Origin of the sequence: Halomonas sp. H10-9-1, assembly GCF_040147005.1 — a bacterium.
Taxonomy (GTDB): domain Bacteria; phylum Pseudomonadota; class Gammaproteobacteria; order Pseudomonadales; family Halomonadaceae; genus Halomonas.
Genome location: NZ_JAMSHO010000001.1, coordinates 3,622,509 through 3,734,563 on the forward strand (window position 1 = coordinate 3,622,509; position 112,055 = coordinate 3,734,563).

General features: G+C 67.0%; 109 protein-coding genes, 1 tRNA gene, 1 other RNA gene and 3 pseudogenes (2 of these 114 cut by a window edge). 66 read left to right on the forward strand and 48 right to left on the reverse strand.

Features of this window, described 5'->3' with window-relative positions:
- The 4 genes from carB to NFH66_RS16880 form a co-directional block, all read right to left on the reverse strand.
- Window positions 1–756: the start of a carbamoyl-phosphate synthase large subunit gene (carB, locus tag NFH66_RS16865; protein ID WP_349611417.1), read on the reverse strand. It extends 2,475 nt beyond the left edge of the window; the window shows 756 of its 3,231 coding nt (coding positions 1–756); its start codon is at window positions 754–756; the stop codon falls past the left edge of the window.
- 48 nt (window positions 757–804) lie between these two features.
- The gene (gene carA / locus NFH66_RS16870; protein ID WP_349611768.1) at window positions 805–1,953 is read right to left on the reverse strand and encodes a glutamine-hydrolyzing carbamoyl-phosphate synthase small subunit; all 1,149 of its coding nucleotides are present in this window, start codon (window positions 1,951–1,953) and stop codon (window positions 805–807) included.
- A gap of 267 nt (window positions 1,954–2,220) precedes the next feature.
- Entirely contained in the window at window positions 2,221–3,027 is an 807-nt protein-coding gene (gene dapB / locus NFH66_RS16875; RefSeq protein ID WP_349611418.1) for a 4-hydroxy-tetrahydrodipicolinate reductase, read from the reverse strand.
- A 122-nt stretch (window positions 3,028–3,149) separates the two neighbouring features.
- Window positions 3,150–3,428: a DUF2218 domain-containing protein gene (locus NFH66_RS16880; protein WP_349611419.1), complete on the reverse strand. Its 279-nt coding sequence runs from the start codon at window positions 3,426–3,428 to the stop codon at window positions 3,150–3,152.
- Between the two features lie 179 nt (window positions 3,429–3,607).
- Between NFH66_RS16880 and corA the strand changes: the two genes are divergently transcribed.
- A complete protein-coding gene (corA, locus tag NFH66_RS16885) occupies window positions 3,608–4,573 on the forward strand; it encodes a magnesium/cobalt transporter CorA (protein WP_349611420.1) in 966 nt (321 codons plus the stop codon).
- Window positions 4,574–4,677: 104 nt separating this feature from the next.
- Here corA and dnaJ read toward each other — a convergent pair whose 3' ends face one another.
- The 3 genes from dnaJ to grpE all read right to left on the reverse strand — a co-directional run bounded on the left by dnaJ (window position 4,678) and on the right by grpE (window position 8,606).
- On the reverse strand, window positions 4,678–5,832 hold the full coding sequence (dnaJ, locus tag NFH66_RS16890; protein WP_349611421.1) for a molecular chaperone DnaJ: 1,155 nt from the start codon (window positions 5,830–5,832) through the stop codon (window positions 4,678–4,680).
- A gap of 91 nt (window positions 5,833–5,923) precedes the next feature.
- Complete coding sequence (dnaK, locus tag NFH66_RS16895) at window positions 5,924–7,855, reverse strand: molecular chaperone DnaK (RefSeq protein ID WP_349611423.1); 1,932 nt, start codon at window positions 7,853–7,855, stop codon at window positions 5,924–5,926.
- Between the two features lie 124 nt (window positions 7,856–7,979).
- A complete protein-coding gene (gene grpE, locus NFH66_RS16900) occupies window positions 7,980–8,606 on the reverse strand; it encodes a nucleotide exchange factor GrpE (protein WP_349611424.1) in 627 nt (208 codons plus the stop codon).
- 218 nt (window positions 8,607–8,824) lie between these two features.
- On the opposite strand from grpE, the gene recN reads away from it, so the two are divergent.
- Window positions 8,825–10,498, forward strand: a complete 1,674-nt coding sequence (gene recN / locus NFH66_RS16905; RefSeq protein WP_349611425.1) for a DNA repair protein RecN — start codon at window positions 8,825–8,827, stop codon at window positions 10,496–10,498.
- Between the two features lie 92 nt (window positions 10,499–10,590).
- Here recN and fur read toward each other — a convergent pair whose 3' ends face one another.
- Window positions 10,591–11,037 carry a ferric iron uptake transcriptional regulator gene (fur, locus tag NFH66_RS16910; protein WP_349611427.1) on the reverse strand — a complete coding sequence of 149 codons (447 nt, stop codon included), beginning with the start codon at window positions 11,035–11,037 and terminating at the stop codon, window positions 10,591–10,593.
- A gap of 72 nt (window positions 11,038–11,109) precedes the next feature.
- Here fur and NFH66_RS16915 point away from each other — a divergent pair, with 72 nt between their 5' ends.
- Window positions 11,110–11,535 carry an outer membrane protein assembly factor BamE gene (locus tag NFH66_RS16915; RefSeq protein ID WP_349611428.1) on the forward strand — a complete coding sequence of 142 codons (426 nt, stop codon included), beginning with the start codon at window positions 11,110–11,112 and terminating at the stop codon, window positions 11,533–11,535.
- A 57-nt stretch (window positions 11,536–11,592) separates the two neighbouring features.
- Here the strand turns inward: NFH66_RS16915 and NFH66_RS16920 are convergent, their stop codons facing one another.
- The gene (locus NFH66_RS16920) at window positions 11,593–11,889 is read right to left on the reverse strand and encodes an RnfH family protein (protein WP_349611430.1); all 297 of its coding nucleotides are present in this window, start codon (window positions 11,887–11,889) and stop codon (window positions 11,593–11,595) included.
- Between the two features lie 3 nt (window positions 11,890–11,892).
- Window positions 11,893–12,327 (reverse strand): type II toxin-antitoxin system RatA family toxin, encoded by a 435-nt coding sequence (locus NFH66_RS16925; RefSeq protein ID WP_349611432.1) that lies wholly within the window; start codon window positions 12,325–12,327, stop codon window positions 11,893–11,895.
- Window positions 12,328–12,453: 126 nt separating this feature from the next.
- Here NFH66_RS16925 and smpB point away from each other — a divergent pair, with 126 nt between their 5' ends.
- From smpB to NFH66_RS16955, 6 genes are all read left to right on the forward strand, one after another.
- Complete coding sequence (gene smpB / locus NFH66_RS16930) at window positions 12,454–12,945, forward strand: SsrA-binding protein SmpB (protein WP_349611433.1); 492 nt, start codon at window positions 12,454–12,456, stop codon at window positions 12,943–12,945.
- Window positions 12,946–12,985: 40 nt separating this feature from the next.
- Window positions 12,986–13,366, forward strand: a transfer-messenger RNA (tmRNA) gene (gene ssrA, locus NFH66_RS16935).
- 272 nt (window positions 13,367–13,638) lie between these two features.
- Window positions 13,639–13,938, forward strand: a complete 300-nt coding sequence (locus NFH66_RS16940) for a hypothetical protein (RefSeq protein ID WP_349611435.1) — start codon at window positions 13,639–13,641, stop codon at window positions 13,936–13,938.
- A gap of 252 nt (window positions 13,939–14,190) precedes the next feature.
- Window positions 14,191–14,514 carry a hypothetical protein gene (locus NFH66_RS16945; RefSeq protein ID WP_349611437.1) on the forward strand — a complete coding sequence of 108 codons (324 nt, stop codon included), beginning with the start codon at window positions 14,191–14,193 and terminating at the stop codon, window positions 14,512–14,514.
- A 22-nt stretch (window positions 14,515–14,536) separates the two neighbouring features.
- Complete coding sequence (locus NFH66_RS16950; protein WP_349611439.1) at window positions 14,537–14,869, forward strand: type II toxin-antitoxin system RelE/ParE family toxin; 333 nt, start codon at window positions 14,537–14,539, stop codon at window positions 14,867–14,869.
- Window positions 14,866–15,171 carry an addiction module antidote protein gene (locus NFH66_RS16955; RefSeq protein ID WP_349611440.1) on the forward strand — a complete coding sequence of 102 codons (306 nt, stop codon included), beginning with the start codon at window positions 14,866–14,868 and terminating at the stop codon, window positions 15,169–15,171. The genes NFH66_RS16950 and NFH66_RS16955 overlap by 4 nt, the downstream gene beginning before the upstream one ends.
- Before the next feature lie 265 nt (window positions 15,172–15,436).
- Here the strand turns inward: NFH66_RS16955 and NFH66_RS16960 are convergent.
- Window positions 15,437–15,683 (reverse strand): annotated as a pseudogene (locus tag NFH66_RS16960) (transposase domain-containing protein); the annotation flags it as partial.
- Between the two features lie 271 nt (window positions 15,684–15,954).
- Here NFH66_RS16960 and NFH66_RS16965 point away from each other — a divergent pair.
- The 4 genes from NFH66_RS16965 to nspC all read left to right on the forward strand — a co-directional run bounded on the left by NFH66_RS16965 (window position 15,955) and on the right by nspC (window position 21,695).
- Window positions 15,955–17,970 carry a vWA domain-containing protein gene (locus NFH66_RS16965; protein WP_349611442.1) on the forward strand — a complete coding sequence of 672 codons (2,016 nt, stop codon included), beginning with the start codon at window positions 15,955–15,957 and terminating at the stop codon, window positions 17,968–17,970.
- Between the two features lie 42 nt (window positions 17,971–18,012).
- Window positions 18,013–19,008, forward strand: a complete 996-nt coding sequence (locus NFH66_RS16970; RefSeq protein WP_349611443.1) for a hypothetical protein — start codon at window positions 18,013–18,015, stop codon at window positions 19,006–19,008.
- Window positions 19,009–19,325: 317 nt separating this feature from the next.
- The gene (locus NFH66_RS16975) at window positions 19,326–20,525 is read left to right on the forward strand and encodes a saccharopine dehydrogenase family protein (RefSeq protein ID WP_349611445.1); all 1,200 of its coding nucleotides are present in this window, start codon (window positions 19,326–19,328) and stop codon (window positions 20,523–20,525) included.
- A gap of 3 nt (window positions 20,526–20,528) precedes the next feature.
- Window positions 20,529–21,695, forward strand: coding sequence for a carboxynorspermidine decarboxylase (nspC, locus tag NFH66_RS16980; RefSeq protein WP_349611446.1), 1,167 nt, complete (start codon window positions 20,529–20,531; stop codon window positions 21,693–21,695).
- Window positions 21,696–21,782: 87 nt separating this feature from the next.
- On the opposite strand, the pseudogene NFH66_RS16985 reads toward nspC, so the two are convergent.
- The 3 genes and pseudogenes from NFH66_RS16985 to NFH66_RS17000 form a co-directional block, all read right to left on the reverse strand.
- Window positions 21,783–21,926: pseudogene (locus tag NFH66_RS16985) on the reverse strand (erythrose-4-phosphate dehydrogenase); the annotation flags it as partial.
- A gap of 282 nt (window positions 21,927–22,208) precedes the next feature.
- Window positions 22,209–22,613, reverse strand: a complete 405-nt coding sequence (locus NFH66_RS16995; protein ID WP_349611448.1) for a fluoride efflux transporter FluC — start codon at window positions 22,611–22,613, stop codon at window positions 22,209–22,211.
- Entirely contained in the window at window positions 22,610–22,990 is a 381-nt protein-coding gene (locus NFH66_RS17000) for a fluoride efflux transporter FluC (protein ID WP_349611449.1), read from the reverse strand. The genes NFH66_RS16995 and NFH66_RS17000 overlap by 4 nt, the downstream gene beginning before the upstream one ends.
- Window positions 22,991–23,213: 223 nt before the next feature.
- Here NFH66_RS17000 and ybiO point away from each other — a divergent pair, with 223 nt between their 5' ends.
- Complete coding sequence (gene ybiO / locus NFH66_RS17005) at window positions 23,214–25,577, forward strand: mechanosensitive channel protein (protein ID WP_349611450.1); 2,364 nt, start codon at window positions 23,214–23,216, stop codon at window positions 25,575–25,577.
- 394 nt (window positions 25,578–25,971) lie between these two features.
- On the opposite strand, the gene NFH66_RS17010 is transcribed toward ybiO, so the two are convergent.
- From NFH66_RS17010 to hemC, 4 genes are read right to left on the reverse strand one after another with little or no spacing between them, the layout of a single operon-like run.
- A complete protein-coding gene (locus NFH66_RS17010; RefSeq protein WP_349611452.1) occupies window positions 25,972–27,234 on the reverse strand; it encodes a heme biosynthesis HemY N-terminal domain-containing protein in 1,263 nt (420 codons plus the stop codon).
- Window positions 27,231–28,607 carry a uroporphyrinogen-III C-methyltransferase gene (locus tag NFH66_RS17015; protein WP_349611454.1) on the reverse strand — a complete coding sequence of 459 codons (1,377 nt, stop codon included), beginning with the start codon at window positions 28,605–28,607 and terminating at the stop codon, window positions 27,231–27,233. The genes NFH66_RS17010 and NFH66_RS17015 overlap by 4 nt, the downstream gene beginning before the upstream one ends.
- Before the next feature lie 7 nt (window positions 28,608–28,614).
- A complete protein-coding gene (locus NFH66_RS17020) occupies window positions 28,615–29,412 on the reverse strand; it encodes a uroporphyrinogen-III synthase (protein ID WP_349611455.1) in 798 nt (265 codons plus the stop codon).
- Window positions 29,412–30,353, reverse strand: a complete 942-nt coding sequence (hemC, locus tag NFH66_RS17025; RefSeq protein ID WP_349611457.1) for a hydroxymethylbilane synthase — start codon at window positions 30,351–30,353, stop codon at window positions 29,412–29,414. The genes NFH66_RS17020 and hemC overlap by 1 nt, the downstream gene beginning before the upstream one ends.
- Before the next feature lie 322 nt (window positions 30,354–30,675).
- Between hemC and argH the strand changes: the two genes are divergently transcribed.
- From argH to NFH66_RS17060, 7 genes and pseudogenes are all read left to right on the forward strand, one after another.
- Window positions 30,676–32,094 carry an argininosuccinate lyase gene (gene argH, locus NFH66_RS17030; protein ID WP_349611458.1) on the forward strand — a complete coding sequence of 473 codons (1,419 nt, stop codon included), beginning with the start codon at window positions 30,676–30,678 and terminating at the stop codon, window positions 32,092–32,094.
- A pseudogene (gene lptM / locus NFH66_RS17765) lies at window positions 32,094–32,216 on the forward strand (LPS translocon maturation chaperone LptM); the annotation flags it as partial. The gene argH and the pseudogene lptM, both read left to right, overlap by 1 nt.
- A 95-nt stretch (window positions 32,217–32,311) precedes the next feature.
- Window positions 32,312–33,598 carry a diaminopimelate decarboxylase gene (lysA, locus tag NFH66_RS17040; protein WP_349611461.1) on the forward strand — a complete coding sequence of 429 codons (1,287 nt, stop codon included), beginning with the start codon at window positions 32,312–32,314 and terminating at the stop codon, window positions 33,596–33,598.
- Window positions 33,598–34,446, forward strand: coding sequence for a diaminopimelate epimerase (gene dapF, locus NFH66_RS17045; RefSeq protein WP_349611462.1), 849 nt, complete (start codon window positions 33,598–33,600; stop codon window positions 34,444–34,446). The genes lysA and dapF overlap by 1 nt, the downstream gene beginning before the upstream one ends.
- Window positions 34,447–34,522: 76 nt before the next feature.
- Window positions 34,523–35,239, forward strand: a complete 717-nt coding sequence (locus tag NFH66_RS17050) for a DUF484 family protein (protein ID WP_349611463.1) — start codon at window positions 34,523–34,525, stop codon at window positions 35,237–35,239.
- Window positions 35,232–36,149: a tyrosine recombinase XerC gene (locus NFH66_RS17055; protein ID WP_349611464.1), complete on the forward strand. Its 918-nt coding sequence runs from the start codon at window positions 35,232–35,234 to the stop codon at window positions 36,147–36,149. Before NFH66_RS17050 ends, NFH66_RS17055 begins: the two co-directional genes overlap by 8 nt.
- Window positions 36,146–36,883, forward strand: a complete 738-nt coding sequence (locus tag NFH66_RS17060) for an HAD family hydrolase (RefSeq protein ID WP_349611465.1) — start codon at window positions 36,146–36,148, stop codon at window positions 36,881–36,883. Before NFH66_RS17055 ends, NFH66_RS17060 begins: the two co-directional genes overlap by 4 nt.
- Before the next feature lie 53 nt (window positions 36,884–36,936).
- Here NFH66_RS17060 and yihA read toward each other — a convergent pair whose 3' ends face one another.
- Complete coding sequence (yihA, locus tag NFH66_RS17065; RefSeq protein WP_349611466.1) at window positions 36,937–37,566, reverse strand: ribosome biogenesis GTP-binding protein YihA/YsxC; 630 nt, start codon at window positions 37,564–37,566, stop codon at window positions 36,937–36,939.
- 233 nt (window positions 37,567–37,799) lie between these two features.
- Here yihA and NFH66_RS17070 point away from each other — a divergent pair, with 233 nt between their 5' ends.
- The 5 genes from NFH66_RS17070 (at window position 37,800) to NFH66_RS17090 (ending at window position 42,081) form a co-directional block, all read left to right on the forward strand.
- Window positions 37,800–38,420: a c-type cytochrome gene (locus tag NFH66_RS17070; protein ID WP_349611467.1), complete on the forward strand. Its 621-nt coding sequence runs from the start codon at window positions 37,800–37,802 to the stop codon at window positions 38,418–38,420.
- A 163-nt stretch (window positions 38,421–38,583) separates the two neighbouring features.
- Entirely contained in the window at window positions 38,584–39,216 is a 633-nt protein-coding gene (locus tag NFH66_RS17075) for a thiol:disulfide interchange protein DsbA/DsbL (protein ID WP_349611469.1), read from the forward strand.
- A 1-nt stretch (window position 39,217) separates the two neighbouring features.
- Window positions 39,218–40,072, forward strand: coding sequence for an endonuclease/exonuclease/phosphatase family protein (locus NFH66_RS17080; RefSeq protein WP_349611470.1), 855 nt, complete (start codon window positions 39,218–39,220; stop codon window positions 40,070–40,072).
- A gap of 48 nt (window positions 40,073–40,120) precedes the next feature.
- A complete protein-coding gene (locus NFH66_RS17085) occupies window positions 40,121–40,666 on the forward strand; it encodes a TRAP transporter small permease subunit (protein WP_349611472.1) in 546 nt (181 codons plus the stop codon).
- Complete coding sequence (locus tag NFH66_RS17090; RefSeq protein WP_349611474.1) at window positions 40,666–42,081, forward strand: TRAP transporter large permease; 1,416 nt, start codon at window positions 40,666–40,668, stop codon at window positions 42,079–42,081. The genes NFH66_RS17085 and NFH66_RS17090 overlap by 1 nt, the downstream gene beginning before the upstream one ends.
- A gap of 5 nt (window positions 42,082–42,086) precedes the next feature.
- On the opposite strand, the gene NFH66_RS17095 is transcribed toward NFH66_RS17090, so the two are convergent.
- Window positions 42,087–42,518, reverse strand: a complete 432-nt coding sequence (locus NFH66_RS17095; protein WP_349611770.1) for a YqaA family protein — start codon at window positions 42,516–42,518, stop codon at window positions 42,087–42,089.
- 69 nt (window positions 42,519–42,587) lie between these two features.
- Here NFH66_RS17095 and thiD point away from each other — a divergent pair, with 69 nt between their 5' ends.
- From thiD to dtd, 3 genes are all read left to right on the forward strand, one after another.
- A complete protein-coding gene (thiD, locus tag NFH66_RS17100; protein WP_349611476.1) occupies window positions 42,588–43,400 on the forward strand; it encodes a bifunctional hydroxymethylpyrimidine kinase/phosphomethylpyrimidine kinase in 813 nt (270 codons plus the stop codon).
- Between the two features lie 90 nt (window positions 43,401–43,490).
- On the forward strand, window positions 43,491–44,336 hold the full coding sequence (locus NFH66_RS17105) for a universal stress protein (protein ID WP_349611478.1): 846 nt from the start codon (window positions 43,491–43,493) through the stop codon (window positions 44,334–44,336).
- A gap of 76 nt (window positions 44,337–44,412) precedes the next feature.
- Complete coding sequence (gene dtd, locus NFH66_RS17110; protein WP_349611480.1) at window positions 44,413–44,850, forward strand: D-aminoacyl-tRNA deacylase; 438 nt, start codon at window positions 44,413–44,415, stop codon at window positions 44,848–44,850.
- Window positions 44,851–45,083: 233 nt separating this feature from the next.
- Here dtd and NFH66_RS17115 read toward each other — a convergent pair whose 3' ends face one another.
- Window positions 45,084–47,036, reverse strand: a complete 1,953-nt coding sequence (locus tag NFH66_RS17115; RefSeq protein WP_349611482.1) for an ATP-binding cassette domain-containing protein — start codon at window positions 47,034–47,036, stop codon at window positions 45,084–45,086.
- 50 nt (window positions 47,037–47,086) lie between these two features.
- On the opposite strand from NFH66_RS17115, the gene NFH66_RS17120 reads away from it, so the two are divergent.
- From NFH66_RS17120 to NFH66_RS17150, 7 genes are all read left to right on the forward strand, one after another.
- Window positions 47,087–47,623 (forward strand): TIGR02444 family protein, encoded by a 537-nt coding sequence (locus tag NFH66_RS17120; RefSeq protein ID WP_349611483.1) that lies wholly within the window; start codon window positions 47,087–47,089, stop codon window positions 47,621–47,623.
- A 94-nt stretch (window positions 47,624–47,717) separates the two neighbouring features.
- Entirely contained in the window at window positions 47,718–48,740 is a 1,023-nt protein-coding gene (locus tag NFH66_RS17125) for a TRAP transporter substrate-binding protein (RefSeq protein ID WP_349611484.1), read from the forward strand.
- A gap of 193 nt (window positions 48,741–48,933) precedes the next feature.
- Window positions 48,934–49,512 (forward strand): TRAP transporter small permease, encoded by a 579-nt coding sequence (locus NFH66_RS17130; RefSeq protein WP_349611485.1) that lies wholly within the window; start codon window positions 48,934–48,936, stop codon window positions 49,510–49,512.
- Between the two features lie 30 nt (window positions 49,513–49,542).
- Window positions 49,543–50,826, forward strand: coding sequence for a TRAP transporter large permease (locus NFH66_RS17135; RefSeq protein WP_349611487.1), 1,284 nt, complete (start codon window positions 49,543–49,545; stop codon window positions 50,824–50,826).
- An 18-nt stretch (window positions 50,827–50,844) separates the two neighbouring features.
- Entirely contained in the window at window positions 50,845–51,285 is a 441-nt protein-coding gene (locus NFH66_RS17140) for a universal stress protein (protein WP_349611488.1), read from the forward strand.
- 126 nt (window positions 51,286–51,411) lie between these two features.
- Window positions 51,412–52,194, forward strand: coding sequence for a BamJ family beta-barrel-assembly machinery protein (bamJ, locus tag NFH66_RS17145; protein ID WP_349611489.1), 783 nt, complete (start codon window positions 51,412–51,414; stop codon window positions 52,192–52,194).
- A 40-nt stretch (window positions 52,195–52,234) separates the two neighbouring features.
- The gene (locus NFH66_RS17150; protein ID WP_349611491.1) at window positions 52,235–53,251 is read left to right on the forward strand and encodes a PHB depolymerase family esterase; all 1,017 of its coding nucleotides are present in this window, start codon (window positions 52,235–52,237) and stop codon (window positions 53,249–53,251) included.
- Between the two features lie 106 nt (window positions 53,252–53,357).
- On the opposite strand, the gene NFH66_RS17155 is transcribed toward NFH66_RS17150, so the two are convergent.
- Window positions 53,358–53,948 (reverse strand): SCO family protein, encoded by a 591-nt coding sequence (locus NFH66_RS17155; RefSeq protein WP_349611493.1) that lies wholly within the window; start codon window positions 53,946–53,948, stop codon window positions 53,358–53,360.
- Window positions 53,945–54,457: a hypothetical protein gene (locus tag NFH66_RS17160; protein ID WP_349611495.1), complete on the reverse strand. Its 513-nt coding sequence runs from the start codon at window positions 54,455–54,457 to the stop codon at window positions 53,945–53,947. The genes NFH66_RS17155 and NFH66_RS17160 overlap by 4 nt, the downstream gene beginning before the upstream one ends.
- A 106-nt stretch (window positions 54,458–54,563) precedes the next feature.
- On the opposite strand from NFH66_RS17160, the gene NFH66_RS17165 reads away from it, so the two are divergent.
- The gene (locus NFH66_RS17165; protein WP_349611497.1) at window positions 54,564–55,481 is read left to right on the forward strand and encodes an AEC family transporter; all 918 of its coding nucleotides are present in this window, start codon (window positions 54,564–54,566) and stop codon (window positions 55,479–55,481) included.
- Window positions 55,482–55,680: 199 nt separating this feature from the next.
- On the opposite strand, the gene hemN is transcribed toward NFH66_RS17165, so the two are convergent.
- Together hemN and NFH66_RS17175 are read right to left on the reverse strand one after the other, a co-directional pair.
- Window positions 55,681–57,066, reverse strand: a complete 1,386-nt coding sequence (hemN, locus tag NFH66_RS17170) for an oxygen-independent coproporphyrinogen III oxidase (RefSeq protein ID WP_349611499.1) — start codon at window positions 57,064–57,066, stop codon at window positions 55,681–55,683.
- Between the two features lie 113 nt (window positions 57,067–57,179).
- The gene (locus NFH66_RS17175) at window positions 57,180–58,322 is read right to left on the reverse strand and encodes an NnrS family protein (protein ID WP_349611500.1); all 1,143 of its coding nucleotides are present in this window, start codon (window positions 58,320–58,322) and stop codon (window positions 57,180–57,182) included.
- An 89-nt stretch (window positions 58,323–58,411) separates the two neighbouring features.
- Between NFH66_RS17175 and NFH66_RS17180 the strand changes: the two genes are divergently transcribed.
- From NFH66_RS17180 to NFH66_RS17230, 11 genes are all read left to right on the forward strand, one after another.
- Entirely contained in the window at window positions 58,412–58,825 is a 414-nt protein-coding gene (locus NFH66_RS17180) for a YbaN family protein (protein WP_349611502.1), read from the forward strand.
- A gap of 36 nt (window positions 58,826–58,861) precedes the next feature.
- Window positions 58,862–59,311, forward strand: coding sequence for an RrF2 family transcriptional regulator (locus NFH66_RS17185; protein ID WP_349611505.1), 450 nt, complete (start codon window positions 58,862–58,864; stop codon window positions 59,309–59,311).
- Between the two features lie 273 nt (window positions 59,312–59,584).
- Window positions 59,585–59,899 (forward strand): c-type cytochrome, encoded by a 315-nt coding sequence (locus tag NFH66_RS17190; RefSeq protein ID WP_349611506.1) that lies wholly within the window; start codon window positions 59,585–59,587, stop codon window positions 59,897–59,899.
- An 82-nt stretch (window positions 59,900–59,981) separates the two neighbouring features.
- Window positions 59,982–62,111 (forward strand): transcriptional regulator NosR, encoded by a 2,130-nt coding sequence (nosR, locus tag NFH66_RS17195; protein WP_349611507.1) that lies wholly within the window; start codon window positions 59,982–59,984, stop codon window positions 62,109–62,111.
- A gap of 2 nt (window positions 62,112–62,113) precedes the next feature.
- The gene (gene nosZ, locus NFH66_RS17200; protein WP_349611508.1) at window positions 62,114–64,006 is read left to right on the forward strand and encodes a TAT-dependent nitrous-oxide reductase; all 1,893 of its coding nucleotides are present in this window, start codon (window positions 62,114–62,116) and stop codon (window positions 64,004–64,006) included.
- 55 nt (window positions 64,007–64,061) lie between these two features.
- Complete coding sequence (locus NFH66_RS17205; protein WP_349611509.1) at window positions 64,062–65,435, forward strand: nitrous oxide reductase family maturation protein NosD; 1,374 nt, start codon at window positions 64,062–64,064, stop codon at window positions 65,433–65,435.
- Complete coding sequence (locus tag NFH66_RS17210; RefSeq protein ID WP_349611511.1) at window positions 65,432–66,376, forward strand: ABC transporter ATP-binding protein; 945 nt, start codon at window positions 65,432–65,434, stop codon at window positions 66,374–66,376. Before NFH66_RS17205 ends, NFH66_RS17210 begins: the two co-directional genes overlap by 4 nt.
- Window positions 66,373–67,197: an ABC transporter permease gene (locus NFH66_RS17215; RefSeq protein ID WP_349611512.1), complete on the forward strand. Its 825-nt coding sequence runs from the start codon at window positions 66,373–66,375 to the stop codon at window positions 67,195–67,197. Before NFH66_RS17210 ends, NFH66_RS17215 begins: the two co-directional genes overlap by 4 nt.
- Window positions 67,198–67,241: 44 nt before the next feature.
- Window positions 67,242–67,793: a nitrous oxide reductase accessory protein NosL gene (locus NFH66_RS17220; RefSeq protein WP_349611514.1), complete on the forward strand. Its 552-nt coding sequence runs from the start codon at window positions 67,242–67,244 to the stop codon at window positions 67,791–67,793.
- A 179-nt stretch (window positions 67,794–67,972) separates the two neighbouring features.
- Window positions 67,973–68,521 (forward strand): hypothetical protein, encoded by a 549-nt coding sequence (locus NFH66_RS17225; protein WP_349611516.1) that lies wholly within the window; start codon window positions 67,973–67,975, stop codon window positions 68,519–68,521.
- A gap of 64 nt (window positions 68,522–68,585) precedes the next feature.
- Window positions 68,586–69,182 (forward strand): peptidylprolyl isomerase, encoded by a 597-nt coding sequence (locus NFH66_RS17230; protein ID WP_349611517.1) that lies wholly within the window; start codon window positions 68,586–68,588, stop codon window positions 69,180–69,182.
- A gap of 121 nt (window positions 69,183–69,303) precedes the next feature.
- Here the strand turns inward: NFH66_RS17230 and ahpF are convergent, their stop codons facing one another.
- The 7 genes from ahpF to NFH66_RS17265 all read right to left on the reverse strand — a co-directional run bounded on the left by ahpF (window position 69,304) and on the right by NFH66_RS17265 (window position 75,588).
- Window positions 69,304–70,860 (reverse strand): alkyl hydroperoxide reductase subunit F, encoded by a 1,557-nt coding sequence (ahpF, locus tag NFH66_RS17235; RefSeq protein ID WP_349611519.1) that lies wholly within the window; start codon window positions 70,858–70,860, stop codon window positions 69,304–69,306.
- Between the two features lie 172 nt (window positions 70,861–71,032).
- Complete coding sequence (gene ahpC, locus NFH66_RS17240; RefSeq protein WP_349611521.1) at window positions 71,033–71,596, reverse strand: alkyl hydroperoxide reductase subunit C; 564 nt, start codon at window positions 71,594–71,596, stop codon at window positions 71,033–71,035.
- 134 nt (window positions 71,597–71,730) lie between these two features.
- On the reverse strand, window positions 71,731–72,135 hold the full coding sequence (locus NFH66_RS17245; RefSeq protein ID WP_349611523.1) for a ribonucleotide reductase subunit alpha: 405 nt from the start codon (window positions 72,133–72,135) through the stop codon (window positions 71,731–71,733).
- 180 nt (window positions 72,136–72,315) lie between these two features.
- Window positions 72,316–73,356, reverse strand: coding sequence for a proline racemase family protein (locus NFH66_RS17250; RefSeq protein ID WP_349611524.1), 1,041 nt, complete (start codon window positions 73,354–73,356; stop codon window positions 72,316–72,318).
- Window positions 73,353–74,558, reverse strand: coding sequence for a zinc-binding dehydrogenase (locus tag NFH66_RS17255; RefSeq protein ID WP_349611525.1), 1,206 nt, complete (start codon window positions 74,556–74,558; stop codon window positions 73,353–73,355). Before NFH66_RS17255 ends, NFH66_RS17250 begins: the two co-directional genes overlap by 4 nt.
- 198 nt (window positions 74,559–74,756) lie before the next feature.
- Window positions 74,757–75,284 (reverse strand): HPP family protein, encoded by a 528-nt coding sequence (locus NFH66_RS17260; protein WP_349611526.1) that lies wholly within the window; start codon window positions 75,282–75,284, stop codon window positions 74,757–74,759.
- 227 nt (window positions 75,285–75,511) lie between these two features.
- Window positions 75,512–75,588, reverse strand: a tRNA-Arg gene (locus NFH66_RS17265).
- Between the two features lie 250 nt (window positions 75,589–75,838).
- On the opposite strand from NFH66_RS17265, the gene NFH66_RS17270 reads away from it, so the two are divergent.
- Complete coding sequence (locus NFH66_RS17270) at window positions 75,839–76,672, forward strand: c-type cytochrome (RefSeq protein ID WP_349611527.1); 834 nt, start codon at window positions 75,839–75,841, stop codon at window positions 76,670–76,672.
- Window positions 76,673–76,760: 88 nt separating this feature from the next.
- On the opposite strand, the gene rep is transcribed toward NFH66_RS17270, so the two are convergent.
- From rep to pyrE, 4 genes are all read right to left on the reverse strand, one after another.
- Window positions 76,761–78,824, reverse strand: a complete 2,064-nt coding sequence (rep, locus tag NFH66_RS17275) for a DNA helicase Rep (RefSeq protein WP_349611529.1) — start codon at window positions 78,822–78,824, stop codon at window positions 76,761–76,763.
- On the reverse strand, window positions 78,821–79,300 hold the full coding sequence (trmL, locus tag NFH66_RS17280; RefSeq protein ID WP_300271655.1) for a tRNA (uridine(34)/cytosine(34)/5-carboxymethylaminomethyluridine(34)-2'-O)-methyltransferase TrmL: 480 nt from the start codon (window positions 79,298–79,300) through the stop codon (window positions 78,821–78,823). Before trmL ends, rep begins: the two co-directional genes overlap by 4 nt.
- 84 nt (window positions 79,301–79,384) lie before the next feature.
- Window positions 79,385–79,930: a YfaZ family outer membrane protein gene (locus tag NFH66_RS17285; RefSeq protein ID WP_023006150.1), complete on the reverse strand. Its 546-nt coding sequence runs from the start codon at window positions 79,928–79,930 to the stop codon at window positions 79,385–79,387.
- A gap of 86 nt (window positions 79,931–80,016) precedes the next feature.
- On the reverse strand, window positions 80,017–80,682 hold the full coding sequence (pyrE, locus tag NFH66_RS17290; RefSeq protein ID WP_300271688.1) for an orotate phosphoribosyltransferase: 666 nt from the start codon (window positions 80,680–80,682) through the stop codon (window positions 80,017–80,019).
- 106 nt (window positions 80,683–80,788) lie between these two features.
- Here pyrE and NFH66_RS17295 point away from each other — a divergent pair, with 106 nt between their 5' ends.
- The gene (locus NFH66_RS17295) at window positions 80,789–81,556 is read left to right on the forward strand and encodes an exodeoxyribonuclease III (protein ID WP_089678979.1); all 768 of its coding nucleotides are present in this window, start codon (window positions 80,789–80,791) and stop codon (window positions 81,554–81,556) included.
- Window positions 81,557–81,647: 91 nt separating this feature from the next.
- On the opposite strand, the gene rph is transcribed toward NFH66_RS17295, so the two are convergent.
- Window positions 81,648–82,385, reverse strand: a complete 738-nt coding sequence (gene rph, locus NFH66_RS17300) for a ribonuclease PH (RefSeq protein WP_349611531.1) — start codon at window positions 82,383–82,385, stop codon at window positions 81,648–81,650.
- 155 nt (window positions 82,386–82,540) lie between these two features.
- On the opposite strand from rph, the gene NFH66_RS17305 reads away from it, so the two are divergent.
- From NFH66_RS17305 to thpR, 10 genes are all read left to right on the forward strand, one after another.
- On the forward strand, window positions 82,541–83,404 hold the full coding sequence (locus NFH66_RS17305) for a YicC/YloC family endoribonuclease (RefSeq protein ID WP_349611532.1): 864 nt from the start codon (window positions 82,541–82,543) through the stop codon (window positions 83,402–83,404).
- Between the two features lie 26 nt (window positions 83,405–83,430).
- Complete coding sequence (locus tag NFH66_RS17310) at window positions 83,431–85,827, forward strand: type I restriction-modification system subunit M (RefSeq protein WP_349611533.1); 2,397 nt, start codon at window positions 83,431–83,433, stop codon at window positions 85,825–85,827.
- Entirely contained in the window at window positions 85,820–87,124 is a 1,305-nt protein-coding gene (locus tag NFH66_RS17315) for a restriction endonuclease subunit S (RefSeq protein WP_349611534.1), read from the forward strand. Before NFH66_RS17310 ends, NFH66_RS17315 begins: the two co-directional genes overlap by 8 nt.
- The gene (gene dinD, locus NFH66_RS17320) at window positions 87,115–87,963 is read left to right on the forward strand and encodes a DNA damage-inducible protein D (protein WP_349611535.1); all 849 of its coding nucleotides are present in this window, start codon (window positions 87,115–87,117) and stop codon (window positions 87,961–87,963) included. The genes NFH66_RS17315 and dinD overlap by 10 nt, the downstream gene beginning before the upstream one ends.
- Window positions 87,964–88,423: 460 nt before the next feature.
- On the forward strand, window positions 88,424–91,450 hold the full coding sequence (locus NFH66_RS17325) for a type I restriction endonuclease subunit R (RefSeq protein ID WP_349611537.1): 3,027 nt from the start codon (window positions 88,424–88,426) through the stop codon (window positions 91,448–91,450).
- Window positions 91,451–91,560: 110 nt separating this feature from the next.
- Complete coding sequence (gmk, locus tag NFH66_RS17330; RefSeq protein WP_349611539.1) at window positions 91,561–92,175, forward strand: guanylate kinase; 615 nt, start codon at window positions 91,561–91,563, stop codon at window positions 92,173–92,175.
- A gap of 134 nt (window positions 92,176–92,309) precedes the next feature.
- Window positions 92,310–92,567 (forward strand): DNA-directed RNA polymerase subunit omega, encoded by a 258-nt coding sequence (gene rpoZ, locus NFH66_RS17335; RefSeq protein ID WP_349611540.1) that lies wholly within the window; start codon window positions 92,310–92,312, stop codon window positions 92,565–92,567.
- Between the two features lie 66 nt (window positions 92,568–92,633).
- On the forward strand, window positions 92,634–94,760 hold the full coding sequence (locus tag NFH66_RS17340) for a RelA/SpoT family protein (protein WP_349611541.1): 2,127 nt from the start codon (window positions 92,634–92,636) through the stop codon (window positions 94,758–94,760).
- A 97-nt stretch (window positions 94,761–94,857) separates the two neighbouring features.
- Window positions 94,858–95,247 carry a deaminase RidA gene (gene ridA, locus NFH66_RS17345; protein ID WP_305796196.1) on the forward strand — a complete coding sequence of 130 codons (390 nt, stop codon included), beginning with the start codon at window positions 94,858–94,860 and terminating at the stop codon, window positions 95,245–95,247.
- A 162-nt stretch (window positions 95,248–95,409) separates the two neighbouring features.
- Window positions 95,410–95,919, forward strand: a complete 510-nt coding sequence (gene thpR / locus NFH66_RS17350; RefSeq protein ID WP_349611543.1) for an RNA 2',3'-cyclic phosphodiesterase — start codon at window positions 95,410–95,412, stop codon at window positions 95,917–95,919.
- 20 nt (window positions 95,920–95,939) lie between these two features.
- Here the strand turns inward: thpR and NFH66_RS17355 are convergent, their stop codons facing one another.
- Complete coding sequence (locus NFH66_RS17355) at window positions 95,940–96,812, reverse strand: SDR family oxidoreductase (RefSeq protein WP_349611544.1); 873 nt, start codon at window positions 96,810–96,812, stop codon at window positions 95,940–95,942.
- Window positions 96,813–96,879: 67 nt separating this feature from the next.
- Between NFH66_RS17355 and NFH66_RS17360 the strand changes: the two genes are divergently transcribed.
- Complete coding sequence (locus NFH66_RS17360; protein ID WP_349611545.1) at window positions 96,880–97,800, forward strand: hydrogen peroxide-inducible genes activator; 921 nt, start codon at window positions 96,880–96,882, stop codon at window positions 97,798–97,800.
- Between the two features lie 11 nt (window positions 97,801–97,811).
- Window positions 97,812–99,908, forward strand: coding sequence for an ATP-dependent DNA helicase RecG (gene recG, locus NFH66_RS17365; RefSeq protein WP_349611546.1), 2,097 nt, complete (start codon window positions 97,812–97,814; stop codon window positions 99,906–99,908).
- Window positions 99,909–99,933: 25 nt separating this feature from the next.
- On the opposite strand, the gene NFH66_RS17370 is transcribed toward recG, so the two are convergent.
- The 5 genes from NFH66_RS17370 to NFH66_RS17390 all read right to left on the reverse strand — a co-directional run bounded on the left by NFH66_RS17370 (window position 99,934) and on the right by NFH66_RS17390 (window position 104,118).
- Entirely contained in the window at window positions 99,934–100,998 is a 1,065-nt protein-coding gene (locus tag NFH66_RS17370) for an FUSC family protein (RefSeq protein WP_349611548.1), read from the reverse strand.
- Window positions 100,961–102,058 (reverse strand): FUSC family membrane protein, encoded by a 1,098-nt coding sequence (locus NFH66_RS17375; protein ID WP_349611549.1) that lies wholly within the window; start codon window positions 102,056–102,058, stop codon window positions 100,961–100,963. The genes NFH66_RS17370 and NFH66_RS17375 overlap by 38 nt, the downstream gene beginning before the upstream one ends.
- A gap of 22 nt (window positions 102,059–102,080) precedes the next feature.
- Complete coding sequence (locus tag NFH66_RS17380; protein ID WP_349611550.1) at window positions 102,081–102,437, reverse strand: hypothetical protein; 357 nt, start codon at window positions 102,435–102,437, stop codon at window positions 102,081–102,083.
- Between the two features lie 87 nt (window positions 102,438–102,524).
- Window positions 102,525–102,800 (reverse strand): HU family DNA-binding protein, encoded by a 276-nt coding sequence (locus NFH66_RS17385; protein WP_349611552.1) that lies wholly within the window; start codon window positions 102,798–102,800, stop codon window positions 102,525–102,527.
- A gap of 157 nt (window positions 102,801–102,957) precedes the next feature.
- Window positions 102,958–104,118, reverse strand: a complete 1,161-nt coding sequence (locus NFH66_RS17390; protein ID WP_349611553.1) for an FAD-dependent oxidoreductase — start codon at window positions 104,116–104,118, stop codon at window positions 102,958–102,960.
- A 58-nt stretch (window positions 104,119–104,176) separates the two neighbouring features.
- On the opposite strand from NFH66_RS17390, the gene NFH66_RS17395 reads away from it, so the two are divergent.
- From NFH66_RS17395 to phoR, 4 genes are all read left to right on the forward strand, one after another.
- Window positions 104,177–104,743 (forward strand): chorismate--pyruvate lyase family protein, encoded by a 567-nt coding sequence (locus tag NFH66_RS17395; RefSeq protein WP_502878683.1) that lies wholly within the window; start codon window positions 104,177–104,179, stop codon window positions 104,741–104,743.
- Between the two features lie 112 nt (window positions 104,744–104,855).
- Window positions 104,856–105,746 (forward strand): 4-hydroxybenzoate octaprenyltransferase, encoded by an 891-nt coding sequence (gene ubiA / locus NFH66_RS17400; protein ID WP_349611555.1) that lies wholly within the window; start codon window positions 104,856–104,858, stop codon window positions 105,744–105,746.
- Between the two features lie 132 nt (window positions 105,747–105,878).
- Window positions 105,879–106,568, forward strand: coding sequence for a phosphate regulon transcriptional regulator PhoB (phoB, locus tag NFH66_RS17405; protein ID WP_305796186.1), 690 nt, complete (start codon window positions 105,879–105,881; stop codon window positions 106,566–106,568).
- A 1-nt stretch (window position 106,569) separates the two neighbouring features.
- A complete protein-coding gene (phoR, locus tag NFH66_RS17410; RefSeq protein WP_349611556.1) occupies window positions 106,570–107,874 on the forward strand; it encodes a phosphate regulon sensor histidine kinase PhoR in 1,305 nt (434 codons plus the stop codon).
- A gap of 7 nt (window positions 107,875–107,881) precedes the next feature.
- On the opposite strand, the gene cysZ is transcribed toward phoR, so the two are convergent.
- From cysZ to NFH66_RS17435, 5 genes are all read right to left on the reverse strand, one after another.
- Window positions 107,882–108,610 carry a sulfate transporter CysZ gene (gene cysZ, locus NFH66_RS17415; RefSeq protein WP_349611558.1) on the reverse strand — a complete coding sequence of 243 codons (729 nt, stop codon included), beginning with the start codon at window positions 108,608–108,610 and terminating at the stop codon, window positions 107,882–107,884.
- Window positions 108,611–108,701: 91 nt separating this feature from the next.
- The gene (gene phoU, locus NFH66_RS17420; protein ID WP_349611560.1) at window positions 108,702–109,430 is read right to left on the reverse strand and encodes a phosphate signaling complex protein PhoU; all 729 of its coding nucleotides are present in this window, start codon (window positions 109,428–109,430) and stop codon (window positions 108,702–108,704) included.
- A 26-nt stretch (window positions 109,431–109,456) separates the two neighbouring features.
- Window positions 109,457–110,230: a phosphate ABC transporter ATP-binding protein PstB gene (pstB, locus tag NFH66_RS17425; protein ID WP_349611771.1), complete on the reverse strand. Its 774-nt coding sequence runs from the start codon at window positions 110,228–110,230 to the stop codon at window positions 109,457–109,459.
- Window positions 110,231–110,295: 65 nt separating this feature from the next.
- The gene (pstA, locus tag NFH66_RS17430; RefSeq protein WP_349611561.1) at window positions 110,296–111,840 is read right to left on the reverse strand and encodes a phosphate ABC transporter permease PstA; all 1,545 of its coding nucleotides are present in this window, start codon (window positions 111,838–111,840) and stop codon (window positions 110,296–110,298) included.
- Window positions 111,837–112,055, reverse strand: the end of a protein-coding gene (locus NFH66_RS17435; RefSeq protein WP_349611562.1) for an ABC transporter permease subunit. It continues 996 nt past the right edge of the window; 219 of the gene's 1,215 nt are visible here — the last part of the coding sequence; its start codon lies beyond the right edge, outside the window — the gene reads right to left on this strand; the stop codon is at window positions 111,837–111,839. Before NFH66_RS17435 ends, pstA begins: the two co-directional genes overlap by 4 nt.

Below are 112,055 nucleotides of genomic sequence, written 5' to 3' on the forward strand. Positions count from 1 at the left end.
CGGCGCCACGGTGATGGAGTCACCGGTGTGCACGCCCATGGGGTCGAAGTTCTCGATGGAGCAGACGATGATGCAGTTGTCGTTCTTGTCACGAACGACCTCCATCTCGTACTCCTTCCAGCCCAACAGCGACTCGTCGATCAGCAGTTCGTGGTTGTTGGAAAGCTCGAAGCCACGCTGGCAGATCTCCTCGAACTCCTCCTTGTTGTAGGCCACGCCGCCGCCGGAGCCTCCCATGGTGTAGGAGGGGCGGATGATGGTCGGGAAGCCCAGCTCGGCCTGGATCTCCCAGGCCTCTTCCATGGTGTGGGCGACCTTGGCCTTGGGGCACTCCAGGCCGATGCGCTTCATGGCCTGGTCGAAGAGGTCGCGGTCCTCGGCCTTGTTGATGGCGTCGGCATTGGCGCCGATCATCTCCACGCCATGCTTCTCGAGCACGCCATGCTTGTCGAGGTCCAGGGCGCAGTTGAGCGCGGTCTGGCCGCCCATGGTGGGCAGGATGGCGTCGGGCTTCTCGGCCTCGATGATCTTCTCCACCGCCTGCCAGGTGATCGGCTCGATGTAGGTGGCATCGGCCATCGCCGGGTCGGTCATGATGGTAGCCGGATTGGAGTTGACCAGGATGACCCGGTAGCCCTCCTCGCGCAGGGCCTTGCAGGCCTGGGCGCCGGAGTAGTCGAATTCACACGCCTGGCCGATGACGATGGGGCCGGCGCCGATGATCAGGATGCTCTGGAGGTCGGTACGTTTGGGCATGGTGCTTCCCGCAAAGTGAATGACGGACGAGGGGCGGCGGTCGGGCGCTTAACGCTTGGCTTTCATCATCTCGATGAAGCGGTCGAACAGCGGCGCCACGTCGTGGGGCCCAGAGCTGGCTTCTGGGTGCCCCTGGAAGCTGAAGGCCGGCCGCTCGGTATGCTCGATGCCCTGCAGGGTACCGTCGAACAGCGAACGGTGAGTCGCCCGCAGCAGGGTGGCCGGCAGCGTCGCCTCGTCGGCGGCGAAGCCATGGTTCTGGCTGGTGATCATCACCTTGCCGGACTCGAGGTCCTGCACCGGGTGGTTGGCGCCGTGATGGCCGTGATTCATCTTCACGGTCTTCGCCCCGCTGGCCAGCGCCAGCAACTGGTGCCCCAGGCAGATGCCGAACAGCGGAATATCCGTCTCGAGGAAGGCCTGAATGGCAGCGATGGCGTAATCGCAGGGCTCGGGGTCACCCGGCCCATTGGAGAGGAAGATGCCGTCGGGGTTGAGCGCCAGCGCCTCGGCCGCCGGGGTCTGCGCCGGCACCACGGTCACCCGACAGCCGCCGGCGGCCAGCAGGCGCAAGATGTTGCGCTTGATGCCGAAGTCATAAGCCACCACATGATAGGGACGCTCGCCGTCGCGGGCATCAAGGTAGCCGTGCCCCAGCACCCACTGCCCCTCGTGCCACTCGTAGGGCTCGCGGCAGCTCACCTCCTTGGCCAGGTCCATGCCCTTGAGCCCGGGGAAGTCGCGGGCGGCGGCCAGGGCACGCTCGACGGCGTCCTCGCCCTCGGCCTCCGGCCCGGCCAGGATCGCTCCACTCTGGGCGCCCTTGTCGCGCAGGATGCGGGTCAAGCGACGGGTGTCGATCTCGGCGATGCCCAGCACACCGTTCGCCGCCAGGTAGTCGGACAGTGCCTGCTCGCTGCGAAAGTTGCTGGCCACCAGCGGCAGGTCGCGGATCACCAGACCGGCCGCGGCGATGCCCTCAGACTCCACGTCCTCGGCGTTGACGCCGGTGTTGCCGATATGTGGATAGGTCAGGGTAACGATCTGGCGCGCGTAGGAGGCGTCGGTCAGGATCTCCTGGTAGCCGGTCATGGACGTGTTGAACACCACCTCGCCGCTGGTCTGTCCATCGGCACCGATGGCCGTACCGTGGAACACGCTACCGTCTTCCAGGGCCAGTATCGCGGGTCTCTTCAAGGTCATGTCCTCCTGCTCGTCAAGGATATCTCAGCGCCGCCGTACGCCAGTCGTAAAAAAGCGGGACGAACCCGATGCAGACCGGTTTCATCCCGCTTGTTGTCATTCGCTCGAGACGCCTGGGCCGAAGCAACAAGCGCTGTGTTGGGCTCTCGCCCGGGCGCCCGGCCAAAATTTTGGGGATATTACAGGAAACGCCTCCCGGCGACTACCCCATTGGTCGAACCACCTCGTTCCTAGGCTTCGGGGTTAGGCTACGGCGCCCCGTCACTCCAGGCCGAGCACGTCCTGCATCGCATAACGGCCCTTGTCCTGGCTGGCCACCCAGCGGGCCGCCCGCACCGCGCCCTTGGCGAAGGTCATGCGGCTCGAGGCCTTGTGGGTGATCTCGATGCGCTCGCCCTCGGTGGCGAACATCACGGTGTGCTCGCCGACGATATCGCCCGCCCTGACGGTGGCGAAGCCGATCTCCTTGTCGGTGCGCGGCCCGCACTGCCCCACCCGCTCGAAGACGCCATGCTCCTTGAGGGTGCGCCCCAGGCTCTCGGCCACCACCTCGCCCATCTTCAACGCGGTGCCGGAGGGGGCATCCACCTTGTGGCGGTGATGGGCCTCGATCACCTCGATGTCGTAGCCCTCGTCGCCCAGCGCCCGGGCCGCGGTTTCCAGCAGCTTGAGGGTCAGGTTCACCCCCACGCTCATGTTGGGGGCGAAGACGAAGGGCAGCCGGTCGCGGAAGGCATCGAGCTCGGCCAACTCCTCGCCGGAGAGCCCGGTGGTGCCGATCACCATGCGCTTGCCGTGGGCGGCGCAGAACGCCAGGTTGGCCAGGGTGACCCGAGGCGCGGTGAAGTCGATCAGCACGTCGAAGTCATCGACGATGGCATCCAGCGTATCCACGGCGCTCACGCCCAGCTTGCCGACCCCCGCCAGCTCGCCGATATCGGCGCCGGTAAGCGTGCTGCCCGGCTCGACGATGCCCCCCGCCAGGGTGGCGCCATCATCCTGCTGTACGGCGTTGACGAGGGTGCGGCCCATGCGGCCGGCGACGCCGACGATGGCAATACGGGTCATGAGGACTCCTGTAGGAACATTTGCGGCTCAACAATGCACCGCAGTATACCAGAGGCAAGCCGCCGTCAGCCGTCCGCCCCACTGCCTGCCGAGGTGGGCCGCACGGAGGGTAATACCTCGACTCACGCCTCCCAGACGATATCCAGCTCGACACCCCGGAGCTCATCCAGGGCATTGTCCACCTGACGCTCGAGTTCGTCGTGGCTCTCGTCATCCAGAGCCTCCACCACCACCAGCAGCTTGTCAGGCTGGGCCTGCAGGTAGCAGCTACCCTCCTCGAAGGTGGCCCGCACCGAATCACCGGAACGGTCCACCTCCTTGGCACCGGACCAGCGCTCGCAGAGCTGATCGACCAGGGCCGCCGCATCCTCGGCGTGCAGCTCGGCGCGTGAAATGGGCATGGCGCTATCCTCCTGCAGAAATGTCGAGGCCCCAGACTATGATGCCATCCCGTGGAACGCTACCCCCTCACCGCCTACGCTGCCCTCCACGCCACCGGCGCCAGTAGGAGTCACATCGGGCAACTCCCTGGCACACTAGGGCCATCCAGAACACCAGTCATGATCGGGAGAGCTAGCCAATGCTCATCAACTGCGCGGTCTACGACAAGGGCCACCGCCTGCACGATATCCAGCCCGACCAGATCGGCGACTACCTGGGGCAGCCCGACCGCTTTGTCTGGGTGGCCCTGCACGACCCCAGCGCACAGGAGATGGCTCACTATCAAGCGGCGTTCGGCCTACACGAACTGGCCGTGGAGGACACCCTGAAGGGTGACCAACGCCCCAAGCTCGAGGAGTACGACTCGGCCCTGTTCATGATCATGCACATGGTCGCCATGATCGACGGCAAGCTGCAGTCCGGCCAGGTAGCGGTATTCGCCGGACCCGGCTATGTGCTCTCGGTACGGCTGTCTCCGGGCGAGGGCTTCAGCGAAGTGCGCAAGCGCTGCGAAAGCGATCCCGTGCTGCTTAGCCGGGGCCCGGCCTTCGCTCTCTACGCGCTGCTGGACACGGTGGTCGATCGCTACTTCCCGGTGCTGCAGGCGCTGGAGGCGGAGCTGGAGAGCATCGAAGACGAGATCTTCGTACAGGGGTCGGCACGCACCAGCCTCGAGCGGCTCTACCAGCTCAAGCGACAGGCCATGCAGCTGAAGCGCGCCGCCATGCCGCTGGGCGAGGCGGTCAGTCATCTATTCAGCGGACGGGTACCGACACTCTGCCTCGAGACCCGAGAATATTTCCGCGATGTCTACGACCATCTGCACCGCATCGAATCGGCGGTGGACAGCATTCGCGAGATGATCATCACCGCCATCCAGGTGAACCTCTCGATGGTGGCCATCGACGAGGGCGAAGTGAACAAGCGGCTCGCCGCCTGGGCGGCGATCTTCGCCGTGGCCACCATCTTCGCCGGCATCTGGGGCATGAACTTCACCCATATGCCCGAGCTCGACTGGCGCCTCGGCTACCCTCTTGCCCTGCTGACCATGGGCGGCGCCTGCGGCGCCCTCTATCGACGCTTCCGCCGCGCCGGGTGGTTGTAGCGCCGCCTCTATGGGGCGGCGCCGAGCCATGCCTTGGAATGTAGCAGGGCCCCGTCACCTCTCGGTGACGGGGCCCTGCCAGGCGCTTGCCAGGAAGAAAGCCGTTACGGCTTCATATCCTCGAAGAACTTCTTCACGCCGTCGAAGAAGCCGCTCTTCTTGGGCGAGTGGTGGGCGCTGTTGGAGCCCCCCAGGCTCTCCTGGAACTGGCGCAGCAGGTCCTTCTGCTCCTCGTTGAGCTTGACCGGGGTCTCGAGCACCACCTTGCAGATCAGGTCGCCCGGGGCGCCGCCACGCACCGGCTTGACACCCTTGCCACGCAGGCGGAAGAGCTTGCCGGTCTGGGTCTCGGCCGGGATCTTCAGCTTGACTCGACCGCCCAGGGTGGGCACCTCCAGCTCGCCACCCAGCGTGGCGTCGACGAAGTTGATCGGCACCTCGCACTGCAGGTTGCGGCCGTCGCGCTGGAAGATCGGGTGCGACTTGAGGTGCACCTGCACGTAGAGATCTCCCGGCGGACCACCATTGATGCCGGCCTCGCCCTCGCCGTTGAGGCGGATACGGTCGCCGGTATCCACCCCGGCGGGGATCTTAACCGACAGCGTGCGGGTCTCGCGCACCCGGCCCTCGCCGTGGCACTTGTGGCACGGCACCTTGATATGCTGGCCGGAGCCATGACAGGTCGGGCAGGTCTGCTGCACGGCGAAGAAGCCCTGCTGCATACGCACCTGGCCCATGCCGTTACAGGTCGGGCAGGTCTCCTTGCTGGAGCCCGGCTCGGCACCCTCACCATCGCAGCGTTCGCACTCCACGTGGCGCGGCACGCGGATATCCACGCTGGTGCCGGCCACGGCGTCCTCGAGGTCGAGCTCGAGGTTGTAGCGCAGGTCGCTGCCCCGGGCGGGGGCATTGGGATGACGCCGGCCACCGCCGCCGCCGCCGAAGATATCGCCGAACACATCGCCGAAGATGTCGCTGAAGCCACCAGCCCCTGCACCCCCGAAACCGCCACCGCCGAAGCCGCCGGCCTGGCCATCCACTCCGGCATGGCCGAACTGGTCATAGGCAGCGCGCTTCTCGCCGTCGCTGAGCACCTCGTAGGCCTCGGAGACCTCACGAAACTTCTCCGCCGCGCCGTCGTCGTCCGGGTTGCGGTCGGGGTGAAACTTCTGGGCGAGCCGGCGGTAGGCCTTCTTGATCTCTTTGGTATCGGCACCGCGCTCTACGCCCAGTACCTCGTAATAGTCGCGCTTGGACATGGGTCTGTCCGCCTCCGTCGCGGTCCCTCGGAAACACCAGCGCGGGAGTCAGGCCCCCGCGCCGGTGTCATCCATGGCTTAGATGCGTGGTTTACTGCTTCTTCTGGTCGTCGTTGACTTCTTCGTACTCGGCATCGACCACGTCATCTTCCGGCTTGGCACCGGCATCGCTGGCGTCGCCGCCCGCCTGCTGGGCGGCCTCGGCCTGGGCCGCGTACATTTTCTGCGCCAGGTTGCCGGAGGCTTCGGTCAGCTTGTCGAGCTTGGCCTGGATGTCGTCCTTGTCATCCCCCTTGATGGCCTCCTCGAGTTCCTTGGCGGCACTCTCGATGGCTTCCTTCTCCTCGTCGCTGGCGTGCTCGCCGGCCTCTTCCACGGTCTTGCGTGCCGCATGGACCATGCCGTCGGCCTGGTTGCGCAGGGCCACCAGCTCCTCGAACTTCTTGTCCTCGTCGGCGTGGGCCTCGGCGTCGCGGACCATCTGCTCGATCTCGTCGTCGGAGAGGCCACTGGAGGCCTTGATGACGATGGACTGCTCCTTGCCGGTGGCCTTGTCCTTGGCGGACACGTTGAGGATGCCGTTGGCGTCCAGGTCGAAGGCGACCTCGATCTGCGGCACACCGCGCGGCGCCGGCGGGATGTCGGCCAGGTCGAAGCGGCCCAGCGACTTGTTGCCGCCCGCCTGCTTGCGCTCACCCTGCAGCACGTGAATGGTCACGGCGGTCTGGTTGTCATCCGCGGTCGAGAAGGTCTGGGTCTTCTTGGTCGGGATGGTGGTGTTCTTCTCGATCAGCGGCGTCATCACGCCACCCAGGGTCTCGATGCCCAGGGTCAGCGGGGTAACGTCGAGCAGCAGCACGTCCTTGACGTCGCCGCCCAGCACGCCGCCCTGGATGGCAGCACCCACGGCCACCGCCTCGTCCGGGTTGACGTCCTTGCGGGCGTCCTTGCCGAAGAAGTCGGCCACGGACTTCTGCACCATGGGCATGCGGGTCTGACCGCCGACCAGGATGACGTCATCGATCTCGGAGGCGGACAGGCCGGCATCCTTGAGCGCGATCTTGCACGGCTCGAGGGAGCGCTTGACCAGCTCCTCCACCAGCGACTCCAGCTTGGCGCGGGTCACCTTGACGTTGAGGTGCTTGGGACCGGTGTTGTCCGCCGTGATGTAGGGCAGGTTGACATCGGTCTGCTGGGCGCTGGAGAGCTCGATCTTGGCCTTCTCGGCGGCTTCCTTGAGGCGCTGCATGGCCAGGTTGTCGCCGGTGAGGTCGATGCCGCTGTCGCTCTTGAACTGATCAACCAGGTAGTTGATCAGGTGCATGTCGAAGTCTTCACCACCCAGGAAGGTGTCGCCGTTGGTGGCCAGCACCTCGAACTGAGTCTCGCCATCGACGTCGGCCACCTCGATGATGGAGATATCGAAGGTCCCGCCGCCCAGGTCGTAGACCGCGATGGTCTTGTCGCCACGGGACTTGTCCATCCCGTAGGCCAGCGCCGCCGCGGTGGGCTCGTTGATGATGCGCTTGACCTCGAGACCGGCGATGCGGCCGGCGTCCTTGGTGGCCTGGCGCTGGCTGTCGTTGAAGTAGGCCGGCACGGTGATGACCGCTTCGGTGACCGCTTCACCCAGGTAATCCTCGGCGGTCTTCTTCATCTTCTTCAGCACTTCGGCGCTGACCTGGGGCGGCGCCAGCTTCTTGCCCTTCACCGCCACCCAGGCGTCGCCGTTGTCGGCCTCGGTGATGCTGTAGGGCACCATCTTGATGTCTTTCTGGACGACGTCGTCCTTGAAGCGACGACCGATCAGGCGCTTGATGGCGTAGAGGGTGTTCTCGGGGTTGGTGACCGCCTGGCGCTTGGCCGCCTGGCCCACCAAGGTCTCACCGTCGTCGGTGTAGGCGATGATGGAGGGCGTGGTGCGGGTACCCTCGGCGTTCTCGATCACCTTGGCGCTGTCGCCGTCGAGCACGGCCACGCAGGAGTTGGTGGTGCCAAGGTCAATTCCGATGATGCGTCCCATAGGAAATCCTCGAAGTCGTGTAATGTGTTCAGGTGTCGTGTTCAGCGGCCTTCGCCGCAGAGTTGCCATCTATCTGGGGGCCGCGAGAAGCATTTCAAGCCCCGCGCCCCGGAATTGTTGCCGTTTAGCCGGCGGCCTGGCTGACCACCACCATGGCCGGGCGCACCAGGCGCCCGTTGAGCAGGTAGCCCTTCTGAATCACTTCCATCACGCTGTTGGGGTCGAGCTCCGGGTTGGGCACCATGGCCATGGCCTCATGGTACTGCGGGTCGAAGGGCTCACCGGCAGGGTCCACCACCTCGACGCCGAATTTACCGAACACGTCGAGCTGCATCTTGAGGGTCATGGAGACCCCTTCACGGTGGCTTTCGCTGGCCCCGTCGGCCATGGCTTCCAGGGCCTTCTCGAGGCTGTCGACCACCGGCAGCAGCTCCTTGACGAACTTCTCCAGCGCGAACTTGCGGGCCTTCTCGGCCTCCTGCTCGGCGCGACGGCGCACGTTCTGTGCCTCGGCGGCGGCGCGCAGCGCCTGGTCCTTGGCCTCGGCCACGCTCTGCTCGAGCTCCTCGACACGCGCAGCCAGCACCTCGGCCTCGGGGTTGTCGCCGCCCTCGATGGGGGCTTGCTCCGCGTGGCCGGCCGCCTCGACGGCATCCGCCAGCTCACCCTCCACGGGCTCGGCCTGGGGCTCGACCTCTTCCTCCCGGCGCTTGAGCTCCTCGTTCAGCGGGGTCTGGGGATCTTTGGCCATGGGGTCTCTCCTGACAGGTATGCGGCGGCCGGGGGCCGTCGATGCAATGTGAATGTGAAGTGATTATGCCCGCTATATGGGGACGCCTCGTCGGAACTCAAGGCATCGAACACGGCGAGTCAACCATGCATTGTCGGAAATCCTGGACTACTGTATAAACACTCACATCATGTATGAATAACCAGGCAGCCGACATCAGGCCCGACCGGGGAGGCAGCATGCTGACGGAACTTGCCATTCGCGACTTCGCCATCGTCGACCATCTGGAGCTAGAGCTCGCCGGCGGCATGACCGCCATCACCGGCGAGACCGGCGCCGGCAAGTCGATCCTGCTCGGCGCCCTGGGCCTGTGCCTGGGCGAGCGGGCCGATGCCACCAGCGTGCGCCACGGGCGCGAGCGCGCCGACCTCTCCGCACGCTTCGATATCACCGACCTCCCCAAGGCCCACGCCTGGCTGGTCGCCCGGGAACTGCCCCACGACGACTGCCTGCTGCGCCGAGTGGTCAGCGCCGGCGGGCGCTCCAAGGCGTGGATCAACGGCCAGCCCGCCACCGTGGCCGACCTGCGCGCCCTGGGCGAGCACCTGATCGAGGTGCACGGCCAGCATGCCCACCAGCAGCTGCTGCATGCGGAGACCCACCTGCGCCTGCTCGACGACTTCGCCGGCCATCGCGAGGTGGTGGGCGAGATGGCCGAGACCTTCCGCGCCTGGCAGGCCACCCGCCGCCGGCTCAAGCGCCTGGCCGAGGACGACGACGAGCTAAGCGCCCGCCGCCAGCTGGTGCACTACCAGGTGGAGGAGCTCGACCAGTTGGGGCTCGCCGAAGGCGAACTGAAGGCCCTGGAGGAGGAGCAGGAAGAGCTGGCCCATGCCGAAGAGCGCCTGCGCGAGACGCAGTTCGCCAGCGATTGCTGCGACAACGACGAGGGCGGCGCCATCCACCTGCTTACCCAGGCAATCGGCCGGCTCGAGGCGCTGCCCGGCTGCGATCGCGGCCGCCTGGGCGAGGCGCTGGCCCTGCTGGGTGAGGCGCGCATCCAGGTCGAGGAGGCGGCCCGCGAGCTGACTCACCTCGCCGCCGACACTGAGCTCGACCCGGAGCGGCTGAGTTGGGTGGACGAGCGCCTGGGCGCCGTGCACCGCCTCGCGCGCAAGCACCATGTGATGCCCGAGGAGCTGCCGGCACTGCACCAGCGCCTGCATGCCGAGCTGACGAGCCTGGCAGAGGGCGACCAGGACCTGGACACCCTCTCCGCCGAGGTCGAGGCGCTTCGCGAGCGCTGGAAGCGCCTGGCCCGCGAAGTGAGCGAGACCCGCCGCCAGGCCGCCGACCGCTTCGGTGAGGCGGTGCAAGAGCAGCTCGCCTTCCTGGCCATGGGTAAGGCACGCTTCGCGGTGGAGCTCAGCGAGCGCGAGGCGCCATCCGCCGAGGGGCTCGAGGCTGTGCACTTTTCGATCAGTGCCAACCCCGGCCAGCCGGCACGGCCGCTGGCCAAGGTCGCCTCGGGTGGCGAGCTGTCACGCATCAGCCTGGCGATCCAGGTGGTGGCGGCACGCCACTCCACCATTCCCAGCCTGGTGTTCGACGAGGTCGACGTGGGGGTCTCCGGCGCCACCGCCGAAATCGTCGGTCAGCTGCTGCGCCGGCTCGGCGAGCAGGGCCAGGTGATGACCGTGACCCACCTGCCCCAGGTGGCGGCCCAGGCCCACCGCCACCTGCATATCGAGAAGCAGGCCGAGGGCGATACCACACTGACCCGCATGGCGCTGCTCGACGAGGCCGGCCGCGTGGGCGAGCTGGCGCGCATGCTGGGCGGGGTCAATCTCTCCGACCGCACCCTGGCCCATGCGCGCGAGATGCTGGACGCCAGCCAGCGCCCCCACCACTAAGACCCGCCACAGCCCCCTATGAAAGACGACGGCCCCGATCGATGGTCGGGGCCGTCGTGTTGCTGGCTGGTGTTGCTGGCTAACGTTGCCGGCTACTTGCGCGGCGGTCCATCCTGACGAGTGGCGCTGGAGCCACGCGGGCGCACATAGAGCACCAGGGCGTGATCAACGAGCTCGTAGCCGTGCTCCTCGGCGATCTCCTGCTGGCGACGCTCGATCAGCTCATCGAAGAACTCGACGATCTCGCCGCTCTCCAGGCACACCATATGGTCGTGATGCTCCTCCTGGGAGATCTCGAACACGGCGTGGCCGCCATCGAAGTTGTGGCGGACCACCAGGCCCGCGGTCTCGAACTGGGTCAGCACGCGGTAGACGGTGGCCAGGCCCACATCCTCACCGGCATCCAGCAGCGTCTTGTAGACATCCTCGGCGCTCAGGTGATGTTCGCCCTGGGCGCTTTCCAGGATCTGCAGGATCTTCACGCGGGGCAGGGTCACCTTCAGACCGGCCTTGCGTAATTCGTGGTTCTGGTCGGCCATAGTTGCTCTTCGCAGTAACGGGTAGGGTCGGGTATGATCGACCGAAACCACGATAGTGAAGAACAGGCGCAAATGCAAAAGTTGACTAAAATCGTCACCCTTACCGCAGCCCTGGTGCTGGCCAGCGGCTGCAGCTACTTCGGTGTCTACAAGCGCGACATTCCCCAGGGCAACCTGGTGACCGCCGGGATGGTAGAGCAACTGCGCACGGGCATGACCCGCGACGACGTCATCTACCTGATGGGCAGCCCACTGCTGGAGGCACCCTTCGACGCCAGCCAGTGGGACTACGTCTTCTATCTGGACAAGGCCTACGAAGACACCGAACGCCGCCGCGTGACCCTGACCTTCGACGGCAACCGCCTGGCGGACATTCAGCGCGAGGGCGACTTCGACGAGGCGATCGAGATGCGTCAGAGCGAGGGCGGCCCGCTGCCGGAGGGTGGCACCACTTCGCCGCTGGTGACACCCAATGCGGTACCCGCCGACCAGCGCTGACGGCGGCCAGCCCACCCTGCCAACCGACGCCCCGCCGCGCACCAGCCCGGCGGGGCGTCAGTCTCTGTTGTTGGCGCGAGCCAGGCGCGCCGCCTTGGGGTCGATGATCAACCCGCGGTAGACCTCGACCCGGTCGCCCGCACGCAGGCGATGGATGCTCGGCTCGCGAAGGCGCTTGCCGAACAGGCCAAGGTCGGGGGCACTAAAGGCATCGGCGGGCAGCTCGGGGAAGTGTGACGGCAGGTCGGCCAGCGCCACGGCCTCGCCGGCGGTGGTGCCGAGCGGCACCCGCAGGCTGATGATGCGCTGCCTCCCGGGGAGCGCGAAGGCCACCTCGATATCGATCACGGCCATGCCTCAGCGCCCGTAGAGGTCGTTGGCCCGGCGCGTGAAGGAGTCGACCAACTGCCCGGCGACCTGCTGGAAGAGCTTGCCGAAGGCCATGCCGAGCAGGCGATTGGCAAACTCGAACTCCATCTCCAGGCTCACCCTGCAGGCCTCCTCGCCCATCGCCGTGAACAGCCAGCGGCCACGCAGGCGCTTGAAGGGACCACTGACCAGCGACATCTCGATACGCTCGGGTTCGATCAGGTCATTGCGGGTCATGATGCTCTGCTCGATGCCGGCCCGCCCCAGCGTCATCTCGCCGATCAGGTGAGACTCGTCGCGCTCCACCAGGCGCGCACGGCGGCAGCCCGGCAGGAACTCCGGATAGCGTTCGAAATCGTTGACCAGATCGAACATCTCCTGGGGGGTATGCCGCACCATGGCGGTTCGGTTGACCGTTGGCATTGCGCTCCTCGCTGACTTCACGGTGCCCAGGGCGTATCATGGGCCGTCATTTCAGGCCTTGAATGGTACCACGCTTCCCCCATCTCGGAGGGAGCCGCCACGGGCAAGGACACGATACGAGGTTTCATGGCCAACAAGAAAGGCAAGGGCAAGGGCCCCGGCAGCAACGTCATCGCCTTGAACAAGAAGGCGCGCTTCGAATACCACATCGAAGAAACCTTCGAAGCGGGCCTGGTGCTGTCCGGCTGGGAGGTCAAGAGCCTGCGTGCAGGCAAGGCCCAGCTGACCGACACCTACATCCTGGTCAAGAACGGCGAAGCCTGGCTGCTGGGCAGCCATATCCTGCCGCTCAACACCGCCAGTACACACGAGGTGGCCGACCCCACGCGCACGCGCAAGCTGCTGCTGCACAGGAAGGAGATCGCCAGGATCTTCTCGCGCACCCAGGACAAGGGCCACACCTGCGTGCCGCTCAAGCTCTACTGGAAGGGTAACCGGGTCAAGTGTGAGCTGGCCCTGGTGACCGGCAAGAAGCTGCACGACAAGCGCGCCACCGAGAAGGACCGCGACTGGCAACGCCAGAAAGGACGCATCATGCGGGAACAAAACCGCGGCTGATGTGTCATACCTGGCGACATCCTGTTAGGATGGGAGCTGAGGGGGCGACATGGTTTCGACGCCGGTGACAACCCCTGCGGTGCATGCCGAGAGCGTGATGTATCTCGTAAATCCAACATCACGACTAAATAGTCGCAAACGACGACAACTACGCTCAGGGCGCGCTGGCAGCTTAATAGCCGCTAGCTTCTAGTCCGGCCCCGAAGTGATGTGCCCATTCATCACGGAGGGGATACGAGCCAAGAATGATGGGATCGCGATCGGTAGCGTCCTCATGCCGTTCGCTAAACTTAAGAGGAATCGCGTCGCTGGATCCTGACCGTCGGAGCCAGAGGCGTTAAATCAAACGACGGAATCTAAGCATGTAGAGCCAATGGGTGCGTGCTGGCGGACGCGGGTTCAATTCCCGCCGCCTCCACCAAATCTAGGTTTCAAGAAGTTCCAAAACACTCCAGAAACCGCATGAACAGGGGCCTCCGGGCCCCTTTCTTGTGTCTGGACGTTTCATACATGCCCCCGCCCAAGGGGGCATATCTGGGGGCACAACGCTGAAGCCGATACCCTGATGCCCCCAAGCCTGCCAGAAACCGCGCCAGCCGGCGCCTGACTGGCCGACAGCCCGCCCCTACCCTTGGGGGCATCTGGCGCTGCCGAAAGGGGGCATAAGGCGATCACCGCCCCGAGGTGCCCCCAATGAGCCGCCAGACCAACAAGCTGTCCACCACCGCCGTGAAAATGGCCAAGCCGAGAGACAAGGCATTCAAGATGGCCGATGGCGGCGGCGATCACGCTGCCGGTGCCGGGCTTGGCCTGGGCCATGCCGAGCAGAGGGATCGTGACAACGGTGAGCAGAACGGCGACCGCTACATGGTCGCCATACCACCGCTCCGGCATATCATGGTGCTGCCCGACGAATGGCCCGTTCGAGTCGCCCGCCGCTGGCGCTGCCGCTGGCTGCTGCTGCACCGCTGGTGGACAAGGGCAACGCGGTAGACGGCTGTTCGCGCACCGCATCGCGCACCCTGGCCGCGCATTGGTTCGAGCGTCCGGTTCGAATACTGAGCCCCTGGTGGGGCAAGGGTGGCGGAGTTTTCGGAGCAGTACGCACGCGAGGCCGGGGCGCATTTCTTCCGCCGATAAAAAGGGGCCAGGGTGAATTATCTGCGACGGTAAAAAAGGGCCGCCAAGGAGGACCACCAATGGACGAACAAGCCGAGCTACGCCGCCGATACCGGGCATGGTCCCGTGCCGTGGCCAGGGGCGAGCGCCTGCCCTTCCCCGAAGAGTGCCGACGACAAGCCCAAGCGGTCGCCCGCGATCTACCGCCTGACGCCCGAGGAGCGCGAGTCGCTGCGCGAGGAGATGCGCCAGGCCGAGACGCGGCTGGCGATCCTGGCCGCCCGGAGCCCAGCGGTCCAGCGGTCCAGCGGTCCAGCGGTCCAGCGGTCCAGCGGTCCAGCGGTCCAGCACCTCAAGGTGAAGCTGATGGCCGAACCTGACGAGCCGGGCACCGAGGGAGCGGTATGCAGTGGTCGAGACGCTGCTGGCGCTGCCCATTCCCTTTTGTAGCTTTTAGGCTACAATGCTCCCAATGATGGAGCTGACGCACTACCTCACCGCTGACGGCCACGATCCGTTTCAAGCCTGGCTGGATGCCACCAAGGGCAAGGATCGTCAGGCCGCGATGCGCGTGCTGACTCGCCTCAACCGCTTGGCTACTGGGAATGCAGGAGATACCAAGGCTGTTGGCGACGGAGTGCTGGAGCTGCGCATCGACTACGGACCTGGCTACCGCGTGTATTACGCCAAGGTGGGCAGGCGCCTGGTGATGTTGTTAATCGGTGGCACCAAGAAGCGCCAGCAGGCCGACATCGAGCAGGCCAAGGAGTTTCTGGCTGACCACCGGAGGAGAGCACGAACATGAAAAGCCACGACACCGCTGTTATCGAGATGCTGCGCGATGACCCCGATATGGTGCTCGATTACCTGCGCACTGCCTTCGATGAACTGGACGAGGAGGGGGGGGAGTCTGCCTTCCTGCTGGCACTGCGCCATGTGGTGGAAGCTCAAGGCGGCATGGCTGCCGTGGCCGAGCGTGCCAAGGTCTCACGCGAGAGCCTGTACCGGGCACTGTCCCCCAAGGGAAACCCGACGCTGCGCACCATGACCGCCGTGATCAAGGCGACCGGCATCCACTTCCACGACCTGACGCGGCATGCTTCCTGAAGTGGCTGATAGGTATCTGCCAGGCGCTGACGAATGAGGGGTAGAAACGCCTCTAAGGGGGCACACTTGGGGGCACAATCAAAACACAAACCAATAAAAACATATAAATATCAGAATCATGCCAACACTTTTAGTTGGACGCCGCCACCAATCAAGTCGACGAATCAAGCGCCTACGGGCGCTTTTTTCGTTTATTGGCCAACCTGTTAGCCATCCCCGGGAACCGTACCTGCGTAAGCGAACCGGTAACACCGCTTGCCAGTGATCAGGCTGTGTGCCGCCAGTGGTGAAGCAGGAGTTCGTGGAGCTGGCCGGCCTTCTGCGCCGGCAGCCGTTCCAGCACGTCCTTCAGGTAGGCGCAAGGCTCGTGACCATTCAGCCTGGCGCACTGGATCAGGCTCATGATGGTGATGGCGCGCTGGCACTGCGCAGTGACTCGGCGAACAGCTTGTTGTGCGACCCAACGCCCAGGGACGAATCAGGTTCACGACCCGATTATTGTCGATCGGCAACTGAACAAGCCGAGTTGATGAAGCTTGTCGGTGAAGACCCGGCAAGGCCGGCATATCAGCAGGTTAGGGTTGAGAGGTTAACTAATCAAATCCAGACGTCGCCCACCCCTCTGAACGAAGGGGGCGCTGCCAGCATCCGCCCTGCCATCATCAAGCCTTGGCTCCTATGCCTCGATGCCACCTGGAACGTTGAAAACCAACCACCAGCCCACAAGCAGCGAGGCTAAGCTGGGGATTGCACTCTCGGCCTGCTATACGCGAGGAAGTGAACATGAGACGGATCACACCTACAGTGGCGGCGTTGATGATCACCGGTGGCCTCACCTCGGCAGCATCGGCCATCGCCGCGGAGGATATCGTGATTGTCTATGATGCCTCGGGGTCCATGTGGGGGCAGATCGAGGGCACCAGCAAGATCGAGATCGCTCGTGACGTGATGTCTGAGCTGGTCAGCAACTGGGACGCCGAGACCAACCTTGGCCTGGTTGCCTACGGTCACCGGCGTCAGGGTGACTGCCGTGATATCGAAACGCTGGTTGAGCCGGGGCCAATCGACAAGGCCCGCTTCATCGACACTGTCAACGCCATCAAGCCGGTCGGCAAGACGCCGATCTCGGCCTCGGTGCAGCACGCCGCCGACCTGCTGGCCTATCGTGACAACCCTGCCACCGTGGTCCTGATCTCGGACGGCGTGGAGACCTGCAATGCCGACCCCTGCGCACTCTCCGAGCAACTTGCCAGCCAGGGCGTCGGGTTCACCGCCCATGTCGTTGGTTTCGACCTGGAAGACGATGCTCATGCCAGCCTCGCCTGCATCGCCGAAAACACCGGCGGCCTGTTTGTGCCCGCCGGCAATGCCGACGAGCTGCACGCCGCCCTGGCGCAGGTAAAGGATGCGGTCGACAAGGCGCCCCCGGCTCCCGAGCCGGAACCAGAACCGGAAGCACCCGAGGTCAGTGTCTCCGGGCCCGACCAGGTGGTCACCGGCGCCCCCTTCGACGTCTCCTGGTCGTCGCCCATCAGTACCTCCGACATGATCGCCATCGTGCCGGTCGGCGCCGACGAGGGCACCCGCGGCAACTACAAGCGCACCGGTAACGACACCGAGGGGCGTCTGACCGCGCCCGCCGACACCGGCCTCTATGAACTGCGCTATATCCTGGACGAGGGCAAGCGGACCCTGGCCACCGCGCCCATCGAGGTCGTCGCACCCGAGGTCAGTGTTTCCGGGCCCGACCAGGTGGTCACCGGCGCCCCCTTCGACGTCTCCTGGTCGTCGCCCATCAGTACCTCCGACATGATCGCCATCGTGCCGGTCGGCGCCGACGAGGGCACCCGCGGCAACTACAAGCGCACCGGTAACGACACCGAGGGGCGCCTGACCGCGCCCGCCGACACCGGCCTCTATGAACTGCGCTATATCCTGGACGAGGGCAAGCGGACCCTGGCCACTGCGCCCATCGAGGTCGTCGCACCCGAGGTCAGTGTTTCCGGGCCCGACCAGGTGGTCACCGGCGCCCCCTTCGACGTCTCCTGGTCGTCGTCCATCAGCACCTCCGACATGATCGCCATCGTGCCGGTCGGCGCCGACGAGGGCACCCGCGGCAACTACAAGCGCACCGGTAACGACACCGAGGGGCGCCTGACCGCACCCGCCGACACCGGCCTCTATGAGCTGCGCTATATCCTGGACGAGGGCAAGCGGACCCTGGCCACCGCGCCCATCGAGGTCGTCGCTCCGGAGATGGGCATGTCCGGCCCCGATATCGTTCGCGCGGAAGACGATGTGGATATCTCATGGTCATCGACGATCAACCCCAACGATATGATCGCCATCGTGCCGGCAGGCGCCGACGAGGGCGTGCGCGGCACCTATCGACGCACGGGCCAGGTGACGGAGACTCGGCTGACCGCCCCCGCCGAAATGGGGCTCTACGAGATTCGCTATATCCTGGACGAGGGCAAGAAGACCCTGGCCAGCGTCTCACTCGAGGTTGTCGGTGCCGACGCCCCTCTGGATGAAGGAGCGGGGCTCTCGGTACCAGCATCGGCCGCCCCCGGCGAGACCATCACCATTAGCTGGAGCGGGAGGAGCGACAGCGGCGACCAGCGCATCTCGCTGGCCCGCAAGGACCAGCCGGACTTCAGCTGGATCAGTATCCAGCCCATCGGCGAAGCCAACACCATGGAGCTGACAATGCCCGATAAGGCTGGCCTCTACGAGATTCGCTTCCTGGATATTACCGGACGAGAGCTACTCGGCCGTTCGGTCGTGGAGGTGAACTAAACAACCGTAACAGGCCCGCTGGTGAGGCACGGAGGCAATGACATGTGTTACGTCGGATCTGTGGTCCTGGTCACTGCACTGACGGCGGTGGCCCCCTGGGCCATGGCCCAGGCGAGTGAGGCCGACCCCCTGGATGCCTTGTCCACCCGGTTTCTTGACGGGTATGAGGCCCAGGACAGCCTGCAGGTTCTGCAACGGATCGCCGACACCCTGGAGCCGTCGAGCCAGGGGGCATCGATTTTCCCACCAACTTCGGATATCAGCCCCTTGGCCATGGCCGTTCTGGCACTTGAAACCGCCGAAGGCCCCCGCGATCGCGTCCGCTATCGCATTACGCATAGGCTCGAGGCGCTTCCGAACCCACCGAAAGCCAGCCCGCTCCCCCTCAGCCTTATCCAGGTCGATCGCTTCAGCATGGGAGCCGCCATACACCAGGACGTCATCGACGCCTATGGCGCCGAACACGCCGCGCCCCTCGAGTCCTTCGATGCCGGGCCCCACGTCTCGTGGCGATTGATCACGCACCCCGTACAGGGCATGCGAGCCGACATTCTTGCCGCTGGCCGCGTCGAGCTCAGCGACACACAAGCCGAATCAATGAATTGCCTTAACTCACCCTGCCTATCGCTCGACGCCAGCCTCGACAACGTCGCACCCTGGGGTGAGATGACGCAAACATCACTGGCACTCGAGGCTCCTTATCCGGTGGTACATGAGGGCCTGCCGACACCGGCAACCGCGATCGACCCATTGGCCGGAGGTCGAGATGTGATCGAGATCGAGCGCCTGAGCGAGAGCCGCGTGGTACCGGAGCCTTTTATGGAAGGCGTGATCGAGCTCAACCTGGGGCAGGGCACGGCACTGAATGCGGGGATGCGCCGGGGTGGCTTGCTGGACGACTCCATCGCGGCGATCTGGAAGCGTCTGATCGTCATGCCGACGGGCAACGGCAGCGAAATACCCATAGCCTATGGCGCCCAGGCCTATGAGTGTCAGCGAGGGCCGACGTTTTCGCCAGCAGGAGAGTTCTGTCCCTAACGCTGCCTGAAAGGGCTCCACGGAGCGGCTTGTCTCCATCGATAATCATTGCTCACTCAACGCTCGGGCCTGTCTCGAACCCACCAGGCCATGCCTGGATAGGCTGACTTGAGAGAGCTTTCGGAGGGCTCCCAATGCCTATCGACATTAGCGGATTGCCGTTAACCTCAGGTTACTGCTCCCTCACCTTCAGCTTGACGCCAAAACCACTTGATACCAGCCTCATAGGGCGCCATTATCGCGCCCACTCCTCCCCTCTGCGGTGAGGCGGGCTAGGCCAAGACACTTCCCCTCTACCCGATCTGGATTCGAACCCCATGAGCAAAGTCCTGATTATCGGCGCCGGCGGCGTCGGCGGCGTCGTCACTCACAAGTGCGCCCAGCATCCCGAGGTCTTCAGCGAGATCATGCTCGCCAGCCGCAACGAAGCGAAGTGCAAGGCGATTGCCGCCCAGCTGGATCGACCGATCCAGACCGCCCGGGTAGACGCCGACAGCGTTGATGAGCTGGTCGCGCTGATCGAGTCCTTCAAGCCCGACGTGCTGATCCACGTGGCCCTGCCCTATCAGGACCTGACCATCATGGAGGCCTGCCTGCGCACCGGCGTGCCCTATCTGGATACCGCCAACTACGAGCATCCCGACGAGGCGAAGTTCGAGTACAAGGAGCAGTGGGCCTTCCAGGAGCGCTACGCCGAGGCCGGTAACATGGCTACCCTGGGCTGCGGCTTCGACCCGGGCATGACCAATATCTACTGCGCCTACGCTCAGAAGAACCTGTTCGACGAGATCCATCGCATCGATATCCTGGATGCCAACGGCGGCGACCATGGCTATCCCTTCGCCACCAACTTCAATCCGGAGATCAATATTCGCGAGATCACCGCGAAGGGTCGCTACTGGGAGAAGGGTGAGTGGAAGGAGACCGACCCGCTGGCGGTGAAGCGCAAGTTCGACTTCGACGGTATCGGCGAGAAGGACATCTACCTCCTCTACCACGAGGAGATGGAATCCCTGTGCCAGAACATCAAGGGCCTGGAGCGCATCCGCTTCTGGATGACCTTCTCCGACAAGTACATCACCCACCTCAAGGTGCTCGAGAACGTCGGCATGACCAGCATCGAGCCGATCAAGGTGGGCGATGCCGAGATCGCCCCGCTGGAGTTCCTCAAGGCGGTGCTGCCCGACCCGGCCTCGCTGGGCCCGCGCACCAAGGGCAAGACCAACATCGGCATCATCGCCGACGGCATCAAGGACGGTAAGCGGCGCAAGGTGCACATCTACAACATCTGCGACCATGAGCAGTGCTATGCCGAGGTCCAGTCCCAGGCGATCTCCTACACCACCGGCGTGCCGGCGGTGACCGGCGCCATGCTGATGCTGGAGGGCATCTGGAAGGGCGCGGGCGTGTTCAACGTCGAGCAGCTCGACCCCGACCCCTTCATGGCACGCATCGGCGAGATGGGCCTGCCGTGGCAGGTGGTCGAGCTCGACCCCGACCACGACCCGCTGGCCTGAGCCATGGCGAACGCACGCGTGCAGGGCCTGGACTTCAATGTCCGGGCCTGCCCCTCCCCGGCCTATGTGGTGGACGACACCCTGCTGCGCCGCAACCTGGAGCGCCTCGGCGAGGTCCAGGAGCGCAGCGGGGCTCGCATCCTGCTGGCGCTGAAGGGCTTCGCCATGTGGGATACCTTCCCGCTGGTTCGCCAGTACCTGGTGGGCACCACCTCCAGCGGCCAGGACGAGGCGCGCCTGGGGGCGGAGGCCTTCGGCGGCGAGGTGCACTGCTACTCGCCGGCCTTCACCGAGGAGGAGCTGAGCGTGGTGCTGCGCTACGCCGACCATCTCAGCTTCAACTCCCCGGGCCAGTGGCGGCGCTTCCGCGAGACCATCGCGGCCGCCCCCCGCCGGGCCTCCTGCGGGCTGCGGGTCAATCCTGAGCACTCCACCGGTGCGGTACCGCTCTACGACCCCTGCGCGCCGGGCTCACGGCTCGGCACCCGAGCCGCGGACCTCACCCCGGAGGTGATGGAAGGCCTCGAGGGGCTGCACTTCCACACCCTGTGCGAGCAGAACAGCGACGACCTGGAGTCGACCCTGGAGGCCTTCGAGGAGCGCTTCGGCCACTACCTCGCCGGCCTGACGTGGGTCAACTTCGGCGGCGGCCACCATATCACCCGCGAGGACTACGACGTCGAGCGGCTGGTACGGGTGATTCGCGGCTTCCGCGAGCGTCATCCCCATCTGACGGTCTACCTGGAGCCGGGCGAGGCGATCGCCCTGAACACCGGCTACCTGGTCTGCTCGGTGCTGGATATCGTCGACAACGACGGCCCCATCGCCATCCTCGACACTTCGGCCACCGCGCATATGCCCGACGTGCTGGAGATGCCCTACCGGCCGCAGATCATCGGCGGCGGCGAACCCGGCGAGAAGGCCCACACCTATTGCCTGGGAGGCATGACGTGTCTCGCCGGCGACGTGATCGGCGACTACTCCTTCGATGCGCCGCTCGAGATCGGCGATCGCCTGGTGTTCACCGACATGGCCCACTACACCATGGTCAAGACCACCACCTTCAACGGCATTCGCCTGCCGTCGATCTGCCGGGTCGACGAGACCAGCCGCGAGGTGCGCACGGTCAAGACCTTCGGTTACGTGGACTACATGCAGCGGCTGAGCTGACCGCCCAGCGAGCCTGCCTCTACGCAAGACGCCCCTTCCCGGGGCGTCTTGCGTTTCCTCTTCCAAGCAGAAGCTACCTCACATCGCTCAATCGGCGGCGTGCATCGCCAGGGCGGTATCCAGCATGCGGTTGGAGAAGCCCCACTCGTTGTCATACCAGGCCATCACCTTGACCAGGCGGCCATTCACCCGGGTGTGATTGGCATCGAAGGTCGAGGAGTGGGCGTCGTGGATGGCTCTCCTCAGTCCGGTGCGTTCGTCGATCTCGCCCTGCCGGCCAGCAAGCGCATCGCGCTGGTGGCCCACGACGGCAAGAAGGAGGAGCTGCTCGAGTGGGTGGCCCGCTGGGAGACGACCCTGGCGAAGCATGCCCTGGCTCGACCAGGAGTACACGATGAATATTCCCGACGCCGGCGCCTGGGTCTCGGGCCGGATGCCCTCTCAGGACGAGCGGTGAGGCTGGCTCACTCGCATGGCCGACAACGCCCCAGCGATGGCCCTGCGACTCCAGGGCTATCGCGGTTGACGACAGGATGATCGTGAAAGGCGTCGCCCGATAAGATGACCCGCCCAAGCGGCACCGAGCCAGGCGGCCAGGCTCAGCGCCACGTAGCCAAGAGCCGTCATGGAGTGGCCCTGGCTCAGCATTGCCAGGGTCTCGAGGCCGAACAGCGAGAAGGTGGTGAAGCCGCCGCAGAAGCCGGCGACCAAGAAGGGCTGCCAGCGCGCCACCCGGCCGTGGGTGCGACCCGCCGCATAGGCGGCGAACAGGGCGATCAGCCCGGACCCCACCAGGTTTACCGTCAGGGTCGCCCAGGGCAAGCCAGGGGCCTCGAGCCATGCACCGAGCTGATAGCGCAGCCCGCTGCCCAGGCCGCTGCCCAGGCCGACCGCGGCATAGGCCCGCCAGGCGCTCATGCCAGGCCTCCGGTCACCCAGGCCCCCAGCGACAGGGCGGCGACACCGGCGGCCAGGGTCACCGCCAGGTAGCCTGTGGCTGCCGCCACGCGGCCCTGCTGCCATAGTGACAGCGCCTGCAGGCTGAGGGACGACACCGTGGTATAGCCACCCAGCAGGCCGATGCCGAGCAGGGACCAGGCCGTATCCGGCACTCCCGCGGCGGGAAGCCCGAGCACACCGGCCAGCAGCCCCATGGCCAGGGCGCCGCTCAGGTTGACCGCCAGGGTGCCCCAGGGAAGCTGAGCCCCCAGCCGCCGGCCCACGGCGTTGCCGAGGGCCAGCCGCGCCATGCCGCCCAGCCCCCCGCCGAGCAGTACCGACAGCAGTTCCAGCATGCCTGGCCGCCTCCCTGAAACGAAAAACGCCACCCGAGGGTGGCAAAAGAGTATCGCACGCCTGGCACGCCGGCGGGCAAGGCATGACACAGGGAAAACAGCCTGCATGACCAATGTCCATCTACATGCCGTACCGGCCCCCGGGGTCGTGGCCTTACGGCAAAATCCGTATCATGACGGCCTGATACTCATCGCCCACACGCCAAGAGACGGAGGTCACCGCGTGAACCCCAAGCGAGCCCTACCCCAGCTGCTCGGCTGGCTACTGCTGGCACTGCTGGTGCTGGCGGGTCCCGTACAGGCACAGCAGGAGGGCGGCGGCAGCGAGACGCCGGCCTACTCCACCCTGGCCGACCTGCTCGAGAACGAGCAGACCCGACAGGAGCTGATCGACCAGCTGCGCGGCATGGCCGGCGACCTGGCCGAATCGGCCCCCGCCGAGAACGCCGCCGCCGCCCCCTCCCTGCCACGCCAGCTGGCCGAGCTGACCAGCCGCGTCGCCGGCGATGTCGGCAGCCAGTTCGATGCCATCGCCTCGGCCATCGGCGGCATGTTCGCAAGCGACCTGGAGAGCACCTTCGACATGACGGCCTTCACCAGTGCCGTTGTTAACCTGGGCCTGGTAATCCTGGCGACCTTCGTGCTGTTCGTCGTCTTCCGGCGCCTGGCCCGCCCCCTGTTCACCGGCATCAGCCAGTGGTCCCTCAACGGTAGCGGACTGACCCCCATCCTGCGCCTGGTGATCTGCGTGGCCCTGGCCGCGGCGGTGGACGTGCTGGTGGTGGCCTTCGCCTACCTGGGCGGCAACCTGATCGCCACCTTCGCCATCGGCGAGACCGGCGAGCTCTCCACCCGGGCCTCGCTGTTCCTCAACGCTTTCCTGGTGATCGAGCTGCTCAAGGCGGGCGTGCGCATGCTGTTCGCCTCGCGCTACGAGGGGCTGCGCCTGCTGCCGATCGGCTCCGACGAGGCCTCCTACTGGAACCGCTGGATCGCCCGGCTGATCGGCCTGGTGGGCTACGGCCTGATGGTGGTGGTGCCGCTGGTCAACGCCTACGTGGCCCCTGCGGTGGGGCAGGGGCTGGGCACCCTGATCATGGTCGGCGCCTTCCTCTACGCCGTGGTGGTGGTGCTCAGGAACCGCAAGCGTCTGCGCGACGCCATCAACCACAAGGCGAGCCAGGCCAGCATGGCGGCAAGCCGCGTCACCCTGCAGCTGTTCGCCCGCATCTGGCACCTCTTCGCCCTGGCCTACTTCGTCATGGTGCTGACGGTGACCCTGACACGGCCGGTGGACGCCCTGCCCTTCGTGCTCTTCGCCACCCTCAAGACCATCGCCGCGGTGGTGGTGGGGCTGCTGCTCTCCAGCTTCCTGACCCAGACCATCGGCCGGCGCATCCGCCTCTCCGATGACCTGCGGCGCAAGCTGCCGCTGCTCGAGCCGCGCCTCAACAGCTATGTACCCAATGCCCTGCGGGTGATCCGCACGGTCATCGTGGTGCTGGTGGTGATGGTGGTGTTCAACGCCTGGGGCGCCTTCGACCTGGCGGCCTGGTACGCCTCCGAGGCGGGCCGCGGCCTGGTCGGCAAGGTGGTCAGCGTGGCGGTGATCCTGGCCATCGCGGTGATGGTATGGCTGGCGCTGGCCAGCCTGATCGAGCACAAGCTCAACCCCGAGACCGGTGGCGGCGTGCCCTCGGCCCGCGCCCAGACCCTGCTCTCGCTGTTCCGCAACGCCCTGGCCATCGCCCTGGTGACCATGACGGCGATGATCGTGCTGGGCGAGATCGGCATCAACATCGGGCCGCTGATCGCCGGTGCCGGGGTGCTGGGCCTGGCCATCGGCTTCGGCGCCCAGAAGCTGGTCCAGGACATCATCACTGGTATCTTCATCCAGGTGGAGAACGCCATGAACACCGGCGACGTGGTCACGGTGGGCGGCATCACCGGCACCGCCGAGAAGCTCAACATCCGTTCGGTGGGCATCCGCGATCTCTCCGGCACCTACCATCTGGTGCCCTTCTCCAGCGTGGACACCGTCTCCAACTACATGCGCGAGTTCGGCAACCACGTGGGCGAATACGGCATCGCCTACCGCGAGAGCATCGACGACGCCATCGCGCAGCTCCAACTCGCCTTCGAGGACCTGCGCGCCAGCGAGGAACACGGCCACAAGCTGCTCGAGCCGCTCAACGTGGCCGGCGTGGTGGCCCTGGCCGACAGCTCGGTCAATATCCGGGTGGTGATCAAGACCACCCCCGGCGACCAGTGGGCGGTGGGCCGCGCCTACAACCGCCTGGTCAAGCTGCGCTTCGACGAGGCCGGCATCGAGATCCCCTTCCCCCATACCACCCTCTACTTCGGCCAGGACAGGACCGGCTCGGCACCGCCGGCCAACCTGCGGGTCATGCAGCAGGACTTCACCATCGATGGCAGCCCTGCCGGGCAGCCCAAGTCGGGTGATCAGGTCACGGACGACCGCTACATCCCGGGCAAGTCGCGCTCTCGCCAGGCAGATGGCGACGGCCAGTCGATCGCCAACCCCGAGCACGAGAAGCCCAGCGGGGATGATGTGGAGGAGAACTGATCCCGGCGCGGACCGCCGCGCCGCCGAACCACAGCGGGGCCGCCTTCGGGCGGCCCCGCTGTTTTTCGATACATCACAGACTGGCGTGAGCCAGTTCGACAGGATCCATGAGCGGCCGGCACTTCACGGGCGGACAGGCAGCAGTGGTGGGAGGCCGGGTTCCCCGGGCGAATGGAGGCCAAGGGCCTCCCGGTAATGTCTTTAACGATTGGCAACACCGCCTGGGCGCCTGGCGGCGCCATTCGCCCGGGAGAGCCGGCCTCCCACAAGGCTGCATTCACGCTACCCTTTTCTTTCTTGCTCCACCGTCTTCGTGCGTCGGAAAGGCGAAGGGGGCGCCGAGGCGCCCCCTGAAGCGGTGTGGTGGAGGGGTGGGAAGGGTCGGGCCGCCCCGTCAGGACGCCTTCTTCTTCTCCTCCTTGCCCTCGCCGAGCACGTCCTTGTCCTCGCTGGGCTGGGGCAGGGAGGGCAGCGACTTGTCGAGCAGCTCGACGCTCTGGCGGTAGTAGAGCTGGCTCTTCTGGTGCTCACCCAGATTGGCGAAGAGCCGCGCCAGCTCGGCGCAGACCACGCCGCTGGGGCGCTGGCGCTGGCTCGCCTCGAAGTACTCCTGGGCCTTGCCCCAGTAGGCGTTGCGCAGTGCCAGGCGGCCCAGGGTGAGCAGCAGGTCGGGATCGTTGGGACGCTCCTGCAGCCACTTCTCGGCGGTGACCAGCTGGCGCGAGGCATCCACGCCGAGCAGGCCATAGCGGAGCACCAGGCGGCTGTCCCAGTGCTCCTTGAGGGAGTGGCGCAGCAGTCGTTCGGCGATCGGCTCCTGGCCACCGCGCACCAGCGCCTCGGTGTAGAGCACGATCAGCTCGACGTCGCCACGCAGCGGGTCGGGCATGTCGGCCCACAGGCTGCGCACCGTCTCGATGTCGCTGCCCTCGCGGGCCTCGCGCACGATCAGCTCGCGATAGGCGCGCCGTTCGAGCTGGTCACGCTCCTCGCGGGAGATCAGCTGCTGGGCACCCAGGCGCGGCATCAGGCGGCGCAGGCCATCCCAGTCACTGACGCTGAGGTAGGCCTGCTTGAGCTGCTTGAGCACCTGAGGATGGTTGGGCAGCTGACGGTCGAGACGGGTGAGGATGGCCAGCGCCTCCTCGTACTGCTGGCGGTCGAGCATCAGTTGGGCCTGCATCAGGCCCACCGCGGTGTCGGCACCCTCGGTACTGAGGTGGGCCCGCTTGAGCAGGGTATCCGCCTGCTCGAAGCGTCCTTGGTAATGGGCCGCCAGCGCCGCGGAGAGGTAGTTGACCAGCGGGGTGCTGGAGTCGTCCGCGGCCTTGACCAGCGCCTTCTCGGCCTTCTTCCAGCGTCCCTCGGCAAGGGCCACCAGGCCGCGCACGGTGCGCTTCATGGCGGAACGGTTGCGCGAGCGGCTGTTCCACACCTTGAAGCGCGACACCGGGCGCGACAGCCGCATCAGCAGGCGCAGCGCGAAGTGCAGCACCAGGAAGGCCGCCAGCAGCAGTACCAGGCCGAACCAGAAGGAGGTCTGGAAGGAGGTGTCTCCGACCCGCACCAGCCAGTAGCCGGGCACCGACATCATCAGCTGTCCGAACAGCGCACCGATGGCCAGGCCCAGGACGATGATCAGTATCAGCTTCCTCATGCCTCATCTCCCTGGCGCGACTCGAAGCGCCGCTCGATGAAGGTGGCCAGGGCCTGCTGGGAGCCGCTGATATCGGGCAGTTCGGGGCGCACCGCCTCGCCTTTCAGCTCGCCCAGGCGCGCGAGCACCGACTGCACGCCGCTGTCGTCGGTGTCGTAGTAGCCCTCGATCAGGGTGATGGCCTTGTCGAGGCTGGCCTCGAAGAGCGCCGCCTCCTCCTTGAGCAGGGCCAACTGGGCCTGCTCGATCACCAGGCGCACACTCTGCCGCAGGTAGGACTCCTGCTCCGGCGAGATCAATGCTTCCAGGGCCTCGTCGTGCTTACGCACGGTGACCAGGTCCTTGAGCTCCTGCCCGAAGCTCGACAGCTGCTGCTGCCAGGAGCCACTGGGCGCCTCCTGCATGCCGGAGCTGGCGGTGATCTCGTCGATATCCTGGGAGAGCGGACGCCCGGCGATCTGCTCCTGCTGGGCGTTGAGCGCCAGCCAAAGGCCGGTGCGGTCGACCTCGGGCACCGACTCCAGGGCGCCGAGCTCGCTGGCGATCTCGCGGCGCACCGGCACCAGCGCCGGGTTATCGGCCTCCTTCAGGCGCGTATCGGCGGTACGCAGCAGCGCCGCGGCACCCTCTACGTCGCGCTCCAGCTGCAGGCGCTGGTTGGCCAGGCGCAGCAGGTAGGCGGCCTCGGCGTGCAGCCAGTCGCGCTCGTCGGTCTCCTGCTCGCTGGAAAGCTCGGCCAGTACCCGATCGAGGGTCTCGTCGACCTCCCCGCGATAGTCGGTGAACTCACCCTCGAGGGAGGTGACGGCCGCCTCGAGGGCCGCCTGACGCTCGCCCTCGGCCTCCTCGAAGCGTGACTGCAACTGGCTCAGGTCGCTGGCGGTGGCGGCCTGGCGGGTCTGCGCTTCCAGCTCGGCGATGCGCGCCTGCTGGGCCTCCAGCTTCTGCCACGCCTGCCAACCGAACAGGCCGGCGGCGATGGCCAGCAGGAGGACCAGCACGATCGCCACCACGCCGGCCTTGCCCCCCTTGCCATCACCGCTGCCGCCACCGGCGGGCGCGGCGGACTTGGCACCACCACCGCCAGACGCGGGCTTGGCGGCCGGGGCCGGCGCGGCCTTGCCCGCCTTGTCGGCCGGTGGCTTGCTGCCCGAGGCCTGACCGGAGGAGGCCGAGGGCTCGGCGGACGCCTGGCTCACGGTCGGCTTGGCGGCCTCGCTCTTGGCGGCACCACCACTCTGGCCGGGCTTGTCATACCGGCGTGAACGACGCCTGCCGGAGGCGCCGCCCCTGCTCGCCTCGTCGCCCGAGGTCGCCGACTGCGCGCCATCAGACGCCTTCTGCTCTTCCTGCTCGTGTGGTTGCTTGCTCATCTTGTCGCTAGCCCTTTTCGAGATCGTCTTGATCGACATCGGCTTCCTGCGGGTCACAGGCATCGGCCACGGCCGCCGCCAGCGCCGTCGGGGTGGCGCCACGCGCCACCACGGTGTCACGAAACCCCAGCTTGCCGGCCAGTGTAGCCAACCGGGCGCTGGAAACGATTAGCGGTTGGTTCAAGGCGGCGCCTGAACACCATCTTGCCAGATATTCGAGGATTTCTCCGCTACTGACCACCAGCGCACGGAAGTCGCCCGCCGCGAGGCATTCGACCATGGCCGGCTCGGGGGGCTGGAAGATACGCCGGTAGAGGGCCAGGCGGGTCACCCGCGCCCCACGTTCGACGAGCGTCTCGGCCAGCAGGGTGCGCCCGCCTTCGCCGGCCACCAGCAGGATCTTCTCGTCGCCAAGCGTGCGCAGGGAGCCCAGGGTCAGCAGGGCCTCGCTGGTGTCCTCGCCGGCGGTCGCCGGCGGCACATGAACCCTCACTCCGAGCCGCTCATGCAGAACGGCGGCGGTGGCCGCACCCACGGCATAGTAGTCGATGCCCAGTGGCAGCTGGGGCCAGAAGCGCTCCAGCGCCTCGGCCAGGCACTCGGCGGCGAAGGGGCTCACCACCACCACTCGCCGGAAGTGGTCGAAGTCGAGCCAGGCGGCGCGCTGCTCGTGGGTCTCGGACAGCGCCTCGACGCGCATCACCTCGAGGCGCGCCAGCGGGTAGCCGCGCGCCTCGATGGCCTGGGCGAGCACGTCGCCGCGCTCGCCGGGACGAGTGATGATCACCGGCATGAGACTTGCCATCAGCCGGCGCCGTAGACCTCGGCGAGGATCTCCCCGGCGCCCATCTCCAGCAGTTCCTCGGCGACACGGATACCCAGCGCCTCGGGCTCGTGGATCGAGCCGCGGCCTTCGGCACGCAGCACCCGGCTACCGTCCGGGGTACCCACCAGGGCGCGCAACCACAGGGTCTGGCCATCGTTCTCGAATACCGCGTGGCCACCGATGGGCACCTGGCAGCCGCCCTCCAGACGGGTATTCATGGCACGCTCGGCACGCACCCGGGTGGCGGTATCGGGGTCATCCAGCGGCGCCAGCAGGTTGATCAGCTCGGGGTCGTGGAGGCGGCACTCGATGCCCAGCGCTCCCTGGCCACAGGCCGGCAGGCACACCTCGGGAGACAGCTCCTGGGCGATGCGCGCATCCAGCCCCAGGCGCTTGAGGCCCGAGGTGGCCAGGATGATGGCATCGAACTCGCCGTCGTCGAGCTTGCCCAGGCGCGTCTGGACATTGCCGCGCAGGCTGAGGATCTCCAGGTCCGGGCGTGCCTCCCTGACCTGCAGGCCACGGCGCAGGCTGGAGGTGCCCACCCGGGCCCCCTCGGGCAGCTCATCGAAGCTGGCGTAGTGGTTGGAGACGAAGGCATCGGTGGCCTCGGCGCCGGCCAGGATCACCGAGAGGCCCAGCCCCTCGGGGAAGTGCATGGGCACATCCTTCATGGAGTGCACGGCGATATCGGCGCGACCGTCGAGCATGGCCTCCTCGAGCTCCTTCACGAAGAGCCCCTTGCCGCCCACCTTGGCCAGCGGCGTGTCGAGGATCTTGTCACCGCGGGTGGACATGGCCACCAGCTCCACCTCGAGGCCGGGATGGAGGGCCAGCAGACGATCGCGGACATGTTCGGCCTGCCACATGGCCAGTTGACTCTTGCGCGTGGCGATACGCAGCTTGGTGATGGCTTGCACGAAGTTCTCCCTGTACCGGTACCCTTGCTGGCGGCGAGCCAGCATCGGCTCCCGGCGAAGTTGGCATGCATGGACGCACGGTTGCCCCCATCATAAAGCACACGGCCAAGGAGGAAAAATCCACGCCCCGTGCGGCCCGCTGCCCTCGGCGAATACAGGGCTATCGCAGCTACCGACAGGATGATGGTGAAAGGCGCCCCCCTCGCCTGCCCCGGCGACTCTGGTACACTCCTGCCATATCGCGCCTGCCGCCGCGAGCCCGGCGGCCGCGGGGGCATCAGTCCCCGGCCAACCGCAACCCGTCATGCAGGATCCCAAGCCGATGACCTCGAACTCTTCCAACCCCGGCACCAACCAGTCCTGGGGGGGCCGCTTCAGCGAGCCCACCGACGCCTTCGTCGCCCGCTTCACCGCCTCGGAGGCCTTCGACCGCCGCCTGGCCTTCCACGACATCCGGGGCTCCATTGCCCATGCCACCATGCTGGCCCAGGTCGGGGTGCTCAGCGACGAAGAGCGCGACGCCATCATCGCGGGCCTCGACAAGGTACGCGGCGAGATCGAGCGCGGCGAGTTCCCATGGTCGGTGGAGCTCGAGGACGTGCACATGAACATCGAGGCCCGCCTGACCGCGAAGATCGGCATCACCGGCAAGAAGCTGCACACCGGCCGCTCGCGCAACGACCAGGTGGCCACCGATATCCGCCTGTTCCTGCGTGACGAGATCGACCAGGTGGCGCTGGAGCTCGCCCGCCTGCGCGCGGGGCTGATCGAGCTGGCCGACCGTGAAGCCGACACCATCATGCCGGGCTTCACCCACCTGCAGACTGCCCAGCCGGTCACCTTCGGCCACCACCTGCTGGCCTGGCAGGAGATGCTGACCCGCGACCACGAGCGGCTTCTCGACTGCCGCAAGCGGGTCAATATCATGCCGCTGGGCGCCGCCGCGCTGGCCGGCACCACCTACCCCATCGACCGCCACGTCACCGCCGAGCTGCTGGGCTTCGAGCGCCCCGCCGAGAACAGCCTCGACGCGGTCAGCGATCGCGACTTCGCCATCGAGTTCGCCGCCTTCGCCAGCCTGCTGCTGATGCACATGTCGCGCATGAGCGAGGAGCTGGTGCTGTGGACCAGCGCCCAGTTCGACTTCATCGACCTGCCCGACCGCTTCTGCACCGGCTCCTCGATCATGCCGCAGAAGAAGAACCCCGACGTGCCGGAGTTGGTGCGCGGCAAGTCCGGCCGCGTCTACGGCCACCTGATGGGCCTGCTGACGTTGATGAAGTCCCAGCCGCTGGCCTACAACAAGGACAACCAGGAGGACAAGGAGCCGCTGTTCGACGCCGTGGACACGGTCAAGGACTGCCTCAAGGCCTTCGCCGACATGATCCCCGCCATCGAGCCGAAGAAGGCCAGCATGGCCGAGGCGGCCCGCCGCGGCTTCTCCACCGCCACCGACCTGGCCGACTACCTGGTACGCAAGGGCGTGGCCTTCCGCGACGCCCACGAGATCGTCGGCGAGTCGGTCGCCTTCGGCATCCGCGAAGGCAAGGATCTCTCCGAGATGACGCTCGACGAGCTCAGGCAGTTCTCGGACACCATCGAGCAGGATGTCTTCGAGGTGCTGACCCTGGAGGGCTCGGTGGCCGCCCGCAACCACATCGGGGGCACCGCTCCCGACCAGGTACGCGCCGCCGCCCAGCGAGCCCGCGAGGCCCTCGCCGCCCTGGCGGGAGGCGCCTGATGGAGCGTCTCGTTCCCGTCCCCCTGGCCCTTGTACTTGCCCTCGGCCTGGCCCAGGGGCTGGCCGGCTGTGGCCAGAAGGGGCCGCTCTACCTGCCCGACGACGAGCAGGCCGCCGAGCAGTACGGCCCCCGCGATGCCCAGCAGGGTGAAGAGCAGAGCGAGCAGGACAGCACCGAGCGCGACGCTGTCGAACCCCGGGAGAGCGAGGAGTAGCCATGGACCACTTCAATTACCACGACGGCGTGCTCTATGGCGAGGAGGTCCCGCTGACCCGCATCGCCGAGCAGTTCGGCACGCCCTGCTACGTCTACTCCAAGGCCACCCTGGCGCGCCACTTCCGCGCCTACACCGAGGCGCTGGGCAGCCACCCGCACCTGATCTGCTATGCGGTGAAGGCCAACTCCAACCTCGCCGTGCTGGGACTCCTCGCCCGGCTGGGCGCCGGCTTCGACATCGTCTCGGTGGGTGAGCTGGAGCGGGTGCTGGTCGCCGGTGGCGACCCGGCCAAGGTGGTCTTCTCTGGCGTGGCCAAGCAGGAGGCGGAGATGGCCCGGGCGCTGGAAGTGGGCATCAAGTGCTTCAACGTGGAGTCGCGGCCCGAGCTCGAGCGCCTGAATGAGGTGGCCGGCCGGCTCGGCAAGGTCGCCCCGGTGTCGCTGCGGGTCAATCCGGACGTGGATGCCGGCACCCACCCCTATATTTCCACCGGGCTCAAGGACAATAAGTTCGGCATCCCGGTGAGCGAGGCACTGGCCGTCTACGAGCTGGCCACCCAGCTCCCCAACGTGCGCGTGGCCGGACTCGACTGCCATATCGGCTCTCAGCTCACCGAGCTTGCCCCCTTCCTGGACGCCCTCGACCGCCTGCTGGTGCTGCTCGAGACCCTGCGCGAGCGCGGCATCGAGGTGGAGCACCTGGACCTGGGCGGCGGCCTCGGCGTGCCCTACCGCGACGAGCAGCCGCCGGCACCCTTCGACTACGCCACCGCCCTGCTCGAGCGACTCTCGAGCTGGCCAGGCAGCGAGCGGCTGACCCTGCTCTTCGAGCCGGGCCGCTCCATCGCCGCCAACGCCGGGGTGCTGCTGACCCGGGTGGAGTTCCTCAAGCCCGGCGAGACCCGGAACTTCGCCATCGTCGACGCCGCCATGAACGACCTGATCCGCCCCGCGCTCTACCAGGCGTGGCAGGCGATCCTACCGGTGGATACCCGTCACCCGCGGCAGAGCGCCCTCTACGACGTGGTGGGCCCGGTATGCGAGACCGGTGACTTCCTGGGCAAGGAGCGCGAACTGGCCATCGCCCCCGGCGACCTGCTGGCGGTGCGCTCCGCCGGGGCCTATGGCTTCGTGATGGCCTCCAACTACAACAGCCGGCCCCGCCCCGCCGAGGTGATGGTGGACGGCGAGGAGGCCCACCTGGTGCGTCGCCGCGAACGCCGCGAGGAGCTGTGGGCAGGCGAGGCACTGCTGCCGGAAGAGCCGCTGCCGGAGGGCTCGCGCTGATGCTGCTGCATTTCACCAAGATGCATGGCCTCGGCAACGACTTCATGGTGGTCGACCTGGTGACCCAGCGCGCCCACTTCACCGACGCCCAGGTGCGCCGCCTGGCCGACCGCCGCTTCGGCGTCGGCTTCGACCAGTTGCTGGTGGTCGAGCCGCCCCGGGACCCGGACATGGATTTCCGCTACCGCATCTACAACGCCGACGGCAGCGAGGTGGAGAACTGCGGCAATGGCGCGCGCTGCTTCGCCCGCTTCGTGCGCGACCAGCGCCTGACCCACAAGCGCGAGATTCACGTCGAGACCGCCGGCGGCGCCCTGGTGCTGAACGTGGAGGACGACGGCCGCATCCGCGTCGACATGGGCGAACCGCGCTTCGCCCCCGAGGCACTGCCCTTCACGACTGAGCTTTTCGACGCCACCGAGGACCGCGTGCTGCACGCCCTGGAGGTGGACGGCGAGCACCTCGAGGTGGGGGTGGTCTCCATGGGCAATCCCCATGCGGTGCTGCGGGTCGATGACGTCGACAGCGCCCCGGTCGAGCGCCTGGGCCCGGCCCTCGAGGCCCATCCGCGCTTCCCCAGGCGGGTCAACGCCGGCTTCATGCAGGTCGTCTCGGCGCACGAGATCCGCCTGAGGGTGTACGAGCGGGGTAGCGGCGAGACCCTGGCCTGCGGTACCGGCGCCTGCGCCGCCGTGGCCAGCGGCATCCGCCAGGGACTGCTGGAGAGCCCGGTCCGAGTACATCTTCCGGGGGGCGAGCTGAGCATAGAGTGGGCCGGTCCCGGCACCCCCCTGACCATGACCGGCCCCGCCGAACGCGTCTTCGACGGCCGCCTGGTACTCTATTGACACACCCAACTGACGCACTCAACTGACACACCCACTGAAGCGCACATCCGATTCCGCGCCCCCGCGAGGAGATGGCATGCCACGAGCCGCACCTGAACCGCGCAAGACTCTCGACCCCGACCGGGTCGCCGAATGGCTGGCCACCCATCCCGACTTCTTCGTCGGCCGTGAGGGGCTGCTGCAACAGCTCAAGGTGCCCCACCCCGAGGCGCGTGGCGCCACCTCGCTGCTCGAGCGCCTGGTCCACGACCTGCGCACCCGCGCCGAACAGGCCGAGTGGCGCCTGGAGCAGTTGCTGGAGTCGGCCCGCCACAACGAGGCCCAGTACCGGCGTACCCGCGAGCTGGTGCTGGCGCTGGTGGAGGCCCAGGACCGCGACGCCCTGGGCCAGGCACTGGCCACCCAGCTCGGCGAGCGCTTCGCCACGCCGGCGGTGGCGCTGTGGTGTCCGCCCAGCCTCTCCGATAGCGAGCCACACCCGCCCCAGGCGCCCCGCCAGGTGCTCGACGAGCACGCCGGGTCACGCCTGGCGGCGCTGCTCGACGGCCGCACCAGTCGCTGCACCCGCCTGACACCCACCGACTGGAAGCGCCTGCTGCCCCATGCCTCCGCGCCGCGTCGCTCGGGCTCCTGCGCCATCACCCGACTGAGCCTGGGCGAGCCGCTGGGTTACCTGGTGCTGGCCAGCCCCGACCAGGAGCACTTCCGGGCCAGCATGGACACCCTGTTCACCGAGTATGTGGGCGACGTGGTGGCGCGACTGCTGGTCTGCCTCGGCCCCGGCCATGCCTAGCCCCGGGCCGCTCGCCGGCGAGGTGGAGACCTTCCTGGCGAGGCTCTCGCGCACCGCCAGCCCCGCCACCCTGGACGCCTATCGGCGCGACCTGAGCCGCCTGCTCGCCTTCCTGGACGAGCAGGCGGTGACGACCTGGCGCCAGTGGGATGCCAGCCTGGTGCGCCGTTTCCTGGGCGGCGAGCGAGCCCGCGGCCTGGCACCGCGCAGCCTGGCCCGCCGCCGCTCGGCCTGCTCGCGGCTGGCCGACCACCTGCTCGCCGGGGGCCACCTCGACCACAATCCGGTGGCACTGGTGCGCAGCCCGCGCCAGCCGCGTCACCTGCCGCGGCCGGTGGACGTGGACCGCCTGGCCAGCTTCCTCGACACGCCCCACGACGGTTCGCCCCTGGCGGTGCGCGACCAGGCGATGCTCGAACTCTTCTACTCCAGTGGCCTGCGCCTCGCCGAGCTGGCGGGGCTGGACCTCGACGACCTGCGCGACGCACGGGTGCGGGTGCTGGGCAAGGGCGGCAAGCCGCGCCAGGTGCCGGTGGGATCGCGGGCCCACCAGGCGCTGCAGGCCTGGATCGGCGTGCGCGCGGTCATGGCCGCCCCCGGCGAGTCCGCGCTGTTCGTAGGCAACCGCGGCGCGCGGCTGGGCCATCGCGCCATCCAGCAGCGCCTGGCGCTGATCGCCCGGCGCCGCGGACTCGACGAGCACCTCCACCCACACCGGCTACGCCACTCCTTCGCCAGCCACCTGCTGGAGTCGAGCCAGGACCTGCGCGCCGTGCAGGAGCTGCTGGGCCACGCCAACCTCTCCACCACCCAGGTCTACACCCACCTCGATTGGCAGCACCTGGCGACCAGCTACGACGCCGCCCACCCGCGGGCACGGCGCCGACGCAACGACGAGACCCCGACATGAACCTCGAGGCGATCACCTTCGACCTGGACGACACCCTGTGGGACAACGGCGGCGTGATGCGCCGCACCGAGCACGGCCACTACGCTTGGCTCGACGCGGCGCTGGCCGAACAAGGAGCCGTGGCCCCCGCCGGCCGCTTCGCCGCGCGCTTCCCGCTGGAGGCCTTCGTGGCACGGCGCCTGGCACTGGCCGCCGCCCACCCCCCGCGGCGCGGCGACTTCACCTGGCTACGCCGGCGGGCGCTGGCCGAGCTGCTGGGGGAGTACGGGCTGGCGCATGAACACGCCGAGCGGTGGGCGGCGCGGGCCATGGAGCGCTTCATGGCGCTGCGCCATGAGGTCGAGCCCCACCCGGAGGTGGAAGCGCTGCTCGAGGCATTGGGCAGGCGCTATCGGCTGGCCAGCATCACCAACGGCAACGTCGAGGTCGCGCGCCTGCCGCTGGGACGTCACTTCCCGGTGGCCGTCACCGCCGGCGAACTGCTCGCCCCCAAGCCCGACCCGCGCCCCTTCCTGCTGGCGCTGTCACGCCTGGGCGCCCACCCCGAGCGCGCACTGCACGTGGGCGACTCCTGGGAGGAGGACGCCCTGCCCGCCCGCCGCCTGGGCATGCGGGCGGCGTGGATCGGCCCCGACGACCGCCCGATCCCCACTGGCATCCACCGCCTGAGTCATGTGCGCGAGCTGTCGGAGCTGGTTCAGTGGATGGAGAAGACCAAGGGGCGCCGAGAATAAGCCAAAGGGGCGGTCCGAGGACCAGGGGTGAGGAGCAACGCTCCGAACGAACGTTACTCTTCTGTGGGCCCTAGCAGCCAGGCGTCCAGGCGCGCCTCGAGCTCCTCGATGCCCTGCCCCTTGAGCGACGAGAAGAGCTGGATGGTCACCAGATCCTCCCACTCGCGCAACCGCGAACGCACTTGCTGCAGGGCGCTCGCCGCGGGGCCGCGCTTGAGCTTGTCGGCCTTGGTCAGCAGGATATGCACCGGCATCTCCTGGGCATCGGCCCAGCCGAGCATGGTCTGGTCGAACTCGGAGAGCGGGTGGCGCACATCCATCACCAGCACCAGGCCCTTGAGCGAGGCACGGCGCTGCAGGTAGTCGGAGAGGTGGCGCTGCCACTCCAGCTTGACCGCCTCGGGCACCTTGGCATAGCCATAGCCGGGCAGGTCCACCAGGCGCCGGTCGAGGTTGTCACCCAGCGAGAAGAAGTTGATCAGCTGGGTGCGGCCGGGCGTCTTGGAAATCCGTGCCAGCGCATTCTGTCGGGTCAAGGTGTTGATCGCGCTTGATTTTCCGGCATTCGAGCGACCGGCGAAGGCCACTTCGGCACCGCCGTCCGTCGGGCACTTGGCCAGGGTCGGAGCGCTGATGAGGAAGCGGGCGGTCTGATAGTTGAGACGAGAGTCGAGTCGCGCCATGGGCAAGAATTCCTGACATTGATCAAGGGGCTGGCGGCTTGCATTCCCGCCGGCAGGGTGATTCGGTATAATGCAGTGTCTTTTGTCTGCGACCCGGGGCACGCTAGTGTACCACCGCGCCCATGACGTCCGCGATTGGCCCGCTCGAGAACCCAGAGGCTGGCCGGCGGCGCGACCCGGGCGACACCCAGGGTACGTACCGGTCAACAACGTAACGGCAAAGTGGATTAGCGATGAGAAAGTTACTGGCAAGCCTGGCAATCACCATGGGCGCCGTCGGCGCCGCCCACGCAGACCTCGAAGCCGATGCCGATGCGGCAGCGGGCCGTGACAAGGCCGCGACCTGCGCGGCGTGTCACGGCCAGGAGGGCATCAGCGCGGTAGGCACCTTCCCCAACCTGTCGGGCCAACAGGCCTCCTATCTGGCCAAGCAGATCATGGATATCCGTGACGGCACCCGCGTGGTACCGGAGATGGCCGGCCAGGTGGACAGCTTCTCCGACCAGGAGGCCTGGGACGTAGCCAAGTTCTATGCCGACAAGAACGCGGCCCTGGGCCAGGCGGATCCCGATGAGCTGCTGGTCGAGCGCGGTCGCGAGCTCTATCGCGCCGGCGACATGGCCAAGGGCATCCCGGCCTGTGCCGCCTGCCACACGCCGACCGGCCAGGGCATCGGCACCGCCGTCTACCCTGCGCTCTCCGGCCAGCATGCCGAGTACACCCTGGCCACCCTGCAGGACTTCGCCGCCGGCAACCGCACCAATGATCCGGCCGCCATCATGCGCGATATCGCCGCCAAGATGAGCGATGCCGACATGGAAGCCGTGGCCAACTACGTACTGGGCCTGCACTGAGTTCCTCGCGGCCAGCGTAACAGTGCTCAGTCGGGGCGGCCTTCGGGCCGCCCCTGTCATATTTGCCACAGCGTAAGCGGGGAACCCGAGCCCGACACTGCGCTCAAAGGCAGCGACACCCGGACTCGCCGGGACGCGATTCATCCCAAGGAGAGAGATGCCCATGTTGAAGCCCCTGATATTCGTGCTCGCCGGCCTCGCCCTGCCGGGCCTGGCCACCGCCCAGAACCTGGTGGAGGGTGAGCACTATGAGGTGCTGCCCGAGCCCGTGGAGACCCAAGTGGGCGAAGGCCAGATCGAGGTCACCGAGGCCTTCTGGTTCGGCTGCCCGCACTGCTACAACCTGCAGGAGCATGTCACCTCCTGGTACGAGACCCTCGACGACGACGTCAGCGTGGTGCACCTGCCGGCCACCATGGGTGGCGACTGGAACCGACACGCCCAGGTGTTCTACGCCGCCGAGGCACTGGGCATCGAGGACGCACTTCACGCCGACCTCTTCCACGCCATCCATGAGCAGGGTCGCCGGCTCACCGGCGAGGATGAGATCGCCGAGTTCTTCAGCGACTACGGCGTCAGCGAGGAGGAGGCGCGGCAGGCACTGAGCTCCTTCGCGGTAAAGAGCCAGGTCAACCAGGCCAATGCCCGCATGCGCGCCATGCGCCTGATGGGGGTACCCGCGCTCATGGTCGATGGCCGCTACCTGGTCACCCCCAGCAGCGCCGGCAGCCTGGCCAACATGCCGCAGATTGCCGCGACTCTGGTCGAGAAAATTCGCGAGGAGCGTAAGGAGTAAGATGTCTCACCTCGCCGAGGCAAGGATGCCGCCCCTGACGGGCGGCCATCTCAAGCTGCTGACTTTCAACCTGCAGGTCGGTATCCAGACCTCGGCCTACCACCACTACCTGACCCGCAGCTGGCAGCACCTGCTGCCTCACCCCCGGCGGCTGCGCCGCCTGGCCATGGTCAGCGAGGTGCTGGGCCGCTTCGATATCGTCGGCCTTCAGGAGGCCGACGGCGGCAGCTTCCGCTCCAGCCACGTCAACCAGGTGGAGTATCTGGCCACCCATGGCGGCTTCCCCCACCATTATCAGCAGCTCAACCGCAACCTGGGCCGCATCGCCCAGCACAGCAACGGCCTGCTGTCGCGGCTTCCCCCGGCCCATGTCGAGGAGCACCAGCTCCCCGGCACGCTACCCGGGCGGGGCGCGATTCATGCCCGCTTCGGGCATGGCCCTGACGCCCTGCACCTGTTTGTCGCGCACCTGGCCCTTAGCCATCGCGGCCGTGTCCGCCAGCTCGACTATCTCTCCGAGATCATTCAGCCGCTCCGCCATGTGGTGGTGATGGGCGATCTCAACTGTACTCCCGAGCAGCTCCACGGCCATCAGCGCTTCTCCGCCTCGTTGCCGCTTCACCCGGTGCGCCCTCCCTTGAGCTACCCCTCGTGGCAGCCGCGTCGAGCCCTGGATCATATTCTGCTCTCGAACTCCCTGGAGGCCGACGAGGTCCGCGTGCTCGATCATCTGTTCTCGGACCACCTGCCGATTGCGGTGGACGTTCGCCTGCCGCCGGCCTGTCTGCAGGCGCTTGTTACCCACCCGCAGGGCGGCGCCAACCAGGCCACGGGGGCGGCAATGGGTGACGTTTGACGGCGAATCGGCGAAGATGCGCCTCCTGACAATCCTGCAGGAGGAGACATGTCCGATACTCGTTCACCGGCCCTGCTCAGGGGGCTTGACACCGTAACCGACCTGGTCGGGCGCACCACCGCCTGGCTGGTGCTGGTAATGATGGCGGTGCAGTTCGCCATCGTGGTGATGCGTTACATCTTCGGCGTCCACAGCATCGCCCTGCAGGAGTCGGTGATGTACATGCACGCCATGGTGTTCATGCTCGGGGCCGCCTGGACCCTGCGCCATGACGCCCATGTGCGCGTCGATATCTTCTATCGCAAGCGCTCGCCTCGGGGTCGCGCCGCCACCGACCTGTTCGGCACCCTCTTCCTGCTGCTTCCGGTGACCCTGTATATCCTGCTCGGCAGCCTCGGCTATGTCGGCAGCAGCTGGGCGATCCTCGAGCGCTCTCCGGATGGGGGCATCCCCGCGGTGTTCCTGCTCAAGAGCCTGATCCTGGTGATGGCTGCGCTGCTGCTGCTGCAGGGCATCGCCCAGCTGATCCGCCAGACGCTGATCCTCAAGGGCCGCCTCTCCTCCGAATCGTCGACCCACGAGGAGAAGCTGTGATGCTGGCCACGCTGCTCGAACTGATGCCCCTGGTGCTCTTCGCCACCATCTGCGGCGTGCTGATGCTGGGCTATCCGGTGGCACTGTCGCTGGCGGGCACCGCCCTGATCTTCGCCGGTCTGGGCTTCGCGCTTACCCATCTGGGGGTTCCCGTTCCCTTCGAGGCGGGCTACCTCAGCGCCATGCCCAACCGCCTCTTCGGCATCATGACCAACCAGACACTGCTGGCGGTCCCGCTGTTCGTGCTGATGGGAGTGCTGCTGGAGAAGTCACGGGTCGCCGAGACACTGCTCGATGCCATGGCCCTGGCCTTCGGCGCCCTGCGCGGCGGGCTGGGCATCGCCGTGGTGCTGGTCGGCATGCTGCTGGCCGCCTCCACCGGCATCGTCGGCGCCACCGTGGTGACCATGGGGCTGCTATCGCTGCCCACCATGCTCAAGCGCGGCTACTCCGCCTCGCTGGCCACCGGCACCATCTGCGCCACCGGCACCCTGGGCCAGATCATCCCGCCCTCCATCGCCCTGGTACTGCTCGGCGACGTGCTCTCCAACGCCTACCAGCAGGCCCAGCTGGCGATGGGCGTGTGGAGCCCCAAGACCCTCTCGGTAGGAGACCTCTTCATCGGCGCGCTCGTCCCGGGCGTGCTGCTGGTGGTCGCCTATATCCTCTACGTGACCCTGACCGCCTGGCTGAGGCCCAGCCTGGCCCCGCCGGTGGACCGCCAGGCACTGATGGAAGAGCTCGGGCACAGCGGCAGCCTCTGGCCCCTGCTGCTCAAGGGACTGCTGCCGCCGGTGCTGCTGATCGTCGCCGTGCTGGGCTCGATCCTCGGCGGCTTCGCCACGCCCACCGAGGCCTCGGCGGTAGGTGCCGCCGGGGCCTTCCTGCTGGCGCTGGCCAACCGCCGGCTGAATCTTCGCATGCTGCGCGAGGTGGTCCACTCCACCGCCCAGGTCACCAGCATGGTGTTCCTGATCCTGATCGGTGCCGCCCTCTTCTCGCTGGTGTTCCGCGCCTTCGGTGGCGAGGAACTGGTCATCGAGCTGTTCGAGGCGCTGCCCGGCGGCGTCGTGGGCGCCACCCTGGTGGTGATGCTGGTGATCTTCCTGCTCGGCTTCATCCTCGACTTCATCGAGATCACCTTCGTGGTGGTACCCATCGTTGGCCCGGTGCTGCTGGCCATGGGGCTCGACCCCATCTGGCTGGGGATCATGATCGCGGTGAACCTGCAGACCTCGTTCCTGACGCCCCCCTTCGGCTTCGCGCTCTTCTACCTGCGCGGTGTCACGCCCGAGTCGGTGCCCACCTCGGCGATCTACCGTGGCGTGATCCCCTTTATCCTGATCCAGCTCGGCATGCTGGGGGCACTGGCACTGTTCCCGGCGCTGGCGACCTGGCTGCCCTCGGTGATATAGGTTCGCTACCGGCAGAGCGGGGCCAGCCAAGCCTCGGCGAGCCATAGCACCAGCGCATAGCGCCCCGCCTTGGCCAACCCGATCAGCAGGATGGCCCGCCACCAGGGCAGCCGGAAGAGTCCGGCCAGTACGGTGAGCGGGTCGCCGACCAGCGGTACCCAGGAGACCAGCAGGCTCCACTCGCCGAAACGCCGGTACCACCGCTCGGCGCGCGCCAGGCCCGCCGGCGAGGCGGGAAACCAGCGGCGCCCCTGGAAGTGGCGCGCGTAGCGACCCAAGGCCACGTTGACCAGGCTACCCAGGGTATTGCCGGCGGTGGCCACCGCCCACAGCCCCAGGGCCGGCTGCTCCAGGCACCACAGCCGGGCCAGCCACACTTCCGAACCGCCGGGCAGCAGGGTGGCACTGGCCAGGGCCACCAGGAAGAGGCTCAGGATGGCCGTATCCTTCGCCACTGCAGCAGCAGGCTGCTGCAGTAACATTGACTCCATGACGACATGACCGCGATGACCCTCCCAGACTCGATTCCCAACGCCCTGACCATCGCCGGCTCCGACCCCAGCGGCGGCGCCGGCATCCAGGCCGATCTCAAGACCTTCTCTGCGCTGGGCACCTATGCGACCAGCGTGATCACTGCGCTGACCGCCCAGAATACCCGTGGCGTCAGCGGGGTTCACCCGGTGCCCGCCAACTTCATCGCCGTCCAGCTCGAGACCCTGCTCGACGATGTACGCCTCGATGCGGTGAAGATCGGCATGGTGGCCAGCCGTGAGGTGGCCGAGGTGATCCGCGACGCCCTGGCGCGACGCCGGCCACGCTGGGTAGTGCTCGACCCGGTGATGGTGGCCAAGAGCGGCGATATCCTCGTGGATGACGCCGGCATCCGCGCCGTACGCGAGGTGCTGGTGCCCCAGGCCGACCTGATCACCCCCAACCTGCCCGAGGCGGCGGTACTGCTGGGCGTTCCGGCCCCGATCGACCGCCACGGCATGCTGGCCCTCGCCCCGGCGCTACGCGAACTGGGCGCCGGGGCCACCCTGCTCAAGGGCGGCCACTTGGTGGGAGAGGAGTGTCCCGACCTGCTGATCACCCGCGAGGCGGCCACCTGGATCGAAGGCGCCCGGGTGGATACCACCAACCTCCACGGCACCGGCTGCACCCTCTCCTCGGCGATCGCCGCACGCCTGGCCCAGGGCGACAGCCTGGAGCAGGCGGTGGCCGCGGCCAAGCGCTGGCTCGGCGCGGCCCTGGCCGCCAGCCAGCGCCTGGACGTGGGGCACGGCCACGGGCCGGTGCACCATTTCCACGCCTGGTGGTAGCGACCTTTCGCACATCTCGCCTTGCAGGCCCGGCTGGCGCCTCCCATGCTGAAGGTCTACACCGCCGTGGCGCCACGCCAAGGAGCCGTCATGCCCCCGACCCTGCTGTTTGCCTGCGACCTCTCGGCCGAGAACCGCGCCGCCTTCGCCAGGGCGGTGCGCCTGGCCGGTGAACAGGGCGCCCGTCTCGACGTCATCCACGTGCTCGACCCCTACCTGCCCCGCCGCGTGCTCCACGACCTGGAGGAGGCCGTGGTGGCCGACATGCAGGCGACCCTCACCGATATCCGCGAGGACTACGCCCTGCCCGAACCGCCGGTGATGATGCAGACGGTCACCGGCGCCCCCTATGCCGAGATCATCCGCGAGGCCCACGAGCGCGAGGTAGACATGATCGTGCTGGGGGCTCACCGCAAGCGGGGCCAGCCCGACCTGGTGGCCGGCACCACCCTGGCCCGGGTGCTGCGCGGCGCCCCCTGCCCGGTGCTCTCGGTGAGCCACACCGCCAGCCAGGGCTGGGAGGAGATCCTGTTGCCCATGGACTTCTCTCTCACCTCGCGCCATACCCTGCGCGAGACCCTGCGTCGCTTCCCCGACACCCGCCTGACCCTGCTCCATGCCTGGGATATCCCCGGCGAGCGCGAGCTCGGCTCACGCGGCGACTTCGCCCGCTGGCGCGACCGCGAGGTGGCGCGCCTGCAGAGCCAGCTGGAGGCCGAGGTGGAGCGCCTGATGGCCGAACTGGACGACGTCCCGGAGGTGGAACTGGTGCTGGAGCAGGGCGCCCCCCTGGAGGTGCTGATGAACCGCCTGCGGCGTCAGCCGCCCGACCTGCTGGCGCTGGGCAGTCGCGGCCAGCTGGGCCGGCATAGCCAGATCACCGAGTCGCTGCTCGCCGAGCCCCACTGCGACATCATGCTGTGCCGCGCCTGGTAAGGCTCAGCGCTACAAGCGCCTCCGGCACCCCGGCATGCTACCCTTGGCGCCGCCTAGAACGTCAGGGAGAGCCGTAATGAAGGCACTGATCCAGCGCGTGACCCGCGCCAGCGTGACAGTGGAGGGGCGCACCGTGGGCGCCATCGACCATGGCCTGCTGGCCCTGGTGGGGGTGGAGAAGGGTGACGACGACGACGCGGTGGCACGGCTGCTTCACAAGCTGCTGCACTACCGCGTGTTCAGCGATGCCGATGGCAAGATGAACCTCAATCTGCAGCAGGTCGATGGTGGCCTGCTGCTGGTCTCCCAGTTCACCCTGGCCGCGGATACCCGCAAGGGGCTGCGCCCCAGCTTCTCCAGCGCGGCCCCGCCCGCCGATGGCGACCGCCTCTTCCATCAACTGCTGGAGCGCGCCGAAGCCGCCTGGCCGAAGGTCGCCAGCGGCGAGTTCGCCGCCAATATGCAGGTCGCGCTGGTCAATGACGGCCCGGTGACCTTCCTGCTGGAGAGCTGATGCCTGCCGAAGCCGAGCCGCTTGGGCGACGCCGGGGAAGCGCGTAAGCGACATATACCCCGGGTTGCTGGCGCAAGCGAAGCGACGTCCGGCGCTCGCCAGGGATGGCGAGCGAGGGTCACCCGTGAGGGATTATGTTGTGACCCGACGGACAGGTCGCGAGCGCGGCGCCAGGGTTTCAACCCGGGGGTCGCGACTCACGCTGCCCCGGCGTGAACCGCCACCTAGCCGAATTAGCCACCGAGTTCGGCCTCCATGGTTTCCAGCGCCTCCTCGGCGGCGAGCCACTCCGCCTCCAGGTCGTCGAGGCGGGACTTGAGCTCACCCTGGCGGGCCAGGGTCGCGGTGAGCTCTTGCTTGCGGGCGGGATCGGTATAGAGCTCGGCATCACCAAGTACCTCCTCCACCCCGGCAAGCTCCGTCTGGACCTTCTCCATGGCCTGCTCGGCGCGATCGCGCTGCTTCTTCAGCGGACGCAGCTTCTCGCGCAGCTCGGCGGCGGCGCGACGCGACGCCTTGCGATCCTCCCTGGGCGTGCCCCCTTCGAGCTGGCGCTCATCGCTGTCGCCGCGGGCCCCTCGTCGCTCGCCCTCCAGGCGCGCCTTGAGCCACAGGCGATAGTCCTCCAGGTCACCGTCGAAGGGCTCCACCCGATGGTCGGCCACCCGCCAGAACTCATCCACGCTGGCGCGCAGCAGGTGGCGGTCGTGGGAGACGATGATCACCGTACCCTCGAAGCCCGCCAGGGCCTCGGTCAGCGCCTCGCGCATCTCGAGATCCAAGTGGTTGGTGGGCTCGTCGAGCAGCAGCAGGTTGGGCTTCTGCCAGGCTACCAGGGCCAGCGCCAGGCGCGCCTTCTCGCCCCCCGAGAAGCGCCCCACCTCACCGAAGACATCGTCACCCGGAAAGCCGAAGCCACCCAGGAAGTTGCGGATCTCCTGGTCGCTGGCGGTGGGCGAGAGGCGCTGCACATGCATGAAGGGGGTGGCGGCGAGATCCAGCCCCTCCAGCTGGTGCTGGGCGAAATAGCCGACCTTGAGATGCTCCCCCGCGATGCGCTTGCCGGCGAGCAGCGGGAGCTCACCGGTCAGCGTCTTGATCAGGGTCGACTTGCCGGCGCCGTTGGGGCCCAGCAGGCCGATACGCTGCCCGGGCAGCAGCGTCAGCCTGACGTTGTCGAGCTGGACCCTCTCCACCCCCGGCTCGCCCCCCACGGAGCAATAGCCCAGCCGCGCCTCGTCCAGCACCAGCAGCGGGTGGGAGGTCTTGTCTGCGGCGGGCAGGGTGAAGTGGAAGGGCGAGTCGGCATGGGCCACGGCGATATCGCCCATGCGCTCGAGCATCTTCAGGCGGCTCTGGGCGGCGCGCGCCTTGGTGGCCTTGGCACGAAAACGAGCCACGAAGCGCTCGATCTCCTCGCGCCGCGCCTGCTGCTTGGCGGCCTCGGCCTGCTGCAGCGCCAGCTTCTCGGCCCGGGTGCGCTCGAAGGTGGTGTAGTTGCCGCGGTAGAGCACCAGGGAGCGGCGATCGAAGTGCACGATGCTGTCGCACACCGCGTCCAGGAAGTCGCGGTCGTGAGAGATCAGCAGCAGGGTGCCGGGATAGCGCGTCAGCCACTGCTCCAGCCACAGCAAGGCGTCGAGGTCGAGGTGGTTGGTGGGCTCGTCGAGCAGCAGCAGGTCGGAGGGCATGAACAGGGTGCGTGCCAGGTTGACGCGCATCCGCCAGCCCCCGGAGAAGGATGCCAGGGGGCGATCGAGGTCGGCCTGCGAAAAGCCCAGGCCCACCAGCAGCTGGGCGGCCCTGGCCGGGGCGCTGTAGCCGTCGAGTGCCTCGATGACACCGTGCAGCTCCGCCTCGCGATGGTCGTCGCCCGCCTCCCTGGCGGCCTCCAGGGCCGCCTCGACCCGACGCAGCTCGGCATGGCCGTCAAGGACGTGATCGAGCAACGAGCGGTCCAGCGCCTCCACCTCCTGGGCCATATGAGCGATGCGCTGGCCGCCACTCATCTCTACCTCGCCGCGATCCGGCGCCAGCTCGCCGAGCAGCAGCTTGAACAGGCTCGACTTGCCGGCCCCGTTGGGGCCGACGATGCCCGCCTTGTGGCCGGCGTGCAGGGTGAGGTCGGCGCCCTCCAGCAGGGCCTGGGTGCCGCGTTGCAGGGAAACTTGGCGCAGTGCGATCATGCGGGCTCCACGAGGATGCGGCCGCCGCTCGACGCGGCGACGAAAAAACCATGACCGACGATTCTACCGAAATGCTGGCCACCTTGCGGTGCCGACTCTCCCAGGCGCCGCTATGGCCCTTCGCCCTGGCGCTCTACGCCCGCCCGGGCATCGAGGCCGCCTGCCTGCGGCTGCAGGACGATGCCGGCGTCGACGTCTGCGAGTTGCTGTGGCGCTGCTGGCTGCTGCACCACGGCGCCATTCCAGGGCCCGACGGCGAGGCGGGCCTCGTCGAGGTGCGCCGCTGGCAGCGGGGAGTGACTCGCCCACTGCGCCGGCTACGCCGCGAACTCAAGGCCGCCGCCGCCGAGAGCGAAGGAGTCGCCAGGCTGCGCGAGACCCTCAAGCGAGCCGAGCTGCAGGCCGAACGCGAGGCGCTCGCACGCCTGGAGGCCGTGGCGATGACCCGGCCGCTGCGCCCGCGCGACACCGGCGATCCGGCACCACAGGAACTTCTTTCGAATGCCCTGCAACTACAGAAAAAAGCCCATCTTTCAACGCTCAATCGCCTGGTGTCGCGCCTTGACCCTCCCTGGGGGCCACGCTAGCCTGAAAAATCAGCCGTGTGAATGTGAATTCACCAGATGTCGCGTGGGGAGCGTTTGCGACTCCCTGGGCAAAACCTGCAGAGGGACCACAAGAATGAAGTCACACAAACTGTTGACCACCGCCGGTATCGGCGCACTGATGTTCGGCATGACCTCCGCCGCCATGGCCGACAACTGGCGCTATGCCCATGAGGAGTACGAGGGCGACGTGCAGGACGTCTTCGCCGTGGCCTTCAAGGAGTATGTCGAGGCAAACTCCGACCACAGCGTGCAGGTTTACCGCTTCGGCGAGCTGGGCGAATCCGACGACATCATGGAGCAGACCCAGAATGGCATCCTGCAGTTCGTCAACCAGTCACCGGGCTTCACCGGTTCGCTGATTCCCGAGGCCCAGATATTCTTCGTCCCCTACCTGCTGCCCACCGACGAAGAGACCGTCATCGAATTCTTCGCCGAGAGCAAGGCCATCAACGAGATGTTCCCCGAGCTCTACGCGGAACAGGGCCTGGAGCTGCTGCAGATGTATCCCGAGGGCGAGATGGTGATCACCACCGATGAGCCCATCGAATCCGTGGAGGACTTCCAGAACAAGAAGATCCGCGTGATGACCAACCCGCTGCTCTCCGAGACCTACAACGCCTTCGGTGCGACCCCTACGCCGCTGCCCTGGGGTGAGGTCTACGGCGCCCTGCAGACCGGCATCCTCGACGGCCAGGAGAACCCGATCTTCTGGATTCAGTCCGGCGGCCTCTACGAGGTATCACCGAACCTTGTGTTCACCGGTCACGGCTGGTTCACCACCGCCATGATGGCCAACCAGGACTTCTTCGATGGCCTCTCCGAGGAGGATCAGCAGCTCGTGCGTGACGCCTCGGAAGCGGCCTATGACCACACCATCGAGCATATCCAGGGCCTCGCCGAGGAAGCCCTGAACAAGATCAAGGAGGACTGCGACAACTGCACCTACACGCGCCTGGACGAGGCGCAGATGCAGTCGCTGCGCGAGCGTGCGCCGCAGGTCGAGCAGGCCTACATCGAGATGGCCGGCGAGGGCGGTGCCGAGCTGCTCGAGCAGTTCAAGGCCGACCTCGAGGCCGTGACCTCCAGCGAGGAGTAACTGCCTCCCACCGCCATGCTCAGGGGGTGGCCCATATCGGGCCACCCCCTGTTCGTTACAACGATGACAGCAGCTTGCGGGGCCGCACTGCGTGCACCCAGCGTTGACCTCCTGGCCACGCCACGGCTCTGCAGGGCGTATCCTGACTGTCGAGACGCGTCTTACCACACTGCATGCTGAAGGGAGTGCAGCCATGACAGATGAAGAAGCCGAAAAGGCCTATCGCTCCGGCCTCCCCGGACCCCTGGGGGTGGTCGATACCCTGATCAGCAAGCTGGAGTCGGTGCTGCTGGCCATGGGCGTGCTGTTGATGGCCGTCAACACCATCGCCAACGTCATCGCTCGCTTCGTGATCGGCGACAGCATCTTCTTTACCGGCGAGATCAACCGCATCCTGATCATCATGATCACCTTCGCCGGTATCGGCTATGCGGCGCGCCATGGCCGGCATATCCGCATGTCGGCCATCTACGATGCCCTGCCGGTAAGCGGACGCCGCGCCCTGATGATCATCATCTCCCTGTTCACCTCGCTGGTGATGTTCTTCCTGCTCTATTACTCGGTGATCTACATCCTCGACCTGCAATCCAAGGGGCGGGTGCTGCCGGCACTGGGCTTTCCGATCTGGTGGATCTACGTCTGGGCGCCACTGGGGTTTCTGATCACCGGGATCCAGTATCTGCTTACCGCCATCAAGAACATGACCTCCAGGGATGTCTACCTGTCGACCAGTGTGCTGGATGGCTACAAGGATACAGAAACGGAAGTCTGATGCAGGGCGAAGGCCCGAGGGGAACGCACAATGACCACCATAATGGTTTGCACCATGATCGCCCTGCTGCTGTTGGGCTTTCCGATGATGATCCCGCTGATCACCGCGGCGGCGATCGGCTTCTTCATGATGTTCAATGGCCTGGGCCAGATGGACACCCTGATCCAGCAGATGATGGCCGGTATCCGTCCCGCCTCGCTGATCGCAGTACCGATGTTCATCCTTGCCGCCGATATCATGACCCGCGGCCAGTCGGCGGACCGCCTGATCGCCATGGTGATGTCCTTCATCGGCCATATAAAGGGCGGCCTGGCGGTCTCGACCGCCACCTCATGCACCCTGTTCGGGGCGGTATCCGGCTCCACCCAGGCCACCGTGGTGGCGGTCGGCTCGCCGCTGCGCCCCAAGATGCTCAAGGCCGGTTATTCCGACTCCTTTACCCTGGCGCTGATCATCAATGCCAGTGATATCGCCTTCCTGATTCCGCCGAGCATCGGCATGATCATCTACGGGGTCATCTCCGAAACCTCCATTGCCGAGCTGTTTATCGCCGGTATTGGGCCCGGGCTGTTGATCCTGGCGATGTTCTCGGCCTACTGCGTCGCCTATGCAGTGATCCGCGGTGTTCCCACCGAGCCCAGGGCGACCTGGAGCGAGCGACTCACCGCCGTTCGTCAGGCGCTGTGGCCGCTGGGCTTCCCGGTGATTATCGTCGGCGGCATCTATGGTGGCATCTTCAGCCCCACCGAGGCGGCCGCCGCCTGCGTGCTCTATGCGGTCTTCCTGGAGTTCATCGTCTTCCGCTCGCTGAAGCTGCAGCACATCTACACCATCGCCAAGTCCACCGGACTGATCACCGCGGTGGTGTTCATCCTGGTCGCCGCCGGCAACGGCTTCTCCTGGATCATCTCCTTCGCGCAGATCCCCCAGGCGATCCTCGAGGCGGTGGGCATCAACGAGGCGGGGCCGGTCGGCGTGCTGATCGCCATCTGCGTGGCTTTCTTCGTCGCCTGCATGTTCGTCGACCCCATCGTGGTGATCCTGGTGCTGACGCCAATCTTCGCGCCGGCCATCGAGGCCACCGGTCTCGACCCGGTGCTGGTGGGTATCCTGATCACCCTGCAGGTCGCCATCGGCTCGGCCACGCCCCCCTTCGGCTGTGACATCTTTACCGCCATCGCGATCTTCAAGCGTCCCTATCTGGATGTGATCAAGGGCACGCCACCCTTTATCTTCATGCTGATACTGGCCGCGGCACTGCTGATCATGTTCCCGCAGATCGCCCTGTTCCTGCGCGACATAGCGTTCAACTGAGGCCAAGGAGAGAGAACCATGTTCAATCGGATCCTGATCCCGGTGGATGGCTCCAAGGGTGCTCTCAAGGCGCTCGAGAAGGGCGTGGGGCTACAACTGCTGACCGGCGCGGAGCTCTATCTGCTGTGCGTCTTCAAGCACCATAGCCTGCTCGAGGCATCGCTCTCCATCGTGCCCGACAAGGTGGAGATACCCCACGACGTCCTCAAGGAGTACGCCACCGAGATCGCCGTGCACGCCAAGAATCAGTCCATCGACATGGGCGTGCCAGCCGACAAGCTACGCGCCTTCGTCAAGGCCGGCCGCCCCTCGCGTACCATCGTGCGCTTCGCCCGCAAGCGCGAGTGCGACCTGATCGTGATCGGCGCCCAGGGCACCGGCGGCGACAAGAGCCTGCTGCTGGGGAGTGTCGCCCAGCGCGTGGCGGGTTCCGCCCACTGCCCCACCCTGGTGGTCTGACCCTCCTCAGCGTCCCGGTTTCGCTCGGATGCGGAACCTGACCGGCCCTGTTAGAGTCCCATGATTCGCATTCACCCCAGGCGCCACCGGCGCCGGAATCACAAGCTGGAATCACAAGAGAGCTACATGAAACGACTGCTGACCACCGCCTCACTCGCCGCCCTGCTGGGTGCCACGCCCCTGGCACTGGGTGCCCCAGAAAGCGATGAAGAGAAGCTGGGCTACAGCCTGGGCGTGACCCTGGGCCAGAGCATCCAGCAGGATGTCGAGGAGCTCGATGTCGACGCCTTCACCCAGGCCATCCAGGATGTCTTCGCCGGCGACGACCTCGAGATGAGCGACGAGGAGATGGCCGAGGCACTGATGGCCTTCCAGCAGCAGGCCGCTGCGGCCCGTCAGGCGGAGGCCGAAGCCGCCGCCGAGGCCAACCGCGCCGAGGGCGAGGCCTACCTGGCCGAGAACGCCGAGCGCGAAGGTGTCGAGACCACCGACACCGGCCTGCAGTATCGCGAGCTGGCCTCCGGTGACGGCGCCACCCCTGGCGCCCAGGACAGCGTCGAGGTGCATTACGAGGGCACCCTGATCGACGGCACCGTCTTCGACAGCTCCTACTCGCGCGGCAACCCGGTCAGCTTTCGCGTCGACCAGGTGATCGAGGGCTGGCAGGAAGCCCTACAGCTGATGAGCGTGGGTGACACCTGGGAGATCGTCATTCCCCATGAGCTCGCCTACGGCGCCCAGGGTCAGGGTCCCATCGGTCCCTACGAGACCCTGATCTTCAAGGTCGAGTTGCTCGGCATCAACGACGCGCAGGCATCATCCGTCGACGGCGCCGATGAAGCCGCCGCCGAAGAGGACATTGCCGACGGCGTCGACGAAGCCGCCAGCGATAACCAGGCCGGTGATTAAGTCTCGCCCGACCACCTGGGCAGCCGGCGCGATCCTTGCAATGCTGCCCACGACTTCGCTGCTCGCCGAGCCCCCCCCTTCCCCCCGGCCGCTCCCGGCCCTGGCCGCCAGCTCCGAGAATGCCAGCGTCATCGGTATCTCCTCGGGTGGCTATATGGCGACCCAACTGGCCGTGGCCTGGCCGGAACGCTTCGCCGGGCTCGGCGTGCTCGCCGCGGGGCCCTGGTCCTGTGCCCAGGGCTCGCTGGGGCTGGCCCTGGGCCAGTGCATGACCACCCGACGCGGCATGCCCGACATGCAGGCCCTGGAGCAGCGCCTGGCCGGCTACCGTGAGCGCGGCCTGGTCGGCGAGGCCGAGGCGCTTGAGTCACTCAGGGTCTATGTCTGGCACGGCGGAGCCGACGCGGTGGTCGAGCCACGGCTGGGAGAGGCGCTGGTCGAGCAGTTTCAGGGCTGGCTACGCGACCCCTCGCAGCTGCAGTGGCGCCGGGACGCCGAGGTGGGCCACGGCTGGCCCGTCGACGCCATGGTTGGCCACCTCGATGACAGCGAACTGGCCGACTGCCATGACGCGGGCTCTCCCCACCTGCTGGCCTGTGACAGCGATATCGCCGGCGCCGCCCTGAACTGGCTGCACGGCGAGCAGGCGCCTCCCACCGGCGATGCACCGCACGGTGAGCTGCTGCGCTTCGATCAGGGCGATTTCGACGCCAAGGGGCTGGCCGAGACCGGCTATCTGTTCGTGCCGGAAGGGTGCGAGGAGGGTGGCTGTGCGGTCAGCCTGGCACTCCACGGCTGCAGCATGGCCGCCGAACAGATCGGCGAGGCCTTCGTACGCCACACCGGGCTCAACGCCTGGGCGGCGGAGAACCGACGCATCGTGCTCTATCCACAGGCCGAGGCTCGCCTGGGCAACCCGCAGGCATGCTGGGACTGGTGGGGCTATGCCGAGAGCACCTGGCAGCTCGACCCCATGCACGACAGCCGCCAGGGCAGCCAGACTCGCGCGCTGATGGCCATGCTGGAGCGACTGCAGGACGCCATGCCGGCACGCTGAGCGATCACCACCGCCGGGCGAGACCCGGTGGTGAATGAGAAAGTGGTGTGTGTGAGGGTGGCGGGTGAGAGTGGCGAGAGAGCGTCGCGAGTGAGGGAAAGGGGGGCTAGAGCGTCTCGCGCAGCGCGGCGAGCAGCCCGCGATGGGAGGGCGAGTAGAGCACCCGGCGCTGGATCTCCCCCGCGCGGTCGACCAGGTAGAGCGACGAGCTATGGTCGATGGTGTAGCCCATGGCCGAATCCGGCGCCTCGACCCTGCGCCACACCACGCCGTAGCGCTCGGCCAGCTCCTCGAGCTGGGCCGTGCTGCCGGTGGCACCGATGAAGCGCTCGCCGAAGAACGCCAGATACTCCTCCAGCCGCGCCAGGCTGTCACGCTCGGGATCCAGCGAGACCATCAACGGCACGATCCGCTCGCGCTGGGCGGGCTCGAGTTCGGCCAGCGCCTGGCGCACCACCGCCAGGCTCATCGGGCAGACATCGGGGCAGTAGGTATAGCCGAAGAAGAGTACCGCCAGTTGGTCCTCCTCGAGCTGGGTCAGCGAGAAGTCGCCCTGGGTCGAGGCCAGCTCCACCGGGCCACCGAGCGGACCGCCATCGTCGCTGGAAGCAAGCTGCTGCTGGTACCAGCCGACGCCGCCCACGACCAGCAGCAGCACGATCAGGGCGGTGCCCGCCCACACTCCCTTGCCTCTCATGGCGCGTCACCCTCCACATCGAAATCGAACCCGCTGCCCAGCTTACCATCGGCGGTCTCGACAATGACACGCGCCCGCCAGGGCATCACCGCCTCGGTGCAGATCGGGATCTGCCCCTCGCCACGATAGCGGCCATCGTCGGCACGGGTCAGGGGGTAGCGATGCAGCCCCATGTCCATGTCGCGGCCCACGAAGTCCACCACCACGCGCTCGGCATCCACGCCGTCGAGGGTGACCTCGAGGGGCAGGCGCTGCAGGGCCCGGATCTTGCCCCGCACGCCGAGGTCGAGCGCCAGGCGTCCCTCGCCATGCAGTTCGGCCAGGCAGGGCCCGGCGCTCAACTCGCAGCCGGGCGCCTCGGGGTACCAATTCACCTGTCCCGCATCGCGCAGCAGCTGACTGGCCAGGAACCACAGTGCCACGGCCACCGTGCCCAGGGTGAACAGCACCAGCAGGCGCAGCAGCGGCGGGCGGGGGATGGTCGGTTCGGTGGTGGTGGAGTCGGGCATGGCGGGGTGATCGTCACGGCAAGGGGTGATGCCGGCAAGCTTATCAGCATTCGTCTGTGGCAGACTGCGGAGCGATGTCGCAGGCAACGAGACCAAGGAGAACGACATGGCGGACGTCGCGGGGGCCCTGGGCCCCCTGTTCCTGCTGATCCTGCTGGGGGCGGGCCTGGGCTGGCTACGCCAGCCCGGGGCCGACTTCTGGCCCCAGTTGGAACGGCTGATCTACTTCCTGCTGTTTCCCGCCATGCTGGTGGCCACCCTGGCCACCGCCGACGTCAGCCAGGTGCCGGTGGGCAAGGTCGCACTCTCCCTGCTGGGGGCCATGGGCACCTTCGCCGTCCTGTTGTGGCGGATACGTGGCCGGCTGGGCCTGGAGGCCGCCGCCTTCACCTCGGCCTTTCAGGGCGCGCTACGCTTCAATACCTATGTGGGCGTGGCCGGCGCCGCAGCGCTCCACGGCGCGCCGGGGGCCACCGTGGCCGCGGTGGCCGTGGCGCTGATGGTACCGGTGGTCAATGTACTGTGCGTGGCCAGCTTCATCGCCGCAGGCACCCTGGGCACCAGCAGCCTGGGCAGGAGCCTGGCAGCGCTGGGACGCAACCCACTGATCCTCGGCTGCCTGATCGGTATCGGCCTCAACGTCAGCGGCATCGGCCTGCCGGGCTGGAGTGCGGCAACGGTGGAGCTGCTGGGGCGTGCCGCCCTGCCCCTGGGCCTGGTGGCGGTGGGGGTGGCACTACGCCCCGCGGCCCTGGTACGCCGCGATCGTGGCATCTTGGCCAGTCATCTGGTGAAGCTGGCCCTGATGCCGGCCCTGGCGCTGGTCCTGGCCCTGCTGCTGGGGCTGGATCCGGTGAGCCGTGACGTAGTGCTGCTGTTCGCCGCCCTGCCCACCGCCACCTCGGCCTATATCCTGGCCCGTCAGTTGGCCGGCGATGCCGAGATGATGGCGGCGCTGATCACCGGCCAGACCCTGCTGGCCATGGCGACTCTGCCGCTGTGGCTGCGTCTGGCGGGAGCCTGAGCCGGGCCGCTAATAATAAATATTCGCATTTGTGTTGACGAGCCAAACGCGAACGATTACTCTTTGTTTGTCGGCGTTGATGAGGCGCCGTCACCACGGCAGGAACCGCCAGTCTCCTGCCATGGTTTCTCCCTCCTCATTGCTAGTCACGGTCTTGCGCCACCCTCACAGAGGGTGGCTTTTTTCGTTCTATACCGTTCTATACCGTGCGCGAATAGCGCCCCTTGCTGTGGGTCAGGTAGGCATCGAAGGCCATGGCGGCGTTACGCATCATCAGCCGACCGGCAGGCAGCACCTCGATCTCGGTAGCGCGGATCGCCAGCAGGCCGTCGTCGGCCATCTCCTGGAGCTCTTCCAGGGCAGTGGCGAAATAGTCGCGGAAGACGATGCCGTGCTCGGCCTCGATGGTCGCGAAGTCGATGCGGTTATGGCACATCAGGGCGTTGATCACGTCGCGACGCAGGCGGTCGTCGTCACTCAAGCGGTAGCCGCGGAACACCCCCAGGCGCCCCTCGCCCAGGCGATGCTGGTACTGGGCGGTCTCCTTGATGTTCTGGCTGTAGGTGTCCCCCACCTTGCCGATGGAGGTGATGCCCAGGCCGATCATGTCGCAGTCGGCATGGGTGGAGTAGCCCTGGAAATTGCGCTGCAGGGTGCCGTTCTCCCGGGCCAGGGTCAGCTCATCCTCGGGCAGGGCGAAGTGGTCCATGCCGATATAGACATAGCCGGCCTCGGTGAGGCGGCGGATGGTCAACTCGAGCAGCTCCAGCTTGCGCTCCGGGGGCGGCATGTCCTCGGGGCGAATCAGTCGCTGAGCCTTGAACAGCTCCGGCAGGTGGGCATAGCTGTAGGTGGCGATGCGATCCGGGCTCAGGGCGATGATCTTGTCCAGGGTAGTATCGAAGCTGGCCACCGTCTGCAGCGGTAGGCCGTAGATGAGGTCGACGCTCACCGACTCGAATCCCGCAGCGCGGGCGGCGTGGACGAGGGAGACGACATCCTCCTCGCTCTGCACGCGGTTGACTGCCTTCTGCACATCGGGGTCGAAGTCCTGCACCCCGAAGCTCAGCCGATTGAAGCCCAGCGCGTGCAGCTCATGGATCTGCTCGGGGGTCACGGTGCGCGGGTCTACCTCCAGCGAGAACTCGCGCTCCTCGGGTGACGCGAAGTGGAAGGCGTCGTCGAGGCTGGCCATCAGCTCGCCGAGCTGGGCGTTGCTCAGGTAGGTCGGCGTACCCCCTCCCAGGTGGAGCTGGGTCATGCGCCGGGTCTCGTCGAACAGCGCACCCTGCACCCGGATCTCCTGCTGGAGCCACTCGAGGTACTCGGCGGCCCGCTCGGTGTTGTGGGTGATGATCTTGTTGCAGGCGCAGTAGTAGCAGAGGCTCTTGCAGAAGGGGATATGCACATAGACCGACAGCGGCTTGGGCGTCTCGGCGCGGTTGCTGCGCTCGGCCGCGGCGCGGTAGTCATCCTCGGCGAAGGCCGCATGGAACTGGGGTGCCGTGGGATAGGAGGTGTAGCGCGGCCCGGGGCGGTCGTACTTCTCGACCAGCGGGCGATTGAAGAGCAGATGGTCTTGCATGGTCAAACGGCCTCGTTGAAAGCTCTGGCACCGCCGCGACGATGCCGAATGCTGGGCAGTATGCCAGCCTGGGGCCGGCGCGTCGGTACCCTTGTGGTGGTAGTTGACCCCGGTCAAGTCCCTGGGCGGCTCGGCACCCGCCGCGACCAGACACCAAGCCGCCAGGCGGTAAGCAGCCAGGCCAGGCTCCAGGCCAGGGCGGAGGCCCACAGCAGGGGCAGCCAGGCGGCACCCGCCGGAAAGGCCACCAGGCGCAGCACGGCCGCCACGGCGAAGAGCAGCGCCAGCGGCAGCAGCAACGGCTCTCGCTCGGGGCGCCCCTTGGCCCTGAGGATGGCCTGGCGCAGCATGATGCCGCTGGCCAGGGTCCCCAGCGCCCCCACGGTGAAGGCGTGCAGCACACCGCCCAGCGGCTGGCCCAGCCACAGAGCGCGCGCCGCCAGCAGCAGCCCGATTCCCAACCAGGCATAGCCCAGCAACAGGCCGATCAGGTCGGGGCGCCGCCGGCAGGCCCAGGGGCGCCAACGGCATAGCCGCCACAACACCACCAACCCCGCCGCCGCCATCAGGGGTGCTGCCAGGGTGGCCGTGGCCGGCCAGGGCGCGAGCAGCGGGGTCGCCCCCAGCAGCACGATCAGCGCCGCCTCCAGGCGCGGCTGGACCCCGGCGCCGGCCTGACGCCTGCTGGCCATTAGATGGCCGTTGACCGCCGGCGCCAGCACGCGGCCACCCATGAAGGCCATCAGCAGCACCAGCCAGAGCACAGCATGGCGCATCAGCGCGGGGGACAGCAGGCCCTGCGCTATCAAGCGCCCGGCCAGGCTGGCCACCGCCAGCAGGCAGAGCAAGCCCAGCAGCGGCGACAGCATCCGGTTGCGCCACTTCTTGGCGGCCTGGAAGCGTGGCACCAACCGCCAGGCGAGTAGTGCGGCGAACAGGGCATCGGCCAGCAGCACCGGCAGCGCCTCGGGCCCGACCAGCCCACCGACCCGAGCGACGAGCCATAACGCCGCCAGCCCCAGCAGCCCGCGACGCGACAACGGCCCCAGCAGGTAGCCGGCGATCACCGCCAGGGCGAAGCCGAACAGCAGTTCGCGACCGTGTGCCGCAGGGGAGGCGAGGAGCCCCAGCGGCAAGCCGTGGTAGAATACGGCCAGCGTCAGCGGCACCGTGATCGCGGCATGCAACGCCGCCAGGGGAAAGAACAGCCGCCAGGCCGGCACCGTGTCGCGGGTGATGTCGGCTTTCGTTGACATGGCGCAAATCCTCGCATTGCCCGCTACACTAAGATGCATGTAATTTGCCACTTATGTAGTCTACGCCCTCGGGACCGGGAGGTCACCACATGTCAGGATCCGCCTCGCGGCTCGCCTGGTGCGGGCTTACCTATGGCTGTATCGGGCTCGGCACCGCCGGCATGGTGCTGCCACTGCTGCCGACCACACCCTTCCTGCTGGTGGCGGCCTGGTCGGCGCCCAAGGGGTCACCGCGGCTGGCGCGCTGGCTGCATGATCATCCACGCTTCGGCCCCTCCCTGCAGGCCTGGCGCGAACAGCGTGCCATACCGCGACGCGCCAAGATGCTGGCACCGCTGCTGCTGGCCGCCAGCTGGATGACGCTGTGGGCCAGCGGCGTGCCGCTCCCGGGACTGGTGGCAGCGGGGGGGTTATTCGTTGCGGTGGCCGGCTATGTGCTGAGCCGCCCCACCAGCGCGGCCTCGCCCCCCTACGAGGCGCTCCGAACCGGGCCTCGACGCTGATTCGATCCACGACGCCAGGAGGCAACGCTTTCTCTCATGCACTTGACTCGCTTTACCGACTACTCGCTGCGCGTGCTGCTCTACCTGGCAGTGAAGGGCGAGCGTCGCTCCACCATCACGGAGATCGCCGAGCGCTTCGGCATCTCGCGCAACCACCTGATGAAGGTGGTCCAGGACCTCAGTCACCACGGCTACATCACCTCCATCCGTGGCAAGAACGGTGGCCTGCTGCTCCGGCAGGAGCCCCGCAACATTGTGCTCGGCGAGCTGATGCGCCGCACCGAGCGTGACCTGGCCCTGGTGGAGTGCTTCGGCGACAACAACGAGTGCGTGATCACCCCGGCCTGCCGGCTCAAGCACATCCTGATGGAGGCACTCGAGGCCTTCCTCGCGGTGCTCGACGACTACACCCTGGAGGACCTGCTGGGCCCGCGCCGCCAGCCGCTGATTCGTCTGCTGCAGCTGGATGACACGCCCACCTCCTGAGGCCTCATCCTCCCTTGCTCGCGGCCCACGCCGGGGGCTACTCCCGCGCCTCTCAGCAATGTTCTCGCCGGGTCACGGCGCTCCTGGCGACACTCCTCCCACCTCCTTATTAGATTTTCCTTTTGCTTTTTACTTCATGGGTCTAGGCTGTAGATGACCTGCGTCAAGCCGAGGCAGCACGCTGGCTGGCATGATGGCAATAGCTGCCCGGTGAGGTCGATTGTCGCAACCGGGCTTTTCTAGGCAACTTAAAATGCATTCTGGAGGTTCCTTATGAAACTGATTCTCGCGGCCGCCCTGCTCGGCGGTGCCGTCCTGGCCATGGACGCCCAGGCCGCCGGCAACGCCGAAGCCGGTGCGGACAAGGTCGGCACCTGCGTGGCCTGCCACGGCACCGATGGCAAGGGCCTGGCGCCCATCTACCCGAACCTGAACGGCCAGTCGGCCACCTACCTCGAGAGCAGCCTCAAGGCCTACCGCGACGGTCAGCGTCAGGGCGGCAACGCCATGTTGATGACGCCGATGGCCCAGGGGCTGTCCGACGAGGACGTCGCCGACATCGCCGCCTACTACTCCAGCCAGGAGTAATGGCTCGGGCCGGCCAGATGCCGGCCCACCCCCTGATGGGGGCGGCCTCGTGTCGCCAAGGTGTTCCCCAAAGGACCTTTCCATGCCCGCGACAACTCTACGGCCAGCCGGCCTTATCGGCTTGCTGTTGGTTCTGCTGTACCTACTGATCAGCCAGCCGCTACTCGCCCTGGAGCTCGACCAGGTACGCGAAGGCTTTCCCAGGGCGGACCGCCTCGAACCCGCCGACTCACAGTGGCCGGTCAGCCGGGTGATGGCCGGCGACGAAGCCCTCGGCTACGCCTTCGAGAGCGTGGAGATGGCGCCGATCCCCGCCTACTCCGGCAAGCCGGTCAACCTGCTGGTGGGCATCGACCTCGACGGCAGGATCGTCCAGGCCAACGTGCTTGGCCACGAGGAGCCCATCATGCTGGTGGGGATCCCCGAGGAGAAGCTAGAGGGCTTCGCCAACGCCCACGTCGGCGCCCACGTCAACGATCGCATGAAGGTGGGCGACAACCTCGACGCCATCTCCGGGGCCACGGTCACGGTGATCGTGGTCAGCGATACCGTGATGCGCGCCGCACGCCAGGTGGCCGCCGAACAGGGGCTGATCGAAGATCCCTCTGCCACCCCCCGGGCGCGGGTCCGCGACGACGTCTACGCCCCGGCCGACTGGGGCACACTGACCGGCGATGGCACCATCCGCCGCCTGCACCTGACCCATGGCGAGGTGGATGACTCCTTCGTCGGCACCCCGGCCGAGAACTACCTGCATACACCCCGGCCGGCCGAGCGCACCTTTATCGAGCTGTTCTACACCTATCTGAACCCGCCCACTGCCGGCCGCAACCTGCTCGGTGATACCGGCTACCAGCAACTGATGGACAGGCTCGACGAGGGCGAACACGCCATCGCGGTGATGGGTCGCGGCGACTACTCCTTCAAGGGCTCGGGCTATGTGCGCGGGGGGATCTTCGATCGCCTCGAGCTCTCCCAGAATGGCAACACGGTGAGCTTCCACGACCGCGACCATATCCGCCTGGGCAACCTGGGCATCGAGGGTGCTCCCCCCTTCGATGAGCGCGATATCTTCATCATTCGCGACAGCGCCGCCTTCGACCCCGGCCAGGCCTGGCAACTGGAGCTACTGGTGCGCCGCGCCTCCGGCCCCCTGGATACCGAATTCAGCCGCTTCAGCGCCGGCTACAGCGTACCCGAGGCGTATATCGAGCGCCCCGAGCCGCCCAAGGAGGTGCCGATCTGGGTCGAGGTGTGGAAGGACAAGGCGTTCCAGATCGCCGTGCTCGCCGCCGGCCTGATCGTGCTCACCGGCATCATGCTGTTCCAGGACGTGCTGGTGAAGCATCCGCGTATCCTGCGCCCACTGCGCCTGGGCTTTCTGATCTACACCCTGGTGTTCATCGGCTGGTACTCCCTGGCCCAGCTTTCGGTGGTCAATATCCTGACCTTCACCAGCGCCCTGATCAGCGACTTCAGCTGGGGCTCCTTCTTGATCGACCCGATGATGTTCATTCTGTGGTCCTTCGTGGCGGTCAGCCTGCTGCTCTGGGGTCGCGGTGTGTTCTGCGGCTGGCTGTGCCCCTTCGGCGCCCTTCAGGACCTGGTCAACAAGGCCGCCCGCAAGCTCGGCGTGAAGCAGTTCGAGCCCCCCTTTGGCCTCCACGAACGACTCTGGGCGCTGAAGTACATCATCCTGCTGGGGCTATTCGCGCTGTCACTGCACTCACTGGGCACCGCCGAGCGCTTCGCCGAGGTAGAGCCCTTCAAGACCGCCATCACCCTGCGCTTCCAGCGCGAGTGGGGCTTCTTGCTCTATGCCCTGGTGCTGGTGGCAATTTCCGCTGTCAATCACAAGTTCTACTGCCGCTACGTCTGCCCGCTGGGTGCCGGCCTGGCGATTCCCGCCCGCCTGCGCCTGTTCGACTGGCTCAAGCGGCACCGCGGCGACTGCGGCACCCCGTGCCAGATCTGCGCCAACGAATGCGAAGTGGCCGCCATTCACCCGGACGGTCACATCAACGCAAACGAGTGCCACTACTGTCTCGACTGCCAGATCACCTACCACGACGACAGGCGCTGCCCGCCGATGATCAAGCGCCGCAAACGCTTCGAAAAGGCGTCGCGTCTCTCCCGCGGCAAGAGCGCCGTCGAGACCCATGAACCCGCCAGCAGTGGGCTGCAGCGGATTCCGACCTACCAGGAGGATTGACCATGAGTGACAAGAAGAAAGAGATCGAGAATCTCGGACGCCGCCACTTCCTGCGCAACAGCGCCGTGACCGGCGTGGCCGGGGCAGGCCTGGCCGGCGGCTTCGGCGCCGGCAGCCTGCTCGGCACCAGCGGCACAGCCCGGGCCGCCGAAGGCAGCATCGAGGTCGCCCCGGGCGAGCTCGATGAATACTACGGCTTCTGGAGCGGCGGCCACTCCGGCGAGGTGCGGGTGCTGGGCGTGCCCTCCATGCGCGAGCTGATGCGCATCCCGGTGTTCAATATCGACAGCGCCACCGGCTGGGGAATCAGCAACGAGTCGAAGCGGGTACTGGGCGACTCGGCTCGCTTCCTCAACGGCGACTGCCACCACCCGCACATCTCCATGACCGACGGCAGCTACGACGGCAAGTACTTGTTCATCAACGACAAGGCCAACACCCGGGTGGCGCGCATCCGTCTTGACATCATGAAGACGGACAAGATCATCACCATCCCCAACGTCCAGGCGATTCACGGGCTGCGCCTGCAGAAGGTGCCGCACACCAAGTACGTCTTCGCCAACGCCGAGTTCCCCATCCCCCACCATGACGACGGCGTGGTCAACGACGGCCGCGGCATGGAGAACCCCGAGGGCTACTACACCATGTTCAACGGCATCGACGCCGAGAGCATGGAGGTGGCCTGGCAGGTGATCGTCGACGGCAACCTCGACAACACCGACGCCGACTACACCGGCCGCTTCGTCGCCTCGACCTGCTACAACTCCGAGAAGGGCATGACCCTGGCCGACACCATGCGGGCCGAGCGCGACTGGGTGGTGGTATTCGATGTCGAGGCGATCGAGGCCGCCGTGGCCGCCGGTGAGTCCAGGACCCTGGGCGACAGCGAGGTGCCGGTGCTCGACGGTCGCAAGGGCTCCAAGCTGACCCGCTACATCCCGGTGCCCAAGAACCCCCACGGCCTCAACACCTCGCCGGACGGCAAGTACTTCATCGCCAACGGCAAGCTCTCGCCGACCGTCTCGATCATCGCCATCGACAAGCTGCCCGAGCTGTTCGACGACGCCATCGAGCCTCGCGACGCCGTGGTCGGCGAACCGGAACTGGGCCTGGGGCCGCTGCACACCACCTTCGACGGCCGCGGCAACGCCTACACCACGCTGTTCATCGACAGCCAGGTGGCCAAGTGGAACATCGAGGATGCCGTCCGCGCCTACGCCGGCGAGGAGGTCAACTACCTGCGTCAGAAGCTCGACGTCCACTACCAGCCGGGCCACAACCACGCCAGCCTCACCGAGACCAAGGACGCCGATGGCAAGTGGCTGGTGGTGCTCTCCAAGTTCGCCAAGGACCGCTTCCTGCCGGTAGGCCCGCTGCACCCGGAGAACGACCAGCTGATCGACATCTCCGGCGAGGAGATGAAGCTGGTCCACGACGGCCCCACCTACGCCGAGCCCCACGACTGCATCCTGGCGCGCGCCGACCAGATCAACCCCAAGAAGATCTGGGACCGCGACGACCCCTTCTTCGCCGAGACCGTGGCCATGGCCGAGGCCGATGGCGTCACCCTGGAGACCGATAACACGGTGATCCGCGACGGCAACAAGGTGCGGGTCTACATGACCTCGGTGGCGCCGCAGTTCGGCCTGACCGAGTTCACGGTCAAGCAGGGCGACGAGGTCACGGTGGTGGTCACCAACCTCGACCAGGTCGAGGACGTCAGCCACGGCTTCACCATGACCAACCACGGTGTCGCCATGGAGATCAGCCCCCAGCAGACCGCCAGCGTCACCTTCACCGCCGATAAGCCCGGGGTGTTCTGGTACTACTGCCAGTGGTTCTGTCACGCCATGCACATGGAGATGACCGGTCGCATGCTGGTCGAGAAGGCCTGATAGCGCCCACCGGGGCCGGGCGGCTGCCCGGCCCCACCTTGTCACGGAGAGACGCATGATCCGACGACTGCGAGACGTCGTCCCCCGACTGTTACCTGCCGCCTGGCTGCTCCTATGTTTATTGGGTGGGCTGCCGGGCGGCCTGCTGGCCGCCGACCTGACGGCCACGCCCGGCGAGCCACTGCAGCCGCTGATCGCGCGGGCCGAGCACGGCGACCGCCTGATCCTGCCCCAGGGCCGCTACCCCGGCCCGCTGGTCATCGACCGCACCCTGACCCTCTCGGGCGCAGCGGGCGCGGTGATCGACGGCGGTGGCGAGGGCCACGCCGTGGTGCTGGATGCCCCGGACATCATGATCGAGGGCGTGACCATCGAGAACTGGGGCACCAACCTGACCGAGATGGATGCCGGGCTCTTCGTCGAGACGAGCGCCACCGGCAGTGTGATTCGCGACTCGCGGCTCGAAGGCCCCGGTTTCGGCCTGTGGCTCGACGCCGTCAGCGATGTGCAGGTACTCGACAACGTGATCCGCGGCGACGCCACCATGCGCTCCCAGGATCGCGGCAACGGCGTGCACCTGTTCAACTCCCGCAATGTCAGGGTGGAGGGCAACGACATCCGCCACACCCGCGACGGCATCTATATCGACACCAGTAGCCAGTGCCTGCTGCGCGGCAACCATATGCAGGACCTGCGCTACGGTGTGCACTACATGTACGCCTACGACAACCGTGTGGAAGAGAACACCACCCGGGATACCCGCACCGGCTACGCGCTGATGCAGTCCAAGCACCTCACGGTGATCGGCAACCGCTCGGAGGGAGACCGCAACTACGGCATCCTGATGAACAACATCACCGACTCCCTGCTGCGCGACAACAGCATCACTCGCGCTCACCAGCGCCGCGACGCCCAGGGCAAGGGGCTGGTCAGCGGCGCCGAGGGCAAGGCGCTGTTCGTCTATAACTCCCAGTACAATCGCTTCGAGGCCAACCGCCTGGCCGAGAGCGATATCGGCATTCACCTCACGGCCGGCTCCGAGGACAACCAACTCGTCGGCAACGCCTTCGTCGACAATCGCCAGCAGGTGATGTACGTGGCGACCCGCCCCCAGGAGTGGTCCGAGGCGGGACGTGGCAACTACTGGAGCGACTACCTGGGCTGGGACCTCGACGGCGACGGGGTGGGCGACACCGCCTACGAGCCCAACGACGCCATGGATCGCCTGCTGTGGCGCTATCCGGTGGCGCGGCTGCTGATGCACAGTCCCGCGGTGCTGGCGCTGCGCTGGGTGCAACGCCAGTTCCCGGTATTCCGCCCCCAGGGCGTCAAGGACAGCCATCCACTGATGAAGGACCCCGACCCGAGAGCAGCCGACGTGAACGGACCCGCCTTCCATACACCCGCCAGGGGAGACGCCAGCGCATGACCGCGGTAATCGATTTCCAGGGTGTCACCCGCCGCGATGGCGGCCTGGTGCGCCTCGCTGCCCTCGACCTTCGAGTGAACGAGGGCGAGGTGCTGGCCCTGCTGGGCCACAACGGCGCCGGCAAGACCACCACCATGCACCTGATCCTCGGGCTGCTCTCACCCAGCGAAGGGAGTGTGGCGGTGCTCGGCGGCGCCCCCGACGGCGCCCATGCCGAGACGCTACGCCGCCGCCTGGGCTACCTGCCCGAGAACGTCAGCTTCTACGAGCAGCTCAGCGGCCAGGAGGTGCTCGACTACTTCGCCCGCCTGAAGCGGGTCGACCGCGGCCAGGTGGGCGAGCTGCTGGACCGGGTCGGCCTCGGCCACGCCGCCCAGCGCCGGGTAAAGACCTACTCCAAGGGCATGCGCCAGCGCCTGGGCCTGGCCCAGGCGCTGCTCGGCGACCCGCGCCTGCTGCTGCTCGACGAGCCCACCACCGGCCTCGACCCGGCCGCCACCCGCGACTTCTACGACACCGTGCGCGGCCTGCGCGAACGCGGCTGCACCGTGCTGCTCTCCTCCCACGTGTTGCCCGGGGTGGAGCCCTATATCGACCGTGCGCTGATCCTCGGTGGCGGCAAACGCCTGGCGCTGGGCAGCCTGGCGGAGCTGCGCGAGGAAGCGGCCCTGCCGATCACCTTGCGCGCCCGGGGCCACGCCGGCGATGGCGACCTCGCCAGACGCCTGGCCGGCTGGGATGACCCGCGTATCGCGGTCGCCGCCCTCAACGGCCACGAGGTCTCGCTGACGGTACCGCCGGACGCCAAGCTCGCGGTATTGCGCCGGCTCACCGACACCGCAGGCGTCGAGGATATCGAGCTGCTGCCGCCGACCCTGGAGCACCTCTATACCCACTTCTCCGCCGGCCTCTCGCCCGCGCCACGAGGAGACGCCGAATGAATGCCATCCTGACCATCGCCGGCAAGGAGTTCCGCGACGGCCTGCGTAACCGCTGGGTGCTGGCCATCGCCCTGGTGCTGGCCTTCCTCGCCGTGGGCATCGCCTGGTTCGGCGCCGCCGCCAGCGGCGGCCTGGGCTTCACTTCGCTGGCCACCACCGTGGTCAGCCTGGCGACGCTGGCGGTGTTCCTGATCCCGCTGATCGCCCTGCTGCTGGCCTACGACGCCGTGGTGGGCGAACAGGAGGCGGGCACCCTGCTGCTGCTGCTCACCTACCCCATCAGCCGCACTCAGCTGCTGCTCGGCAAGTTCCTCGGCCACGGCCTGATCCTGGCCGCCGCCACGGCGCTGGGCTTCGGCATTGCCGGAACGGTCATCGCGATCGGCGCCAAGGGCGTGGCGCTAGCCGAGCTGGCCGCCGGCATGGGCCTGCTGATCGGTAGCAGCATCCTGCTGGGCTGGGTGTTCATCGCCTTCGCCTACCTGATCAGCGTGTGCGTGACCGAGAAGGCTCGCGCCGCCGGCCTGGCGCTGGTGGTGTGGTTCCTGTTCGTGCTGGTCTTCGACCTCGGGCTGCTGGCGCTGCTGGTCAGCGTCGAACAGGGCGGCGACTGGCTGCCCTGGCTGCTGCTGCTCAACCCCACCGAGTGCTTCCGCCTGATCAACCTGGCCGGCTTCGAGGCCGCCCGCAACTACAGCGGCCTGACCTCCATCGCCACCGCTGGCGCCTTCCACCCTGCGGTGGTTACCGCCATCCTGACCGCCTGGATCCTGGGGCCCCTGGGGCTGGCGCTGCTGCGCTTCCGCCGCCGCTCCGCCTGAGCCTTCCAGATCGCCCCATCTTCCCGCTGATGAGTGATTCATCGATGAAAAAACTGACCCTGCCACTCCTGCTGATCATCACCCTGCTGCTCTCCGCCTGCGGCGAATCCGAGCCGGAAGTGCTGGCCGCCGCCCAGCCCATCGAGGCGGGCGATAGCTGCCACGTCTGCGGCATGCTGATCACCGGACACCCCGGCCCCAAGGGCGAGGCCTTCATGGACAAGCAGGAGGAGCCGCTGAAATTCTGCTCCACCATGGATCTGTTCGCCTTCCTCAAGCAACCCGAGAACGAGACTCAAGTCTCCCACGCCTATGTGCACGACGTGGCCGCCGCGCCCTGGGCCACCCCCGACGACGAGGCCTTCGTGCTGGCCAGCGAGGCCGTCTACGTGGTGGGTCACGACCAGCGCGGCGCCATGGGCCACACCCTGGCCTCGTTTGCCGAGCAGGCCGACGCCGAGGCATTCCGCGAGGAGCATGGCGGCGAGCTGGTCACCTTCGCCGAGATCGACCTCGACCTGCTGGGACGCCTGGGCCGCGGCGAGCTGGGCGGCGATATCGATGGGAGCATGGGCGGCATGCAACACGCGCAGTAGGTAGAACGAGCAACGGCCCAGGGCTATCGCAGTTACTGACAGGGTGGTAGTGAAAGGCGCCGGGGACAGCCTTGAGCGGTGCTGCTATCTACGATAGCCCTGAACAAAGACCCTCTCAGGCTGCGCGGCGGGGGCCGGCGTGCTAGCCTCGGGCGCACCGCCACCCGAGGAGCCCATGGATGTCGTTACGCCTTGCCCGTTTCGCCGCCGCCCTGATCGGCCTGGCCCTGGCCGGGTCGGCCGGCGCGGTGCAGTTCAACGTCGCCGAGGTCGAGCGCCACGGCGCCTGGCAGTCGATGACCCTGAGCCTCGGCGAGGAGCGCCTCTACCGCGCCCTGGAGGGCAACACCTACGCCGACGCCCACTTCGGCGTCACCTTCACCCCCGGCGCCTGCGAGGCACCCTGGCTGGAGATGCGGGTCGACCTCGGCGAACGCCAGTCCGAGAGCCGCGTGGCCAACCGCGTGCCGGTGGACCTGCGGGTCGACGAGCAGACCATCCACGCGGGTCAGGCCGAGTTTCGCACCGAACGCGGCGACAGCGGCTTCTACGTGCAGTTCGACCTGCCCCGGCAGCGCCTGCTGCTCGACGAGATGCGCCGAGGCGAACTGCTGCGACTACGCCTCATGCGCGCTCCCGACGACCCCTGGTTCATGGTCTTCGCCCTCGACGACGCCACCGATGCCATGGCGCGCGCCCGGGAGGCCTGCCGCCGCGACAACCGCTGACAGCCGTCGCATGGCGCCGTATGCTGGGCACTGACCCCACCGACCCACCCGAAAAGGAATCCCCATGCGACGCCTGGCCCTTGCCCTGCTTGCCACCGCCCCCCTGACCGCTGCCCTGGCCGGTCCCGCCTTCGCCCAGTCCAGCGCCGAACCCGACGTGGTACTGCACACCAGCGAGGGCGCGATCGGCATCGAGCTTTACGAAGAGCAGGCTCCCCGGAGCGTCGAGAACTTCCTGGCCTACGCCGAGTCCGGCCACTACGACGGCACCCTGTTCCACCGGGTGATCGACGACTTCATGATCCAGGGCGGCGGCTTCGACACCGAGTTCGACCAGAAGCCGACCCGCGAGCCGATCGAGAATGAGGCCGATAACGACCTCAAGAATCGCCGCGGCACCCTGGCCATGGCGCGTACCGGCGCCCCCCACTCGGCCACCGCCCAGTTCTTCATCAATGTCGCCGACAACGGCTTCCTCGACCACGTCAGCAAGCAGTCGGGCCAGACCTGGGGCTACGCGGTGTTCGGCCAGGTCGTCGAGGGCATGGAGGTGGTGGACGCCATCAAGCGTGTGCCCACCGGCAATCGTGGCCCGATGCAGAACGTGCCCGACTCGCCGGTGGTGATCGAGCGGGTCGAGGTGCTGGACGCCACCCCCTGAGGTCGCGCTTCGACCTGGCCCGAACGAGCAGCGCCCCCGCCGGCATGACCGGCGGGGGCGCTGGGGTCAGGGGCGCGAGGCGCCCCCCCTGTTCACGCGAACATGTTCACGCGAACACGACTCAGCTGCGGATCAGGTAGTCGAAGGCGCCCAGGGCGGCCTTGGAACCCTCGCCCATGGCGATGACGATCTGCTTGTAGGGCACGGTGGTCACGTCGCCGGCGGCGAAGATGCCCGGCACGCTGGTCATGCCGCGGGCATCGACCACGATCTCGCCACGCTCGGAGAGCTCGATGAGCGAATCCTGGAGCCATTCGGTATTGGGCACCAGGCCGATCTGCACGAAGATGCCCTGCAGGTCGATCTGCTTGAGCTCGCCGCTGGCGCGCTCCTCATAGGTGAGGCCGGTGACGCGCTTGCCGTCGCCGTTCACCTCGGTGGTGCGGGCACCGAGGATGATCTCGACGTTGGGCAGGCTGCGCAGCTTCTTCTGCAGCACGGCATCGGCGCGCATCTCGTCCATGAACTCGACCAGGGTCACCTGGCCGACGATGCCGGCCAGGTCAATGGCCGCCTCGACGCCGGAGTTGCCGCCGCCGATCACCGCCACATGCTTGCCCTTGAACAGCGGGCCGTCGCAGTGGGGGCAGTAAGCCACGCCCTTGTTGCGATACTCGGTCTCGCCGGGCACGCCCATCTCGCGCCAGCGGGCGCCGGTGGCCAGCACCAGGGTCTTGGCGCGCAGGCGAGCGCCGGAGGCGAATGCCACCTCGTGCTCGCCGCCCGGCTGGGTGGCCGGCACCAGCTTGACCGCCTGCTGCAGGTTCATGATATCGACCTCGTACTCCTTGACGTGCTCCTCCAGCGCCGCGGCCAGCTTGGGGCCTTCGGTGTGGGGCACGGAGATGAGGTTCTCGATGGACAGGGTGTCGAGCACCTGACCGCCGAAGCGCTCCGCGGCCACGCCGGTGCGGATACCCTTGCGTGCGGCATAGACCGCCGCCGCGGCGCCGGCGGGCCCGCCGCCGATCATCAGGGTGTCGAAGGTGGCCTTGTCGTTGAGCTTCGCGGCCTCACGCTCGGCGGCACCGGTATCCACCTTGGCGAGGATCTGCTCCAGGCTCATGCGGCCCTGGTCGAAGGGTTCGCCGTTGAGGTAGACGCTCGGCACCGACATGATCTCGCGCGCCTTCACCTCGTCCTGGAACAGCGCGCCGTCGATGGCGACGTGATGAACGTTGGGGTTGAGCACCGCCATCAAGTTCAGCGCCTGGACCACGTCCGGGCAGTTCTGGCAGGAGAGCGAGAAGTAGGTCTCGAAGCGCATCTCGCCATCGAGGCCCTTGATCTGTTCGATCACCTCGTCACTGGCCTTGGGCGGGTGGCCGCCCACCTGCAGCAGCGCCAGCACCAGGCTGGTGAACTCGTGGCCCATGGGGAGGCCGGCGAACACCACACCGGTCTCCTCGCCGGGGCGATTGATCGCGAAGGAGGGGCGGCGCGCATCCGTGCCATCCAGCCTGAGCGTGATCTTGTCGGTCAGGCCGACGATATCGGTCAGCAGGCCATGCAGCTCCTGCGACTTGGTGCCATCATCGAGGGACGCAACGATCTCGAAGGGCTGGGTGACCTTGGCCAGGTAGGCCTTGAGCTGAGTTTTCAGATTGTCGTCCAACATGACAGCGTGTTCCTTCATGTTCGAGAGTGTCAGGCCACGAGCTGGCCGCGCCCTGCCGGTTTGGCAGTGCCATCGATCTGGCTCGTGATGCGAAATAAAGCCCCGGGCGGGGGGGAAGTGCCCGGGGCGGCGTGGCAAGACCGCAAGAGGGGCCTCGCCACGGAGGCGGGGCTTAGATCTTGCCGACCAGGTCCAGTGACGGAGCCAGGGTCGCTTCGCCTTCTTCCCACTTGGCCGGGCAGACCTCGTTGGGGTTGGCACGCACGTACTGGGCGGCCTTGACCTTGCGCAGCAGCTCCTCGGCGTTGCGGCCGATGTTGCCGGCGTTCAGCTCGATGATCTGGATCTTGCCATCGGGGTCGACCACGAAGGTGCCACGCTCGGCGATACCGGCATCCTCGATCAGCACCTCGAAGTTGCGCGAGATGGTGTGGGTCGGGTCGGCCAGCATCGGGTAGGTCAGCTTGCCGATGGTCTCGGAGCTGTCGTGCCACGCCTTGTGGGTGAAGTGGGTGTCGGTGGAGACGCTGTAGATCTCGACGCCCAGCTTCTTGAATGCTTCGTAGTTATCCTGCAGGTCACCCAGCTCGGTGGGGCAGACGAAGGTGAAGTCGGCCGGGTAGAAGAAGAAGATGCTCCACTGGCCCTTCAGGTCCTGTTCGCTGACGTCGATGAACTCGCCGTTATGGTAAGCGGTGGCGTTGAACGGCTTGATTTCGGTGTTAAGCAGGGACATTCGTTGATGCTCCTTTGGTCGTTGCCTGGGGATGGCTGGAATACGCAGGCATGGTAGCCCGTATTACCCGATAGTATAAATTGAATGGGGGCATCGCCTTGATAATTCAACCCTATGGCAAGGGCGGGGCATGCTCAGCCGATGCGCACCGCTTCTCCCTGGCGGTCCAGTGCCAGGAAGGCCTCGACGTTACCCATCTTCAGCGACTCGACCATGCGCTCGAGCTGCGCCTCGGCCTGCTCGGAAGCGGGAGCCTCGCTGCTACGCCCCGCAAGGGCACCGACGAAGACGATGTCCCACTCGACGCCGGTGTTCTGCGACTCCGCCACCAGGCCGGCCATGTCGGTCAGCTCCTCGGGGGCCTTGTCGACACACAGTACCGGGGTAAGCACTCCGCCCTCGCCCTGCTCGAAGCGGGCGCGCTGCTCGGCGGAGGGGTTGTCCGGCAGTTCGGCGCGGGTAAAGACGAACAGCAGGCGCTGGGCATCGGGCTGCAGGCGCGCCTCGCTGAGCAGGTCGGAGAAGTTGGTGATGGCCACGGCAAGCCTCCAGGGTTAGTCGAACGGAGTCAGTTGAAAGAGGGAGAGTCAAAAGGATGAACGAGCGCCAGCCTGCCCCCTTTGGCGGCGACGCTCAAGGGGCAGGCGGGCGAATCGTCTGGGTCAAGGTGGCGAGGGCAAGGATTGCTCGGGGCTGTTCCGGCAACAAGCCTGGCCCCCTCAGCCGTGGCGGGCGCTGAGGATATGGTGCAGGCCGCCACACTCCACCAGGGGATCGTCGCAGTTGACCACCACCTCGGTGTGGCCCAGCACATAGGCCTTGCCGGTGATGGTGTTCTCCACCACCGTGTGGGGCCCCTCCTGCCGGGTGCCGGTGAAGGTGCCGATGAAGCCGGTCTCGCGCAGGGAGATGGTCTCCAGCCGGTCGCCGGGCTTGATTGTGCCCTCGTGGCGCATCAGCGCCAGACGCGCCGAGGTGCCGGTGCCGGTGGTGCTGCGGCAGATCACCCCGGGATGCACATAGGTGGCCGAACGCGAGCGGTAGAAGTCGTCGGCCAGCTGCTCCACCGGCCCCATGAAGTGCAGGAAGGGCAGTGGCCCCACATCGCCCAGGGTGTAGTGGGAGAAGCCGCGCTCGGCCTGGATCGCCTCGACGATCTTGTGGGCGCACTCGGCGAGCTCGCGCTCCTCGTCGCGGTTGAGGTGGAAGCCCAGCTCGGCGGCATCCACCAGGGCGTAGAAGCCGCCGCTGTAGGCCACGCTGTAGGTCACCTCGCCCAGCCCCGGCACCTGGATCGCGGCACGGTAGGTATCGATGTAGCTGGGTAACCCCTCGCAGGTGATCGCCTCCACCACGCCGTTCTCCACCCGGGCCTCGATATTGACCCGTCCCGCCGGGGCCTCGAGCATGAAGCGCTGCACGCCCTCCCGCTTGGGTACGATGCCGGCCTCGAGCACCGCGGTGGCGGTGCAGATGGTGTTGGAGCCGGAGTAGATCGGATAGCCCATCACCTCCATGATGATATAGCCGGCCGCCGCCTCGGGGTCGCTGGCGGGCACGATCAGATCCACCGACATCTCCGGCACGCCGTAGGGCTCGAACAGCAACAGCTGGCGCAGGCCGTCGGCGTCATCGCGCAGGTAGTGCATCTGCTCGCGCACCGTGGCGCCGGGCAGCGGTTCGATGCCGCCGAGCACGATGCGGCTGACGTCGCCGCCGGCGTGGGTGTCCATCATCCTGAAGGTCAGCGGGCGGCTCATGGGCGCGTCTCCTGGCTGGCGGAGGGCTGGCTGGCAGAGGAAGAAGCCAGGGCGAAGGGCGCTCCGTGCACGTCCCATTGGCTGTCGGGCACGATCACGATCTTGCCCAGGAAGTGGCTGCCGCGGCTGACGAAGTAGCGCTCGGCGGCATGCAGCTCGGAGAGCCTGAAGGCGGCATGCAGCACCGGCTTCAGCGCGCCGGCGCGGATCCAGGCGATCAGCTGCTCGGCCTCCTCCCGGGTGCCGTGGGAGACGCCGAAGATCTGCACCTGGTAGAGGTAGATGCGCGTCCACAGGATCTCCGAGATGTTGCCGCCGCTGGCGCCGGCGATGGAGAGTCGCGGGTAGGTGGTGCGCGCTGGCATGTCCTGGATCATGGTGTCGATGAAGCGGTCGGTCATCTCGCCGCCGACCAGGTCCATCACCGCGTCGATGGGCGCGCCGCCGGTGGCCGCCAGCACCCGCTCGGCGAAGCCATCGAGGTCACCGCGATCGATCACCGCCTCGGCGCCCAGCGCCTTCAGCGCCGCGGCCTTCTCCGGCTGGCTCACCGCGTAGGGAGTGGCGCCCAGGATGCGGCACAGCTGGATCAGTGCGGTGCCCACGCCGCCGCTGGCGCCGCTGACCAGCACCCGTTCGCCCGCACTCACGCCGGCGGACGTCAGCATGTGATAGGCGGTCTGGTAGGAGCACATGCCCAGGGCGGCCAGCTCGGCATCGCTGAGCTCCGGGTTGGGCACATGATGGAACTGGTCGGAAGGCACGACGACGTACTCGGCGAAGCCGCCGTCGGCACCGTGGCCGTAGTAGTCCGGGGTCAGGTTGATGTCGCGGCGCTGGTCCGGGTAGAGGTTGAAGTCGAGCAGGCCACGCTCGCCGAGGCGGGCCGGGTCGACCCCCTCGCCCACCGCCGCCACGCGCCCGGCGATATCGGCGCCCTGGATGCGCGGGAAGGTCAGGGTCGGCTCGCCGCCCATGGCAAACGAGGTCACCTCGCCTTTCTTCACCGGATAGAGTCCCTCGCGGGCCTTGCGGTCGGTGTTGTTCTTGGCCGTGGCCGTGACCCGCACCAGCACCTCGCCGGCCCCCGGCCGCGGGGTCGGCACGTCGCCGCGATAGACCAGCCTGTCGATGTCGCCATGGCCGGTCAGCAGCATGGCCGACATGGTGGTGGGAACGGCCGCATCAGGGGGATTCGCCATTGCCTGCCTCCTGGGCAAGTACGTAGGGGGAAAGGCCGCGGCGACGCGCCGGCGGCCCGGGTTCCGCCCGAGACGATAGCAGAAGCCCCCCGCGTCACCGAGCCCTCCGGGAGCCGAAGGAGATGACATCCTTTCCGTTTTCGCGGGGATAAAGTTGTGGTTTTTCCTGCTGCCCCCTTCCCTGCTCCACTACCAGTACTACCAGTGCAGGGGATAGCGGCGATGACGCGCCAGATTGTTCACCAGCACGGCCACCGCCACCATGATGGCGCTGCCGATGCCGATGGGCATCAGTGGGTACCACCAGCCCAGGGCGGTGATCTCGGGGCCGCCGATCACCGCGATCAGCGCCGCCGCCGCCCCGGGCGGGTGCACGCTGTGGGTCAGTTGCATCAGCAGGATGGAGAGCGAGACCGCCAGGGTCACGGCGAGCGCCGTGGCACCCAGCAGTTGGAAGCAGGCGACCCCTGCCACCGCCGAGATCAGGCTGCCCAGCAGCACGTTGCGAGGCTGGGCGAAGGGGCTCTCCGGTGCCGCATAGAGCAGCACCGAGGTGGCGCCGAAGGAGGCCACGATCAGCAGATGCTGGGAAAGCCAGTGGGCACTGAGCCAGCAGATCGCCCCCATGCCGGCGAAGGCCCCCAGCCATGACCACAGAGCATCGCGGACATCGAGGGTGTCACGCTGCAGGCGCTCACCGCGCATCTTTCCCAGATAGGTCTTCATCGTCCCTGTATCGTTGCAAGTGGACGGCAGAGTCTGCCAAAACACACAACGATATAAAAGACAATATTTCTTATAACAACATGAATGTTCTTTGACTAGTATCATGCTTTCATTGCCAATCAACATGCCACTCGGGTTTTATTGATCCATATCAGTAAACATTCTCCACCAACAGGCACGCAAAAAAGGGCCTGGGGAGATTGCTCTCCCCGGCCCTTCGGAATTCGTGGCGCGCCCGACAGGATTCGAACCTGTGACCCCTGCCTTCGGAGGGCAGTACTCTATCCAGCTGAGCTACGGGCGCATCACCCGGCATGGCGCCGAGCGGACGACATCCTAACTGCCAGGCCAGCCGCTGTCCAGCGTGGGACGCAGAGGAGGCCGCCGTCTCACCACAACGACGGGGTGGCGCACCATTTTCCTGGCGCCAAGGTTGCCGGTATACTGTCGGCAACGATTACAAGATGGCATCTCCCTCGGCTGCGTTGCCGACACCGTTTCCGCCGGGCGCTGCCGCGAACAACTTCCTAAAGGACCGTGAAGAGGTGGTGAGAGTGAAATCCAGCAAGCTGATCATGGGGTGGCTGGCCACCCTGGGCCTGACCGCTAGCGCCGGCATCGCCCTGGCGCAGAGTGACGCCGAGCGCGAAGCCATCGCCGAGCGCCTGAAGCCGGTGGGCGAGCTCTGTGTCGAGGGCCAAGATTGCGGCACCGCCAGTGCCAGTGCCGGTGGCGCCAGCAACAGTGCCTCCAGCGGCGGCGATATCGATGGCGCCAGCATCTACAACAGTGTCTGCATGGCCTGTCACGAGACCGGTGCCGCCGGCGCCCCGATCCGCGGCGACGAGGCCGCCTGGGCCGGACGCGTCGAGCAAGGCTTCGCCACCCTGCTGGATCACTCCATCAACGGCTTCAACGCAATGCCCGCGCGAGGCGGCAACCCCAACCTCTCCGACGCCGAGATGGAGGCCGTTACCGCTTATCTGGTCGAGCCGGTAATGGAGGTTCCCGAACTGGGTGGTGGTGACACCGCTGCCGCCGAGGACGCCGCTGCCGCCGAGGACGCCGCCGCCGCCGAGGACGCCGCTGCTGCCGAGGACACCGCCGCTGCCGAGGGCGCCGCCGCTGAAGTCGCTGCGACCGACCTGCCCGGTGCCGACAAGATCGCTACCTGCGTGGCCTGCCACGGCACGGACGGTAAAGGCACCTCACCGATGTACCCGGATCTTGCGGAACAGAATGTCGCCTATCTGGAAAATGCCCTTAAGGCCTATCGCGAAGGACAGCGCCAGGGTGGCATGTCGGCCCTCATGACGCCGATGGCAGCCTCGCTCTCCGATGAGGACATCACGGACATCGCCAACTACTATAACCAGCAGAAGCGCTAAGGCGCCTTTCTGGGCCGACCCCGCGCAAGACGTGGGGTCGGCCGCTGGAATCCCCCTCCACGTCACTCCTCATGATGGCGTAGCTCGGTTAGCCAAGCAGCGAGCGCAGCCCGGCGATGGCGTCCTGGCCGCGGGCCTGCTTCTTCTCCGGGTCCTCGCGGTCAGGGCGCCCCTCCCACTCCAGGTCGGCCTCGGGCAGCTCGTCCAGGAAGCGGCTCGGGGCACAGTCCATCAACTCACCATAGGTCTTGCGCTGGCGGGCCAGGGTCAGGGTCAGGGTGCGCCGCGCCCGGGTGATTCCCACGTAGGCCAGGCGGCGCTCCTCCTCCACCGTACCCGCCTCGATGGCGTTGCGGTGGGGCAGCAGCTCCTCCTCCAGCCCCATCAGGTAGACATGCGGGAACTCCAGCCCCTTGGAGGCGTGCATGGTCAGCAGCTGGACCCGGTCGGAGTCGTCCTCCTCGGCCTGCTGCTCGAGGATGTCGCGCAGTACCAGCCGCGAGATCGCCGACTCCACGTCATCGGTCTCGGTCTCCTCGGTCACCGAACTCTCCTCGGGGTCGGCCTGCATGGAGCGTTCGAGCTGGTCGATCAGGGTCCAGACGTTGGCCATGCGCCGCTCGGCGATGGTGGGCGCGCTGGCGTTCTGGTAGAGCCAGGCCTCGTAGTCCATCTCGCGCAGCATGTCGCGGATGGCGGCGATGGCATCGCCGCCATCCATGCGCCGGCGCACCCCGTCGATGAAGTGGGTGAAGCGCCCCAGGCGCTCCACCGCGCGGGTCGACAGCTGCTCGGCCAGGCCCAGCTCGTGGCAGGCGGCGAACAGCGCGATGCCCCGCTCGGTGGCGTAGTTGGCCAGCTTCTCCAGGGTACCGGGGCCGATCTCCCGGCGCGGCACGTTGACGATGCGCAGGAAGGCGTTGTCGTCGGCCGGGTTGATCAACAGCCGCAGGTAGGCCATGGCGTCCTTGATCTCGTTGCGCGAGAAGAAGGAGGTGCCCCCGGAGAGCTTGTAGGGGATCTGGTAGTGCTGCAGCTTGAGCTCCAGCAGCCGGGCCTGGAAGTTGCCACGGTAGAGCACCGCGAAGTCACGCCACTCGGCGCGCTCCTTGATGCGGCGGGTGAGGATCTCGCTGGCCACGCGCTCGGCCTCGGCCTCCTCGTGGCGGTTGACCACCACACGGATCGGCGCACCCTCGCCCATGTCCGACCATAGGGTCTTCTCGTAGACGTGGGGGTTATGGCCGATCAGGGTGTTGGCGGCGCGCAGGATGGTGCCGGTGGAGCGGTAGTTCTGCTCCAGCTTGATGACGTTGAGGCGCGGGAAGTCCTCGCCCAGGGTCACCAGGTTCTCGGGCCGTGCGCCGCGCCAGGCGTAGATCGACTGGTCGTCGTCGCCCACCACGGTGAAGGTCTTGCGCTCCCCCATCAGCAGCTTGACCAGCTGGTACTGGCTGACGTTGGTGTCCTGGTACTCGTCCACCAGCATGTAGTGGATGCGCTTGCGCCAGCGCGCCAGGGCCTCGGGGTCGTCACGCAGCAGCACCACGGGCAGCAGGATCAGGTCGTCGAAGTCCACCGCGTTGTAGGCCTTGAGGTGGCGGTTGTAGGCCTCATAGACTCGGGCGGCGAACAGCTCGTCCTCGTCGGCGGCATGGGAGAGCGCCTGGCCGGGCAGCACCAGGTCGTTCTTCCAGTCGGAGATGCGGTGCTGCACGGCGTTGATCTGGTCGGCGTCGACCTGGGCATCCTTGTGCATCAGGTCGCGCAGCAGGGCCTTGGCGTCCTCGGGGTCGAACAGCGAGAAGCCGGGGCGATAGCCCAGCGCCTTGAGCTCGCGGCGGATGATGTTGAGCCCCAGGGTGTGGAAGGTGGAGACGGTGAGCCCGTGCCCCTCCCGGCCCTTGAGCATGCTGCCCACGCGCTCCTTCATCTCCCGGGCGGCCTTGTTGGTGAAGGTCACCGCGGCGATGCGCCGGGCGCTCATGCCGCACACCTGCACCAGGTAGGCGATCTTGGTGGTGATCACGCTGGTCTTGCCGGAACCGGCGCCGGCCAGCACCAGGCAGGGGCCGTCGATATGGGCGACCGCCTCGCGCTGGCGAGGGTTGAGGCCGGCGAGGCGCTGCTGGATGGAGGGAGGCGCGTTCATCGGGTATCGACTCCGGCGGCACCGGCGAAGCCCAGCTGTCGCCAGGCTTCATAGACCAGCACCGCACAGGCGTTGGAGAGGTTGAGGCTGCGGCTCTCCTCGCGCATGGGGATGCGCAGCCGCTGTGTCTCGGGCAGGGCGTCGAGCAGCGCCTGGGGCAGGCCGCGGGTCTCGGGGCCGAACACCAGGGCGTCGCCGGCCCGGTAGCGAGGCTCATGATAGCCGGTCCGGCCGCGGGTCGAAACGGCGAACAGGCGCGCCGGGCCCGCCGCCGCCAGGTACGCCTCCCAGCCGGGATGCACCCGCACCGCCGCCCACTCGTGGTAGTCGAGCCCCGCACGGCGCAGCCGTTTGTCATCCAGCACGAAGCCCAGCGGCTCGATCAGGTGCAGGCGAAAGCCGGTGTTGGCGCACAGGCGGATCAGGTTGCCGGTGTTGGGGGGGATCTCGGGCTGGTAGAGGACGACGTCGAGCATGGTGGCTCCGGTAAGGCCCCGTGGAACGCAGGCGGGCCCCGCCAGGGGGCCCGCCATCGGTGCCGGGGGTCGGGGGACAGGGAGTCAGAAGCGCAGGCGAACCCCGACCTGGGCGCCGCGATCCAGAGTACGGCTGCCCCGCTCATCCTTGAAGTCGGCGTCGAGCTGGCGCACGCCCAGGTAGCCGTCGACGTTGGGGGTGAAGGCGTAGCGGGCGCGCAGGCCGACCTCGTAGCCCTCCTCCAGCTCGCGGCTGGTCACCGCATCCGGCGTGTAGTAGCCGTAGCCGCCAAGCGAGACCTCGGGAAGGCTGGGCAGGTAGACGTAGCCGTAGCCGCCCAGCCCCAGGCCGCCGCCCGCGCCGACGTCGGTGTCGTAGTGGGTCCAGCGGGCGCCCACGCCGATCTCGCGACGCGAGGTGTGCTGGCTGCCCATCAGCTGGGCGTGGAAGACGGTGGCGTCCTCGCGGTAATCGCTGTCCACCACGCCGCCGCCCAAGCGGATACCCTCCACCAGCTCGCCCGCCGCCTCGAACTGGACCGCATCGGCGCCCAGGTTGAGGTCCAGCTCGCTGGCCTGCACGCCGCTCGCGCCGACCAGCAGCGCCAGGCCGATGAGGCCTCTCGTCATCGCTCGCATCCCGTCTCTCCCTCTCTCCTGTCGACGCCTAAAGCTGTACGAAACAAAAATCTTGTACACTTAACGTACAGCATAGCTCACTCCGGCGTCACGCCATAGCGCTCCCGATAGGCGCGGATGGCGTCGGCGTGGCCACGCAGGCGCTCGCCGCCCTGCTCCTCAAGATAGGCCAGCACCATGTCCAGCGTCACGATGCTGATCACCGGCATGGCGTAGCGCGCCTCGACCTCCTGGATGGCGCTGCGCGCCTCGCCCTCGGTGCTGCCGCGCTCCTGGCGATCCAGGGCGATCACCACCCCGGCGGCGCGGGCGCCGGCGTCCTCGATCAGCGTCATCACCTCGCCGATGGCGGTGCCGGCGGTGATCACGTCATCGATGATCAGGATATCGCCTTCGAGCTCGGCGCCGACGATGTTGCCGCCCTCGCCATGGGCCTTGGCCTCCTTGCGGTTGAAGGCGTAGGGGAGGTCGCGGTCGTGGTGGTCGGCCAGTGCCACGGCGGTGGTGGCGGCCAGCGGGATGCCCTTGTAGGCGGGGCCGAAGAGAACGTCGAAGGCCGGCGCCTGGTCGGCGATGGCGCGGGCGTAGAAGCGCCCCAGCCGGGCCAGGGCGCCGCCGGTGCGGAACAGCCCGGCGTTGAAGAAGTAGGGGCTGATGCGGCCCGACTTGAGCGTGAACTCGCCGAAACGCAGCACCCCCTGCGCGATGGCAAACTCGATGAACTCGCGCTGGTAGGGCTGCATGCGTCGATCCGCCACGGGGCCTCCTATCACGTTTATTGGCCTTCGCCATTTACCCAAACGTCGAAACGTCGGGTATCATACACGCGCGACGGTAAAGGGACCACGTATGAAAATCGCTACCATCAACGTCAACGGCATCCGCGAGGCCGTCGGGCGAGGCTTCCTCGACTGGCTGGCCAACCAGGACGCCGATGTCGTCTGCATCCAGAATACCAAGGCCAAGAGCTTCGAGCTGGACGACAGCATCCTCTACCCGGAAGGCTACGAGGGCTACTTCCTCGACGCCGAGCAGGACGGCTTCTCCGGGGTCGGCCTCTACTGCCGCAAGATCCCCAAGGCGATCATGTACGGGCTGGGCTTCCCCCAGTGCGACCACGAGGCGCGCTTCCTGCAGGCGGACTACGACCGCTTCAGCATCGCCAGCTTCCTGATGCCCGACGGCAGCGACCCCGCCGCCAAGCAGGCCTTCATGGCGCAGTACCAGGAGTACCTGAGCAAGATGGCGCGCAAGCGCCGCGAGTACATCATCTGCGGCACCTGGCACATCGCCCACAAGACCATCGACCTGGAGAACTGGGCCGACAACCAGGAGACCCCAGGCTTCACCCCCGAGGAGCGCGCCTGGATGGATCAGGTGTTCGGCCCCACCGGCTTCATCGACTGCTTCCGCGAGATCAACCGCGACGCCGGCGAGTACACCTGGTGGCCCAAGCTCGACCAGGAGGTGCCGCGCTCCCGCCAGGAGGGCTGGCGCATCGACTACCAGGTGGTGGGCCCCAACTTCCGCCGCCATGTGGTGGATGCCTGGATCGACTACGACGCCACCTTCTCCGAGCACGCACCGCTGATCGTCGAGTACGACCTGCCGCTCTGAGCCCTGACCCCGTCGCCGTTCCGCTCCGCCGGAACGCAGAGTGCCGGCCCCCGAGGCCGGCACTCTGCGTTGATGGCGGCAGCCCGGTGCCTCAGCGCGGGATGCCCAGCGCCTCGCGCTGGTGCTCGAACAGCTGGGCGCCGGCGTTCTCGGCCAGCTCCAGCATGGCGTTGAGCTCGGCGCGGCTGAAGCTGCCCTTCTCGGCGGTGCCCTGCACCTCGATCAGGCTGCCCGCCTCGGCCATCACCACGTTCATGTCGGTGTCGGCCGCGCTGTCCTCGGGGTAGTCCAGGTCCACCACCGGCACCCCCTTGAAGATACCCACCGACACCGAGCCGACCAGCTGCTTGAAGGGGTCGCCCTTGATCAGCTTGTTGCGCTGCAGGTAGCGGATGGCGTCCACCAGCGCCACGCAACCGCCGGTGATGGAAGCGGTACGCGTGCCACCATCGGCCTGGATCACGTCGCAATCCACGGTGATGGTGAATTCGCCCAGCTTCTTGAGGTTAACCGCCGCCCGCAGCGAACGGCCGATCAGCCGCTGGATCTCCAGGGTGCGGCCGCCCTGCTTGCCGCGGGTCGCCTCGCGCCCACCGCGGGTATGGGTGGCCCGGGGCAGCATACCGTACTCGGCGGTGACCCAGCCCTGGCCCTTGCCGCGCAGCCAGCGCGGCACGCCGGGCTCGACGCTGGCGTTGCACAGCACCTTGGTATCGCCGAACTCCACCAGCACCGAGCCCTCGGCGTGGCGGGTGTAGTCGCGGGTCAGGCGGATCTCGCGGGACTGTTCGGGGGCGCGCCCGCTGGGGCGACGAAAATCGGTAGACATGGCACCTCATGATCGGAGTCGGTTGGGAATCGGCTGGCCGCCATTCTACACGCTTGGCCCGGCCGTGACGGCGAATCGGTTACACTACGGCCTATTCCCTCCTCATCACTCGCGTCACCATTTCATTGACGCCCGCCTTCGCCAGGAGCCTCGCCATGGTGCACAGCATGACCGCCTTCGCCCGCCAGGAGCACGCCGCGCCCTGGGGCACCCTGCAACTCGAGCTGCGCTCGGTGAACCAGCGCTACCTGGAGCCCCACTTCCGGCTGCCGGAGAGCCTGCGCGACCTGGAGCCGGCCTTTCGTGATGCCCTGCGCGCCCGCCTGGCACGAGGCAAGGTGGAGGTCAGCCTGCGCTTCGACGCCGCCGGCGACAACGCCAGGCTGGCCGTGAACGGCGCACGCCTGGCCGAGCTCGCCCAGGCGCTTGCCGAGGTGTGCCAGACGGTGGAAGCGACCACCCCGCCCGACGCCCTGGCCCTGCTCGACTACCCCGGGGTGCTGGAGAGCCGGGGCCCCGACCCCGAGACGATCAAGGCCGAGGCCCTGGCGCTGTTCGAGCGCGCCCTGGACGATCTTGTCGCCGGTCGCGCCCGGGAGGGAGAGAAGCTCGCCGACCTGATCCGCGAACGCCTCGCCGGCATCGAGGCCCAGGTCGGCGAAGTGCGCCGCCTGATGCCACAGATTCTCGAGCGCCAGCGTGCCCAACTCCTCGAGCGCCTGGAGGCGGTGATCTCCGAGCTCGACCCCCAGCGCCTGGAGGCCGAGCTCACCCTGCTCGCCCATAAGGCCGATGTCGACGAGGAGCTCGACCGCCTGGCCACCCACGTCGCCGAAGTGGAACGCCAGCTGAAGCAGAAGGGCCCGGTGGGCCGCCGCCTGGACTTCCTGATGCAGGAGCTCAACCGCGAGGCCAACACCCTGTCGTCGAAATCGGTGGTGGCCAGCACTACCCGCTGCGCGGTGGAGCTCAAGGTGCTCATCGAGCAGATGCGCGAGCAGATCCAGAACATCGAATAAACCAGGGAAAGGAACCTCTTCGTACCATGAATCACGCCGCCCACAACAAGCTGGTTGCCTTCATCTGGTCGATCGCCGACGATTGCCTGCGCGACGTCTACGTGCGCGGCAAGTACCGCGACGTGATCCTGCCGATGGTGGTTCTGCGCCGGCTCGACGCCCTGCTGGAAGCCACCAAGCGGAAAGTGTCCGAAGAGATGGCCTTGCAGCGTAATGAGCTGGGTCTGGCAGAGCTGGACGAGGCGGGGCTGCGCGACGCTTCCGGCTATGTGTTCTACAACACCAGCAAGTGGACCCTGAGCCAGCTCTACAAAACGGCCACCAACAACCAGCAGATCCTGCTGGCCAACGTCGAGGAGTACCTCGAGGGCTACAGTCCCAACGTCAAGGAGATCATCGACAAGTTCGACCTCCGCCGTCAGATCCGGCACATGGCCAGCAAGGACGTGCTGCTGGATGTGCTGGAGAAGTTCACCTCGCCCTATATCAATCTGACCCACGAAGACGTCGAGGATCCGGACGGCAACCGCCTGCCGGCGCTCTCCAACCTCGGCATGGGCTATGTCTTCGAGGAGCTGATTCGCAAGTTCAACGAGGAGAACAACGAGGAAGCGGGTGAGCATTTCACCCCCCGCGAAGTGATCGAGCTGATGACTCACCTGGTCTTCGATCCCGTCAAGGACCATCTGCCACCGGTGATGACTATCTACGACCCCGCCTGCGGCAGCGGCGGCATGCTCACCGAGTCTCAGAACTTCATCAAGGACGAGGAAGGCGCCATCCGCGCCGGTGGCGACGTCTATCTCTACGGCAAGGAGATCAACGACGAGACCTACGCCATCTGCAAGTCCGACATGATGATCAAGGGCAACGACCCAGCCAACATCCGTTCCGGCTCCACCCTCTCCACCGACGAGTTCGCCGGTGACCGCTTCGACTTCATGCTCTCCAACCCGCCCTACGGCAAGAGCTGGGCCAGCGAGCAGAAGTTCATCAAGGACGGTAAGGAGGTCATCGACCCCCGCTTCAAGGTTACACTGGCCGACTACTGGGGCGATCGCGAAACCCTCGATGCCACACCCCGCTCCAGCGACGGCCAGCTGCTGTTCCTGATGGAGATGATCAGCAAGATGAAGGCCGACAAGAGCGGCCCGGGCTCACGCATCGCCTCGGTGCACAACGGTTCCAGCCTGTTCACCGGCGACGCCGGCAGCGGCGAGAGCAACATTCGCCGCTATATCATCGAGAACGACCTGCTGGAGGCCATCATCCAGCTGCCCAACAACCTGTTCTACAACACCGGCATCACCACCTACATCTGGCTGCTCAGCAACCGCAAGGCCGAAGCACGTCGTGGCAAGGTCCAGCTGATCGACGCCAGCCTGCTCTACCGCAAGCTGCGCTGGAACCTCGGCAACAAGAACTGCGAGTTCTCGCCCGAGCATATCGGCGAGATCACCCGGTGCTATCAGGCACTGGAACGCATCGACCGCCCGGCGGGAGGCGACGGCATCGCCGCCCAGGTCTTCGACAATCGCGACTTCGGCTACCACAAGGTCACCATCGAACGCCCCGATCGGCGCAAGGCGCAGTTCAGCGCCGAGCGCATCGAGACCCTGCGCTTCGACAAGGCCCTGCGCGAGCCCATGGCATGGGCCTATGCGCAGTGGGGCGACGCGATCTACGAGCCTGGCGCCCTCAAGGAGCACGAGAAGGCGATCCTCGCCTGGTGCGAGGAGCAGGGGCTGGGCCTCAATGCCAAGCAGCGCAGGAAGCTGCTGGATGAGGCCACCTGGCAGAAACACCTCACCCTGGTCAGCGCCGCCCAGGAGCTGATGGCGGCCATCGGGGTCGAGGAGTTCAAAGACTACAACCGCTTCAAGGCACTGGTGGAACAGGAGTTCAAGGCGCTTGGCAAGCGGAAGGGCATCAAGCTCTCCGCCGGCGACAAGGGCGCCATCCTCAACGCCATGAGCTGGTACAGCGAGGATGCCGAGAAGGTCATCAAGCAGACCGTGAAACTGACCGGCGAGGTACTCGCCCAGCGCCTCGCGTTCCTGGGCTGCCGGGAAGAGGACCTGCCCGACTTCGGCTATACGCCCACCGGCAAGCCGGGCGAGTATGTCACCTATGAGGCGAGCGCGGAGCTACGCGACAGCGAGAGCATTCCCCTCGACCAGAGCATCCACGGCTTCTTCCTGGACGAGGTCAAGCCCCATGTGCCGGAAGCATGGATCAACATGGCATCGGTGAAGATCGGCTATGAGATCAGCTTCAACAAGTATTTCTACAAGCACCAGCCGCTGCGCAGCATGGAGGAGGTCGCCCGCGATATCGTGGCGCTGGAGCAGCAGGCGGAAGGGCTGATTGCCGATATTTTGGGTATTGGGGTTGAAGAAGTAACGGGGGTCGAAAGTGTTTAACACCCCACACAAAGTATCCTCATATAGGTCGTATAAAGACTCCAGTGCCAAATGGGCTGGAAGGATTCCATCACACTGGAGCTGCAAGGCTCTAAAGCATATTGCATCTTTGCAGAGTGGCGACAGCATATCACCAGACCATTTCAGTGAATCTGGCTACCCGGTTTTTGGAGGAAACGGCTTCCGGGGGTACACTGCAACCTATAACCGAGAGGGACGGCTTCCGCTCATTGGTCGCCAAGGCGCACTATGCGGCAACATAAATTATTCAGAAGGTAAATTCTATGCCTCTGAACATGCCATTGTTGTGACTCCCAAGGAACCAACTGCAATCACATGGTTAGGTGAAGCAATCAGGTCAGCGGATTTCAACCGACTGTCTCAATCTACCGCTCAGCCTGGAATTTCTGTTGCCGTCATCGAGAATGTACACTTCCCTCTGCCTCCAACGGATGAGCAAATTGCCATCTCCAAATTTATTGAGAGCAATTTCCGTAAAATCAAAGCTGCCATCAGGATAAAAGAAAAGCAGATTTCCCTGCTAAAAGAACGCAAACAGATCCTGATTCAGAATGCCGTTACCCGCGGGCTTTATCCAGACGCGCCCATGCAGGATTCCGGCATTGAGTGGCTTGGAGAGATCCCGCAGCACTGGGGAGTCAGTCATAATCGCACCCTATTTACCGAGCGTGTCGAGCCTGGCAAGGAAGGCTTGCCGCTTCTCACCGTATCCATTCGCTCCGGCGTATCCAGTGGCGAGCTAAGCGAAGACGAAAACCTGAGAGGGAGGGTCAAGATCGGGGACCAAACCAAATATAGCCTCGTCCAGCCCGGCGATATCGTCTACAACATGATGCGCGCCTGGCAGGGCGCCATCGGTGCCGTGACGACGACAGGCATGGTAAGCCCGGCCTACACAGTGGCGATTCCGGATTCCACTATTCGGTCAAAATACTTCGAGCACCTGTATCGGACCCCGCTCTTCGTCCACCAGATGGACCGCCACTCCAAGGGTATTACCGATTTCCGCAAGCGACTCTACTGGCAAGAATTCAAGCAAATGCTCACCCTCATTCCTCCACTCGATGAACAGGATCACATCGTTCATTATATCGACCAGGAATCGACCCGAATCGACAGGGCTATTTCCCTCTTCCAAGGCCAGATCGAGCGCCTCAAGGAGTATCGCGCCACCCTGATCGATAGCGCCGTCACCGGCAAGATCCGGGTGCCCGGCGTGGAGGATCCCGCCCCCGCCCTTTCCATGGATGGACCTAAGGAGAACTCATGGATATAAATAGAATGCGAAGCCAGTTTGACGACCTGAGCCACACCGTTCCTGAAGAAGACATCGAGTTCTGGTTTGCCCGCGACCTGATGAAGCCGCTGGGCTATGCGCGATGGGAGAATTTCCAGACCGCCATCCGCCGGGCCATAGAGTCTTTTGAATCAACGGGTTATAGCCATGAAGACCATTTTCGTGGCGTCACGAAAATGGTCCCCCTGGGCAGTGGCTCTGAGCGACCAGTGGATGACTTCATGCTCACTCGCTATGCCTGCTATCTGATTGCGCAGAACGGGGATCCACGCAAGGAACCCATTGCCTTTGCCCAAAGCTACTTCGCCGTACAGACCCGCAAGCAGGAGCTGATTGAAGACCGCATGCGGCTGATTGCCCGGATGGATGCCCGGGAGCGTCTGCGTGAATCCGAAAAGGGCCTGTCGCAGAACATCTACGAACGGGGCGTGGATGACAAGGGCTTTGGACGTATCCGCTCACGGGGAGATGCCGCCCTCTTCGGCGGTAACACCACCCAGCTGATGAAGCAGCGCTACGGCATCACCAAAAGCCGCCCACTCGCCGACTTTCTGCCCACACTGACCATCGCGGCCAAGAACCTGGCCACAGAGATGACCAACCACAATGTCATGCAGGAAAACCTGCAAGGCGAAAAGTCGATTACCCAGGAGCATGAACAGAACAATGTAAGCGTCCGCGATATGCTGGGTCAGCGTGGTATTCAGCCGGAAAACCTGCCGCCCGAGGAAGACATCAAGAAGTTGCAGCGCCGAGTAAAAAGTGAACAAAAACGGCTTGAAAGACAGTCTGGTAAATTACCCGGCGATGAGGAGTAGTCATTGCGCTGTTGCCAGCGGCGTCCGACTCCACGGAAGGGCAAGGCCTACCGTTACGTTCCCTATTGGGCCTGGGACGTTCTCATTTAATGGCGCTCGCTTTCTCTCCGTGCCAGAGAGGCTACTAACCCACAGAATTAGACGAATGCAGACGCGAAGCGAGCCGGAAGCTGCAGGAATCTTTGAAAATAAGCTATATTTTACAAATGGTTATGCGGTCATCGACAAATGTCTAACCGCCACTCGCTAGACATTTCTAGACATTCCCTCGGCCCTACAAGCTAAAGAATGGCTGCGGCTCGAAGGCAAAGAGGGGCAGGAAAGCTTCATTTGACGGCCATTTGATGGGCCACCCTGACAGAAGCAACGGAGCACAAGAAAGTCTATTAATAACAATGAATTATAAAAAATTCGTCATTTGACAAGGCACAGGGACGCCAGGTCATACGCAGGAGAGGTCATGGTCAGCCAGACGAACGAGCAGGCACTGGAAGCGAGCATCGAGCGCGCCCTGACGGGCAACTGCCGCGAGGACGGCATCACACTGGGCGAGAGCCAGGCCGAACGCCCCTTCAGCCCGGCGCATGGCTACCACCCGGGCCGCCCCGAGCACTTCAATCCGCACTACGCCGTCGATACCCACCAGCTGTGGCGCTTCCTCGAGGCCACCCAGGCCAAGGAACTGGACAAGCTCAGGCAGCGCCACCCGGACTGGGAGCGCAAGCTGCTGGAGCGCTACGACCGCCTGGTCGGCAAGCATGGCCTGCTGCACCTGCTCAAGAAGGGGCTGAGCCTCGATGACGCTCACTTCACCCTGATGTATCCCGCGCCGCTGGCCAGCAGCTCGGCCAGCGTCAAGGAACGCTTCGCGGCCAACCGGTTCAGCTGCACCCGCCAGGTACGCTATTCGCTGGCCAACAGCCTCGAAGAAATCGACATGGTGCTGTTCATCAACGGCCTGCCCTTCGCCACCCTGGAGCTGAAGAACCCCTGGACCGGGCAGACCGCGCGCTATCACGGCCAGAAGCAGTATCGGCAGGACCGCGACCCCAGCCAGCCGCTGCTGCAGTTCGGGCGCTGCCTGGTGCACATGACCGTGGATACCGACGAGGTCTACATGACCACGCGGCTGTCGGGCCCGAGAACCGACTTCCTCCCTTTCAACCAGGGCAGCGAGAGCCACGGCGCGGGCAATCCGCGCAACCCGCACGGCCATCGCAGCGCCTACCTGTGGCAGGAGGTCTTCACCCGCGAGAGCGTGGCCAACATCATCCAGCACTTCATGCGCCTGGACGGCAGCAGCCGCATGCCGCTAACCAGGCGGACACTGTTCTTCCCCCGCTATCACCAGTTGGATGTCGTGCGCCGCCTGGTGGCCCACGTCAGCGAGCATGGCGTCGGCCAGACCTATCTGGTGCAGCACTCGGCCGGCTCGGGCAAGTCCAACTCGATCACCTGGGCGGCCTACCAGCTGATCGAGACCTACCCAAGCGCCGAGGACGTGCGCGGTGCCCGCGGGCTGGAAACGCCACTGTTCGACTCGGTCATCGTGGTCACCGACAGGCGGCTACTCGACAGGCAGCTACGCGATAACATCCGGGATTTCTCGGAGATCAAGAATATCGTTGCGCCGGCACAACGCTCGGCCGACCTGAAGATGGCCCTGGAACAGAGCAAGAAGATCATCATCACCACCATCCAGAAGTTTCCCTACATCATCGATGGCATCAGCGACCTGAGCGACAAGCGCTTCGCCGTGATCATCGATGAGGCGCACGGCTCTCAGGATGGCGATGCCCACGGCAAGATGAACCAGGCCATGGGTGGCGACGCCGAGTCCGAGGAGGACGTGCAGGACCAGGTGCTCCAGGCCATGCGCGCCCGCCGGATGCGCGGCAATGCCTCCTATTTCGCCTTCACCGCCACCCCCAAGCGCAGCACGCTGGAGAAGTTCGGCCAGGCCACCCCAGAGGGCGAGTTCAAGCCTTTCCACCTCTACTCGATGAAGCAGGCCATCGAGGAGGGCTTCATCCTCGACGTGCTGGCCAACTACACCACCTACCGCAGCTACTACGAGATCCAGAAGTCCATTGACGATAACCCGCTGTTCGATACGGCCAGGGCCCAGAAGAAACTGCGTGCCTACGTGGAGCGGCACCCCCAGACCATCCGTGCCAAGGCGGAGATCATGCTCGACCACTTCATCCAGCAGGTGGTCAATCACAAGAAGCTGAAGGGCAAGGCCAAGGGCATGGTGGTCACCCAGAACATCGAGGCTGCCATCCGCTACCACCAGGCCATCTCGCGCCTGCTGGAAGAGCGTGGCACACCCTTCAAGGCGCTGGTGGCCTTCTCGGGAACCAAGACGATGGATGGCATCGACTACACCGAGGCCGACATCAACGGCTTCCCCGAGGCCGAGACGAGGGAGGCGTTCGACGGCGACGAGTACCGGCTGCTGGTGGTGGCCAACAAGTACCTGACCGGCTTCGACCAGCCGAAGCTGACGGCCATGTACGTGGACAAGAAGCTCCAGGGTGTACTCGCGGTCCAGACCCTTTCCCGCCTCAACCGCGCGGCAACGAAGCTGGGCAAGAAGACCGAGGATCTCTTCGTCCTGGACTTCTTCAACACCACCGACGACATCAAGAAGGCCTTCGATGATTTCTACACGGCCACCAGCCTGTCGGAGCCGACCGATGTCAACGTGCTGCATGAGCTCAAGGAGGCCCTGGACGAGGTCGGTGTCTATGAGTGGCAGGAGGTGGAAAGCTTCATCGGGCACTACTTCGGTAATGCCGATGCCCAAGTGCTGAGCCCGCTGATCGATACGGCGGCCGATCGCTTCAACAATGAGTTGGAGCTCGACGATCCGCACAAGGCAGATTTCAAGATCAAGGCCAAGCAGTTCGTGAAGATCTACAGCCAGATGGCCTCGATCATGCCGTATGAGGTTGTCGACTGGGAAAAGCTGTTCTGGTTTCTCAAGTTCCTGATTCCCAAGCTTATCGTCCGTGACAGGGAAGCCGACCAGATCGATGCGCTGCTGGAGTCGGTCGACCTGTCGTCCTACGGCCTGGAACGGGTCAAACTTGGCCATCGAATCGGGCTGGACGAGACACCCACGGAGCTCGACCCCACCAACCCGAACCCTCGCGGCGCCCATGACGGTGGCGCCGATGCCGATCCGCTGGACGAGATCATCCGCACCTTCAACGAACGCTGGTTCCAGGGCTGGGAAGCCACGCCGGAAGAGCAGCGCGTCAAGTTTCTCAGCATCGCCAGGAGCATCGAAGCTCACCCGGACTTCGAGGAGAAGTACAAGAACAACCAGGACACCCACAACCGGGTGCTGGCTTTCGAAAAGATCTTCGAGGAGGTGATGCTGAAGCGCCGCCGCGCCGATCTAGAACTCTACAAGCTGCTGGCCCACGATGAAGCCTTCAAGTCGTCCATGCAGGAAAACCTGAGAAAAGTGCTGGGATAGCCCGCGGCAGGGAATGAACAGCCCCTGCAGCACGCCGACGATTCATGCGATACTTCGCGCTCCGCGACGGCCATGCCGCTTCATCCAGCTGCCATACAGGGATGCCGACCATGCACCAGGGTACCCTCTTCATCGTTTCCGCCCCCTCTGGCGCCGGCAAGACCAGCCTGGTGCGCGAGCTGATCGAGAGCCTCGATGGCCTCCAGGTCTCGGTCTCCCATACCACCCGCGCCCGTCGCGAGGGCGAGGTGGACGGCGTCAACTACCACTTCGTTGACGTGCCCGCCTTCGAGGCGATGATTGAGCGCGGCGAGTTCTTCGAGCACGCCCGGGTGTTCGACAACTACTACGGCACCTCGCGCCCGGCAGTGCAGGCAGCGCTGGCCGCCGGCCAGGACGTGATCCTGGAGATCGACTGGCAGGGCGCGCGCCAGGTGCGCCAGCAGATGCCCGAGGCGGTGTCGGTGTTCATCCTGCCGCCCTCGCGTGAGGAGCTGGAGCGGCGCCTGGCGGGTCGAGGCACCGACGATCACGCGGTGATCCAGCGGCGCATGCGCGATGCGGTGAGCGAGATGTCCCACCACGACGAGTATGACTACCTGGTGATCAACGACGACTTCACCACCGCCCTGGATGAGCTGCGTGCCCTGGTGGTGTCGCGGCGGCTGACCCGCGAGCGCGCCGCCACCACCCACGCCGCCCTGCTCCAGGCGCTGCTCGCCTGAGCCCTGCCTCCTTGGCGCTTGTCAGCGCTGCCGGGCGTCGAGTAACCTAGCGGGTCTACCCATAGCGGACTCCCGTCCACGCGCCCGGCGCGTGCCTGACGTCGGGGTCCCGTCAGCTCTTCAGGAAGGCACCCATGGCGCGAGTCACAGTCGAAGATTGTCTGGAAAACGTCGAAAACCGCTTCAAGCTGGTGATGATCTCCACCCACCGCGCCCGCCAGCTGGCTCGCGGTTCCCGCGACGCCATGTTGCCGTGGGAGAACGACAAGCCCACCGTCATGGCCCTGCGCGAGATCGCCGCCGGCCTGGTCGACTCCAGCGTGCTCGACGAGCCCATCGAGGCCCTGGTGCGTCCGCCCCAGCCCCAGTACGGCAGCTTCACCGAGGAGTGATCCATGACGGCGCCTGGGCGCCGTCCTCCCTTTCCGGACACTCACGCAGGAGTCAGGGCGCGCCGCATGTTCACCATCGATGACCTGGCCGACCGTCTCGGCGGCTACCTACCCCAGGGCGAGATCCAGCAGGTCAAGCGCGCCTTCTACTACGCCGAGCAGGCCCACGACGGCCAGCGCCGGCGCTCCGGCGAAGCCTACGTCACCCACCCCCTGGCGGTCGCCAACATCCTCGCCAACATGCATATGGACCATCAGAGCCTGATGGCGGCCATGCTGCACGACGTCATCGAGGATACCGGTGTCGACAAGGAAGCCCTGGCCCGCCAGTTCGGGGCCCCGGTCGCGGAGCTGGTGGATGGCGTCTCCAAGCTGACCCAGATCGCCTTCGAGGACAAGGCGGTCGCCCAGGCGGAAAATTTCCAGAAGATGGTGCTGGCGATGTCCCGGGACATCCGGGTGATCATCGTCAAGCTCGCCGACCGCCTGCACAACATGCGCACCCTGGGTGCCCTGCGCCCCGAGAAGAAGCGCCGCATCGCCCGCGAGACCCTGGAGATCTACGCCCGCATCGCCAACCGGCTGGGCATCAACACCATCCGCGTGGAGCTCGAGGACCTCTCCTTCCACGCCCTCCACCCGATGCGTGCCGAGCGCATCAAGCGCGCCGTCTCCAGCGCCCGGGGCCACCGTCGCTCGACGATCCGCCAGATCCAGAACAACCTGCAGCGCAGCCTCGACGCTGAGGGGCTGCCCAGCACCGTGGTGGGGCGCCAGAAGCATCTGCTCTCGATCTACCGCAAGATGCGCGACCAGCGCAAGTCGTTCAACGAGATCATGGATGTCTTCGGTTTCCGCATCCTCACCGAGGATGTCGACAGCTGCTATCGCATCCTCGGCATGGTGCACAACCTCTACAAGCCGGTGCCCGGGCGCTTCAAGGACTATATCGCCATCCCCAAGGCCAACGGCTACCAGAGCCTGCACACCACCCTGTTCGGCCCTGGCGGCATGCCCATCGAGGTGCAGATCCGTACCCGCGAAATGGAGGCCATGGCCAACAACGGCATCGCCGCCCACTGGCTCTACAAGGCGGGCCAGACCGACCACCCCATCGCCGAGGGTAGCCGCGCCCGGGCCCGCTCCTGGATCAAGGGCCTGCTGGAGATGCAGCGCCACGCGGGCGACTCGCTGGAGTTTATCGAGCACGTCAAGAACGACCTCTTCCCCGACGATATCTACGTGTTCACCCCCAAGGGCGACATCATGGAGCTGCCCCAGGGCGCCACGGTGATCGACTTTGCCTACAGCGTGCACACCGATATCGGCAACAGCACCATCGCCTGCCGCATCGACCGCCACCTGACCCCCCTCTCGACCCGCCTGGAGAGCGGCCAGACCCTGGAGATCATCACCGCCCCCGGGGCACGCCCCAACCTCTCCTGGCTCAACTTCGTGGCCACCGCCAAGGCGCGCTCGGCGATCCGCCATGCCTTGAAGCACCAGCAGCACACCGAGGCGGTACAGCTGGGCCGACGACTGCTCAACAAGGCCCTCGGCGAGTTCGAGACCAGCCTGGAGGAGCTACCCGACGGGCTGCTTCCCGGCCTGCTCGTCGAGCTGGGCCTGAAGAACGAGGATGCCCTGCTCGAGTCCATCGGCCTCGGCTCGCGGGTCGCTCATGTCATCGCCCGGCGCCTGATGGACCTGCAGCATGGCGAGGCGACGGTTCGCTCCGACCGCCAGCACGGGCCCATCGTGATCAGCGGCGCCGAGGGCATGGTGATCAAGTTTGCTCGCTGCTGTCACCCGCTGCCTGGCGACCCGGTGGTGGGCCACCTCTCGGTGGGCAAGGGCATCGTGATCCACCGCGCCGAGTGCCGTAACCTCGGCGAACTCAAGGATGACCCCGAAAAGCTCTTCCCCCTGGAGTGGGCGGAGAGCATCGACGAGGACTTCCCGGTGGCGCTGCGCCTCGAGGTGGAGAGTCGCCGTGGCCTGGTGGCCGAACTCGCCGGGGTGGTCACCGATGCCGATGCCAATATCGAGCGCATCGGCATCGAGGAGCGCGATGCTCACCTGGCCACGGTCAACCTGACCCTGGCGGTGCGCGACCGCGTCCACCTGGCACGCATCATCAAGCGGCTGCGCAACCTCTCCCATGTCGAGCGTATCAACCGCCTCGGCAACTAAGCTTCCCCCAACGGCCCGACAGCGCCCCATGCGGGCGATCGGGCCGTCTTTCATAGACGAACAGCGTCGACACACTCCCAACGTTAAGGAGCACACCATGAGCAACAAGGCCGTGATCAACACCGAGAAGGCCCCCGCCGCCATCGGCCCCTACTCCCAGGCCATCAAGGCCGGCAACACCGTCTACCTCTCCGGCCAGATCCCGCTGGACCCGGCCACCATGGAGCTGGTCTCCGACGATTTCGAGGCCCAGGCCCGCCAGGTCTTCACCAACCTGCGTGCCGTCTGCGAGGAGGCCGCCGGCTCCCTGCAGGACATCGTCAAGCTGAACCTCTACCTGGTCGACCTGGGCCAGTTCGCGGTGGTCAACGCCGTCATGGAGGAGTTCTTCGAGAAGCCCTATCCCGCGCGCGCCGCCGTCGGCATCAAGGCGCTGCCCAAGGGCGCGCAGTTCGAGGCGGAAGGCGTGATGGTCATCGGCGACTAACAGAAAAGGCGGATTCGCTACTGCGCTCGAGATCCTGGCCGCCGGCGGTGCTCGCTCTCCTCATGTAGCAGGCTACACTCCGGGAGCTGCGCTCCGGCGGCAACCAGCCTCTCATCGCTCGTAACGCGACTCCATCCTTTTCTGAAGTGCTGGAAAATCGACTTGAGACTGTTTCTTGCGCTGGAACCGCCCCCCGAGCTGCGTGCGCGGCTGGGGGCGCTGGCCGATATCGCCCGGGCCCGCTGCGGCGGGCGGCGGGTGTCGGACGCCAGCCTGCACCTGACCCTGGCCTTCCTCGGCGAGGTGGAAGCGGCGCAGGCCGAGGCGCTGGTGGCGTGGCTGCAGGGCGAGACGCCCGCGGGTGGCGAGTGGCACCTGGATTGCTGGGGCGCCTTTCGGCGCCCTGGCATCGTCTGGGTCGGGGGGAGAACGCCCGACCCGGCACTCACCGCGCTGCAGGCGCGGCTATGGGATGGGCTGGAGCGCCTGGGCCATGGCGGGCGGCCGTCACGCTTCATGCCGCACGTCACCCTGCTGCGGCGGTCGCGGCACCTGTCGACCGAGGCGCTGCCGCCGGTCGAGCTTGCCTGGCGCTGGCGACGGCTGACCCTGCTGCGCTCCTTCACCCTGGACGACGGGCCTCGCTACGAGGTCCTGGCGCGCTCGGCTTGAGCGGCCGGCGCGTAGGCGCCTCAGGCCTTCTCGGGCAGAAAGCCCCCCTCCCTGAGTACCTGGGCGTAGCCCTCACGGAAGCTGGAATAGCGGAACTGGTAGCCGCTCTCCAGCAGCCGGGCATTGCTGCAGCGCTTGCTGGCGCGGCGGCGCAGCGGCGACTGGATGGTCTCGGTCGCCTCGACCTTGAGCTGCTTGGCCAGCCAGGCCATCACATCGTGCAGTGGCGCCGGCTCGCAGTCGGTGGCCAGGTAGAGCTCATCGACGGCCTCGCCGTCGAGCACCCGGCCGATCAGGTGCGCCAGCACTCCGGCGCAGTCGTCGCGGTGGATGCGATTGGTGTACATGGCGGGGCTGGGGGGGGCGATGCGCCCCTCGCCGACCTGGCGGATCAGGCGGTCGCGGCCGGGACCGTAGATGCCCGAGAAGCGCACCACGCTACCGGGCAGGGTATGCTCGAGCAGCACCCGCTCGGCCTCGTACATCAGCTGACCCGCGAAGCCGGTGGGTTCGGTGGGGCTCGTCTCGTCCACCGTCTCGCCGTCGCGCTGGGCATAGACGCTGGTGGAGGAGACGAAGAAGACGTGTCGCGGCGGCACCTCACGGGTGCCGAACTCGGCCAGGGTCGCCGCCAGTCCCTCGGGATAGGCGGCCCGATAGGCGGCCTCCTCGAAGCGGTCGGCGCTGGCCACGTAGACCACGATCTCCGCATCCGGCAGCGCCGCCAGGCTGCTCGGGTCGGTGAGGTCGATGGCGGCCGTCTCGAGCCCGCTGTCGGCCAGCGCCTGGACGTTACGCCGGGCGCCAATCACCCGCTGCCCCGCCTCCTGCAGGCGCCGCCCCAGCGCGGTGCCGATGTCCCCGCAACCTAGAATCAGTGTGGTTGTCTTCACCTTTTCCCTGCCCCCTGATAAAAAGTCCCTATTGGAATTTCAAGAGGATGCCTGCAAGGCAACCAGCATGACTCTAACAGAACTCCGCTACATCGTGACACTGGCCCAGGAACGCCACTTTGGTCGTGCCGCCGAGCGCTGCTTCGTCTCCCAGCCGACCCTGTCGGTGGCGGTGAAGAAGCTCGAGGAGGAGCTCGGCGTGCCGCTCTTCGAGCGCTCCAAGTCTACGGTCCAGGTCACGCCGCTCGGCGAGAAGATCGTCGAGCAGGCCCAGCGGGTGCTGGAACAGGCCAGCGTGATCAAGGAGCTGGCCACCGCCGGCCGCGACCAGCTGGCGAGTCCCCTGCGCATCGGCGCCATCTACACCATCGGCCCCTACCTCTTCCCCCACCTGGTGCCGGAACTGGCCCGCAGCGCCCCCCAGATGCCGCTCTATATCGAGGAGGGCTTCACCGGCAACTTGCGCCGCAAGCTGCGCAACGGAGAGCTCGACGCCATCATCATCGCCCTGCCCTTCACCGAGACCGACGTGCTCACCAAGGCGCTGTATGAGGAGGAGTTCGAGGTACTGGTACCGGCGGATCACCCCATGGCCGGCCGCGACTGCGTGCACAAGGAGGAGTTGCTCCAGGAGCGCCTGCTGCTGCTCGGCGAGGGACACTGCTTCCGCGACCAGATCCTCGAGGCCTGTCCGGCGATCAGCCAGAAGCTCGCCAGTCCCCACAATACCCTGACCGCCGAGGGCGGGTCGCTGGAGACCATCCGCCACATGGTGGCCTCCAAGCTCGGCATCACGGTGCTGCCGCGCTCTGCCATCGGCACCGTCCACTACGAGAGTGGCCTGCTGGCCAGCTTGCCCTTCGCATCTCCCGCACCGATGCGCACCGTGGCCATCGCCTGGCGCGCCAGCTTCCCGCGGCCCAAGGCGATCGACGCCATCACCGACGCCGTCGCCCGCTGCCGGCGGACCGACCCCGCCCCAGCATGAGCGCCGACCCCATGGCTCTCGACGCGCCGGTCACGTCGCTCAAGGGTGTCGGCGAGGCACTGGCCCAGAAGCTCTCCCGGCTGCGTATCGACAACGTGGGCGACCTGCTCTTCCATCTGCCGCTGCGCTATCAGGACCGCACCCGCATCACCCCCATCGGCACCCTGCGCGCCGGTCACGAGGCGGTGGTGGAGGGCGAGGTGATTGCCGCCGAGGTGGTGCGCGGCCGCCGCCGCAGCCTGCTGGTACGCTTGCGTGACGGTAGTGGCCTGCTCAGCCTGCGCTTCTTCCACTTCTCGCCGGCCCAGCAGCAGCAGTTCCAGCCCGGCACCTGGGTACGCGGCTTCGGCGAGGCCCGCGCCGGCGCCACCGGCCTGGAGCTCTACCACCCGGAATACCGCCTGCTCAAGGCCGATGCCCCCCCGGTAGAAGACCACCTGACACCGATCTATCCCGCTACCGAGGGGCTCCACCAGAGCCGCCTGCGGGCGCTGATCGAGCAGGCCCTGGCGCGCCTGGACGACGCCCCGGAGGCGCTGCCCGACTGGATCACCGCGGACCTGCGTGAACGCTTCCGGCTGCCCGAACTGCACCGCTGCCTGCACGTGCTGCACCAACCGCCGCCGGAGATCGACCCCGAACAGCTCGCCGGTGGCCGCCACCCGGCCACCCGCCGCCTGGCGCTGGAGGAGCTGCTCGCCCACCGCCTCAGCCTGCAGGCGGTGCGCCTGCGCATCCAGCAGGATGGCGCCCCGGCACTGTCCTCGGGGCGCGGCCTGCAGGCGCGCTTCCTGACCCAGCTGCCCTTCTCGCTGACCGCCGCCCAACGCCGGGTGCTCGATGAGATCGCCGCCGACCTGGCCCGGGAGGTACCGATGCTGCGCCTGGTACAGGGCGACGTGGGCTCCGGCAAGACGGTGGTGGCCGCCATGGCGGCACTCTCCGCCATCGCCGGCGACTGCCAGGCGGCCATGATGGCGCCCACCGAGATACTCGCCGAGCAGCACTACCGCGCCTTCCGGGCCTGGTTCGCGCCGCTGGGCATCGAGGTGGCGTGGCTGGCCGGCAAGCTCAAGGGCAAGGCGCGCCTGGATACCAAGGCCGCCATTCAGGACGGGCGCGCACGAATGGTGGTGGGTACCCATGCACTCTTCCAGGACGACGTGCACTTCCAGCGCCTGGGTCTGGCGATCGTCGACGAGCAGCACCGCTTCGGCGTGCACCAGCGCCTGGCGCTGCGCGAGAAAGGCAAAAAGGGCGAGAAGGGCGAGGCCGGCGGCCTCACCCCCCACCAGTTGGTGATGACCGCGACCCCCATCCCGCGCACCTTGGCGATGAGCGCCTACGCCGACCTGGATGTCTCGGTGATCGACGAGCTGCCCCCCGGGCGCACGCCGGTGAAGACCGTGGCGATGCCCGGCGAGCGGCGTCCCGAGGTGGTCGAGCGCATCCGCCACGCCTGCGCCGAGGGGCGTCAGGCCTACTGGGTCTGCACGCTGATCGAGGAGTCGGAGGTGCTGGAGTGCCAGGCCGCCGAGGCGACTCGGGACGAACTTGTCGAGGCGCTGCCGACGCTCGCCATCGGCCTGGTCCACGGGCGCATGAAGGCCGCCGAGAAAGCGGCGGTGATGGACGCCTTCAAGGCCGGGGAGCTGGACCTGCTGGTGGCCACCACGGTGATCGAGGTGGGGGTCGACGTGCCCAACGCCAGCCTGATGATCATCGAGAACCCCGAACGGCTGGGGCTCTCCCAGTTGCACCAGCTACGCGGCCGGGTGGGGCGCGGCGCCACCCACAGTTTCTGCGTGCTGCTCTACCACCCGCCGCTGTCAGCCCACTCCCGGGAGCGCCTGGCGGTGATGCGCGAGACCAGCGACGGCTTTCGCATCGCCGAGAAGGACCTGGAGCTACGCGGCCCCGGCGAGGTGCTGGGCACCCGCCAGACGGGCCTGGCACAGATGAAGATCGCCGACCTGGAGCGCGACGCCGACCTGCTGGACCGCGTTGCCCCCCTGGCCGAGGCGCTGATGGCCACCCACCCCGAGGCCAGCCAGCCCCTGATCCGTCGCTGGCTCGGCGAGGAGGCCGGCCGCTACGGGCAAGTGTGACGACCGCAAGCCTGCATCGTCCCGCTCAAGGCTGATCCTCGATCAGCCGCGCCGCGGCCTCTCGCAGCGGCGCCAGCTGATCGCCGATCAGCTCCAGCTGGGCCCCCAGCAGGGTGTCCGACGCCGCCTCGGCCGCCACCAGGGCCGCGCCGGGGTCGATCGGCTCGCGCCGCTCCAGCGCCCAGGCCAGCGCGTCCAGCTCGGCGAGCAGCGCCGCGGCCCTGGCACTCTCCGCCGGCGTCACCCCGCGGCTCTCGCCGCGATGGGCCCCCAGGGCGGAGAGATAATTGAGCAGGGTGTGGGCGTGGAGCAGGAAGGGCAGCCCGCGCTCGGCGTCGCGGCGGAAGGGCCCCGGCTCCTGCTGCACGTTGGCCAGCATGGCGGCGAGCTCCGCGTCGGCGTTGTGAGCATTGCGACGGGCCAGGCGATAGGCCAGGTCGTCGCGCTTGCCGCTGGCATACTGCTCGACCAGCGCCGCCAGGTAGTCGCGCCCGGCCGCCAGGGTGGCGGCTGCCTGGCGATGCAGCCGCCTGCCCTGCCAGTCGGGCAGGATCGTCAGCACGGCAAGCCCGGCGATGCCGGCGCCCAGCAGGGTATCCAGGAGACGCGGCCAGATCAGCCCGAAGCCATCCCCTACCTGGTTGAAGCAGCTCAGCACCATCAGGGTGATCGCCGCCGTGGCCAGGGTGTAGTGCCGCCCGCGCAGGGCGAAGAAGGCGACCCCGGCGACCACCGCGATCCCCGCCTGGAGCGCCGGCGACGGGAACAGGCTGATCAGCGCCCAGCCCGCCACCAGCCCCAGCACCGTGCCCAGGATGCGCTGCCACAGGAAGCGCCGGGTGGCGCCGAAGCTGGGCCGGCACACGAACAGGCTGGTCAGCAGGATCCAGTAGCCCTGGGTGGGGTGGATCAGGTGCAGTAGCGCATAGCCGGCGACCAGGGTGGCAGCCAGCCGCACGGCATGACGGAACACCGGGGAGCGCGGGGTCAGCTGCGCCTGCAGGCGCTCCGCCACGTCGCCCAGGCCGTGGGGCGTGCGGTCATGGAGCGCATCATCGTCCCCCCACGCCGCGCTCGGGGTGGCGAGCACCGGCCAGGGCCCGTCCCAGGGTCGCCAGGTTATCGGCCACGGCCTCCAGGGCGGGCAGCAGCGGCTGGCGCTCGGCGGGCAGCGTCCCCCGCAGGTGCGCCAGGGAGGCCTCCAGGTCGACCAGCGCCTGCTCGCTGGGGGCCAGGTCGAAGGAGCGCTTGAGCAGCAGGCCCCGGGCCAGGGTCCGGCACGCCTCGCCCTGGGCCTGGAGCACCCGCTGGACGCGGAACAGCACGTCGTGGTGGAAGAAGGCCTCGGCCAGCTCGGCGTAGGGGGAGTGGGAGGAGCTGGCCCGCTCGTGGATATCCTGGGCGATGAAATAGAGGCGCAGGTAGCGCGCCAGCCGCGGTGAGGCGCGCTGCCCCTCCAGGCGCCGAAAGAGGCGCTCCTTGGCGTCGTTGAGGGCCTCCACCACCCGGCCGTTCTGGCGCGCCAGCTCCAGGCGCCGGCTCTCCACGTCCAGTCCGCGCAGCGGCTCGAAGAGCGCCGCCTTGAGGCCGAGGTAGCGGGCCAGCTCGCGGTAGACCCGCGCCATGGCCAGCTGCAGCGGCTGACGCGAGAAGAGCGCACACCACGCCACCGAGATCGCCCCGTACCAGGCGGCGCCGCCCACCAGCAGCGCCGGCTCCCGCCACAACTCACCCAGCGCCGGGCTGCCGCGCTGCTCGAGGCTGATCAGGGTGTAGATGGTCAGGATCAGGGTGGCGTTGGCGATGGTCGCATAGCGCTGGCTGACCGCGCCGAGCATGGTCATGCCGAAGGCCGCCAGGCCCAGGGTCACCGCCAGGGGCCAGGGGTGCGTGAAGAGCAGTTCCATCGCCAGGGAGGCCAGCACAAAGCAGGCCAGGGTGACCAGCAGGGCGGCAAGCCGGCCGGGCCAGTCATCATCGGTCTCGGCCAGGGCACTGGCGATGGCGCCCAGGAACAGCGGAATCAGGCTGGCCATGTCGCCACGCCACCAGCACAGCAGCGTGATACCGGCCAGGGCGATGAAGACCCGCAGGCTGTAGGCGGCGGGCTCGAGGGTCCAGAAGCGGCGCAGGACCAGGGAGGGGGACATGGCGGGCACGAGTCTCCCGCGCTCAGAGGTGGCGCAGCAGCTTCTGCAGGCGCTGGAGATCGGCGGCGTCGCCGACCAGGCGCACGCGCCCCTCCATCATGCCGTCGAGGAAGGCCTGCTGGGTCGGCTTGCGCAGCACCTCGAGTGCGGTGGCCGCATCTGCGAAGCGTAGCTCCAGGTCCAGGTCCACCGGCAGGCCGCGACCATGCTCGATACCGCGGGGCGACATGCGATAGTGGCGGGCGATGGAGAGGTCCTCGGTGGCGACCCCCCAGTCGAGGCCGCGCATCTCGCCGAGCAGCTCGCGGAAGCGAGGGTTGCGACGCAGGGCGCGGCCGAGCAGCCAGCCCAGCACCCAGAGCATCAGTTTCAGCTTCATGTCATCACCACCGGAGCCCTGGAGGGTGGAAACAAAGACGCCTGGCGCCGGAACCTGGCCAGGCGTCCCGGGGTTACTTTCCCGGGGTTACTTGGCGACGGCGTCCTTGAGGCCCTTGCCCGGCTTGAAAGCCACCGTCTTGCTGGCCGGAATGATCAGCGGCTGGCCGGTCTGGGGATTCTTGCCGGTGCGTGCGGCGCGCTCGCGCACGGCGAAGGTGCCGAAGCCGATCAGCGAGACATCCTGCCCCTGGGAGACACTCCCGGTGATCTCGTCGAGGATGACATTGAGGACCTGGCTCGCCTTGTCCTTCGACAGGTCGGCACGCTCGGCAATCGCCGCCGCGAGTTCTGGTTTACGCATACAATCCTCCTGGTGTGGCACGGGATCCCGGCGCATGGCTCGGGACGTTGTTGTCATGGCAGACGGCGCCCGGCGTTCGCCCGGTGATGGATCGGGCGACGGACGAGTGGCGTCGCAGGGTGCGCTGCGGCGACCGCCTCGGGCCGCCATCGCCGACCTAGCCTAACAACGCCGGCGCAGCCCGCGCCAGTTCGACTTTCCGACGCACGCAGGCCCCTGTCAACGCAAATCCGATCAAACGTCCGTCCTCGGCCTCCGCCAGGGCCGTGAGATCCCCCCCTTCGCCCTCGATCCGCCAGCGTGCCGGAGCGCGCGTAGGCGGTAGTGCCACCACCGGCAGCAGCGGCGTCTTGACCAGCACCGGCCAGGCTCCGTAATGCACCGGGGTGGGGGTGCCAGTCAGGGTCCGGGCCAGGGCCTTGGCGCCGGCCTGCAGGGGCTGCACATACATGGCGTTGAGGCCATCGACGCAGGCCACATCGCCCAGCGCGAAGACCTCCGCCACCGAGGTGGCCAGGGTACGATCGGTATGGATGCCCGCGGCGCTCACCTCGAGGCCCGCCGCCTCGGCCAGCGCGGTGCGGGGCGACAGGCCGGTGGCCAGCAGGACCAGGTCGGCCCCCACGGCCTCACCACCCTCGAGACACACCCGCGCCTCGCTACCTTCGGCCTCGAGGCTCGCGACTCCAACGCTCAGGTGCAGGTCCATGCCGGCCTCCCGGAAGGCCTCGCCCAGCGCTCGACCCAGTGGTTCGGGAAGCAGGCGCGGCAGCGGCGTGGCCTCCGGCGCCACCAGGCTCACCCGGTGACCGCCGGCCAGCAGGTCATTGGCGAACTCGCAGCCCACCAGGCCGGCACCGATGATGACGACCCGCGCCGGCCGGCCCAGGCCGCTCAACGCGGCATGGAAGGCGCGGTAATCGTCCAGGTCGTTGACCGTCATCACCCGCCCGGCCAGCGCCTCGGGCACCCGGAAGGGCGACACCGGCGCCGCCCCGGTGGCCAGCACCAGCGTCCCATAGGCCAGCCGCTCCTCGCCGATGCACAGGGTGCGGGTCGCCGTATCGATGGCCTCGACCCGGGTCTGGGTGCGCACTACGGCGTTCAGCGACTCGGCGGTCGCGAGGGCGCCGCGGGTGGCCAGCCGTTCGGGCGGCAGGCCCTTGGCGAAGCCGGTGGAGAGCAGCGGCTTGGCGTAGTCGTCGCCGGCATCGGCGGTGATCAGGGTCACCGGCCGTTCGGCATCCAGGGCACGCAGCTGGCGCAGCAGGCCGAGGCCCGCCATGCCGCTGCCGAGGATGGTCAGGGGGGCACTCATGGCTCTCCTCGTCGAGGAAGGGGGATGGTGGCGCATGGTACACTACCCGGCCTCAAGGATGGACACGGAGCCCGTGGTGCCCGATTCCTCACGTCACGCCCTGGCCGGCCCGGCGCGCTGGCTGCCGCTGGCCGCCGCACACCCCGCCATGAGCCCCGTCTGGCGGCGCTGGGTCGGCTCCCGGGATTCGCTGACCCTGCGCCTCACCGAGGCCGGCCGGCCGCGCCCCTTCCGGGTCCAGCTGCTCGACCAGCGCACCGGCACCCCGCGGCGCGACGAGGCGAAAGCCCTCGGCCTGCCGCCGGGACGCCAGGCCTGGCTGCGCGAGGTGGCGCTGTGCCTGGACGAGGCGCCCTGGGTAGTGGCGCGTTCGGTGGCCCCCCTGGAGGGTCTGCCCGCCCATGACCTGGGGCATCTCGGCGAACGCTCCCTGGGCTCCTGGCTGTTCCGCCAGCCGGACCTCGCACGCGGCGAGATCGAGGTGACCCGCAGCCCTGCCGGCTTCCATCCGGGCCGCGGCCCCTGGGGGCGCCGCTCGCTGTTTCGCCACGGCGACTTCCGCGTCCTGGTGCAGGAGTGGTTCCTCGACGCCATGGCGGATGACCTCGGCCTGCCTTCGCGCTAGGCTCTGGGGTTCCCGATGCCCAAGGGCGCCGGTAGCGCGCCTCCCCGAAGACGTATCGCCGGAACAGCCCCGTCCGCGCATCCCCCCACCCCACACCCACTACGAGGTAGAGATGGACCGCTCCCTGATGCGCCCCACGGGCCTGGCCCGGGTACCCGACTTCCTGCGCCTGATGCGGCTCGACCGCCCCATCGGCACCTGGCTGTTGATGTGGCCCACCCTGTGGGCGCTGTGGGTGGCCGCCGAGGGCCTGCCGGAGCGCCACCTGCTGCTGATCTTCATTGCCGGCGTCTACCTGATGCGCGCCGCCGGCTGCGTGGTCAACGACTACGCCGATCGCCACTTCGACGGCCACGTCAAGCGGACCCTGGACCGCCCCCTGGCGACCGGTCGCATCAGTGAAGGCGAGGCCCAGGCGCTGTTTCTGCTGCTGGTGGCCGCGGCCTTCGTGGTGGTGCTGTTCACCAACCTGTTCACGATCCTGCTGTCGATCGGAGGCCTGGTCCTCGCCTTCATCTACCCCTTCATGAAGCGCTACACCCACCTGCCCCAGCTCTTTCTGGGGGCCGCCTTCTCCTGGGCGATCCCCATGGCCTTCGGCGCGGTGCTCGGCCATGTGCCCTTCGAGGCGTGGCTGCTGTTCGCCGCCAACGTGGTGTGGACCGTGGCCTACGACACCCAGTACGCCATGGTCGATCGCGACGACGACCTGAAGATCGGCATCAAGTCCACCGCGGTGCTGTTCGGCGCTGCCGACCGTTTCATGATTGGCCTGCTGCAGATCCTGACGCTGCTGCTGCTGGCCTGGGCCGGGGCACGACTCGCCCTGGGCGGCTTTTTCTGGCTGGGCCTTATGGCCATGGCCGCCACCTTTGTCTGGCAGCACTGGCTGATCCGCGAGCGCGAACGCGAGCCCTGCTTCCGAGCCTTCCTCAACAACTACTGGTCGGGGCTGCTGGTGTTCGCCGGCATCGCCCTGAGCCTGTGGCCGGGGCTCGCGTAGGGAGTTCGTGTAGGTAGGGAGTTCGTGTAGGTAGAGAGTTCGCGCTGTCGGTTCGCGGGTGCCCCTGTCACGCGAGTGTCATAATGCCATGATGGAATCGTCAGCAAACCGTCATTGACCCGAGGCTTCAGGATGACCGCCAAAACCGTACTGATCGTCGACGATGAGGCGCCGATTCGCGAGATGATCGCGATGGCACTGGAAATGGCCGACTATCGTGTGCTCGAGGCGGACAACGCCCAGACCGCCCACGCCATGGTGGTGGACCACCAACCCGACCTGCTGGTGCTCGACTGGATGATGCCCGGCACCAGCGGCATCGAGCTGGCCCGACGCCTCAAGCGCGAGGAGACCACCGCCGAGCTGCCGATCATCATGCTCACCGCCAAGGGCGAGGAGGACAACAAGATCCAAGGGCTCGAGTCCGGCGCCGACGACTACATCACCAAGCCCTTTTCGCCCCGCGAGCTGGTGGCCCGCCTCAAGGCCGTGCTGCGCCGCGCCACGCCGCGTGGCGTCGAGGATCCGGTGGAGGTGGACGGCCTGCTGCTCGACCCGGTCAGCCACCGGGTCAGCGCCGACGGCCAGGGGCTCGAGATGGGACCCACCGAATACCGCCTGCTGCAGTTCTTCATGACCCACCAGGAGCGCGCCTACACCCGCAGCCAGCTGCTCGACCAGGTGTGGGGCGGCAATGTCTACGTCGAGGAGCGCACCGTCGACGTGCATATCCGCCGCCTGCGCAAGGCACTGGGCGAGCGCCACCAGCACCTGGTGCAGACGGTGCGTGGCACCGGCTACCGGTTCTCCGCCAAGGCTTGATGTGAGGCTCTGGAAGCGCGAGCTATGGCGCCTTCTCCTGCTCGCCGGCCTGGGCCTGCTGATCGGCTGGCCGCTGGGCGCCCCGGGCGCCGGCCTGGCCCTGGGGCTGGCGCTGTGCCTCGCCTACCACCTCCATCAGTTGCGCAGCCTCTATCGCTGGCTGACCCATGACACCCAGGCGGAACCGCCAGCGGCCGGGGGGTTGTGGGGCGACCTGATGGACCGCCTCTACCGCTATCAGAAGGGCCAGCGCATCACCCAGGGCCGGCTGCTCAGCACCCTGCGACGCATCCAGGAGTCCTCCGAGGCGATGCGTGACAGCGTGGTGATGCTCGATCGCCACGGCGACATGGAGTGGTGGAACAGCGCCGCGGAGCAGATGCTGGGGCTCAAGCCGGCCCTGGATCGCGGCCACCATATCACCAACCTGCTGCGCGACCCGCGCTTCGTCGACTACTTCCACCGCCGCGACTACCGCGACCCTCTCACCCTGCCCTCGCCCATCGACGAGCGCATGATCCTGCAGTTCCAGATCACCCTCTACGGCGACGACGAGCGCCTGGTGATGGCCCGGGACATCACCCGCCTGCACCGCCTGGAGGAGATGCGCCGCGACTTCGTGGCCAACGTCTCCCACGAGCTGCGCACGCCGCTCACGGTGCTCGCCGGCTATCTGGAGACCTATGCCGACCAGGCCGAGCTGCTGCCGCCCCGCCTGGGTCGCGGCCTCTCGAGCATGCAGGAGCAGACCGCGCGCATGCAGAACCTGGTCCAGGACCTGCTGCTGCTGTCGCGGCTGGAGATCGACCGCGGTGGTGCCGACCATATGCCGCTGGACATGGCGGCACTGCTGGAAAGCGTCAAGCGCGACGCCGAGGCGCTCTCCGGCGGGCGCCATACCATCGTGGTGGAGCTCAAGGAGTCGCGTGCCCTGACAGGCAGCGACCAGGAGATCCGCAGCGCCCTCTCCAACCTGGTCTTCAACGCGGTGCGCTACACCCCCGAAGGCAGCCATATCACCCTGAGCTGGCGACCCGGCGCCGAACACGGCGCCTGCCTGGAGGTGATCGACAATGGCGAGGGGATCGACCCAGTGCATGTCCCGCGTCTCACCGAGCGCTTCTACCGGGTCGACAAGGGACGCAGCGCCTCCACCGGCGGTACCGGCCTGGGCCTGGCCATCGTCAAGCACGTGCTGCTGCGCCACGACGCCTACCTGGAGATCGACTCCCGGCCTCACCAGGGAGCGACCTTCCGCTGCCTCTTCCCCGCCACGCGGCTGGCGACCGAGGCCCTCGCCGACTAGCCCCGGCTCAGGCGCTGTGCGCCGGCAAGTTCCGGTAGTGGCCATCCCACATCAGCACCGCGGCGGCCACCGCCCCGGGCAACAGGAAGAGGTTGGCCAGCGGGATCCAGGTGATCAGGGTGACCCCGCCGCCGTAGGTCAGGGTCGGCCACCAGCGCGCCTTCAGGCGGCGACGCATATCGGCGAAGCTCACCTTGTTGTTGTCCATGGGGTAGTCGAGGTAGGTGATCGCCATCATCCAGGCCGAGAACAGCGCCCACAGCAGCGGCGCCACCAGGTTGACCAGCGGAATCCAGCTGAGCACGAACAGCGCCGCCATGCGCGGCAGGATATAGGCGAGCTTGACCATCTCGCGGCCCAGGGCGTCCACCGTGCTCCTGGCCAGGCCACGGTCGTCGAGGGGCGCTCGACCGGTGGCGGCGACCTCCACCTTCTCGGCCAGGAAGCCATAGAAGGGCGCGGCGATGACATGAGTCACCAGGGTGAAAGTGAAGAACACCACCAGCACCAGGCTGATCACGAACAGCGGCCAGATCAGCCACTCCAGCCAGGCGAGCCAGCCGGGCACCATGGCCATCCAGTGGTCCAGCCAACTGCCGAAATTGGCCAGCACGAACCACAGCATGGCCACATAGACCAGCAGGTTCACGACGATGGGAGCAAACACGTAGCGGCGCAGGCCGGCCCCGTAGACCAGGCGGGTGCCACGGGTCAGCGCCGTCAGGGCATCAAGCATTGCAGTTCCTCGCGGGAGCGACGATCAATGAAAGCAGGCCATCGCCTTGGGGCGATGGCCTGCGCTATTGACGATCAATCGTCGCCCGAGGTCAATCCCTGCGCGAGATCGCCTCGGCGTCGAGGTCCTCGGGGTCGATGTGGCGGATGTCCATGCCCTTGACCAGGTAGACCACGTACTCGGCCAGGTTGTTGGCGTGGTCGCCGATACGCTCCAGGGCACGCAGGATCCACATCAGGCTGAGCACCGGCGAGATCGAGCGCGCGTCCTCCATCATGAAGGTCATCAGTGAACGCATGGCGCTCTGGTACTCGTTGTCGACCTCCTCGTCCTCGTGGACCAGCTTGAGCGCCAGCTCGGTATCGAAGCGGGCGAAGGAGGTCAGGGCGTCACGCACCATGCGCCGCACATGCTCGCTGATCATGCGCACCTCGACGAATCCACGGGTGCCGTTGTCACCATCGATCAGCTCGCAGGCATTGCGGGCGATCTTGCTCGCCTCGTCGCCGATGCGCTCCAGATCGGAGCCGGCGCGGATCACCGCCAGCACCAGACGCAGGTCGGAGGCGGTGGGCTGGCGGCGCGCCAGCACCTGGGTACACTCCGCGTCGATCTTGATCTGCATGTCGTTGACCGCGCGGTCGTTGTCGACCACCTGGCGGCCCAACGCGGAATCGCCCTCGAGCAGGGCCGTGACGGCATCCTGGACCTGCTTCTCGACCAGGCCTCCCATCGCCATCAGGTGGGTCTTGAGCTCCTCGAGCTCCTGGTTGAACTGCCGGGAAATATGCTGGCTGTGGATATCGCTGCTGATGTCCATGGGACTCTCCTTGGGGGCCGGACCGGTCAGGTCATGCGCCCGGTGATGTAGTTCTCGGTGCGCCGCAGGCGCGGATTGGTGAACAGCGTCTGAGTGGGGCCATACTCCACCAGTTCGCCCTTCTGCAGGAAGGCGGTGTAGTCGGAGACCCGAGCGGCCTGCTGCATGTTGTGGGTGACCAGCACCAGACTGAGCTGTGACTTGAGGTTGCGGATCAGCTCCTCGATCTTCAGCGTCGAGATCGGGTCCAGGGCCGAGGCCGGCTCGTCGAGCAGCAGCACCTCGGGCTGCACCGCCAGGGTCCGGGCGATCACCAGGCGCTGCTGCTGGCCGCCGGAGAGGGTCCACGCCGAGGCACGCAGGCGATCCTTCACCTCCTCCCACAACGCCGCCGACTGCAGAGCCCACTCGACGGTGTCATCGATCACGCGCCTGCGCATGCCGCCCTGCAGGCGCAGGCCGAAGGCCACGTTGTCGTAGATCGACATGGGGAAGGGATTGGGGGCCTGGAACACCATTCCCACACGGCGCCGCAGCTCCGCCACATCCACCTGCGGGGCGTGAATATCCTGCCCCTCGAGGTGGATCTCACCGCGCCGCACCACCTCATCGTTGAGGTCGTGGAGCCGATTGAGGGCCCGCAGCAGGGTCGACTTGCCGCACCCCGACGGCCCGATGAAGGCCGTCACTCGATGTCGCGGAATGCGCAGCGTGAGATCACGCAGCGCCGGTTTCTCGCCATAGGCAAGGCTCAGGCCGACGATCTCCAAGCTGCTCTCGGAGGCCGCGAAATCGATGATCGGCCCGCTGGCGGCGGGTGACGACGTGAAAACGGACACGAAACAGTCTCTCCCCAGGGCCGGCGCTACCAGCGCGACGGCGCCCCATGACGCGCCCCCAGATGATGACGCAGGAATATTGCAGTCAGGTTAAGCACCAGGATCACCAGCACCAGCAGCAACGCCGTGGCGAAGACCAGCGGCATGGCGGCCTGGACGTCATCGCCATGGAAGGCCGCATCGTAGATGTGGTAGCCAAGATGCATGAACTTGCGCTCAAGATGCAGGAAGGGGAAGTCACCGTCCACCGGCACCTGGGGGGCGAGCTTGGCCACGCCCACCAGCATCAGCGGTGCCACCTCGCCGGCGGCCCTGGCCACGGCCAGGATCATCCCGGTCAGCATGGCCGGCAGGGTCATCGGCAGCACCACCCGGGTCAGCATCTCCATGCGCGTGGCCCCCAGGGCCAGGGCGCCCTCCCGCTGGTGGTCGGGTATCCGGGCCAGCCCCTCCTCGGTGGCCACGATCACCACCGGCAGGGTCAACAGTGCCAGGGTCAACGAAGCCCACAGCAGGCCGCCGGTGCCGAAGGTGGGCGACGGCAGCGATTCGGCGAAGAGCCACTCGTCCAGGGTGCTGCCGATGCCATAGACGAACACCCCGAGCCCGAACACCCCATAGACGATGGAGGGAACCCCGGCCAGGTTGCGCACCCCGATGCGCACCAGCCGGGTTAAGGGCCCCTGGTGGGCCACCTCGTTGAGGTAGATGCCCGCCAGCACCCCGAAGGGGGTCACCACCAGTGACATCAGCAGCACCATCAGCACGGTGCCGAAGATCGCCGGCCAGACGCCACCGGCGCTGTTGGCGGCGCGCGGCCCCTCGGAGAGAAAACGCCATACCCCCCCAGCCCAGGCGACCAGCTTGTCCGGAGGCGACATGGCATTGGGACGCCAGGCGCGCAGCACCACGTCCAGGGGCTGCTCGATACGGCGCCCGTCGACACTCTCCAGCAGCAGGGTCTCGCTACCCATGGCCGTCTGGAGTTCGCGAATCCGTGCATTGGCTGCGGCCAGCGCCGCACGGGCATCGGCGTCGCCATGGTTCCCGGCGTTGTCGAGGCTCCGAACCAGGGGCACCACCACAGCGTCGCGCAGCCGGTCGCGCTCGTCGCGCAGGGCGTCGAGTTCGGCCAACCGCGCCTGCAGGGCGGGCCAGGCGGCCTCGCCGGTGTGGTGCTCGTCACCGGCGGTGACAGCCACCAGTCGACCGTGGAACTCTCCCCAATGGCTGCGCTCCAGCACCACCAGTTCGGCAGGATGGCGAATAGCGGCGATGGCACTCACCTCGATCCAGCGCCAGCGATCGCCGTCCAGGTCGCGGTTGGCGGTGAAATAGAGCCGCTCACGCGCCTCCTCGCCGGGAATCCGCTCCTCGCGCACCGCCACCCCGGCGAAGGGCTGGCCGTCCTGGGGCGTCACCAGGGCCACCTCATCGGGCCAGAAGTGGCCCAACCCTCGGGTAGCCAGCAGCCACAGGAGAGCCAGCAACATCAGTAGCGACAGCGCCACGCTGCCGGCGGCGAGCCAGGGCCAGAGGCCTTCGCCACACCGTCGCCACAGGGCCCTCATGATCCCCCCTCCAGCCGCCGATAGCGGCGCTGCAGTCGCGTGCGCACCCCTTCGGCCAGGGTATTGACCAGGAAGGTGAAGGCGAACAGCACCAGCGCCGCCAGGAACAGCAGCCGGTAGTGGGTACCCCCGACGGCGGCCTCCGGCAGTTCGATGGCGATGGTGGCCGACAGCGAGCGCAACCCCTCCAGCGGGGAGAGGCTCATCAGGGCGGT

Coding starts and splice junctions, on each gene's coding strand:
- dapB (WP_349611418.1), bottom strand. CDS start 3,027: ATGACCCGTATTGCCATCGTCGGCGTCGCCGGCCGCATGGGCCGCACC.
- NFH66_RS16880 (WP_349611419.1), bottom strand. CDS start 3,428: ATGCCCATTTCACGCGCCGAGCTGCACGCCGAGGATGCGGCGGCCCTG.
- corA (WP_349611420.1), top strand. CDS start 3,608: ATGCTCATCAACTGCGCGGTCTACGACAAGGGCCACCGCCTGCACGAT.
- dnaJ (WP_349611421.1), bottom strand. CDS start 5,832: ATGTCCAAGCGCGACTATTACGAGGTACTGGGCGTAGAGCGCGGTGCC.
- dnaK (WP_349611423.1), bottom strand. CDS start 7,855: ATGGGACGCATCATCGGAATTGACCTTGGCACCACCAACTCCTGCGTG.
- grpE (WP_349611424.1), bottom strand. CDS start 8,606: ATGGCCAAAGATCCCCAGACCCCGCTGAACGAGGAGCTCAAGCGCCGG.
- recN (WP_349611425.1), top strand. CDS start 8,825: ATGCTGACGGAACTTGCCATTCGCGACTTCGCCATCGTCGACCATCTG.
- fur (WP_349611427.1), bottom strand. CDS start 11,037: ATGGCCGACCAGAACCACGAATTACGCAAGGCCGGTCTGAAGGTGACC.
- NFH66_RS16915 (WP_349611428.1), top strand. CDS start 11,110: ATGCAAAAGTTGACTAAAATCGTCACCCTTACCGCAGCCCTGGTGCTG.
- NFH66_RS16920 (WP_349611430.1), bottom strand. CDS start 11,889: ATGGCCGTGATCGATATCGAGGTGGCCTTCGCGCTCCCCGGGAGGCAG.
- NFH66_RS16925 (WP_349611432.1), bottom strand. CDS start 12,327: ATGCCAACGGTCAACCGAACCGCCATGGTGCGGCATACCCCCCAGGAG.
- smpB (WP_349611433.1), top strand. CDS start 12,454: ATGGCCAACAAGAAAGGCAAGGGCAAGGGCCCCGGCAGCAACGTCATC.
- NFH66_RS16940 (WP_349611435.1), top strand. CDS start 13,639: ATGAGCCGCCAGACCAACAAGCTGTCCACCACCGCCGTGAAAATGGCC.
- NFH66_RS16950 (WP_349611439.1), top strand. CDS start 14,537: ATGATGGAGCTGACGCACTACCTCACCGCTGACGGCCACGATCCGTTT.
- NFH66_RS16955 (WP_349611440.1), top strand. CDS start 14,866: ATGAAAAGCCACGACACCGCTGTTATCGAGATGCTGCGCGATGACCCC.
- NFH66_RS16965 (WP_349611442.1), top strand. CDS start 15,955: ATGAGACGGATCACACCTACAGTGGCGGCGTTGATGATCACCGGTGGC.
- NFH66_RS16970 (WP_349611443.1), top strand. CDS start 18,013: ATGTGTTACGTCGGATCTGTGGTCCTGGTCACTGCACTGACGGCGGTG.
- NFH66_RS16975 (WP_349611445.1), top strand. CDS start 19,326: ATGAGCAAAGTCCTGATTATCGGCGCCGGCGGCGTCGGCGGCGTCGTC.
- nspC (WP_349611446.1), top strand. CDS start 20,529: ATGGCGAACGCACGCGTGCAGGGCCTGGACTTCAATGTCCGGGCCTGC.
- NFH66_RS16995 (WP_349611448.1), bottom strand. CDS start 22,613: ATGAGCGCCTGGCGGGCCTATGCCGCGGTCGGCCTGGGCAGCGGCCTG.
- NFH66_RS17000 (WP_349611449.1), bottom strand. CDS start 22,990: ATGCTGGAACTGCTGTCGGTACTGCTCGGCGGGGGGCTGGGCGGCATG.
- NFH66_RS17010 (WP_349611452.1), bottom strand. CDS start 27,234: ATGAGGAAGCTGATACTGATCATCGTCCTGGGCCTGGCCATCGGTGCG.
- NFH66_RS17015 (WP_349611454.1), bottom strand. CDS start 28,607: ATGAGCAAGCAACCACACGAGCAGGAAGAGCAGAAGGCGTCTGATGGC.
- NFH66_RS17020 (WP_349611455.1), bottom strand. CDS start 29,412: ATGGCAAGTCTCATGCCGGTGATCATCACTCGTCCCGGCGAGCGCGGC.
- argH (WP_349611458.1), top strand. CDS start 30,676: ATGACCTCGAACTCTTCCAACCCCGGCACCAACCAGTCCTGGGGGGGC.
- lysA (WP_349611461.1), top strand. CDS start 32,312: ATGGACCACTTCAATTACCACGACGGCGTGCTCTATGGCGAGGAGGTC.
- dapF (WP_349611462.1), top strand. CDS start 33,598: ATGCTGCTGCATTTCACCAAGATGCATGGCCTCGGCAACGACTTCATG.
- NFH66_RS17050 (WP_349611463.1), top strand. CDS start 34,523: ATGCCACGAGCCGCACCTGAACCGCGCAAGACTCTCGACCCCGACCGG.
- NFH66_RS17055 (WP_349611464.1), top strand. CDS start 35,232: ATGCCTAGCCCCGGGCCGCTCGCCGGCGAGGTGGAGACCTTCCTGGCG.
- NFH66_RS17060 (WP_349611465.1), top strand. CDS start 36,146: ATGAACCTCGAGGCGATCACCTTCGACCTGGACGACACCCTGTGGGAC.
- yihA (WP_349611466.1), bottom strand. CDS start 37,566: ATGGCGCGACTCGACTCTCGTCTCAACTATCAGACCGCCCGCTTCCTC.
- NFH66_RS17070 (WP_349611467.1), top strand. CDS start 37,800: ATGAGAAAGTTACTGGCAAGCCTGGCAATCACCATGGGCGCCGTCGGC.
- NFH66_RS17075 (WP_349611469.1), top strand. CDS start 38,584: ATGTTGAAGCCCCTGATATTCGTGCTCGCCGGCCTCGCCCTGCCGGGC.
- NFH66_RS17080 (WP_349611470.1), top strand. CDS start 39,218: ATGTCTCACCTCGCCGAGGCAAGGATGCCGCCCCTGACGGGCGGCCAT.
- NFH66_RS17085 (WP_349611472.1), top strand. CDS start 40,121: ATGTCCGATACTCGTTCACCGGCCCTGCTCAGGGGGCTTGACACCGTA.
- NFH66_RS17090 (WP_349611474.1), top strand. CDS start 40,666: ATGCTGGCCACGCTGCTCGAACTGATGCCCCTGGTGCTCTTCGCCACC.
- thiD (WP_349611476.1), top strand. CDS start 42,588: ATGACCCTCCCAGACTCGATTCCCAACGCCCTGACCATCGCCGGCTCC.
- NFH66_RS17105 (WP_349611478.1), top strand. CDS start 43,491: ATGCCCCCGACCCTGCTGTTTGCCTGCGACCTCTCGGCCGAGAACCGC.
- dtd (WP_349611480.1), top strand. CDS start 44,413: ATGAAGGCACTGATCCAGCGCGTGACCCGCGCCAGCGTGACAGTGGAG.
- NFH66_RS17115 (WP_349611482.1), bottom strand. CDS start 47,036: ATGATCGCACTGCGCCAAGTTTCCCTGCAACGCGGCACCCAGGCCCTG.
- NFH66_RS17120 (WP_349611483.1), top strand. CDS start 47,087: ATGACCGACGATTCTACCGAAATGCTGGCCACCTTGCGGTGCCGACTC.
- NFH66_RS17125 (WP_349611484.1), top strand. CDS start 47,718: ATGAAGTCACACAAACTGTTGACCACCGCCGGTATCGGCGCACTGATG.
- NFH66_RS17130 (WP_349611485.1), top strand. CDS start 48,934: ATGACAGATGAAGAAGCCGAAAAGGCCTATCGCTCCGGCCTCCCCGGA.
- NFH66_RS17135 (WP_349611487.1), top strand. CDS start 49,543: ATGACCACCATAATGGTTTGCACCATGATCGCCCTGCTGCTGTTGGGC.
- NFH66_RS17140 (WP_349611488.1), top strand. CDS start 50,845: ATGTTCAATCGGATCCTGATCCCGGTGGATGGCTCCAAGGGTGCTCTC.
- bamJ (WP_349611489.1), top strand. CDS start 51,412: ATGAAACGACTGCTGACCACCGCCTCACTCGCCGCCCTGCTGGGTGCC.
- NFH66_RS17150 (WP_349611491.1), top strand. CDS start 52,235: ATGCTGCCCACGACTTCGCTGCTCGCCGAGCCCCCCCCTTCCCCCCGG.
- NFH66_RS17155 (WP_349611493.1), bottom strand. CDS start 53,948: ATGAGAGGCAAGGGAGTGTGGGCGGGCACCGCCCTGATCGTGCTGCTG.
- NFH66_RS17160 (WP_349611495.1), bottom strand. CDS start 54,457: ATGCCCGACTCCACCACCACCGAACCGACCATCCCCCGCCCGCCGCTG.
- NFH66_RS17165 (WP_349611497.1), top strand. CDS start 54,564: ATGGCGGACGTCGCGGGGGCCCTGGGCCCCCTGTTCCTGCTGATCCTG.
- hemN (WP_349611499.1), bottom strand. CDS start 57,066: ATGCAAGACCATCTGCTCTTCAATCGCCCGCTGGTCGAGAAGTACGAC.
- NFH66_RS17175 (WP_349611500.1), bottom strand. CDS start 58,322: ATGTCAACGAAAGCCGACATCACCCGCGACACGGTGCCGGCCTGGCGG.
- NFH66_RS17180 (WP_349611502.1), top strand. CDS start 58,412: ATGTCAGGATCCGCCTCGCGGCTCGCCTGGTGCGGGCTTACCTATGGC.
- NFH66_RS17185 (WP_349611505.1), top strand. CDS start 58,862: ATGCACTTGACTCGCTTTACCGACTACTCGCTGCGCGTGCTGCTCTAC.
- NFH66_RS17190 (WP_349611506.1), top strand. CDS start 59,585: ATGAAACTGATTCTCGCGGCCGCCCTGCTCGGCGGTGCCGTCCTGGCC.
- nosR (WP_349611507.1), top strand. CDS start 59,982: ATGCCCGCGACAACTCTACGGCCAGCCGGCCTTATCGGCTTGCTGTTG.
- nosZ (WP_349611508.1), top strand. CDS start 62,114: ATGAGTGACAAGAAGAAAGAGATCGAGAATCTCGGACGCCGCCACTTC.
- NFH66_RS17205 (WP_349611509.1), top strand. CDS start 64,062: ATGATCCGACGACTGCGAGACGTCGTCCCCCGACTGTTACCTGCCGCC.
- NFH66_RS17210 (WP_349611511.1), top strand. CDS start 65,432: ATGACCGCGGTAATCGATTTCCAGGGTGTCACCCGCCGCGATGGCGGC.
- NFH66_RS17215 (WP_349611512.1), top strand. CDS start 66,373: ATGAATGCCATCCTGACCATCGCCGGCAAGGAGTTCCGCGACGGCCTG.
- NFH66_RS17220 (WP_349611514.1), top strand. CDS start 67,242: ATGAAAAAACTGACCCTGCCACTCCTGCTGATCATCACCCTGCTGCTC.
- NFH66_RS17225 (WP_349611516.1), top strand. CDS start 67,973: ATGTCGTTACGCCTTGCCCGTTTCGCCGCCGCCCTGATCGGCCTGGCC.
- NFH66_RS17230 (WP_349611517.1), top strand. CDS start 68,586: ATGCGACGCCTGGCCCTTGCCCTGCTTGCCACCGCCCCCCTGACCGCT.
- ahpF (WP_349611519.1), bottom strand. CDS start 70,860: ATGTTGGACGACAATCTGAAAACTCAGCTCAAGGCCTACCTGGCCAAG.
- ahpC (WP_349611521.1), bottom strand. CDS start 71,596: ATGTCCCTGCTTAACACCGAAATCAAGCCGTTCAACGCCACCGCTTAC.
- NFH66_RS17250 (WP_349611524.1), bottom strand. CDS start 73,356: ATGAGCCGCCCGCTGACCTTCAGGATGATGGACACCCACGCCGGCGGC.
- NFH66_RS17255 (WP_349611525.1), bottom strand. CDS start 74,558: ATGGCGAATCCCCCTGATGCGGCCGTTCCCACCACCATGTCGGCCATG.
- NFH66_RS17260 (WP_349611526.1), bottom strand. CDS start 75,284: ATGAAGACCTATCTGGGAAAGATGCGCGGTGAGCGCCTGCAGCGTGAC.
- rep (WP_349611529.1), bottom strand. CDS start 78,824: ATGAACGCGCCTCCCTCCATCCAGCAGCGCCTCGCCGGCCTCAACCCT.
- trmL (WP_300271655.1), bottom strand. CDS start 79,300: ATGCTCGACGTCGTCCTCTACCAGCCCGAGATCCCCCCCAACACCGGC.
- NFH66_RS17285 (WP_023006150.1), bottom strand. CDS start 79,930: ATGACGAGAGGCCTCATCGGCCTGGCGCTGCTGGTCGGCGCGAGCGGC.
- pyrE (WP_300271688.1), bottom strand. CDS start 80,682: ATGCAGCCCTACCAGCGCGAGTTCATCGAGTTTGCCATCGCGCAGGGG.
- NFH66_RS17295 (WP_089678979.1), top strand. CDS start 80,789: ATGAAAATCGCTACCATCAACGTCAACGGCATCCGCGAGGCCGTCGGG.
- rph (WP_349611531.1), bottom strand. CDS start 82,385: ATGTCTACCGATTTTCGTCGCCCCAGCGGGCGCGCCCCCGAACAGTCC.
- NFH66_RS17305 (WP_349611532.1), top strand. CDS start 82,541: ATGGTGCACAGCATGACCGCCTTCGCCCGCCAGGAGCACGCCGCGCCC.
- NFH66_RS17310 (WP_349611533.1), top strand. CDS start 83,431: ATGAATCACGCCGCCCACAACAAGCTGGTTGCCTTCATCTGGTCGATC.
- dinD (WP_349611535.1), top strand. CDS start 87,115: ATGGATATAAATAGAATGCGAAGCCAGTTTGACGACCTGAGCCACACC.
- NFH66_RS17325 (WP_349611537.1), top strand. CDS start 88,424: ATGGTCAGCCAGACGAACGAGCAGGCACTGGAAGCGAGCATCGAGCGC.
- gmk (WP_349611539.1), top strand. CDS start 91,561: ATGCACCAGGGTACCCTCTTCATCGTTTCCGCCCCCTCTGGCGCCGGC.
- rpoZ (WP_349611540.1), top strand. CDS start 92,310: ATGGCGCGAGTCACAGTCGAAGATTGTCTGGAAAACGTCGAAAACCGC.
- NFH66_RS17340 (WP_349611541.1), top strand. CDS start 92,634: ATGTTCACCATCGATGACCTGGCCGACCGTCTCGGCGGCTACCTACCC.
- ridA (WP_305796196.1), top strand. CDS start 94,858: ATGAGCAACAAGGCCGTGATCAACACCGAGAAGGCCCCCGCCGCCATC.
- NFH66_RS17360 (WP_349611545.1), top strand. CDS start 96,880: ATGACTCTAACAGAACTCCGCTACATCGTGACACTGGCCCAGGAACGC.
- recG (WP_349611546.1), top strand. CDS start 97,812: ATGGCTCTCGACGCGCCGGTCACGTCGCTCAAGGGTGTCGGCGAGGCA.
- NFH66_RS17375 (WP_349611549.1), bottom strand. CDS start 102,058: ATGTCCCCCTCCCTGGTCCTGCGCCGCTTCTGGACCCTCGAGCCCGCC.
- NFH66_RS17380 (WP_349611550.1), bottom strand. CDS start 102,437: ATGAAGCTGAAACTGATGCTCTGGGTGCTGGGCTGGCTGCTCGGCCGC.
- NFH66_RS17385 (WP_349611552.1), bottom strand. CDS start 102,800: ATGCGTAAACCAGAACTCGCGGCGGCGATTGCCGAGCGTGCCGACCTG.
- NFH66_RS17390 (WP_349611553.1), bottom strand. CDS start 104,118: ATGAGTGCCCCCCTGACCATCCTCGGCAGCGGCATGGCGGGCCTCGGC.
- NFH66_RS17395 (WP_502878683.1), top strand. CDS start 104,177: ATGGACACGGAGCCCGTGGTGCCCGATTCCTCACGTCACGCCCTGGCC.
- ubiA (WP_349611555.1), top strand. CDS start 104,856: ATGGACCGCTCCCTGATGCGCCCCACGGGCCTGGCCCGGGTACCCGAC.
- phoB (WP_305796186.1), top strand. CDS start 105,879: ATGACCGCCAAAACCGTACTGATCGTCGACGATGAGGCGCCGATTCGC.
- cysZ (WP_349611558.1), bottom strand. CDS start 108,610: ATGCTTGATGCCCTGACGGCGCTGACCCGTGGCACCCGCCTGGTCTAC.
- phoU (WP_349611560.1), bottom strand. CDS start 109,430: ATGGACATCAGCAGCGATATCCACAGCCAGCATATTTCCCGGCAGTTC.
- pstA (WP_349611561.1), bottom strand. CDS start 111,840: ATGAGGGCCCTGTGGCGACGGTGTGGCGAAGGCCTCTGGCCCTGGCTC.